General features: G+C 64.4%; 87 protein-coding genes, 1 tRNA gene and 1 pseudogene. 45 read left to right on the top strand and 44 right to left on the bottom strand.

The features are described 5' to 3' along the window. The 4 genes from SO139_RS16805 to SO139_RS16790 all read right to left on the bottom strand — a co-directional run. Positions 1-1,000, bottom strand: a 1,000-nt coding sequence (locus tag SO139_RS16805; protein WP_498540231.1) for a DEAD/DEAH box helicase family protein, incomplete at its 3' end; no start/stop codon positions are given. A gap of 87 nt (positions 1,001-1,087) precedes the next feature. Beyond that, entirely contained in the window at positions 1,088-1,318 is a 231-nt protein-coding gene (locus SO139_RS16800; protein ID WP_449377871.1) for a hypothetical protein, read from the bottom strand. A 46-nt stretch (positions 1,319-1,364) separates the two neighbouring features. Beyond that, positions 1,365-1,595 (bottom strand): hypothetical protein, encoded by a 231-nt coding sequence (locus SO139_RS16795; protein ID WP_449377872.1) that lies wholly within the window; start codon positions 1,593-1,595, stop codon positions 1,365-1,367. Between the two features lie 101 nt (positions 1,596-1,696). Further along, on the bottom strand, positions 1,697-2,611 hold the full coding sequence (locus SO139_RS16790; protein WP_449377873.1) for a LysR substrate-binding domain-containing protein: 915 nt from the start codon (positions 2,609-2,611) through the stop codon (positions 1,697-1,699). 180 nt (positions 2,612-2,791) lie between these two features. Here SO139_RS16790 and SO139_RS16785 point away from each other — a divergent pair, with 180 nt between their 5' ends. The 3 genes from SO139_RS16785 (at position 2,792) to SO139_RS16775 (ending at position 4,672) form a co-directional block, all read left to right on the top strand. Beyond that, a complete protein-coding gene (locus tag SO139_RS16785) occupies positions 2,792-3,571 on the top strand; it encodes a TSUP family transporter (RefSeq protein WP_449377874.1) in 780 nt (259 codons plus the stop codon). Beyond that, positions 3,568-3,798: a hypothetical protein gene (locus SO139_RS16780; RefSeq protein WP_449377875.1), complete on the top strand. Its 231-nt coding sequence runs from the start codon at positions 3,568-3,570 to the stop codon at positions 3,796-3,798. Before SO139_RS16785 ends, SO139_RS16780 begins: the two co-directional genes overlap by 4 nt. Before the next feature lie 178 nt (positions 3,799-3,976). Continuing rightward, positions 3,977-4,672, top strand: a complete 696-nt coding sequence (locus tag SO139_RS16775; protein WP_449377876.1) for a glutathione S-transferase family protein — start codon at positions 3,977-3,979, stop codon at positions 4,670-4,672. 15 nt (positions 4,673-4,687) lie between these two features. On the opposite strand, the gene SO139_RS16770 is transcribed toward SO139_RS16775, so the two are convergent. Beyond that, positions 4,688-4,918 carry a cysteine-rich CWC family protein gene (locus tag SO139_RS16770; protein WP_449377877.1) on the bottom strand — a complete coding sequence of 77 codons (231 nt, stop codon included), beginning with the start codon at positions 4,916-4,918 and terminating at the stop codon, positions 4,688-4,690. 101 nt (positions 4,919-5,019) lie between these two features. On the opposite strand from SO139_RS16770, the gene SO139_RS16765 reads away from it, so the two are divergent. The 3 genes from SO139_RS16765 to hmuQ all read left to right on the top strand — a co-directional run bounded on the left by SO139_RS16765 (position 5,020) and on the right by hmuQ (position 8,306). Continuing rightward, a complete protein-coding gene (locus tag SO139_RS16765; RefSeq protein ID WP_449377878.1) occupies positions 5,020-6,624 on the top strand; it encodes a DUF1800 domain-containing protein in 1,605 nt (534 codons plus the stop codon). Then, positions 6,621-7,841, top strand: coding sequence for a DUF1501 domain-containing protein (locus SO139_RS16760; protein WP_449377879.1), 1,221 nt, complete (start codon positions 6,621-6,623; stop codon positions 7,839-7,841). Before SO139_RS16765 ends, SO139_RS16760 begins: the two co-directional genes overlap by 4 nt. 141 nt (positions 7,842-7,982) lie before the next feature. Beyond that, entirely contained in the window at positions 7,983-8,306 is a 324-nt protein-coding gene (gene hmuQ, locus SO139_RS16755) for a heme-degrading protein HmuQ (RefSeq protein ID WP_449377880.1), read from the top strand. Between the two features lie 16 nt (positions 8,307-8,322). Here hmuQ and SO139_RS16750 read toward each other — a convergent pair whose 3' ends face one another. The 6 genes from SO139_RS16750 to SO139_RS16725 all read right to left on the bottom strand — a co-directional run bounded on the left by SO139_RS16750 (position 8,323) and on the right by SO139_RS16725 (position 12,317). Then, positions 8,323-9,264 carry an aldo/keto reductase gene (locus tag SO139_RS16750; RefSeq protein ID WP_474798344.1) on the bottom strand — a complete coding sequence of 314 codons (942 nt, stop codon included), beginning with the start codon at positions 9,262-9,264 and terminating at the stop codon, positions 8,323-8,325. A 254-nt stretch (positions 9,265-9,518) separates the two neighbouring features. Then, complete coding sequence (locus SO139_RS16745; protein ID WP_449377882.1) at positions 9,519-9,974, bottom strand: GNAT family N-acetyltransferase; 456 nt, start codon at positions 9,972-9,974, stop codon at positions 9,519-9,521. Positions 9,975-10,130: 156 nt separating this feature from the next. Further along, positions 10,131-10,943, bottom strand: a complete 813-nt coding sequence (locus SO139_RS16740) for a PAS-domain containing protein (RefSeq protein ID WP_449377883.1) — start codon at positions 10,941-10,943, stop codon at positions 10,131-10,133. A 178-nt stretch (positions 10,944-11,121) separates the two neighbouring features. After that, positions 11,122-11,268, bottom strand: a complete 147-nt coding sequence (locus tag SO139_RS16735; RefSeq protein WP_449377884.1) for a hypothetical protein — start codon at positions 11,266-11,268, stop codon at positions 11,122-11,124. Between the two features lie 76 nt (positions 11,269-11,344). After that, positions 11,345-11,521, bottom strand: a complete 177-nt coding sequence (locus SO139_RS16730; RefSeq protein ID WP_449377885.1) for a hypothetical protein — start codon at positions 11,519-11,521, stop codon at positions 11,345-11,347. 145 nt (positions 11,522-11,666) lie between these two features. Continuing rightward, on the bottom strand, positions 11,667-12,317 hold the full coding sequence (locus SO139_RS16725) for a glutathione S-transferase family protein (protein WP_449377886.1): 651 nt from the start codon (positions 12,315-12,317) through the stop codon (positions 11,667-11,669). Positions 12,318-12,835: 518 nt separating this feature from the next. Between SO139_RS16725 and SO139_RS16720 the strand changes: the two genes are divergently transcribed. The 7 genes from SO139_RS16720 to SO139_RS16690 all read left to right on the top strand — a co-directional run bounded on the left by SO139_RS16720 (position 12,836) and on the right by SO139_RS16690 (position 21,344). Continuing rightward, a complete protein-coding gene (locus SO139_RS16720) occupies positions 12,836-14,038 on the top strand; it encodes a pyridoxal phosphate-dependent aminotransferase (protein WP_449377887.1) in 1,203 nt (400 codons plus the stop codon). A 158-nt stretch (positions 14,039-14,196) separates the two neighbouring features. After that, on the top strand, positions 14,197-14,676 hold the full coding sequence (locus tag SO139_RS16715) for a DUF992 domain-containing protein (RefSeq protein ID WP_449377888.1): 480 nt from the start codon (positions 14,197-14,199) through the stop codon (positions 14,674-14,676). Positions 14,677-14,917: 241 nt separating this feature from the next. After that, entirely contained in the window at positions 14,918-16,966 is a 2,049-nt protein-coding gene (locus SO139_RS16710) for an elongation factor G (protein WP_449377889.1), read from the top strand. Positions 16,967-17,179: 213 nt separating this feature from the next. Beyond that, positions 17,180-18,013, top strand: a complete 834-nt coding sequence (locus SO139_RS16705) for a shikimate dehydrogenase (RefSeq protein ID WP_449377890.1) — start codon at positions 17,180-17,182, stop codon at positions 18,011-18,013. 56 nt (positions 18,014-18,069) lie between these two features. Beyond that, the gene (locus SO139_RS16700; protein ID WP_449377891.1) at positions 18,070-18,696 is read left to right on the top strand and encodes a hypothetical protein; all 627 of its coding nucleotides are present in this window, start codon (positions 18,070-18,072) and stop codon (positions 18,694-18,696) included. 119 nt (positions 18,697-18,815) lie between these two features. After that, entirely contained in the window at positions 18,816-19,475 is a 660-nt protein-coding gene (locus tag SO139_RS16695; RefSeq protein WP_474798350.1) for a single stranded DNA-binding domain-containing protein, read from the top strand. Positions 19,476-19,799: 324 nt separating this feature from the next. Then, positions 19,800-21,344 carry a L,D-transpeptidase gene (locus tag SO139_RS16690; protein WP_449377893.1) on the top strand — a complete coding sequence of 515 codons (1,545 nt, stop codon included), beginning with the start codon at positions 19,800-19,802 and terminating at the stop codon, positions 21,342-21,344. A gap of 167 nt (positions 21,345-21,511) precedes the next feature. On the opposite strand, the gene SO139_RS16685 is transcribed toward SO139_RS16690, so the two are convergent. Beyond that, positions 21,512-22,648, bottom strand: a complete 1,137-nt coding sequence (locus SO139_RS16685) for an alpha-hydroxy acid oxidase (protein ID WP_449377894.1) — start codon at positions 22,646-22,648, stop codon at positions 21,512-21,514. A gap of 90 nt (positions 22,649-22,738) precedes the next feature. Between SO139_RS16685 and SO139_RS16680 the strand changes: the two genes are divergently transcribed. The 11 genes from SO139_RS16680 to SO139_RS16630 all read left to right on the top strand — a co-directional run bounded on the left by SO139_RS16680 (position 22,739) and on the right by SO139_RS16630 (position 34,030). Then, positions 22,739-22,906 carry a hypothetical protein gene (locus SO139_RS16680; protein ID WP_449377895.1) on the top strand — a complete coding sequence of 56 codons (168 nt, stop codon included), beginning with the start codon at positions 22,739-22,741 and terminating at the stop codon, positions 22,904-22,906. Between the two features lie 225 nt (positions 22,907-23,131). Next, entirely contained in the window at positions 23,132-24,475 is a 1,344-nt protein-coding gene (glmM, locus tag SO139_RS16675) for a phosphoglucosamine mutase (RefSeq protein WP_449377896.1), read from the top strand. A 266-nt stretch (positions 24,476-24,741) separates the two neighbouring features. Beyond that, the gene (locus SO139_RS16670) at positions 24,742-25,995 is read left to right on the top strand and encodes an MFS transporter (RefSeq protein WP_449377897.1); all 1,254 of its coding nucleotides are present in this window, start codon (positions 24,742-24,744) and stop codon (positions 25,993-25,995) included. Positions 25,996-26,220: 225 nt separating this feature from the next. Continuing rightward, positions 26,221-27,048 (top strand): outer membrane protein, encoded by an 828-nt coding sequence (locus SO139_RS16665; RefSeq protein ID WP_449377898.1) that lies wholly within the window; start codon positions 26,221-26,223, stop codon positions 27,046-27,048. 166 nt (positions 27,049-27,214) lie between these two features. After that, a complete protein-coding gene (locus tag SO139_RS16660; protein ID WP_449377899.1) occupies positions 27,215-28,090 on the top strand; it encodes an outer membrane protein in 876 nt (291 codons plus the stop codon). A 72-nt stretch (positions 28,091-28,162) separates the two neighbouring features. Continuing rightward, complete coding sequence (locus SO139_RS16655; protein ID WP_449377900.1) at positions 28,163-28,753, top strand: glutathione S-transferase family protein; 591 nt, start codon at positions 28,163-28,165, stop codon at positions 28,751-28,753. A gap of 14 nt (positions 28,754-28,767) precedes the next feature. Then, complete coding sequence (locus SO139_RS16650; protein WP_449377901.1) at positions 28,768-29,235, top strand: GNAT family N-acetyltransferase; 468 nt, start codon at positions 28,768-28,770, stop codon at positions 29,233-29,235. Positions 29,236-29,394: 159 nt separating this feature from the next. Beyond that, positions 29,395-29,592 carry a hypothetical protein gene (locus SO139_RS16645; RefSeq protein ID WP_449377902.1) on the top strand — a complete coding sequence of 66 codons (198 nt, stop codon included), beginning with the start codon at positions 29,395-29,397 and terminating at the stop codon, positions 29,590-29,592. A gap of 79 nt (positions 29,593-29,671) precedes the next feature. Continuing rightward, entirely contained in the window at positions 29,672-30,844 is a 1,173-nt protein-coding gene (locus tag SO139_RS16640; protein ID WP_449377903.1) for a phosphoserine transaminase, read from the top strand. Between the two features lie 126 nt (positions 30,845-30,970). Further along, positions 30,971-32,560 carry a phosphoglycerate dehydrogenase gene (gene serA, locus SO139_RS16635; protein ID WP_449377904.1) on the top strand — a complete coding sequence of 530 codons (1,590 nt, stop codon included), beginning with the start codon at positions 30,971-30,973 and terminating at the stop codon, positions 32,558-32,560. A 300-nt stretch (positions 32,561-32,860) separates the two neighbouring features. Beyond that, positions 32,861-34,030, top strand: coding sequence for a thiolase family protein (locus SO139_RS16630; protein ID WP_449377905.1), 1,170 nt, complete (start codon positions 32,861-32,863; stop codon positions 34,028-34,030). Here SO139_RS16630 and SO139_RS16625 read toward each other — a convergent pair whose 3' ends face one another. Further along, on the bottom strand, positions 34,031-35,098 hold the full coding sequence (locus tag SO139_RS16625) for an AraC family transcriptional regulator (RefSeq protein ID WP_449377906.1): 1,068 nt from the start codon (positions 35,096-35,098) through the stop codon (positions 34,031-34,033). A 203-nt stretch (positions 35,099-35,301) separates the two neighbouring features. Here SO139_RS16625 and SO139_RS16620 point away from each other — a divergent pair, with 203 nt between their 5' ends. After that, the gene (locus SO139_RS16620) at positions 35,302-35,910 is read left to right on the top strand and encodes a response regulator transcription factor (protein WP_449377907.1); all 609 of its coding nucleotides are present in this window, start codon (positions 35,302-35,304) and stop codon (positions 35,908-35,910) included. A gap of 202 nt (positions 35,911-36,112) precedes the next feature. Then, positions 36,113-37,792, top strand: a complete 1,680-nt coding sequence (locus tag SO139_RS16615; protein ID WP_449377908.1) for a mucoidy inhibitor MuiA family protein — start codon at positions 36,113-36,115, stop codon at positions 37,790-37,792. A gap of 161 nt (positions 37,793-37,953) precedes the next feature. On the opposite strand, the gene SO139_RS16610 is transcribed toward SO139_RS16615, so the two are convergent. The 5 genes from SO139_RS16610 to SO139_RS16590 all read right to left on the bottom strand — a co-directional run bounded on the left by SO139_RS16610 (position 37,954) and on the right by SO139_RS16590 (position 43,860). Beyond that, a complete protein-coding gene (locus tag SO139_RS16610) occupies positions 37,954-39,309 on the bottom strand; it encodes an esterase-like activity of phytase family protein (RefSeq protein ID WP_449377909.1) in 1,356 nt (451 codons plus the stop codon). A gap of 85 nt (positions 39,310-39,394) precedes the next feature. Then, complete coding sequence (locus SO139_RS16605; protein WP_449377910.1) at positions 39,395-40,291, bottom strand: carbohydrate ABC transporter permease; 897 nt, start codon at positions 40,289-40,291, stop codon at positions 39,395-39,397. Then, on the bottom strand, positions 40,284-41,240 hold the full coding sequence (locus SO139_RS16600) for a carbohydrate ABC transporter permease (RefSeq protein WP_449377911.1): 957 nt from the start codon (positions 41,238-41,240) through the stop codon (positions 40,284-40,286). The genes SO139_RS16605 and SO139_RS16600 overlap by 8 nt, the downstream gene beginning before the upstream one ends. A 126-nt stretch (positions 41,241-41,366) precedes the next feature. Further along, positions 41,367-42,704: an ABC transporter substrate-binding protein gene (locus SO139_RS16595; protein WP_449377912.1), complete on the bottom strand. Its 1,338-nt coding sequence runs from the start codon at positions 42,702-42,704 to the stop codon at positions 41,367-41,369. A gap of 112 nt (positions 42,705-42,816) precedes the next feature. Further along, positions 42,817-43,860, bottom strand: coding sequence for a C-terminal binding protein (locus SO139_RS16590; protein ID WP_449377913.1), 1,044 nt, complete (start codon positions 43,858-43,860; stop codon positions 42,817-42,819). A 261-nt stretch (positions 43,861-44,121) separates the two neighbouring features. Between SO139_RS16590 and SO139_RS16585 the strand changes: the two genes are divergently transcribed. Further along, complete coding sequence (locus SO139_RS16585) at positions 44,122-45,807, top strand: methyl-accepting chemotaxis protein (protein ID WP_449377914.1); 1,686 nt, start codon at positions 44,122-44,124, stop codon at positions 45,805-45,807. Between the two features lie 305 nt (positions 45,808-46,112). Here the strand turns inward: SO139_RS16585 and SO139_RS16580 are convergent, their stop codons facing one another. The 3 genes from SO139_RS16580 to mgtA all read right to left on the bottom strand — a co-directional run bounded on the left by SO139_RS16580 (position 46,113) and on the right by mgtA (position 50,833). Continuing rightward, complete coding sequence (locus SO139_RS16580) at positions 46,113-47,048, bottom strand: DMT family transporter (RefSeq protein WP_474798365.1); 936 nt, start codon at positions 47,046-47,048, stop codon at positions 46,113-46,115. A 191-nt stretch (positions 47,049-47,239) separates the two neighbouring features. Further along, entirely contained in the window at positions 47,240-48,172 is a 933-nt protein-coding gene (locus tag SO139_RS16575; protein WP_498540230.1) for a DMT family transporter, read from the bottom strand. Positions 48,173-48,334: 162 nt separating this feature from the next. After that, positions 48,335-50,833 (bottom strand): magnesium-translocating P-type ATPase, encoded by a 2,499-nt coding sequence (gene mgtA, locus SO139_RS16570; protein ID WP_449377917.1) that lies wholly within the window; start codon positions 50,831-50,833, stop codon positions 48,335-48,337. 369 nt (positions 50,834-51,202) lie between these two features. Here mgtA and SO139_RS16565 point away from each other — a divergent pair, with 369 nt between their 5' ends. Both SO139_RS16565 and SO139_RS16560 read left to right on the top strand, forming a co-directional pair. Beyond that, positions 51,203-52,495, top strand: coding sequence for an adenylosuccinate synthase (locus tag SO139_RS16565; protein WP_449377918.1), 1,293 nt, complete (start codon positions 51,203-51,205; stop codon positions 52,493-52,495). A 37-nt stretch (positions 52,496-52,532) separates the two neighbouring features. Further along, positions 52,533-54,164, top strand: a complete 1,632-nt coding sequence (locus SO139_RS16560) for a hypothetical protein (RefSeq protein ID WP_449377919.1) — start codon at positions 52,533-52,535, stop codon at positions 54,162-54,164. A 132-nt stretch (positions 54,165-54,296) separates the two neighbouring features. Here SO139_RS16560 and SO139_RS16555 read toward each other — a convergent pair whose 3' ends face one another. The 4 genes from SO139_RS16555 to SO139_RS16540 form a co-directional block, all read right to left on the bottom strand. Continuing rightward, positions 54,297-55,601: a Vgb family protein gene (locus tag SO139_RS16555; RefSeq protein ID WP_449377920.1), complete on the bottom strand. Its 1,305-nt coding sequence runs from the start codon at positions 55,599-55,601 to the stop codon at positions 54,297-54,299. A gap of 86 nt (positions 55,602-55,687) precedes the next feature. Beyond that, positions 55,688-55,960: a hypothetical protein gene (locus SO139_RS16550; RefSeq protein WP_449377921.1), complete on the bottom strand. Its 273-nt coding sequence runs from the start codon at positions 55,958-55,960 to the stop codon at positions 55,688-55,690. A gap of 254 nt (positions 55,961-56,214) precedes the next feature. Next, complete coding sequence (locus SO139_RS16545; RefSeq protein ID WP_449377922.1) at positions 56,215-56,421, bottom strand: hypothetical protein; 207 nt, start codon at positions 56,419-56,421, stop codon at positions 56,215-56,217. A gap of 156 nt (positions 56,422-56,577) precedes the next feature. Beyond that, positions 56,578-56,820 carry a hypothetical protein gene (locus SO139_RS16540; RefSeq protein WP_449377923.1) on the bottom strand — a complete coding sequence of 81 codons (243 nt, stop codon included), beginning with the start codon at positions 56,818-56,820 and terminating at the stop codon, positions 56,578-56,580. A 146-nt stretch (positions 56,821-56,966) separates the two neighbouring features. Here SO139_RS16540 and SO139_RS16535 point away from each other — a divergent pair, with 146 nt between their 5' ends. Together SO139_RS16535 and SO139_RS16530 are read left to right on the top strand one after the other, a co-directional pair. Continuing rightward, complete coding sequence (locus SO139_RS16535; protein ID WP_449377924.1) at positions 56,967-57,392, top strand: DUF5413 family protein; 426 nt, start codon at positions 56,967-56,969, stop codon at positions 57,390-57,392. 79 nt (positions 57,393-57,471) lie between these two features. Then, positions 57,472-58,011 carry a DUF4112 domain-containing protein gene (locus SO139_RS16530; protein ID WP_474798372.1) on the top strand — a complete coding sequence of 180 codons (540 nt, stop codon included), beginning with the start codon at positions 57,472-57,474 and terminating at the stop codon, positions 58,009-58,011. Positions 58,012-58,074: 63 nt separating this feature from the next. Here SO139_RS16530 and SO139_RS16525 read toward each other — a convergent pair whose 3' ends face one another. The 4 genes from SO139_RS16525 to msrA all read right to left on the bottom strand — a co-directional run bounded on the left by SO139_RS16525 (position 58,075) and on the right by msrA (position 59,993). Further along, entirely contained in the window at positions 58,075-58,362 is a 288-nt protein-coding gene (locus SO139_RS16525) for a hypothetical protein (RefSeq protein ID WP_449377926.1), read from the bottom strand. A 200-nt stretch (positions 58,363-58,562) separates the two neighbouring features. Beyond that, a complete protein-coding gene (locus tag SO139_RS16520) occupies positions 58,563-58,727 on the bottom strand; it encodes a DUF3309 family protein (RefSeq protein ID WP_080586674.1) in 165 nt (54 codons plus the stop codon). Between the two features lie 105 nt (positions 58,728-58,832). Continuing rightward, entirely contained in the window at positions 58,833-59,252 is a 420-nt protein-coding gene (gene msrB / locus SO139_RS16515) for a peptide-methionine (R)-S-oxide reductase MsrB (protein ID WP_449377927.1), read from the bottom strand. A 30-nt stretch (positions 59,253-59,282) separates the two neighbouring features. Continuing rightward, positions 59,283-59,993, bottom strand: coding sequence for a peptide-methionine (S)-S-oxide reductase MsrA (gene msrA / locus SO139_RS16510; RefSeq protein WP_449377928.1), 711 nt, complete (start codon positions 59,991-59,993; stop codon positions 59,283-59,285). A gap of 244 nt (positions 59,994-60,237) precedes the next feature. Here msrA and SO139_RS16505 point away from each other — a divergent pair, with 244 nt between their 5' ends. Continuing rightward, positions 60,238-61,923 carry a caspase family protein gene (locus SO139_RS16505; protein ID WP_474798375.1) on the top strand — a complete coding sequence of 562 codons (1,686 nt, stop codon included), beginning with the start codon at positions 60,238-60,240 and terminating at the stop codon, positions 61,921-61,923. Positions 61,924-62,030: 107 nt separating this feature from the next. Here the strand turns inward: SO139_RS16505 and SO139_RS16500 are convergent, their stop codons facing one another. The 6 genes from SO139_RS16500 to napE all read right to left on the bottom strand — a co-directional run bounded on the left by SO139_RS16500 (position 62,031) and on the right by napE (position 67,530). Beyond that, complete coding sequence (locus tag SO139_RS16500; RefSeq protein ID WP_449377930.1) at positions 62,031-63,146, bottom strand: ATP-dependent DNA helicase; 1,116 nt, start codon at positions 63,144-63,146, stop codon at positions 62,031-62,033. 191 nt (positions 63,147-63,337) lie between these two features. Continuing rightward, complete coding sequence (locus SO139_RS16495) at positions 63,338-64,003, bottom strand: NapC/NirT family cytochrome c (protein ID WP_474798378.1); 666 nt, start codon at positions 64,001-64,003, stop codon at positions 63,338-63,340. Beyond that, positions 64,000-64,470, bottom strand: coding sequence for a nitrate reductase cytochrome c-type subunit (locus SO139_RS16490; protein ID WP_449377932.1), 471 nt, complete (start codon positions 64,468-64,470; stop codon positions 64,000-64,002). Before SO139_RS16490 ends, SO139_RS16495 begins: the two co-directional genes overlap by 4 nt. Before the next feature lie 2 nt (positions 64,471-64,472). After that, positions 64,473-66,977, bottom strand: coding sequence for a nitrate reductase catalytic subunit NapA (napA, locus tag SO139_RS16485; RefSeq protein WP_474798380.1), 2,505 nt, complete (start codon positions 66,975-66,977; stop codon positions 64,473-64,475). A gap of 30 nt (positions 66,978-67,007) precedes the next feature. Next, positions 67,008-67,322 (bottom strand): chaperone NapD, encoded by a 315-nt coding sequence (locus tag SO139_RS16480; protein ID WP_474798382.1) that lies wholly within the window; start codon positions 67,320-67,322, stop codon positions 67,008-67,010. 25 nt (positions 67,323-67,347) lie between these two features. Next, positions 67,348-67,530, bottom strand: a complete 183-nt coding sequence (napE, locus tag SO139_RS16475; RefSeq protein WP_027523184.1) for a periplasmic nitrate reductase, NapE protein — start codon at positions 67,528-67,530, stop codon at positions 67,348-67,350. A gap of 272 nt (positions 67,531-67,802) precedes the next feature. Here napE and SO139_RS16470 point away from each other — a divergent pair. The 9 genes and pseudogenes from SO139_RS16470 to SO139_RS16430 all read left to right on the top strand — a co-directional run bounded on the left by SO139_RS16470 (position 67,803) and on the right by SO139_RS16430 (position 76,112). Beyond that, a pseudogene (locus SO139_RS16470) lies at positions 67,803-68,886 on the top strand (LLM class flavin-dependent oxidoreductase). A gap of 235 nt (positions 68,887-69,121) precedes the next feature. Further along, a complete protein-coding gene (locus SO139_RS16465) occupies positions 69,122-70,288 on the top strand; it encodes a cytochrome P450 (RefSeq protein ID WP_449377936.1) in 1,167 nt (388 codons plus the stop codon). Positions 70,289-70,503: 215 nt separating this feature from the next. Continuing rightward, positions 70,504-71,454, top strand: a complete 951-nt coding sequence (locus tag SO139_RS16460; protein ID WP_449377937.1) for a sulfonate ABC transporter substrate-binding protein — start codon at positions 70,504-70,506, stop codon at positions 71,452-71,454. Between the two features lie 37 nt (positions 71,455-71,491). Then, on the top strand, positions 71,492-72,445 hold the full coding sequence (locus SO139_RS16455; protein WP_449377938.1) for a sulfonate ABC transporter substrate-binding protein: 954 nt from the start codon (positions 71,492-71,494) through the stop codon (positions 72,443-72,445). Further along, a complete protein-coding gene (gene ssuD, locus SO139_RS16450) occupies positions 72,442-73,620 on the top strand; it encodes an FMNH2-dependent alkanesulfonate monooxygenase (protein WP_474798388.1) in 1,179 nt (392 codons plus the stop codon). The genes SO139_RS16455 and ssuD overlap by 4 nt, the downstream gene beginning before the upstream one ends. Continuing rightward, a complete protein-coding gene (locus SO139_RS16445; RefSeq protein WP_449377940.1) occupies positions 73,617-74,423 on the top strand; it encodes an ABC transporter permease subunit in 807 nt (268 codons plus the stop codon). Before ssuD ends, SO139_RS16445 begins: the two co-directional genes overlap by 4 nt. Before the next feature lie 7 nt (positions 74,424-74,430). After that, the gene (locus SO139_RS16440; protein WP_449377941.1) at positions 74,431-75,255 is read left to right on the top strand and encodes an ATP-binding cassette domain-containing protein; all 825 of its coding nucleotides are present in this window, start codon (positions 74,431-74,433) and stop codon (positions 75,253-75,255) included. Positions 75,256-75,286: 31 nt separating this feature from the next. Beyond that, complete coding sequence (locus tag SO139_RS16435; protein ID WP_474798390.1) at positions 75,287-75,868, top strand: flavin reductase family protein; 582 nt, start codon at positions 75,287-75,289, stop codon at positions 75,866-75,868. 88 nt (positions 75,869-75,956) lie between these two features. Further along, complete coding sequence (locus tag SO139_RS16430; protein WP_027523194.1) at positions 75,957-76,112, top strand: hypothetical protein; 156 nt, start codon at positions 75,957-75,959, stop codon at positions 76,110-76,112. A 166-nt stretch (positions 76,113-76,278) separates the two neighbouring features. Here SO139_RS16430 and SO139_RS16425 read toward each other — a convergent pair whose 3' ends face one another. The 9 genes from SO139_RS16425 to SO139_RS16385 all read right to left on the bottom strand — a co-directional run bounded on the left by SO139_RS16425 (position 76,279) and on the right by SO139_RS16385 (position 85,917). Next, complete coding sequence (locus tag SO139_RS16425) at positions 76,279-77,427, bottom strand: M20 family metallopeptidase (RefSeq protein WP_449377943.1); 1,149 nt, start codon at positions 77,425-77,427, stop codon at positions 76,279-76,281. A gap of 334 nt (positions 77,428-77,761) precedes the next feature. Then, positions 77,762-79,147, bottom strand: a complete 1,386-nt coding sequence (gene flbD / locus SO139_RS16420; protein WP_449377944.1) for a sigma-54-dependent transcriptional regulator FlbD — start codon at positions 79,145-79,147, stop codon at positions 77,762-77,764. A 47-nt stretch (positions 79,148-79,194) separates the two neighbouring features. Beyond that, the gene (gene fliN / locus SO139_RS16415) at positions 79,195-79,545 is read right to left on the bottom strand and encodes a flagellar motor switch protein FliN (protein ID WP_449377945.1); all 351 of its coding nucleotides are present in this window, start codon (positions 79,543-79,545) and stop codon (positions 79,195-79,197) included. Between the two features lie 3 nt (positions 79,546-79,548). Beyond that, entirely contained in the window at positions 79,549-80,169 is a 621-nt protein-coding gene (locus SO139_RS16410) for a FliH/SctL family protein (RefSeq protein WP_449377946.1), read from the bottom strand. Then, positions 80,169-81,263, bottom strand: coding sequence for a flagellar motor switch protein FliG (gene fliG / locus SO139_RS16405; protein ID WP_449377947.1), 1,095 nt, complete (start codon positions 81,261-81,263; stop codon positions 80,169-80,171). Before fliG ends, SO139_RS16410 begins: the two co-directional genes overlap by 1 nt. Positions 81,264-81,281: 18 nt before the next feature. After that, positions 81,282-82,904: a flagellar basal-body MS-ring/collar protein FliF gene (gene fliF, locus SO139_RS16400; protein WP_449377948.1), complete on the bottom strand. Its 1,623-nt coding sequence runs from the start codon at positions 82,902-82,904 to the stop codon at positions 81,282-81,284. A gap of 179 nt (positions 82,905-83,083) precedes the next feature. Beyond that, positions 83,084-83,359 carry a CtrA inhibitor SciP gene (gene sciP, locus SO139_RS16395; RefSeq protein ID WP_002714638.1) on the bottom strand — a complete coding sequence of 92 codons (276 nt, stop codon included), beginning with the start codon at positions 83,357-83,359 and terminating at the stop codon, positions 83,084-83,086. 230 nt (positions 83,360-83,589) lie between these two features. Beyond that, positions 83,590-84,309, bottom strand: a complete 720-nt coding sequence (locus tag SO139_RS16390; protein WP_449377949.1) for a flagellar hook assembly protein FlgD — start codon at positions 84,307-84,309, stop codon at positions 83,590-83,592. A gap of 12 nt (positions 84,310-84,321) precedes the next feature. Further along, positions 84,322-85,917 carry a flagellar hook-length control protein FliK gene (locus tag SO139_RS16385; protein WP_498540229.1) on the bottom strand — a complete coding sequence of 532 codons (1,596 nt, stop codon included), beginning with the start codon at positions 85,915-85,917 and terminating at the stop codon, positions 84,322-84,324. A gap of 364 nt (positions 85,918-86,281) precedes the next feature. On the opposite strand from SO139_RS16385, the gene mnmA reads away from it, so the two are divergent. From mnmA to SO139_RS16365, 4 genes are all read left to right on the top strand, one after another. Beyond that, a complete protein-coding gene (gene mnmA / locus SO139_RS16380; protein WP_449377951.1) occupies positions 86,282-87,463 on the top strand; it encodes a tRNA 2-thiouridine(34) synthase MnmA in 1,182 nt (393 codons plus the stop codon). A 21-nt stretch (positions 87,464-87,484) separates the two neighbouring features. After that, the gene (locus SO139_RS16375; RefSeq protein WP_449377952.1) at positions 87,485-88,123 is read left to right on the top strand and encodes a class I SAM-dependent methyltransferase; all 639 of its coding nucleotides are present in this window, start codon (positions 87,485-87,487) and stop codon (positions 88,121-88,123) included. Between the two features lie 46 nt (positions 88,124-88,169). After that, positions 88,170-88,535, top strand: coding sequence for a hypothetical protein (locus tag SO139_RS16370; RefSeq protein ID WP_449377953.1), 366 nt, complete (start codon positions 88,170-88,172; stop codon positions 88,533-88,535). A 197-nt stretch (positions 88,536-88,732) separates the two neighbouring features. Beyond that, positions 88,733-88,809, top strand: a tRNA-Met gene (locus SO139_RS16365). Positions 88,810-88,970 lie beyond the last annotated feature (161 nt).

Below are 88,970 nucleotides of genomic sequence, written 5' to 3'. Positions count from 1 at the left end.
CGATGATGACGTCGTCGCGTTCGAGCAGCGCGCGCGTCGCCGAATGGCGCATGCGGTCGATCTGCTCGTTGATGGACGAATCCTTCTCGATATAGGTGTCGGTGCGCGGGACGTAGGCTTCGGGTTGGTAATAGTCGTAATACGAGACGAAGTATTCGACCGCGTTGTCCGGGAAGAAATTCTTGAACTCACCGTAGAGCTGGGCGGCGAGCGTCTTGTTCGGCGCGAGGATCAGGGCAGGGCGCTGCGTCGCCTCGATCACCTTTGCCATGGTGTAGGTCTTGCCCGAGCCGGTGACGCCGAGCAGAACCTGCGAACGCTCGTTGCGCTCGACGCCTTCGACGAGCTCGGCAATCGCCGTCGGCTGGTCGCCCTTTGGCTGGTATTCCGACTTGATCTCGAAGCGCACGCCGCCTTCGGACTTTTCCGGGCGCGGGGGCCGGTGCGGCGTCCACACCCGCATCGAGCCGTCGTCCTTGCGGAACTCCGGTCGTCCCTCGCGGATCAGCGTCTCCAGCGCGTCCGCGGTGGCCTTGACGCCCAGCGCCTCCATCTTGCTGCGCGGTGGCCGTGCCAGAGCCTCGGCATCGTCTTCCTCGGTGGGCAGCCCGAGTTGACGCGCCAGTTCCGGATCGAGGAACGGTACGGTCGCGGCAGTGCCGTAATTGGCCTGCGGCGCTTCCTCGAACGCACCAGCCTCTCCGCTCCCTCCCCCCTTGGTCGGGGAGGGGGGTGAGCCACGAGTCGAATCCTGCGGAAAATCCTTCGGAGTCGAGGCGCGCGCGCGATGCGCTGCGGCCTCGCCGCCGGCGCGACGGTCGCGCGAATTGTCCGGCGGCGGCTGGAGCCCCGTGGACGAGCCGATGCCGCTCTCGCCGCGATTGATCGCGGGATTGAGCAGCTCGGCCAGCGCCGGCCCGATTGGCTGCACGTCGGGTCGATGTGCTTTGGATTTCGGGGCTTTACCGGATTTTTCGGGGGGAGCAGGTTTCTTCGCCATGCCCCGAATATGGGACGAGTCCGCCGCTCAGGAAAGGGCGAATGCCCCTGCACGGGTCAGCCTGCTGACAGCAGGTTGGCAGCAGACTCACGCCGCCGGCAGCGAGCCGTCGTCTCCGACGGCCGCTTGCGGCTCGACAATGTCGAGATGGATCCCGCCGCAGTGCGTGCAGCGCATGGTCCAGTACTCGCAGCCAGCCCGGCCGCCGATCACGCGGAGCACGGTGAGCTCTCCGTTGCATTCCGGGCAGCTCGACAGCACGGAGCGTTCACAGGATTGGGCCAGCGGTTGCGTTTCTTCGAACTCGATCTGCGACATGACTTCAGTCCTCGTTCTGCCGCCGTGCTGTGTCAAAAGTCCCCGGTCAAAGGTCCTCTTCGTCCAGCTCCGTCCGCCGTCGGAAACGGTCGATATGGTGCTTGGCATCGGCAATCGCGGCTTCCGGATCGGGCCAGGCGAAGCCGACCTCCATCGCCGGAAACAGCACGCCGTCGATGGCGAGCAGGCTCAAGTCCGCGCGCCGGATACGGGCATGCCACAGGCCCTTGCCAGCCTCGAACGATTCAATGTCAAAGCCGTCGTAAAGTGTCGTCATAGTGGTAGTCCCCAATTTCTCGTTGGAGGGTTAGGAGACCACGTCCGCGCAAAGGCGCGTGTGAAGCCGTTCACACGAGGGCGGCTTTTTCGTTTTTCGTTTCAGGCGCGCGCGGCGAGGCGCCCACCCCTGCGCTTGCGCGCCGCGGGTTCCGCAGCGGTGCGCATGATCCAGCGGCGGAACGCGGCAAAGTCGCGCTGCTCGGTCTGGAAGCTGCGATACACCAGATACCAGCGCATGCCCTTGGGCACCGAGAGGTCGAACGGCGCCACCAGCCGGCCGGCGGCGAGATCGTCGTCGATATAGGGGCGGATGCCCATGGCGATGCCGAGCCCGTCGACCGCGGCCTGGAGCGCCTGCCCGTAGAACTGGAACTCGGGCCCGCGCGCGGTGATGCGGCTGACATTTGCCGCCTTCAGCCAGAGCGGCCAATCCTCCGGCGAATGCGCGACGCGGATCAGGCTTGGGCCCTTGAGGTCGGCCGGCCGCTTCAGGGATGTGGCGAGGCGAGGTACGCAGACCGGCGTGAGATCGCCGGCAAACAGCGGCTCGGCGACCAGCCCCGGCCAGTCGCCGGTGCCGAGCTTGATGCCGCAGCTCCAGTCCTCGCCGAACGGGACCGCGGCGCCGCCGGTGGTGAAGCGCACCTCGATATCCGGCTCCTCGCTGCGGAATTCGGAGAGACGCGGGATCAGCCAGCGCATCGCAAAGGTGTGGCCGACGCCGATGGTCAGCACGCGCACGCTGGAGGGCGCCGTCACCTGCGCGGTGAGGCTCGCCAGCGCGTCGAAGATCGGTGTCAACCCGCTCTGATAGGCGCGGCCGGCTTGCGTGAGCACGAGCTTGTTGGCCTTGCGCTCGAACAGCGCGACGCCAAGCCGCTCTTCGAGCAGGTGCACCATGCGGCTGACCGCGGCGGCCGAGACGCTCAACTCGATGCCTGCGGCGGCAAAGCTGCCGGTCCGCGCCGCCGCCTCGAATGCCTTGATGCCGTTGAGAAAGAGCAGCCGCCGCAAAAACATACCCTCAGGAAAGCTGATGCCAGGCCAAGATAACTCAGTTTGCGAGAGTTCCACAAGCGAGTCACAAGAATGAGTGCAATTCCAAGCTGATCTTGAGGTGCCTGCGCCTTCCCGCAAGGGCGGCGCGAGAGGCAGCTTGCGTCCCAGACTTGAGCCACCACAGGAGATCCCGTCGTGACGCCCATCATGATCGCTGCCCTTGGATTGCTGATGGTCGCCACCGCGTTTCTGTCGGGGCTGTTCGGCATGGCGGGCGGACTGATCCTGATCGGCGTGCTGCTGGCGCTGATGCCGCTGCCATCCGCGATGGTGCTGCACGCGATCACGCAGATCGCCTCGAATGGCTGGCGCGCGCTGCTCTGGCGCGCGCATATCCGCTGGCGGCCGGTCGGGGTCTATTTGATCGGCTGCGCCGTTGCGCTCGCGGCATGGTCGATCTCCCGCTACGTGCCGGACAAGCCGACCGCGCTGCTCCTGCTCGGCGTCACCCCGTTCATGGCGCGGCTGCTGCCGTCGAGCGTCAAGCCCGACCCGGACAGTGTCTGGCAGGGCACCGTCTACGGCACGATCTGCATGGGATTGATGCTGATGACCGGCGTCTCGGGGCCGCTGCTCGACACGTTCTTTCTGGGCGGTGAATTCGGCCGGCGCGAGAAGGTGGCTACCAAGGCGGTGTGCCAGGTGGTGAGCCATTTCACCAAGCTGATCTATTTCGGCGGCGTGATCGACCAGGCGGCTTCGCTCGATCCCGTTCTGGCCGGCGTCGCGATCGTGGCCTCGATGCTCGGAACCACGCTGGCGCGGCGTATCCTGGAGGCGATGAGCGATCAGCAATTCATCGCCTGGTCGATGCGGCTGATCACCACAATCGCATGCTACTATATCGCCTATGGAAGCTGGCTCCTGGTTCGCACGCCCGTGATGGCGGCCTTTGACAACGGAGGTGTGCAATGACTGACAGCGCAGACCCGCTGGTTCTGGATTTCGTCGAATGGATCGCGCGCGAGCCCCGCGTCTATGCCGAGGTGATTTCGACCTGGAAGACGTCGTGCCCACGCCTGACCATCTGGGAAGACGCCGCCGACCGCGGCTATGTCGCACGCGAGACGCTGCCCGGCATGGGCCTGATCATCGCGGTGACGGAAGACGGCGAGAGGTTCTTGCGCGTCAACGGAAGGTGAGGCCTCTCCACATCGTCATTGCGAGCGTCAGCGAAGCAATCCAGAATGGGAGACCCTCACCCTGAGGAGCGCGCATCTTGCGCGCGTCTCGAAGGGCGAGGTCGATAATCGGGCCTTCATCCTTCGAGACGCGCGTTCCGCGCTCCTCAGGAAGAAGGTCTGGCTGGGAAGACCGCTCATGTCACTCAAACTCTTCGAACTCGTCGGCACCGACGCAGCGCGGCCCTTCAGCCCATATTGCTGGCGTACGCGCATGGCGCTTGCGCATAAGGGCCTCGCCGCGGACACCCTGCCCTGGCGCTTCACCGAGAAAGCCGCGATTGCGCCACACGGCTCGCAAAAGGTGCCCGTGCTGCTGCACGACGACAGGCCGGTCGTCGATTCCTGGACCATCGCCAACTATCTCGAAGACACCTTTCCAGATCGCCCGTCGCTGTTCGGCGGGGAGGGTGGCCGCGCGATGGCGCGGATGCTGAACGGGTGGGGCGATATCGCGATCGTCGGTGGCATCTTTCCGCTGATCATCGCCGACATTCCGCAGAATTTGGCGCAGGTCGATGCGGATTATTTTCGCCGGACGCGAGAGGCGCGTTTCGGCAAGTCGCTGGAGGAGATCATGGCGAGCCGCGACACCGCCGTCGTCGCCTTTCGCAAATCGCTCGACATCATGCGTCTCACTCTGAAAACGCAAGCCTTCCTCGGCGGCAACGCGCCGAACTACGCCGACTACATCGTGTTCGGTGGCTTCCAATGGGCGCGCGTGGTGAGCCCGTTCAAGCTGCTGGAGGCGGACGACCCCGTCTACGCATGGCGTGAAAAGCTGCTCGACGCGTTCGGCGGCATGGCGCGGAAGTCACCGGGGCACCAGGTGTAGGTTTCGTAGCCCGGATTACGCTTGCGCTCCATCCGGGCTACGTGCCGCCGCATCCGCGGCCGCCTTGCGCAGGCAATCGCGGCACAGGCAGTCCTCGCCCTCGACCGGCATCGGCAGCCGCGCAGGCTCCTCGGCGCACCAACAGGCACCGGACAATCCGCATGAAAACGCCGTGCCGCAGCGGGAACAGGCGATTTGACGCAAAGGTGCGGCGGGTGCGGTGAGGATTTCTTTCCGATTTGTCATCATTCGCGCCGAAGCTTCGCCGACATTTTCATGCCGGGTTCATCATTGACGGCGGTATAATAATCGCCGCGCATGCCGCTAGGAAGTGCAAGGACAGAACAATGGCCCGCGATCCGCAAGCCGCGCTCGTTGCCCTCAACCGGTTCGGCTTTGGCGCGCGCGGCGGCGCATCCGGCGACTTCGTCAATGCCGCGTCCGACCCGCGCGGCTTCGTGAAGGCGGAGCTCGGCCGGCCGAACGGCGTGCTGCTGGAGGCGCCGGGCCTGCAATCGACGCCGCAGCTCGGCCAGGCCGTGTTCGAATATCAGGCACAGGTGAAAGCGGCGCGCGAGGCTGCCGCCAAGGCCGGCACGCCAGATGAATCGAAATCAGGTGAAGCGAAACCAGGCGAAGCCCAGCAGCCGCCAGCGCAGCCCGCACCAGCCGATCAGAAGCCCGCAGCGCGCCGGAATTTGTCGCTCAATGCCGTCGCGATGGACATCGCCGGCCAGTCGCCGGAGATGAAGGCGTCCGACGCCGCAGCAAAACCTGCTGAGGGCATGCAGCCCAATGCGCCGCCCCCGGCCACCGCGAAGCCTGCGCCGCAACCGCTCAATGTGATCCAGAAGACGTTTCGTGCCGAGGCTTTGGCGCGGCTGCAACGCGCCACGCTCGCCGATTGCGGCTTCACCGAGCGCCTCGTCGCGTTCTGGTCCAACCATTTCTGCATCTCGGCAGCCAAGGGCGAGCTGGCGCGGATCTGGGCCGGCGCATTCGAGCGCGAGGCGATCCGCCCCCATGTGCTCGGCCGCTTCGCCGACATGCTCAAGGCTGTCGAGCAGCATCCGGCGATGCTGTTCTTTCTCGACAACCAGCAATCGCTGGGTCCGGATTCGCGCGCGGGCCAGAACCGCAAGCGCGGGCTCAACGAAAATCTCGCGCGCGAGATCATGGAGTTGCATACGCTCGGCGTGAATGGCGGTTACACGCAGGAGGACGTCACCTCGCTTGCGCGCATCATCACGGGATGGACCTTCGCCGGCCGGCAGGGCCGGTTGGGCGAGCCCGGCAATTTCGTCTTCAACGCCAATGCCCACCAGCCCGGGCCGCAGGTGCTGCTCGGCAAAACCTATGACGCGGCGGGGCTGGCGCAGGGCGAAGCGGCGCTCGCCGACATCGCGCGCCATCCCTCGACCGCGACCTTCATCGCCACGAAGTTCGCTCGTCACTTCGTCGCGGATGATCCGCCGCCCGCGCTCGTTGCGCGCCTGCGCGATGTATTCACGAAGACCGACGGCGACCTCAAGGCGCTTGCGACAGCCCTCGTCGATTCCAACGAGGCCTGGACCGCGCCTCTGACCAAGATGCGTTCGCCTTACGAATTCCTGGTCGCGAGCGGCAGGCTGCTCGCGCGCGTGCCTGAAGATCCCGGACAGTACCTGGGCAGCCTCAATCTGCTCGGTCAGCCGCTGTGGTCGCCGGCCGGGCCGAACGGTTTTCCCGACACCAACGCCGCCTGGACCGCGCCCGAGGGCATGAAGCTCAGGCTCGACATCGCGGTCCAGATCGGCTCGCGGCTCGGCAACAATATCGATCCGCTTGACCTGCTGGAATTCGCCGCGGCAGATGCGGCCTCGACCGAGACGCGGCGGACCATCGAGCGTGCGGAATCGCGCCAGCAGGCACTGGCGCTGCTCCTGATGTCGCCTGAATTCCAGAGGAGATGACGATGGATTGCGCCGAGAATCGGCTCCTCACTTCGCGACGTGCGCTGCTGCTTGGTGGCGTCTCCTTCGCCGCCTGGGCGTATTTGCCGAAATTCGCGCGCGCGGCCGACGGCCGCGATCCGCGCCTGATCATGGTGATTCTGCGCGGCGCGCTCGACGGCCTTGCGACCGTCGCGCCGCTTGGTGATCCCGATTATGCCGGCCTGCACGGCTCGATCGCGTTGAGACGCGATGGTGAGCATCCTGCGCTCATGCTGGACTCGTTCTTCGCGCTGCATCCCTCGATGCCGGAATTCGCGCGCATGTATCGCGACAAGCATGCCGCGGTGATCCATGCGGTGTCGACGCCCTACCGCGACCGCTCGCATTTCGACGGCCAGGACGTGCTCGAAAGCGGCTATGCGGGCCCCGGCCGCGTGCAATCCGGCTGGCTCAACCGTGCGCTGGAAGCGCTGCCGCGCGGCGAGCGCGTCTCCAGCGGGCTTGCGGTCGGTCCCACCACGCCCTTGGTGCTGCGCGGCGCCGCGCCGACCGTCGGCTGGGCGCCGGTCGCGCTGCCGCAGGCCGATGACGACACCGCGATGCGGCTCGTCGATCTCTATCGTCACCGCGACCCCGCGCTTGCCTCTGCATTGTCGCAAGGCTTGCAGTTCGAGAAGGCGGCAAGCGGCGACGACATGAAGCCGAAGGGAGGCAACGCGGTCGCGCAGATGCGCCTGGTCGCGAAGGGTGCCGCAAAACTGATGGCGGCCGACGACGGCCCGCGCATCGCCGCGCTCGCTTTCGACGGTTGGGATACGCATGCCAATGAGGGCGGTCCGGTCGGGCGGCTCGCATTCCTGCTCGGCGGCCTCGACGGCGCGCTCGCCGAGTTCGAAAGCGGTTTGGGAGATCGCTGGCGCGACACCGTCGTCGTCGTTGCAACCGAATTCGGCCGCACTGCACGCATCAACGGCACCGATGGTACCGACCACGGCACCGGCACCATCGCGCTGCTCGCCGGGGGCGCCGTGAAAGGCGGCCGTGTGATCTCCGACTGGCCGGGATTGAAGCTCGCAAATCTCTACGAAGGCCGCGACCTCAAGCCGACGACCGACCTGCGCGCAGTCATCAAAGGTGTGCTGCAAGACCAGTTCGGCCTTGGTGATCGCGTGCTGGCGGAGACGGTGTTCCCCGACAGCGCCAGCGCAAGACCGATGAGAGGGCTGGTCGCATAACCAAGCACAGTCGTCATTCCGGGGCGCGCTTCAGCGCGAGCCCGGAATCCATCGCTCCGCGGAAAAATGGAATCCGGTCTGCGCCTTGCGGCGAATCCGGGAATGACGAGATAATCTGCGGAGCATCAGGAGACCAACTTCATGTACATCGCCATGAATCGCTTTCGCGTCGCCAAGGGGTCGGAAAAAGCCTTCGAGCAGGTGTGGCTGTCGCGCGACACGCATCTGGACAGGGTGCCGGGCTTCATCGAGTTTCATCTGCTGAGAGGGCCGGAAGCCGAGGACCACACGCTCTATGCCTCGCATACCGTGTGGGCCAACTATGCGGCATTCGAGGCCTGGACCAAGTCGGAGGCGTTTCGCGCCGCGCATCACAAAGCCGGCGACAACAAGCCGCTTTATCTCGGCCATCCTCAGTTCGAAGGCTTTGAGGTGATGCAGACCGTGGGGCGCGGCGGGAAGTAGCGCCGCGCTGCGAGCGTCAGCTCTTGGTGATCCCGTCGATCTCCGCGAGTTCGTCCGCGCCGAGCTTCCAGGCGATTGCCTTGACGTTCTCCTCGACTTGTTCGACGCGGGTGGCGCCTGCGATCACGCTCGCCACCTGCGGACGCGCGGCGAGCCAGGAGAAGGCGAGCTCGACCATGGTGTGGCCACGCGCCTTGGCGAAGGCCTGGAGTTTCTCGACGATATCCTCGTTACGCGGCGTGAGATAGCGCTCGCGCAGCGCCGGCGCCTTGGCAAAGCGCGTGTCGGCGGGAGCGGCCGCACCGCGCTGGTATTTTCCGGTCAGAAGACCGCTCGCCAGCGGGAAGAACGGCAATAGCCCGAGCTTGTACTCCTGCGCGGCGGGCAACAGGTCGTTCTCGATGTCGCGGACCACGAGGCTGTATTCGTCCTGGCAGGAGATGAAGCGGCTGACGTTCATCGCCCGCGCGGTGAATTCGGCTTCGGCGATGCGCCAGGCGGGGAAGTTCGAATTGCCGATGTAGCGCACCTTGCCTTGGCGCACGAGATCGTCGAGCGCGCGCAGCGTCTCCTCCAGCGGCGTCAGCGGATCGTAATCGTGCTGCTGATAGAGGTCGATGTAATCGGTCTTCAGCCGCTTCAGGCTCGCCTCGACCGCGCGCATGATGTAGCGGCGCGAGGCACCCTGCTTGGTGCCGTCGCTTGCCATCGGCTTGGAGAATTTGGTCGCGAGCACGATGTCCTTGCGGCGGTCGCCGAGCACGGTGCCCAAGACGGTCTCCGAACCGCCCATGCCGGCGTAGATGTCGGCGGTGTCGAACAGCGTGATGCCGAGATCGAGCGCGCGGTGGATCACCTTGCGCGAGGTCTCCAGATCAGTGCGCTGGCCGAAATTATTGCAGCCGATGCCGACGGCGGAGACGCGCAGGCCGGAGGCGCCGAGATTACGGATTTCCATGGGAGGAGGTCCTGTCAGAGGAGCGTGCGGGCAAGGGGCCATTCTGACGACCACGCGCTCGGCCAGCAAGGCGACGGCCGCGGTGCTGCCATGCGCACAAAAAAATGCGGCCCCGGTCAGACGCGGCGACTGACGGGGACCGCTTGGGCGCTTGATCGGTGACGGGGGGCCTGATCAGGCGCAAGCGGAAGCCTAGCCCTGCAATGTTACGTGCAGGTGACAGCCGCGCTTATCCACAGGTTGCAGGCCGCGGCTCAGAAGATCCTGCGGTAGACGATGAAGCCGGAGCGCTCCGCGACCTTATCATACAGGCGCTGCGCGGTGAGGTTGGTCTCGTGCGTCTGCCAGTAGACGCGGGGCGAGCCCGCGGCCTTCGCCCGCTCATACACCGCGTAGATCAGCGCCGAGGCGACGCCCTGGCCGCGCGCGGCCTCCGCCGCGAACAGGTCCTGCAGATAGCAGGACGGCTCGACCGCAGTCGTCGAGCGGTGAAACAGATAGTGCGTCAGGCCGAGCAGTTGGCCGTCTTTGTCGGCGACTAGCGCATGCACCGGCTCATATGCATCGAAGAAGCGCTGCCACGTCATGCGCGTGATCTCGGCCGCGAGCGCGGTCGCACCAGAGCGGCCGTAGAACGCGTTGTAACCGTCCCACAGCGGCAGCCATTGATCGTAGTCCTGCCGGGTGACGGCGCGAATGGTGAGCGACATGGCGAAATTCCACGATCAAGGGGGGAGCAAGGCGCTAGCCAATCGATCCGTCGTTCTAACGGGATGATCGCCGCGCCGATCAATAACGCTTTAGGTTGTTTGGAGCATGATCTCTTCGGAAAACCGCTTCACACTTTTCCGGATCATGCTCTTGCGCTATTCGGCGACGCGCAAATAGCGGATCAGGTTGCGGCCGGTGGGATCGCGCAGCGAGCGATAGTAATCGGCGCGCGAGGGCGCATCGCCGTGGCGGACGAGGTCGGTCACCGGCGTGTAGCTCAGCATGCGTCCGCCGTCGGGCAGCGCGGCGCAGACGAAGCGCAGCACCTCGCCATTGCTGAGCTTGATGTTGATCGGCGTGGCGTCGCCCATCCTGACCATCTCCATCCGCACGGCGATGAAGGCGCTCAACTCATCCTCGGGCAGCTCGAAGGCGCCAGTGTCGCGGCCGTGATACATCAGCGCGATGAAAGGCGGCCGGCTCTCTGCCTTTTCGTCGGGCAGCGAGAAGTAGTCGCGGAAGGCGCGGTTGATGAACTCGGCGCGGGTTTCTGCATCGAGCAAAACAATGCCGATGTCGACCTGATCGAGCGCCGCCGACAGGCGCTCTGCCGTGGCGTAATGCCGGCGCTCCAGCGCAAAGGCGTCGAGCAGGCGCTCGCGCATCAGCCCGGTAATCCCTGCGGTGGCGGCCGCTGTGATCGCCAGCAGGCCGAGCCGGACGAGGTCGGTCGCGGCGTAGCCGGGAACGGTCTTGTTGTAGAGGAAGAACAGCGCCGTGCCGATCACCGCGACGGCTGCACTGGCCATTGCGGAGGCGAAGCCGGACAGCGAGCCGGCAAAGGCGACGATGCAGACGAACAGCGGTGCGGGTGAGGGGATGGGAAGATAGCGATCGAGCAGCAACGCCAGCAGCGTGGTCGCTGCCGTCAGCGTCGGACCGGATATCGCACGCCATCCGAGGCCCATGGCCCTATCTTGCTCCCTGACGAGCTAACGCGCGGAGAGTGGCCGATCGTTGCGCCGTCGCGGTGCGGTTTCGCGTGAGATGCTTAAGGCGTGACTGCGCCGGCGCGCAGAGCTTTCCGCAGATTTTAAGCCAAGTCGCCGTGCGTTCGAGCGAATGCTCAACATCAGCGTGTGTCCCTTACGCCGTCACATGGCTGTGCACGGCCGGGAGGTTCAGCGTCGATGTGCCCGTGCTCTTGCGCGTGCCGGCGAAAATCAACAGCGATGCCGCGACCAGGATGGCCGCGGTGAGGGTCGCTGCAACGATGATCACCGGTGACTTCATCGATGGCCTGCTGCGATGCCGGTGAGGGCGCGTTCGCGATGACGGCGCCCCGTGGTAGTCGAGGATGAGCCGCGGGTCAGCCGGCAAGCCCCATCGCCATGGTCGCCCGGGTCGTCAGTACCGTCAGGGCGACGATCAGGCACAGCGACAGCGCCGCGATCGCGAGCGAAGCCGCGACGGCACCTGTCAGCCGGGAAGAGACGACGGGGGCAGGTCGGCCCTGAAAGCCCACCACGCCGGACGTCCGAGTCATGGTCTAAATCCTTCAGCGTGCGAGCGAATCACTCGCGACGCAAACCAATGTCACAATTTCAACAGGCAATATTGGGGCGGCGGTCGCGCCGAACATGGCGAAATCGCGGCAAAGGTTAACGTTGTGCCCGGTATCCTGGACCCGCTCAGGCGCTTGCGGCGATGCTCGCTGGATCGTCGATATCGGCCGGCCGCCAGTCCATCGACACGAAGCCGGGCGCCTGCTCGACCCGCTTCAGCCAAGCCCGGACCGCCGGGAAGGTCGAGAGGTCGAAGTCGCAGCGGTCGGCAAGATGGGTGTAGCCGTAGAGTGCGATGTCGGCGACGGTGAGCTGGCGCGCGGCAAAATACTCGGCGGTCTTGAGGTGGTTTTCCATCACCTGGAGCGCGCCATAGCCACGCTCCATCCAGTCCTCCAGCGCGTGGGTCTGGAGATCGCGGCCGCCCTTGACCAGAGATAACCAGAAATAGGCGGCACCGATATTGGGCTCGAGCGCGTGCTGCTCGAAGAACATCCATTGCAATGCCTCGGCGCGGTCGATGCGTTGCTCGGGCGCGAGCGGCGTGCCGCCGGCCACGTACCAGAGGATGGCATTGGACTCAGCGAGGTAGCGGTCGTCGCCGACCTCGAGCAACGGCACTTGTCCGGAAGGATTCTTCGCAAGAAAATCCGGCGTGCGGCTCTCGCCGCGCAGAATGTCGATCTCGATTGCCTGGTAGGGTACGTTCAACAGCGCCAGCGCAAGGCGGACCTTGTAGCTGTTGCCGGAGCGTTGCATCGAATAGAGCTTGTACATTCGAGAGGTTCTGATCCGGTGACGGGAAGGCGCCGCTTGTTGCCCTGCAACGCGGCTAAACAATGATGCCGTTGCGAATCCGCCGCAAGGGCCGCGCGCTAGAAAAACTTGAAATCGCTACTGCACTGCAACGCTGCAAAAAATCATTTCAACACGACAGAACAATTCGCATCACGCTTGCGTCAGGTTGTGCTCATCTCGCGCCTGGAATGGTTGCGGTATCATCCGCGCGATCAGTTTGCATCGTTAGGTTGCATGCCCGCGTCAGAAATGGCGGCTCGCAGCTTCGATAAGGAACGAAATTGCTCGGAGGACAATGCTTGCCGGATATGAGCCATTTCGGCGGCAAAGTTTAGGAATATTGCGCAAATCCGGGCCTCGTTGGTGCCGATCCGTAAACTTTTGCCCTGACCGGGCCGAAGTTTCTTGCGGTGCAGCGGCACCCGTCCTAGGGTGCATCATTCCCACAATCAGAGTCGTGACACCCAAGGGCTCACGACGCTTGCCAGGAGATGATGATGTCCTTCCTTGCCGCTGCGCTCGACCGTGTGAAGCCGTCCGCGACCATCGCGGTCACGGATAAAGCACGCGCGCTGAAAGCGGCGGGCCGCAACGTCATCGGCCTCGGCGCGGGCGAGCCCGACTTCGACACGCCCGCCAACATCAAGTTGGCCGCGATCCGTGCCATCGAAGCCGGCAAGACCAAGTACACCGCGGTCGACGGCATCCCCGAGCTGAAGGAAGCGATCATCGCAAAGTTTCAGCGCGAGAACGGCCTCAGCTACAAGCCGAACCAGGTGATCGTCGGCACTGGTGGCAAGCAGGTGCTCTACAACGCGCTGATGGCGACCATCAATCCGGGTGACGAGGTGATCATCCCGGCGCCCTATTGGGTCAGCTATCCTGAGATGGTCGCGCTCGCTGGCGGCGAGCCCGTGCCGGTGGTCTGCACCGCCGCGACCGGCTTCAAGCTCCATGCCGAAGCGCTCGAGCGCGCGATCACGCCGAAGACCAAATGGGTCATCCTCTGCTCGCCGTCGAACCCGACCGGCGCGGCCTACACCAAGGCCGAGCTGAAGGCGCTCACCGAAGTGCTGGTCAGGCATCCCCATGTCTGGGTGATGACCGACGACATGTACGAGCACCTCGTCTATGACGACTTCCAGTTCACCACCGTCGCGCAGGTCGAGCCGAGCCTCTACGACCGCACGCTCACCGTGAACGGCGTGTCCAAGGCCTATTGCATGACCGGCTGGCGCATCGGCTATGCCGGGGGTCCGGCGCAGCTCATCAAGGCGATGTCGACCATCCAGTCGCAATCGACCTCGAATCCCTGCTCGATCGCGCAGTGGGCCTCGGTGGAAGCGTTGAACGGTCCGCAGGATTTCATCCCCGCGAACAACAAGGTGTTCAAGGAGCGCCGCGATCTCGTCGTCTCCATGCTCAACCAGGCGAACGGCATCGAGTGCCCGCGCCCCGAGGGTGCGTTCTACGTCTATCCGTCCTGCGCGGGCACGATCGGCAAGACCGCGCCGTCGGGCAAGGTGATCGGAAACGACGAGGTGTTCGTCACTGAGCTCCTCGAGAGCGAAGGCGTCGCGGTCGTGCAGGGCTCGGCCTTCGGCCTCGGTCCGGCCTTCCGCATCTCATACGCGACCAAGACCTCCGATCTCGAAGACGCCTGCAAACGCATCCAGCGCTTCTGCGGCAACCTGCGTTGAGCCGCCGAATGAATGAAACAAAAGGCCCGCTTTCAGGCGGGCCTTTTTTTTGAACCGCAGGCGATCTGGAACCACCAAGATTATTGTGGCATAGAGCATCGCGCGCCGCGTGTGCGGCGCACTCTCTGCTCGCATCACATCACAGCCGGAGACTTTCCATGCGCCGTTCACTCCTCCTCGCCGGGCTTGCCGCGTCTGGCCTCGTTGCGTCCGTCGCGGGTGCGAGCGCGCAGCAGCGGATGGTGCAGGTCGGCGTGCTCGAATGCCGCGGCGGCGCCAGCATCGGCTTCGTGGTTGGATCAGTGACCAACCTTGGCTGCGTGCTGCGGGCCGAGGGCTTGCCGGAGGATCGCTACGTCGCGACCATTCGCAAAGTCGGTCTCGATCTCGGCATCACCCAGGAGACGGCGCTGGCGTGGGGCGTGTTCGCGCCCGTCGACCGTCTCGGGCCTGGCGACCTCTCGGGCAACTATGCCGGCGCGCAAGGCAGTGCGTCGGTCGGCGTCGGCTTAGGGGGCAACGTGCTGGTCGGCGGCTCCAATAATTCGATCGCGCTCCAGCCGCTCAGCGTGCAGGGCCAGGTCGGACTCAACGTCGCCGCGGGCCTCGAAAGCCTGGAACTCCGCCCGGGTCGCTAACTCGCGGTCAATTGTAGTTGAGTCCACGCCAGCCGAGGAGCTCCGTACACCTCTCCCTGCTTGGGAGAGGTGCGACGTTCCGAGGCGCCGTGCCGGACCTGATCTCATCAATCGCTGAGACTTGATCTAACGGACGACGCACCGCAGCGACGTTTCGCGCTTGCCAAAATGGAGGGACCGGCAGAGCATTGACCTTTGCCGACCCAATCACGGGCCGAGCTCCACATGAAGGAGGCGGCGAATGGGACAAGACGTCAGAAGTCCCCGAGGTCCACGGTGCATTGCACTGGTGGGCCCTTTCCAAAGCGGTAAAACCACTCTTCTCGAAGCGATTTTGGCACGAACGGGCGCAATCCCGCGTGCCGGTAGCGTCGATGCCGGTACTTCGGTGGGCGACGCCACGGCAGAGGCCCGCCATCACAAGATGACCGTGGGCCTGACGGCTGCCACCACGAGTTTCATGGGCGACAGCTACACCTTCCTCGATTGTCCGGGTTCCGTTGAGTTCGCTCACGACATGCGCGCGGCGCTGCCCGCGGTCGACGCAGCGGTCGTTGTGTGCGAGGCGGACGAGAAGAAGCTGCCGCAGCTTCAGATCATCCTGCGCGAGCTGGAGGAGATGAAGATCCCGCGCTTTTTGTTCCTCAACAAGATCGATCGCGCCAATAAGCGCATTCGCGAGACGCTCGAGACGTTGCAACCGGCCTCCCGCGTGCCGCTGGTGCTGCGCCAGATTCCGATCTGGAGTGGCGAGCTGATCGAGGGCTTCGTCGATCTCGCGCTCGAGCGCGCCTTCGTCTATCGCGAGCACAAGGCCTCCGAGGTCATCGCGCTCGAAGGCGGCAATCTCGACCGCGAGAAGGAAGCCCGCTTCTCGATGCTGGAGAAGCTCGCTGATCACGACGATGCACTGATGGAGCAACTGCTCGAAGACATCCAGCCGCCGCGTGATGCCGTGTTCGACGATCTCTCGCGCGAACTCCGCGAAGGCCTGATCTGTCCGGTGCTGCTGGGCGCGGCGGCGCGCGAGAACGGCGTGCTGCGCCTGATGAAGGCGCTGCGCCATGAGGCGCCCGGCATTGCCGAGACCGCCAAGCGGCTTGGCGCGCCCGATACCAAGGATGCGCTCGGCTATGTCTTCAAGACACTGCATTCGCAGCATGGCGGAAAGCTGTCGCTGACGCGGTTGCTTGCCGGCCATCTCGACGACGGCGCCACGCTGCAATCCGCCTCGGGTGGCGCGGGACGCATCTCCGGCATTCTCGCCGTCAACGGCGCCTATGATACCAAGCGCCCGTCGGCGGAGGTCGGCGACACGATCGCTCTTGGCAAGCTTGATGCGATCAAGACCGGCGACACGGTCTCGACCGGCAAGACCCAACCGTCTCAGCTGATCGCGGTCGAGCCGACGCCGCCTGTGCTTGCGATCTCGGTCGCGGCTACCGACCGCAAGGATGACGTCAAGCTTGGCCAGGCGCTTGCGCGGCTGCACGAGGAAGATCCCTCGCTGATGGTCGTGCAGAACGCCCAAACCCATGACACCGTGCTGTGGGGGCAGGGCGAGATGCACTTGCGCGTCGCCAGCGAGCGGCTGCGTGACCGTTTCGGCGTCAACGTCAAGTCTCATCCGCCGGCGATCGGGTACCAGGAGACAATCCGCAAGCCGATCGTCCAGCGCGGCCGGCACAAGAAGCAGTCCGGTGGCCACGGCCAGTTCGGCGACGTCGTGCTCGACATCAAGCCGCTCGCGCGTGGAGAAGGGTTCAAGTTCGCCGAGAAGGTGGTCGGCGGTGCGGTGCCTCGCAACTACATCCCGGCGGTGGAGGAAGGCGTCGTCGACGGCTTGACGCGCGGCCCGCTCGGCTTCCCCGTCACCGACGTCGCGGTGACGCTGACCGATGGCTCCTTTCACAGCGTCGACTCCTCCGATCTCGCGTTTCGCACGGCGGCGCGGGTCGGGCTCAACGAAGGCCTGCCGCAATGCCAGCCGGTGCTCCTGGAGCCGATCCATGTCGTCGAGATCGTCTGTCCGACGGATGCCACCGCCAAGATCAACGCGATCCTGTCGGCGCGCCGCGGCCAGATCCTCGGCTTCGACACCCGCGACGGCTGGAGCGGCTGGGACTGCGTGCGTGCCATGATGCCGGAGGCCGAGATCGGCGAGCTGATCGTCGAGTTGCGTTCGGCGACCGCCGGCTCCGGCAGCTTCACCCGCCAGTTCGATCACATGGCCGAGGTGACGGGGCGCGCCGCCGATCAGATCATCGCCGCGCATCGCGACGCGGCGTGACGGTGGCATTGCGTTTGACGGCCGGCCCCCGGGCCGGCCGTCAGCGTTCCTCTTTGTAAATTATTGGAGTTAGTGACCCTTGCTGGGCGCAGGTTTGCCGCTGGCCGCCCGCGGGCGACGCTCGCGTGCTTGACAGCGCGGGCCGGACGCGAAATGGATCGCCGAGAAATTCCCGGGAGGGATCGTTGCGAACCTGCGCCATCGAGGAAAACCGTGTCTAAGACGCCCGTAGCCTGTCTGATCGGATGGCCGGCGGCGCATTCGCGCTCACCGCTGATCCACCGCTACTGGCTGCGTACGCTCGGCATCGAGGGCGGCTATGTGATCGAGGCGGTGCCGCCGGACGACTTGCGCGACTTCGTGCTCCGGCTGTCGTTGCACGGTTTCGTCGGTGCCAACGTTACGATCCCGCACAAGGAAGACGTGCTCGCGCTCTCGATACCGGATGCGCGCGCCAAGGCGGTCGGTGCTGCCAACACGCTGTGGCTCGCGGGAAGCGAGCTGCATTCGACCAACACGGACGTCGAAGGCTTCATCAACAATCTCGACGCCAGCGCACCGGGTTGGGATGCGGCCGAGGAGGCGCTGGTGCTGGGTGCCGGCGGCTCATCGCGCGCGGTCGTGTTCGGCCTGCTCGAACGTGGCGTCAGCCGCGTCCATCTGGCCAACCGCACCATTGCGCGGGCCGAGGCGCTTGCGACGGCGTTCGGTTCGCGCGTGCAGCCCCTGGCCTGGGACGCGATCGGTGACGTGCTGCCGCGGGCAAGGCTGCTCGTCAACACGACCTCCCTCGGCATGCGCGGCCAGCCGGCGCTCGAACTCGAGATCGCGCGCCTGCCGCAACAGGCGGTCGTTGCCGACCTCGTTTATGTTCCGCTGATCACGCCACTGCTTGCAACCGCGCAGGCGCGCGGGCTGAAGACCGCCGACGGGCTCGGCATGCTCTTGCACCAGGCGGTGCGCGGCTTCGAGCTGTGGTTCGGCAAGCGGCCGCAGGTGACGGCGGAGCTGCGCGCGCTGGTCGAAGCCGATCTCACAAAATCTTGAGAGAATAGGACGCGGCCGCCGGGGTCCTGTCCTAGTGGGACAATCGGAGACTTTTCATGCCTGTTCAACGTGCAACTTTCACACGTCCGCTCGTCGCTGTCGCGATGGTGGGCCTGTCCACGCTCTATGCCGTCGCGCAGCAGGCGCCGGTGCCGACGCGGGTGCGTGGAACGATCGAAAAAGTCGACGGCGACGTGCTTGCCGTCAAGTCGCGCAGCGGCGAGGACGTCAAGCTTCGTGTCGCATCCGACCTGCGGGTCGCGGGGATCACCAGGATCGCCCTTTCCGATATCAAGGTCGGCTCCTTCATCGGAGCGACCACGGTGCCGGGACAGGATGGTGGCCAGAACGCCGTCGAGGTCCATGTCTTTCCGGAAAGCATGCGCGGCACCGGCGAGGGCTCGCGCCCCTGGGACCTGAAGCCGAACTCCAGCATGACCAATGCGACGGTGGCCGAAAGCGTGGTCGGCAATGACGGCCACACACTGCTGGTCAAGTACAAGGACGGCGAGAAGAAGGTGTTCGTCTCCGCCGATACGCCTGTGGTCACCTACGTGCCCGGCGAGAAATCGGACCTCAAGGCTGGCGCCAAGATCATCGCCTTCGTCAAGCAGCTGCCGGACGGATCGTTCGAGGCCAGCCGGGTCAGCGTCGGCCGCGACGGCCTGACGCCGCCGATGTGAGGCGCTCCCCGTGCGCGGGTCGGTTTTTGTGATCGGAACAAAGCGCAGGAAAGCGGAATAGGCATCCAGGTCCGGGGTTGCGATGATTGACCGGCGCAACCGCCCTGGAGAGACAGGCCATGCAGGAACTGATCACCCGGAGGCCATGCAGGCGCGTGGCCTCGCTCGCTACCATTGCCATTCTGTCTTCTACCATTCTGTCGTCTGCCATTCTGACTTCGATCGCATCGGCGCAGCAGGCGCCGACGGTGCGTATCCGCGGGACCATCGAGGCCGTCGATGGCAACATGCTCGGCATCAAGACCCGCGAAGGCAGTGACGTGAAGGTGCGCATGACCGACAACGTCGCCGTGTTCGCGGTCGTGAAGACCGCGCTGTCGGAGATCAAGGAGGGCTCTTATATCGGCGTCACCGGCATGCCCGAGCCCGACGGGTCGCAGCGGGCGATTGCCGTGCACATCTTCCCGGAGAACCAGCGCGGCGCGGCCGAAGGTTTTAGACCGTGGGATGCACGCGCCAACTCGACCATGACGAATGCGACCGTGGCCGAGACGGTCAAGGGCACCGACGGCCAGAATATCCTGCTCAAATACAAGGACGGCGAGAAGAAGATCGTGGTGCCGCCGGACACGCCGATCGTCACCTTCGTCGCCAGCGACAAGTCCGAGGTGAAGCCGGGCGCCAAGCTCATCATCTTCGGCGCGGCCAAGAAGGAGGACGGCTCGCTCGAAGCCAATCGCGTCAATGTCGGCCGCGACGGAGTGACGCCCCCGATGTGACGGCCGGCGTCACTTCCGGGGCGACACGGCTCGTCGTCCGGACCTGGGTTTCAGGGAGCCATCAAAGCGTTAGACCGATCCGAGCCCGGTCGACCGGTCGACCCCAGCAGGCTGCGGGTGCGCCGGTAGCCTGTTGAGCCCGGTCCATTTTGGTCGAAAGCCACCCTTCCTCCCGCGCGGGCCGTCGTATATCAGAGATTTGCCATCGAACCTGCCGATAATCCTCGGGAGCCAATTGCGATGGCGATGGTTATTTAATCCAAAGATCGCAATCTGACCTTAAGTCGATGCTGAGCGCATGCGACTATTCAACCGGGGTACGGCATGGCAAATCGATTGACGACGGCGCAATCCACTCGGGCGATGCGGCGTTGGCGGCCTGCCGGCCTTGTGACGATCGCGGCGATGGCCGTGCTGACGGCGCTGGCCACCGACGCCGCAGCGGCGAAGCAGGCGCGCCCCGCAGCCGAAGCGGTTGCGCCGCGCGCGGCGGGCGAGCCGATCATGGCGATCGTGTCGATCAAGAGCCAGCAAGTCACCTTCTACGACGCCGACGGCTGGATCCTGCGCGCACCGGTGTCGACCGGCACCACGGGACGCGAGACGCCGGCGGGTGTCTTCGCCGTCATCGAGAAGGACAAGGATCACCACTCGACCATGTATGACGATGCCTGGATGCCGAACATGCAGCGCATCACCTGGAACGGCATCGCGCTGCATGGCGGGCCGCTGCCCGGCTATGCGGCCTCACACGGCTGCGTGCGGATGCCCTATGGCTTTGCGGAGAATCTGTTCGACAAGACGAACATCGGGATGCGGGTGATCATCTCGCCGAACGACGCCGCACCAGTCGATTTCTCTCATCCGACGCTGTTCGTGCCTAAGAAGGAGGCCATTGCCGCGGCCCCGGCGCGGGCTGATACGCTTTCCCGCGAGGCGGAGGAGGCCACCGGGGCCGCCGACGAGACGAAGAAAGTCGCCACGACGACGGCACGCGAGGCCGCATCGCTCCCGGCATTGCTGCGCAATCTGGAACGGCTCAAGAAGAGCGCTGATGCCGAGCTCGCATACGCCGACAAGGTCCTCGCCGCCGCAAAGACCGATCAGGCGAGGGCCCGGGCCGAGGAGCTGAAGCAAAAAGCTGCCACCAAGGCTGCCGACGCGGCGACGCAGCTCGACAGCGCCAAAGCGAACGCGCAGCCGAAGCGCGACGCCGCCGCTGCCGCCAAAGACGCCGCCAAGGCGGCGGCGACCAGGAAGGCCGACGCCGTCAAGGCGGCGACCGAGGCGAAACTCGCGCTCGAACCGGTCTCGGTCTACATCAGCCGATCGACGCAGAAGCTCTACGTGCGGCGCAATACGCATAAGCCGGCGCCGGACGGCGGCGGCGAGGTCTTTGATACGAGCATCGAGGTTCCCGTTGCGATCCGCAATCCCGACAGGCCGCTCGGCACTCACATTTTCACGGCGATGGCGAAGAGCGATTCGGGCCTGCGCTGGAGTGTGGTCACGATCGACAGCGGCGACGACGCCAAGGACGCGCTCGACCGCATCACCATTCCGCAGGATGTGCTTGACCGTATCGCGCCGACCGCTGTGCCGCGGTCCTCGATCATCATCTCTGACGAGCCTCTGAGCAGCGAGACCAACTATCGCACCGAGTTCGTCGCGGTGCTGAACAACCAGCCCCAGGGCGGGTTTATTACGCGCAAGCCGACGGCCCCCATGGCCGTTGCGAGCGACGACGGTTGGGACAACAACGGCGGCTTCGGTTTCTTCTTCCAGCCGCGTGACCCGAACCTGCAACCCGTCAATCCGCGCCGGCGCGGCGGCGGCCAATACTGGCAGCCGCAACAGGGCTGGTGGTAAGACGCGCGCTACGTCGCGCGCGGGTCGTCCTTCGCAAGACCCTCATGGTGAGGAGCGCGGAGCGCGTCTCGAACCATGAAGGCCGAGATCTTACCCGCGGCCATCCTTCGAGACGCGCGTTCCGCGCTCCTCAGGATGAGGAAAAGAGTGCTTGTGACGCAGTAGGACTAGACCGCGATGATGTGGTCGTCGATCTCGTCCACCCTGTTGACGCCGCACAGGCCCATGGTCGTCAGCAGCTCCTTCTGAATGATGTCGATCGCCTTGGCGACGCCGGCCTGGCCGCCGGCGCCCAGCCCATACGCATAAGCGCGACCGATCATGCAGGATTTTGCACCGAGCGCGAGCGCGCGCATGACGTCCTGGCCGGAGCGGATGCCGCCGTCGAACATGATCTCCATCTTGTCGCCGACCGCATCCGCGATCTCAGGCAGCACCTCGATCGACGACGGCGCGCCGTCGAGCTGCCGGCCGCCATGGTTGGAGACGACCAGGGCTTGCGCGCCGGTCTTTGCGGCCTCCTCGGCATCCTCGACGTCGAGGATGCCTTTGATGATGAGCTTGCCCGGCCAGATGCTGCGGACCCACTCGACGTCCTTCCAGCTCAGCGATGTGTCGAACTGCGAGGCGGTCCATTCTGCGAGGCGATTGAGATCCTCGGTGTTCTTCACGTGGCCTGCGATGTTGCCGAAGGTGCGGCGCTTGCCGCGCAGCACGCCCGAGACCCAGGTCGGCTTGGTCGCGAAATCGACGAGTTTCGACAGCGACCACTCCGGCGGCACCGTCATGCCGTTCTTGATGTCGGCATGGCGCTGCCCGATCACCTGGAGATCGACGGTAAGCACCAGCGCGCTGCACTTGGCGGCAATCGCGCGCTGGATCAGGTCCTTGATGAAGCCGCGATCCTTCATCACGTAGAGCTGGAACCAGAACGGCTTCTCGACATTGGCGGCGATGTCCTCGATCGAGCAGATCGACATCGTCGACTGCGTGAACGGAATGCCCGCGGCTTGCGCTGCGCGGCAGGCGTGGATCTCGCCGTCGCCGTGCTGCATGCCGAGCAGCCCGACCGGCGCGAGAACGAGCGGCATCGTCGAGGGCTCGCCGAGGATCATGGTCGAGGTGTCGCGCTTGGAGACGTCGACCAGGATGCGCTGGCGAAACTTGATCTGCTGGAGATCGTCGCGATTGGCGCGCAGCGTTTCCTCGGCATAGGAGCCGCGGTCGCAATAGTCGAAGAACGCTTTCGGCACGCGCCGCTTGTGCAGCGCACGTAGGTCTTCAATGCAGGTGATATGCTTCATGACGTTCCCCGGCCCGTCCTTGCGTCGACGGATTTAGGGGTCATCTAGCATGGATGGGTGCTCAGCCAAATTGTTTGCGAAGAGGCCGCCATGACCAGACCGCGATCCGCGCCGAAATCCAGCGAGGCCGATGAGAAGCATCGCCTCGACGAGGCCCTCGAGGAAGGATTGGAGGAGACTTTTCCTGCCTCCGACCCCGTCAACGTCACTCAGCCCCCTCCGACCCGCGGCGACCAGCACGTAAAGCGTTCCGTTTAGGCACGGGTTCCAGCCTCGCAAGGCCTCTTGGGCAAGAGTTTCAGCGTTAACAACAGGTTATTGGGCCGGCGGCGGGCCGGGTTCCGTAACGATTCATTATATTTCTTGAAGCCAATTTAGCTGTGATGGCATTATAAGAACGCCAGCGAAATCAGGAATGGCGGAGCCGTGCATGGCATCCGCTAGTTGCATTGGGGATTCCTGGTTGCCGCGTGGGGGACTCATATGAGCCGCAAATATTTCGGGACCGACGGGATTCGAGGTCGCGCCAACGGACTGATCACACCGGAGCTCGCGCTCAAGGTCGGCCAGGCCGCCGGCCTTGCATTTCAGCGTGGTGACCATCGCCATCGGGTCGTGATCGGCAAGGACACGCGCCTGTCCGGCTACATGATCGAATATGCGATGGTCGCGGGCTTCACTTCCGTCGGCATGGACGTGCTGCTGGTCGGCCCGATGCCGACGCCGGCGGTCGCGATGCTGACCAAGTCGATGCGCGCTGATCTCGGCGTCATGATCTCGGCCTCGCACAATCTGTTCGAGGACAACGGCATCAAGCTGTTCGGTCCGCAGGGCTTCAAGCTGTCCGACGACGTCGAGAGGCAGATCGAGCAGTTGCTCGACGAATCCCTCGACAAGAAGCTTGCACAAAGTGCGAGCTTGGGCCGAGCCCGCCGCATCGACGGCGTCCATGACCGCTACATCGAATTCGCCAAGCGCACGCTGCCGCGCGATCTGTCGCTCGACGGGCTGCGCGTCGTCGTCGATTGCGCCAATGGCGCTGCCTACAGGGTGGTGCCGGAAGCGCTGTGGGAGTTGGGCGCCGACGTCGTGCCGATCGGCGTCGAGCCCGACGGCTTCAACATCAACAAGGAATGCGGCTCGACCTCGCCGGAAGCGCTGTCGAGGAAGGTGCGCGAGATGCGCGCCGACATCGGCATCGCGCTCGATGGTGACGCCGATCGCGTCATCCTGGTTGATGAGCGCGGCCACATCGTCGATGGCGACCAACTGCTCGCGGTGATCGCCCAGAGCTGGAAGGAAGACGGGAGGCTGTCGCGGCCCGGCATCGTCGCGACCGTGATGTCCAATCTCGGGCTCGAACGTTTCCTGAAAGGGCAGGGGCTTGATCTCGTGCGCACGCCGGTCGGCGACCGCTACGTGCTCGAGCAAATGCTGAGCGGCGGCTACAATCTTGGCGGCGAGCAATCCGGCCACATCATCCTGTCCGACTACGCCACCACCGGCGACGGCTTCGTTGCCGCCTTGCAGGTGCTGGCGGTGGTGCAGAAACTGCGGCGTCCGGTCTCCGAGGTCTGCCATCGCTTCGATCCGCTGCCGCAGATACTGAAGAACGTCCGCTACAAGAGCGGCAAGCCGCTCGACGACAGCGACGTCAAGTCGGCGATCTCCGACGGCGAGAAGCGGCTCAACGGCCACGGCCGGCTGCTGATCCGCTCCTCGGGCACCGAGCCCGTGATCCGCGTGATGGGCGAGGGCGAGGACCGCATCCTGGTCGAGGAAGTCGTCGACACGATCGTCTCCGCGCTCGGACAGGCTGCGGCTTAGGCGCAGCTCCCTTCCTCCTCCCCTTGTAGGAGAAGGTGGCGCGTAAGTATCGTAGGGTGGGCAAAGCGAAGCGTGCCCACCGCTTCATTTCATTCGAGGATAGATGGTGGGCACGGCGCAAGTGCGCCCTTGCCCACCCTACGATTCCGGACTCGCGGACAGAGTCAAACCCACGCATCCCAGCCATGGGCGATTGGCGGTGGTTCGGCCGCCGTCAGCATCGTACCTGTGAGATCGCGGCAATCTGCCGCGCAGGGGTTGCTGTATTGAACAAGCCTGTCGTCGTCTCTGATAAAACGTTGACCGAGCCGGTCGTCGTGACCGATGTCGCGCCCGTCGCGAAGATCACGAGCGCAGGGCCGGCCTATGTCGTGCTCGCCGGCATCAGCTTCTCGCATTTTCTCAACGACACCATGCAGTCGTTGATCGCGTCGGTGTATCCGATCCTGAAGGACACCTACGCACTCGACTTCGCGCAGATCGGCATGATCACGCTGGCCTTTCAGTTCACGGCCTCGCTGCTCCAGCCGGTAGTCGGGCATTACACCGACAAGAAGGCGCAGCCTTACTCGCTCTCGATCGGCATGGCCTCGACCTTCTTCGGCCTGTTGCTGCTCAGCGCCGCGCATCAGTATCTCATCATCCTGGTTGCGGCCGCGATGGTTGGCCTCGGCTCGGCGGTGTTTCACCCGGAGTCGGCGCGCATCGCGCGGCTTGCCTCCGGCGGCCGCTACGGCTTTGCGCAGTCGGTGTTTCAACTCGGCGGCAGTTTCGGCACGTCGATGGGCCCGGTGCTGGCGGCGCTGATCGTGGTGCCGTTCGGGCAGGGCAGCATCGCCTGGTTCTCCTCGATCGCGTTTCTCGCGATTCTCATCCTCTGGCGCATCGGCCGCTGGTACGCGCCGCAGATCACGACGAAGAAGGAGAAGCCGATCCATGCGCATCCGGACGCGCCGAGCTCGCGGCGCGTCGCGGTCGCGCTTCTGGTGCTGGTGGCGCTCCTGTTCTCCAAGCAGCTCTACGTCTCGAGCCTGTCGAGCTACTACATCTTCTACCTGATCGACCGCTTCGGCGTGTCGACGCAGGCAGCGCAGATGTACCTCTTCATCTTCCTGGCAGCGAACGCGGTCGGCGCGTTCCTCGGCGGTCCGCTCGGGGATCGCTTCGGCCGCAAGATCGTGATCTGGATCTCGATCGTCGGCGCGCTGCCGTTCACGCTGGCGCTGCCCTATGCCGGGCTCTCCGCGAGCGCCGTGCTCACAGTGTTCATCGGGCTGATTATCTCCTCGACGACGTCCTCGATCATCGTGTTCGCGCAGGAGCTGGTGCCGCACCGCTTCGGGATGATCTCGGGCGTGTTCTTCGGCGTGGCCTTCGGAATCGGTGGCCTTGGCGCGGCCGTGCTCGGCAAGCTCGCCGACCACACCTCGATCGAGTTCGTCTATCAGATCTGCGCCTACCTGCCGGCGATCGGCCTGCTGGCTGTGTTCCTGCCAAAACTGCCGCAGCACGCGCGTTAATTCGACGTCTCGCAGGCCGCGGCACCTTCATACATCGTTAGTAATTGCTGCGCGCAGGCGCCGCAGTTTTGCAACGCTCTGGTCGCACGCGCGTGTGCGGTGAGAAAAAATCAACCTTAAAAATTAGGGTTAAGTGGCGCTTAAGCATTTAGTGCCATCGTCCGCCCGTGAGTTTCAGAAAGTGAGGCGTCCTTGTTTGCCTCACCGGCCAAAAGGACGAAGCCAATGCGTAGCGTTAAGTCTCTCCTTGCCGCGGGTGCGGCAACCTTGATCTCGTCGGTGGCGTTCGCCGCCGATATGCCGATTGCCGCGCCGCCCATGTACGCGCCGGCTCCGCCCGCAGACTTCGGCGGCTGGTATCTGCGCGGCGATATCGGCTTCAGCAACCAGCGCGTTGACCGGTTGAACAATGTGCTCGATGCCACCACGACTTCGTCGGTGCAGAACCTCAGCTTCAACAACGCAGGAATCTTCGGGCTAGGCGCCGGCTACCGGTTCAACAACTGGTTCCGTGCCGACGTGACCGGTGAATATCGGGGCAATTCGCAGTTCTTCGGCACCGACCGCATCACTTATCCCGGCGGCGTCGGCACCGACACCTATCACGCGACGAAGAACGAATGGGTGGTTATGGCCAACGCCTATGTCGATCTCGGTACCTGGTGGTGCATCACGCCGTTCGTCGGTGCCGGCATCGGCACGGCGCGGGTTGCGATCAACGGCTTTACCGATCAGAGCATCGCAAACAACGGCGCCGGTGCGGTGCCCGGTCTCGCATTTGGTGATAACGTTGCGAAGTGGAACTTTGCCTGGGCGGCGCATGCCGGTCTCGCCTACAAGGTTTCTCCGGCCTTCACGGTTGAGCTTGCCTATCGCTACCTCGACATGGGCGATGGTCTGACCGGCGACCTCAAGACATTCGACGGCACCAACAACGTCTTCAATCCGACGACGTTCAAGCACCTCACGTCGCACGACCTGAAACTCGGCGTGCGCTGGAATCTCGACAGCCCGCCGGTCTACGCGCCGCCACCGCTGGTCACCAAGGGCTGATCGGCCACCCGATCGCTTAAGACTTCTTAACGGCGCGGGAGGATCCCGCGCCGTTTTGCTTTGCGTAAAATTCATGGCCTGATCGTGTCGAAATCGCGCAACGCAACCATTGGTTAAGGTTAACGGGCCATGATCATCCGCAACAAGAGTTCGATGGAGCGTTGCGATGCGTGGGCTTTGGTTTGTGGCGGCGATATTGGGGTCGGTCTCTGCCGCACACGCGGCCGACATGCCGGATCTCCCTGTCCTGCGCGGCACGCTCACCGATGGCTTGAGCAGGACGACGCACACCTGGGACGGTTGGTACGCCGGCGGCCAGTTCGGCTTTGCCATCTCCGAAATGGACTTCAGCCACGCCCCGAAATCAATGACGGACTTCATGCTGCGCAACAGCGTGCTGCAGGATTCTGTCGGGGGATGGTCGCTGTTGCCCAAGAACCATGTTCAGTCGACGGGCTTCGGCGCCTTTGTCGGCCGGGACTGGCAGTTTTACGACGCAGTATTGGGTCTAGAGGCCAACTATAGCTACATGAACAACATGGCCTCGACGGCAAGCGATTCGATGGAGCGGTTGATCGTCAATCCCGACGGCGAAAGCCCGCCCACGGGCCATACGCATTCCTACGACACGTTGCTCGCAGGCGGCGCAAGTTTGCAGCTTAAGGATTACGTGACTCTGCGCGGCCGCGTCGGATGGGCAGGCGGAGACTTCATGCCTTATGCATTCGGCGGCCTCGCGATCGGACGGGCCGAAGTCTCGCGATTTGCGACTGTCTCCTACGTCCTATGGGACGACTATGACGTGACGGCGGGCGGTGTCACGACACACTACCACCAGCAGATCGGTACGGGCTCGATGACCCAAACCGAGCAGCGCACAAACTCCTTCATCTACGGTTGGACCGCTGGTCTGGGACTAGAGTATATGCTCTGGGATTGCGTGTTCCTGCGCGGCGAATGGGAGCATGTCGGGTTCTCGCCGGCCAAGAACATCTCCGTCAACCTGAACAATTTCCGTCTCGGCGCCGGCTACAAGTTCTGAGCGCAGCGCATAGCACCGGTTGACAGGACCGCTCTGCCCTGATGCTTTGTCGCTGCAATTGGAGCAGCGGCGATGAAGATCTACGGCGACACGAACTCCGGCAATTGCCTGAAGGTGAAGTGGGTCTGCGACAGGCTCAAGCTGCCGTATCAGTGGGTCGAGATCGACACGCGCAAGGGCGAAACGCGCACGCCGCAATTCCTGGAGATGAACGGTGCCGGCCAGGTGCCGACCGTCGCGTTCGACGACGGCCGCACGCTGGCGCAGTCCAATGCCATCATCCGCTATCTTGCCCGCGAAAGCGATCTCATTCCGCGCGATGCCTTTGCCGCAGCCAAGATGGACGAATGGCTGTTCTGGGAGCAGTACAGCCACGAGCCCTATGTCGCGGTGTGCCGTTTCCAGATGGTCTATCTCGGCAAGGACGTCTCCGAGCTCGACCCGGAGAAGATCAAGCGCGGCTATGCGGCGCTTGACCGCATGGAGCAGCATCTCGTCACCAGCCGCTGTTTCGTCGGCGAGTCGACCTCGCTCGCCGACATATCGCTGCTGGCCTATACCCGTCTCGCCCATGAAGGCGGTTTTGATCTCGGCCGCCATGTTGCGATCCGGCGGTGGATTGCGGAGACCGAGAGCTGTCTTGGTCTTCCGCCGGCACGCTGAGCTCGGAGCCCGTCATGACCGCCGATATCATCTCGATCCGCCGCGCTCGCCGCGAAGACGTTGCCGCTGTTGTCGCGATGCTCGCCGACGATCATCTCGGCCGCGCACGCGAGCGCCTGGAGGAGCCGCTGCCCGAGTCCTATTTCAGGGCGTTCGATGCGGTCGACAAAAATCCCGGTCTGAGGCTCGTGGTCGCGGTGGACGGCACGGGCAGGGTGGTCGGCTGCCTGCAGCTCGCCATCCTGCCGGGCCTGAGCTCGCAAGGCGGTTCGCGTGGCCTCCTGGAAGACGTGCGCGTCGCCTCGGACTGCCGCAGCCGCGGCATCGGCGAGCAGCTCGTGCAATGGGCGGTGGCGGAGGCGCGCGCGAAGGGATGTAACCTGGTCGAGCTGTTGACGCATCAGAGCCGCGCCGATGCGCAACGCTTCTATAAGCGGCTCGGATTCACCGCGAGCCACGTCGGCATGACTGTCCGTTTTTGACGCACCTTCCGCGCGGCCGTTGCATCGTCTGCAAAATCTGCCTGCACATCCGTTTCGGTTAAGGGCTGATAAACTACCGGGCGTTCGTTCATGTTCGTCGGGGAACGATCGGTGCTAGGTTGCGTCTTGACACCGGGCTCGGTCGGTTCGGGGATTTCAATGACAAGCTATTCATTGATCAAGGTCGGCAACGACTACGTTGTGCAGGCCGACGACAAATGCATTTTAAAAGTCGCCAGCCGGCGCCGAGCGGCGCAGCTGATCAGCGAGGCGACGGGCTTGCTGAATGCCGTGGAAGCTCCTGAGAAGACGACGGAAACGGCATCACTCCACCGTGAGACGCCTAAACTTCCTTGACGATTCTGTCTGTTTCCCGTATTAGCCGCGGCGGGACACCTCCCCCCAACGGGAGGCTTACTATCTGGAAGGGTAGATCATGACTGCAGCGAAGCCCGCTTCGCGGCCCCTCGTGCCGCATTTCTCCTCCGGCCCCTGTGCCAAGCGCCCCGGCTGGACCGCCCAAAATCTCAAAGACGCAGCTCTCGGCCGTTCGCATCGTGCGAAGATCGGCAAGACCAAGCTCAAGCTCGCGATCGATCTGACGCGCGAAGTGCTCGAAGTGCCGGCCGATTATCGCATCGGCATCGTTCCGGCCTCCGATACTGGCGCGGTCGAGATGGCGCTGTGGTCGCTGCTCGGCGCACGCCCCGTCACCACGCTCGCGTGGGAATCGTTCGGCGAAGGCTGGGTCAGCGACATCGTCAAGGAATTGAAGCTCAAGGACGTCACCAAGCTCAATGCGGCTTATGGTGAGATCCCGGATCTTTCCAAGGTCGATCCGAACAGCGACGTCGTCTTCACCTGGAACGGTACCACCTCTGGAGTGCGCGTGCCGAACGCCGACTGGATCAGCGCGACTCGCGAAGGCCTGACCATCTGCGACGCCACCTCGGCCGCGTTCGCGCAGCCGCTCGATTGGTCCAAGCTCGACGTCGTCACCTTCTCCTGGCAGAAGGCGCTCGGCGGCGAGGCGGCGCATGGCATGCTGATCCTCTCGCCCCGCGCGGTGGAACGTCTCGAGACCTACAAGCCGGCTTGGCCGTTGCCGAAGATTTTCCGCATGACGAAGGGCGGCAAGATCAATGAAGGCATTTTCGTCGGCGAGACCATCAACACGCCGTCGATGCTCTGCGTCGAGGACTATCTTGACGCGTTGAACTGGGCCAAGTCGATCGGCGGCCTGAAGCCGCTGATCGCGCGTGCCGACGCCAACACCAAGGTGCTCGCCGACTGGAAGGCGAGGACGCCCTGGATCGACTTCCTGGCGAAAGACGCTTCGATCCGCTCCAACACCTCGGTGTGCCTGAAGTTCACCGATCCCGCGATCACCTCGCTCTCGTCCGACGCGCAGGCCGAGTTCTGCAAGAAGCTCGTCGCACTGGTCGAGAAGGAAAATGCGGGCTTCGACTTCGCGTATTATCGCGACGCGCCCGTGGGTCTGCGCATCTGGTGTGGCGCCACGGTGGAAGCGAAGGACGTCGAGCTCCTGACCCAGTGGATCGACTGGGCCTTTGCCGAGACCAAGGCCGCGCTGCCCAAGGCAGCGTAAACGCCTCGGCCCAATCATTGTCATGGCCGGATTTGATCCGGCCATCCATCGATCAAGAGAGATGGACCCGCGGGTAAGCCTGCGGGCGACACTCCGTAAATGCAGCTCGCACCACGGAACATTCCCATGACCAAACCGAAAGTTCTCATTTCCGACGCGCTCTCGCCCGCCGCCGTGCAGATCTTCAAGGATCGCGGCGTCGAGGTCGACTTCCAGCCCAACCTCGGCAAGGACAAGGACAAGCTGGCCGAGATCATCGGCAATTATGACGGCCTTGCGATCCGTTCGGCGACGAAAGCGACCGCCAAGATCATCGAGAAGGCGACCAACCTGAAGGTGATCGGCCGCGCCGGCATCGGCGTCGACAACGTCGAGATCCCGGCGGCCACCGCCAAGGGCATCATCGTGATGAACACGCCGTTCGGCAATTCCATCACGACCGCCGAACACGCCATCACCCTGATGCTGGCGCTGGCGCGCGAAATTCCGCAGGCTGACGCCTCCACCCAGTCCGGCAAGTGGGAGAAGAATCGCTTCATGGGCGTCGAGATCACCGGCAAGGTGTTAGGGGTGGTCGGCTGCGGCAATATCGGCTCGATCGTCTGCGACCGCGCGCTCGGCCTGCGCATGAAGGTCGTGGCCTTCGATCCCTTCCTGTCGCCGGAGCGCGCCAAGGACATCGGTGTCGAGAAGGTCGATCTCGATGACCTGCTCAAGCGCGCCGACTTCATCACCCTGCATACCCCGCTCACCGAGAAGACCAAGAACATCATCGACGCGGCCGCGATCGCCAAGATGAAGAAGGGCGTACGCCTGATCAACTGCGCCCGCGGCGGTCTGGTCGACGAGCAGGCGGTGGTGGATGCGCTGAATGCCAAGCACATTGCCGGCGCTGCCTTCGACGTCTTCATCGAGGAGCCCGCGACCTCGAACGTGCTGTTCGGGCATCCCAACGTGATCTGCACGCCGCATCTTGGTGCCTCCACGACCGAGGCGCAGGAGAACGTGGCGCTTCAGGTCGCTGAGCAGATGTCGGACTATCTGTTGTCAGGCGCGATCTCCAACGCCATCAACTTCCCCTCGATCACCGCCGAAGAAGCGCCGAAGCTGAAGCCCTTCATCGCGCTTGCCGAGAAGCTCGGTTCCTTCGCCGGCCAGCTCACCGAGACCGGCATCTCGAAGGTCACGATCACCTATGAGGGCCATGTTGCCGAGATGAAGATCAAGGCTCTGACCTCCGCCGTGCTGTCCGGCCTGCTGCGGCCGATGCTGGGCGAGGTCAATGTGGTGTCCGCTCCTGTCGTCGCCAAGGAGCGCGGCATGGTGGTGGATGAAGTGACCCGCGCCGCGCAGAGTGACTATGAAAGCCTGATCAGCGTGACGGTCGCGACGGAGCGCCAGGAGCGCTCGGTCTCCGGCACCGTCTATCACGACGGCAAGCCGCGGCTGGTCGACATCAAGGGCATCCGCGTCGATGCCGAGTTCGGTAAGTCGATGATCTACGTCACCAACGAGGACAAGCCGGGATTCATCGGCAAGTTCGCAAGCCTTTTGGGCGATGCCAAGATCAACATCGCCACCTTCCATCTCGGCCGTGTCGAGCAGGGTGGCGATGCCATCGCGCTCGTCGAGGTCGACGGTGCGGTGCCGGCGGAGCTGCTCGCCAAGGTGCAGGCGCTCCCGCAGGTCAAGCAGGCGAAGGCGCTGACGTTCTGACGATCACACCGGCGTCATGGCCGGGCATAGCCGTCCGAAGGACGGCGTGGCTTGCGCTCGCCTATGCCTGGCCATCCACGCGCCTCCATGCGTGCGGAAGGACGTGGGTGCCCGGGACAAGCCCGGGCATGACGAGTGTGGAGACAGTTCAGGCACGAAGATATTCCGATCTACGGAACAGACGCCGCCTCGCTTGCGAGTGCGGCGTTTTTCTTGGCACGCGCTGCCCTTTATTTCCCCGCGACCTTCGAAGTTTGTGTACCAATTGACCAACCAAGTCGTCCGACCAGGGAGAAAACAATGCGTGAAGCCGTCATCGTTTCCTATGCGCGCACGGGGCTGGCGAAGTCCGCTCGCGGCGGGTTCAACATCACTCCGCCGATGTCTCTCGCGGCCCACGCCATCCATCATGCGGTCGATCGTGCCGGCGTGGAGAAGGACTATGTCGAGGATTGCTATCTCGGCAATTGCGCCCACGGCGCTCCGAACATCGGCCGTCAGTCCGCGCTTCTCGCCGGTCTGCCGAAGACGACCGCCGGCGTCTCGGTGAACCGATTCTGCTCGTCGGGACTGCAGACCATCGCAATGGCCGCCAACTCGATCCGCTCCGATGGCGCCGACTGCATTGTCGCCGGCGGTGTCGAGAGCATCTCGATTCCTGGCGGCGGCTCGCCAAAGGAATCGATCGATCCGGAACTCTTGAAGGTTGCGCCCGACATCTTCATGGCGATGATCGACACTGCCGATATCGTCGCCGAGCGCTACAAGCTCAGCCGCGAATATCAGGACGAGTTCTCGCTGGAATCGCAGCGCCGCATGGCGGCCGCCCAGCAGGCGAACAAGTTCAAGGACGAGATCGTTCCGATGAAGACCAGGATGAAGGTGGTCGACAAGCAGACCAAGGCCGAGTCGATCGTCGATTACGTCGTCGATCGCGACGAGTGCAACCGGCCGGAGACCACGATGGAAGGTCTCGCCAAGCTCGAGCCGGTCAAGGGCCCCGGCAAGTTCGTGACCGCCGGCAACGCCAGCCAGCTCTCCGACGGAGCTGCGGCCGTGGTGCTGATGGAAGCCAAGGACGCGGAGAAGCGTGGGCTTCAGCCGCTGGGCCGCTTCGTTGCCTGGGCGACCGCCGGCTGCGAGCCGGACGAGATGGGCATTGGCCCGGTCTTCGCGATCCCGAAGCTGTTGAAGCGCACCGGCCTGAAGATCGACGACATCGATCTCTGGGAGCTCAACGAAGCCTTCGCCAGCCAGTGCCTGTATTGCCGCGACAAGCTCGGCATCGATCCCGCCAAGTACAACGTCAACGGCGGCTCGATCGCGATCGGTCATCCCTTTGGCATGACCGGCGCGCGTCTCACTGGTCACCTCTTGCAGGAAGGTCACCGCCGCAAGGCGAAGTGGGGCGTGGTGACCATGTGCATCGGCGGTGGCCAGGGCGGCGCCGGCCTGTTCGAGATCTATTAGCTAAGCAGACACCGCGGCACGCGACGACGAAGGCATGACGCTCCCGGGCGCCGTGCCTTTTTCATGCATCGCTGGCCGCACGCCCTTGCGCCAGTCGGTGATGGAGCAGCCGAAGCGGTGGCGGAACCAGCGCGCCATGGCGCTCTGCGCGGAAAAGCCGAGCTGCTCGGCGATCGCAGAGAGCGGCCGGCCGGGTTCTTCGATCAGCTGGGTGACGAGTTCGGCGCGCTGCGTGTCGAGGATCTCGGAAAAAGTGGTGCCGCATTCGGCAAGATGCCGATGGATGGTGCGGCGGGTGCAGGCCAGATGCTCGGCCACGCGCTCGACCGTGCATTCGCCACTCGAGAGCAGCGAGCGCACGACTTCGTCGACCTTCTCGTCCCAGCTCGCAGGCCGCGCATCGAGAGCCTCGATACGCTTGCGCAGATAGCTCGCGACCAGGGGATGCGCGCTGGGGATTCGGCGCTCCATGTCGTGGGCCGATAGCAGCAGCGCGTTGGCTGCGGCATTGAAGGTCACCGGGCAGCCGAAGAATTCGCGATAGCGCTTGCGGTCGCGGGGCGGCGGATAGTGGAGGTGAACCTCCAGCGGCCGCCAGTCGCTGCCGAACAGCGACTGGATGATGCGGTGGACGCTGCCGAGCGCCATGTCGATGGACTGGCGCGGCGCACGCGGACGCCGTCCGCGCAAATGCATCGTGATGGTCACGATCTTCTTGTCGCGCGTGACGTCGAGCCGCATGCCATCGTGGTGGATATGGATGAAACGCGACAGCGCCTGGATTGCATCACCAATGGTGGCCTGCTCGCGAACGATGAGCCCGACCGGCCCGAGATTGGTCAGGCCGCCGAGCTCGGCGAGGCGCAAGCCGAAATCTTCGGCACCGGAGGCTTCCGCCGATGTTTCAAGCAGGCGGCGAAGACCCGCGACGGCGATGCGAACGTCGGGCTTTTCAAGGCAGGCCAGCGGAAGCCTGACCTTGCGCATCATCTGCTTAGGATCGAGGCCCAACGACCGGGCGACCTCGGGATAGTAGGTAAGGCCTGCGCTGCGAATGAGATCGGTCATGCGAACCGCTCCTGCCAGCCATTCCCGCAGTTGTCCCGAAATGTAAAATTTCTGTCCCAATCAGTCAAATCCCGGAACCAGGCTGAACATACATATCGAAAACCGAAGCACCGGCGTGGATGCCGGTTCATGACGGCGCGGCAAGGCGATGCAGCCTCGACGCCGTCTCGGCCCTTTTGACCAAGACATTGCTGAGCAGGATGATGCCGGGAAACACGCTTTCCAAGGGTGAGGTATTCGTCATCGATACTGACGCGTCCTTCCGCGAACAACTTTCTATGGCGCTCGAGCAGCAGGCCTATGAGGTCATCTGCTTTGCCGATGGTGCGTCTCTCTTGTTGGAGGCGAAGGTGCGCATGCCGGCCTGTGTTCTGCTTGAGATGCAGGCGCCGGATCAATCCGGCCTCGACGTCCTGAAGCGACTGCGCGCGGAAAATTGCATGGCGCCGGTCCTGGTGACGTCTGCCAATGGCAGCATCGCCATGGCGGTCGATGCCATCAAGAGCGGTGCGTTCGATTTCATCGAGAAGCCGTTCGAGAGTCATGAGATTGTCGGCCGGATCGATGCCGCCATCGATGAATTCGCCCAGCCGGATGCGAACCGGCAGCGCTGGCTTGCCGGTTGCGAGCCACTCACGGGGCGCGAAAGCGAGGTGCTGCAGCACCTTGCGGCCGGTTACACCAACAAAGAGATCGCTCGGGCGATGCGCCTGAGCGCGCGGACGGTTGAGGGCTACCGCGCCAGCATTCTGAGAAAGGCCGGCGCGAAGAACGTCACGGATATGCTCCGCCGGATCTACGGCCAAGGGTGAATCAAGCGTGAACCAAGGCTGAACCGGAGCTGTGCGCTGACGCGGCCAGATGACGCGTTCCGCGGCCATGGGGCGGCCGCGGTGCCGCCGCACGGAAACCCCAATCGAACCGGTTCCTTACCTGCTGCGTCTCACCACGATGGCGAGGCGTTTTTCGCCGCATCCGGCTGGCGATGTGGCGACATTGGCAGGAGGGAAATTCATGCGAACGATCGCGAAGAGTCTGGCGACGACGAGCCTGGTCCTGGTCACGTCGGCGATTGCGCTGCCGTCATGGGCGGCCGATCTGGATGCGACGTCGGCCATCGATGCCGTCACGGTCTACCCGGACGGCGCGAGCGTCACCCGCGTCGTCACGCTGGACCTGCCGTCGGGTGACTCGACGCTGGTCGCAAAGGATTTCCCGCTCGGCCTCGACACGTCCTCCTTGCGGGTTGAGGGCGAGGCGGGTGCAAAGCTCACCATCGGCACGATCGACGCGCGGCCGCCACGCCTAGCACCTCCGGTCAATCTGCCGGAACTCGACAAGCGCATCGAGACCTTGAAGGACGAGCGCGCGGATTTGCAGGGCGCGATCGATGCCGCCAATGCCCGACGCAAGTTTGCCGAACGCTTTGCCGAGGCCTCTCCCGCCGGCATCGGCGAGAAGGGCGAGGCCCGGCCGATGACCGAGTGGCGCGCGGCCTTCTCCGCGGTTGCCGAGGAAATCGCCACTGCCGATACCGCGATCCGCGATGCCATGCGAAAGCAGCGTGAGATCGATCGCCAGATCGCCCAGCTCGAAGCCGATCGCGCGGCCAAGCCGCCGAGCAAGCTGGAGGTGCGGGCCGAAATCGCCTCCGCAGCCGCGACGAAGGCGACGCTGCGGGTGACCTACAACGTGCGCAATGCGCGCTGGGCGCCGCTCTACGACGCCCGCCTCGACACTGGCGCCAGGGACCACAAGCCGCAACTCGAACTGGTACGCCGCGCGGAAATTACCCAGTCGACCGGCGAGGACTGGTCGAATGTCAGCCTCGGAGTCTCCACCGTTCGAGTCAGCCGCGGCGGCAGCGCGCCGGAGCTGAATTCGCTGGTCGTCCGCTATCCGCAGCTTCCGAAGCCGCTGGCCTTGGGAGGGCGGTCCGACGTGGCGATGCCTGCGCCGGACATGACGCGGCAGGCGCAGTCGCCGGCAATGGCCAAGGCCATAGAGGCCCCGGAGCCCCGCGAGCGTGCGGATGAGCAGCAGGCCAATGCCGAGATCGGCGATTTCCAGGCCGTCTACCAGATCGCGGGCCGCGTCAGCCTTGGGGCCAACGAAGGCGCCAAGAGCCTGCTCATCTCCACCATGACGGTCACGCCGGACCTCGCCATCCGCGCCGCGCCGGTGGTGGATCCGACCGCCTATCTCGAGGCCTCGTTCAAGCTCTCCGACGACACCAATCTTTTGCCCGGCAAGGTCGCGATCTTCCGCGACGGCGTGTTCGTCGGCCGCAGCAAGTTCTCCACCGCCGCGCGGACGGAGGCGATCCGCCTCGGCTTCGGCGCCGACGACAAGATCAAGATCGAGCGCGCGGTGATTCGGCAGAACGAGGGCACGGCGGGCGTGATCTCTTCGTCAAAGACCGACGCGCGCTCGTTCCGGACCGTCGTGCGCAACGGTCACGATTTCCCAATCCGCATCGCGATCGAGGATCAGCTCCCGGTCAGCGAGAACGAGGACATCGCGGTCGAGATGCTGTCCGCGACCACGCCGCCCACGTCGACCAATCTGCGCGACAAGCGCGGTGTGCTGGAATGGGCGTTCGACGCCAAGCCCGGCGAGGTGAAGGAGATCAAGTTCGGCTGGCGCGTGCGCTGGCCCAAGGACAAGGGCATCGTCATGGTGCCGGCGGGCTGAGGCGTTCTTAACCTCGCCCCGCACTCTCTGTTTGTCATGCCCTGGCTTGACACGGGCATCCAGTACGCCGCGGCTTCTCGATTCAAGCTCAGGCGTCTCTGGAATACTGGATCGCCCGGTCAAGCCGGGCGATGACAGCTTGGGTGTGGAGATGGCAAACCTCACTTCGCCTTCAGGAACTCGCCGACCTCGAGCAGCACGAACTCGTCGTCATCGGCCTTGTTCGGCTCGCGGCTGGAGGAGAACGGCAAATTGTTGTCGTTGCCGACGATGATATGCGTCTCGTCCACGCGATCGACATTCTCGATGGTGAAGAACGGGAAGGTGAGGACGCCGTCATTGAGCGGCTTCCGCGCCTTCTTTTCGGGATCCTTGATCTTCATCAGGTCGATATAGCCGATCTTGCGCACGGGCTTGCCGACATTGGCATCCGAGAGCTCGATCTTGTAGACGCGCTTGAACTTCGCGACGTCGGGGAAGCAGTTCTCGCCGCGCACGCCTTGCGGGCAGGCCTTGTCGGCGGTGCCTTCGCCATTGTCGCGTTCGATGACGAGACCGCTGGCCGGGTCGATCATGTTGAAGTCGCCGATGGCGTTGCCGTTCTGCTCGAATACATATTGCCAGTAGCGGCCGGTGAACTTCTCCGCGCCGACGTCGAATTCGAGGATGCGCGAGGCTTCCTTGCCGTCGACCTTCTCCCAATCCTTCTTCTCGGCGTCCCACAGCGGGCCTTCCAGCAGGCCGTAGAGGAACTTGCCGTCCTTCGACGACGCAAAGCCCTCGAAGCCCTTGGAGCGGCGCAGATTGACGTTGGTGTAGCTCGCGCCCGGCGCACCAGGGGATTGCACCGCCCAGTGGTCCGGCGAGCGCACCGGCTTGCCGTCAGCGATCGTCTCGAACACGCCAAGGATCTTGCCGGTCTTGTCGGCCTTCAGGATGTAGGGGCCGAACTCGTCACCGATCCAGAAGGTGTCGCCAATGATCTGGAAGCCTTCGGTGTCGAAGTCGGAGCCGGTGAGATAGCGCTTCTCGGTGTCCTCATGCACGATGCGGAAGGGCACCTTTTTGTCGGGATCGTGCAAAAACACCGTTTCCTGCCGCTCGATCTTGCCGCTGGTCCAGTCGATCTTGTAGTGGTTCAGGTACAGCATCGAGTCCGTCGAGTTGTAGCGCGAGCCCATGCCATTGTCGGTGATGACCCAGAAGGTGCCGTCGCCCATCGACTTGATGCCGGAATGGCCCTGGAGCGGCTGGCCTTTGAACGGCAGCGACACGCCGGTCGAACGCTCGGCGGACTTGCCCATGACGGTACCGAGCGCGTCGACGCGCTTGCCGGTGGTGTATTTGCCTGACGTTTTGAGGTCGGCGGGCGCGTCAGTCGGCGCATCGATGAAGGACTCGGCCGGCATCACTGCGTGGGCAGTCAGCGTCGCCGGGAATTCGCCCTCGTTTTGGGCAAGCGCGGCACCCGCGGTGAAAATGATCGTTGCGACGGAGGCAAGAAAGGTCGCGCGCATATGCGTCTCCTGTTAACGGACGCACGCCTTATGCGGACCACATATTGCAGTTTTGTGAAGCCGGGCAAAACCCCGCAGGCGCGGTTTACTCTTTTACCGCGCCGGTGAGCGAGGATACGTAGTAATCCACAAACAGTGAATAGAAGATCGCAACCGGCAGCGAGCCGAGCAGCGATCCCGCCATCAGCGCTCCCCATTGATAGACGTCGCCGGTGACGAGCTCGGTCAGGATCGCAACCGGCACCGTCTTGTTGGCGCCGCTCTGGATGAAGGCGAGCGCATAGATGAACTCGTTCCAGGACAGGGTGAAGGAGAAGATGCCGGCCGAGATCAGGCCGGGCACCGCTAGCGGCAGCGTGATCCGTCGCAGGATCTGCAGTCGCGTCGCGCCGTCGACCAGGGCGCATTCCTCGAGCTCGTAGGGGATCGACTTGAAATAGCCGATCAGGAGCCAGGTGCAGAACGGCACCAGGAAAGTCGGATAGACCAGGATCAGGGCAAGGGGGCTGTCGAACAGGCCGAACTGCACCACGACGGTTGCGAGCGGAATGAACAGGATCGACGGCGGCACCAGATAGGCGAGGTAGATGCCGAGGCCGACATAGGGGCTGCCGCGAAAGCGCAGGCGCTCGATCGCATAGGCCGCCAGCGTGCTCGCGAATAGCGACAGCGTGGTCGCGCCGATCGCGACGAACATCGTCGTCTTCAGCCAGCGCGGATAGGCCGTGTCGAACAGGAGGTGCTTGATGTGGGCCAGCGTCGGCGAGGTGATCCAGAACGGATTGTGCGCCTTGTAGTTCATCAGCTCGGCGTTCGGCTTGAACGCGGTGATGGCCATCCAGTAGAACGGAAACAGCAGGATCAGCACGAAGCAGCCGAGCGGCAGATAGATCATCATCACCCGCCGCGCGCGGGAATCCCAGGCCATCGTATCGGGCGTTGCGTTGGCAATGGCGGACGGGTGGGCGACAGCGTCAGTCATTGGCCTCTCCCTGCTGCCATTTGCGCCGCGCCAGGCCAAAATAGGAAAACAGCGTCGCGAACACCAGGAACGGGATCATCGAGACCGCGATTGCCGCGCCTTCGCCGAGCTCGCCGCCGGCGATGCCGCGCTGGAAGGCCAGCGTCGCCAGCAAATGCGTCGAGTTCACGGGGCCACCGCGTGTGATGGCGTAGACGAGCTGGAAGTCGGTGAAAGTGAAGATGATCGAGAAGGTCATGACGATGGCGAGGATCGGCATCATCATCGGGAAGGTGATGTAGCGGAAGCGCTGCCAGGCGCTGGCGCCATCGAGCATCGCGGCCTCATAGAGCGCGGGCGAGATGGTCTGCAAGCCCGCAAGCAGCGAAATCGCGACGAAGGGAATGCCGCGCCAGATGTTGGCTGCGATCAGCGAGAAGCGCGCCGGCCAGGGCGTGCCGAGGAAGTCGATGTTGGTGGTGCGCCAATGCAGCACGTCGACCAGCAGATACGAGATGATCGAAAATTGCGGATCGTAGATCCACCAGAAGGCGAGTGCGGAGAGCACCGTCGGCACGATCCAGGGCAGCAGCACGATTGCGCGTAGCACGCTCTTGAACGGGAAGTGATTGTTGAGCAGCAGCGCCAGCCAGAAGCCAAGCGCGAATTTCCCGAACGTCGCGACGGCCGTGTAGAAGATACTGTAGAACACGGCGCCCCACCACAGGGGATCGGTGAGCAGATACTGGAAATTCTCAAGACCGACGAAGACGCCGCGCCGGCCGATCGTGGTGTCGGTGAAGGCGAGCCAGATGCCCAGACCCAGCGGATAGGTGAGGAAGACCGCAAGCAGCCCGATCGCCGGTGCGAGACACATCACGATCAGGAACGGTTTGTAGTCGAACAGGCGCACGAGCCGTGATTGCTGCCGGTGGGCAAGCGCGGCGGAGGGCAGTGTGGTCACGGACATTGGCTGACTGTCCTCTCTCGAACTGTCACCACACCGTCATTGCGAGCGAAGCGAAGCAATCCAGTCTGGCTCCCCGGATGCAGTCTGGATTGCTTCGTCGCTTCGCTCCTCGCAATGACGGTCTTGCTACCTGCGGAAATACCGCTTCGCCCGGCGCTCGGCTTCCGCAGCAGCTTGCTCCGGTGTCGCGGCATCGGTTGCGACCGAGGCGAACATCTGCACCAGCACGTAATCGGCACGGATTGCGCCGGTCGCGGTCGAGATCGGGCCCTCGTAACCGTCCCAGTACCGGTTCGACATCGTGTCCTTGAAGATCTTCAGCTTCGGATCGCCGGACCACACCGCGGACTCCGCGTAATTGGCGAGCGGCTGCGCCCAGTAGCCGCTGTTGGCGATCAGCCAGGGGTCGTACTGCTCCTTCTCCATCATGAATTGCAGGAACGCCTTCGCCGCGTTCGGATACGGGCTGTGCTTGAACACCATCGCGTTCAGCGTCAGGCCGCCCATGGGCGATGACTTGGCGACCCCCTTCGGCAGGAACTGATGTTCCGTGTCCTCGGCGATCTTCGCGGTCGCCGTGTCGTTCTTCAGCGAGAAGTACAGTGAAATGCCGTTCGCCGTCAGCGAGATTTCCTCGGACGAATAGGCACGGTTGTTGCTGACGTCGTTCCAGGACGCCGTGCCTGCGATGAACGTCGGAAAGAGCTGCTTCACATATTTCAACGCTTCCACGGTCGCCTTGCTGTTGATCGTGAGATTGCCGTCGGCGTCGAGCAGTGATCCGCCGAACGACCACAGCATCCAGCTTGCGAAACCGTTGCCGTCGCCGACGGCATTGCCGAGCGCGAACCCGGCCGGCTTGCCCGCCTTGTGGAGCTTTTGGCAAAGATCGAGGAAGCCGGCGTGATCGTCCGGCACCTTGTCGAAGCCGGCGGCCTGGATGATCGACTTGCGATAGACCAAGGGGCCGCCAGTCGCGCCGAACGGCAGGCCGATCCAGTTGTTGCTCTTGGCTCGCTTGCCGTACTTCTCCGCCAGGAACAGCCAGCCACCGTAGCGCTTGCCGAGATATTCGGCGACGTCGGACAACTCGATCAGCTTGTCGACATAGATGTGCGGGGCGTCGGAAAAGCCGATGATGATGTCGGGGCCGGCGCCGGAGTTGGCGGTGACCGCGGTCTGCTGGTTGATGTCCTCCCAGCCGACAAAATCGACCTTGACTTCGACGCCGGTCGCCTCGGTGAAACGTCTTGCGTTGGCACGGAACACGTCCTCATCCGGCTGCACGAAGCGCACCGGCCGCAGCATGCGCAAGCTTGCGCCCTTCTCGATCGGCAGCGACGGCGCTGCGACGTCGGCAGCCTTGATGCTGGATGGCGTTTGCGCTGCAGCGCCGGCGGCTGCAAACGCCGCAACGGACAGCCCAAGCCCGAGGGCATCACGACGGGTGATGTCATTCCTCATCAGTTCCTCCCTTTTTGTCCCTTCCCGGCGTTGATCGCCGGTGAAGGGTCTTCCATGTGGCTTATTCTTTCACGCGAACCGGTCTCCATTCATCCGAAGGTGCATCGCAGGCTTAGCTGTTCGGACCGCGATCCATGCTGAAGGGTTGCCAGCGTCGCAGCGCCGTGTTCTGCAGCACCGACGGATTGACGCAGCTTACCGGCCACATCCCCTGAAGCACCAGTGACAATTCGTAGCCCACGCGCCGCTTGCGCGCTTCGTCAAACCGTGCCGAAGCCGATGCAACGTGCGCGGTCAGGGTCACGTTCTCCATGCCGAGCAGTGGGTTGTTGTGCGACGGCGGTTCCTTCTCCAGCACGTCGAGCGCGGCATGCGCGATCCAGCCTTCCTGCAGGGCCTTGATCAGGCTCTGCTCGTCCACGGTGGCGCCGCGCCCGGTGTTGATGAAGATCGAGCCCTTCTTCATTTGCCGGAAATGCTTCTCGGTCAGCATGTGGTGGACCTCCGGCCGGGCCGGCGCGTGCATCGAGACGAAGTCCGATTGCGCCAGCACCTCGTTCAGCGTCGCCGGCATCACGCCGTGATCGTACATCAGCGTTTCCTGGATGAAGGGATCAAAGGCCATCATCCGCAGGCCGAAGGGTGCGGCGCGCTTGGCAACCGCGCGTGCGACGCGGCCGAAGGAGATGAAGCCGAGCGTCTGGCCCATCAGCCGCGGAATTTTCAACAGCGCCGGCCGGCCTTCGGCCCAACGCCCCTCGCGCACCATCCGGTCCTGCTCGACCAGGCGGCGGAAGCCCGCAAGCAGCAGCATCATGGCGTGGTCGGCGACCTCCTCGATGAAGGTATCGGGGATGTTGGTCACGGGAATGCCGCGGGCAGTTGCTGCCTTTACGTCGACGCTGTCGACGCCGACGGAGCCGAGCGTGATCGCCTTGCAGTTTTCCAGCGCGTCGATGATGGCTTTGGTGATCGGGATGCCCTTGGCGTAGATCGCATCGGCGTTGCGGGCTGCGGCGATGAACTCGGCCTCGTTGGCCGGCGCCTCGACGATCTCCGCATCGATCGGATCGAGCGCCTCCCGCTCGAGGGAATAGTCGCTTCCCGCCACCGTGAAGCTCGCGCCCTTCGGCGTCACCACCCTGAATTTCGGCATTTCCTGCTCCGATTTGGTTTGTCGGTTCTTGTTGTCTGATCCGGCCTTGGCGCCGGGTCCTTGCGTCTTTTACGCGAAATCGAGCTTGGCGCGTACAATCGTCGGTTGTCGAAAGCTGCGGCGTTTGCGGGTTTTTGGCCTCCTCTGCGGACTTCTACGGAGGCATCGTAACAAGTTGCTAATGGGTCCCACACTAAAAGTTGATTCAAATTCGATCGATCCACCCGCGTGCCGTTTCCTCTTGTCCGCCGGAGCCGCCTCGTGAAGTTGAGCAATCTGAAGATCGCCCCCAAGCTCGGCATTGTTGTCGGCGTCACCCTGTTGGGGCTCTGCATCTCCGGGGTTCTGGCCGGATATCTGATGAAGCGCGATATGGTGAGCGCGCGCATCGACCAGACCAAGGCGATCGTCGACATGGCCCGGAACTATGCTGCCGCGTTGATGAAGCGAGTGAATGCCGGAGAGATGACCAGGGATGCCGCATTGGCGGAACTCCGCCGTTACGGCAATGCGATGACCTACGACAAGGGCTCTGGCTACCTGTTTGGCACGACCTCTGACGGCATCACGCAGCTTGCGCCTGATCCCAAGCAGGTCGGCACCAATCGCATGGAGGTCGAGACCAACGGCCGCAAGCTGTCGAAAGAGTTGATGGACGGCGTCAAGGCCAATGGCGAGATCCTGCTCTTCTACGAATACGTGAAGCCTGGCCAGGAGAAACCGATCCGCAAGCTCGGCTATGCCGTCGCCGTTCCCGGCTTCGACATGTATCTCGGGACCGGCGCCTACCTCGACGACATCGATGAGAAGATGGGCCCGGTCTACTGGTTGCTCGGGCTCTCTATGCTCGGCATCGTCATTGTCGCCGGCAGCGTTGCCTGGCTGCTCGGCCGTAGCATCAGCCTGCCGCTGAACAGGCTCGGTACGCGCATGAGCGAACTCGCGGACGGCAAGCTCGAGGGCGATATCCCCGGCGTCGGTCGTGGCGACGAGGTCGGTGCGATGGCCTCGACCGTTCAGATATTCAAGGACAATGCGATCCGCATCCGCGATCTCGAGAAGACCGAGGCGCTTGCAAAGGAAAGCGCCGCTACAGAACGTCGCAGCGCGATGGAAGGCATCGCCAGCGATTTCGAGCGCAGCGTGAACGGTATCGTGCGTTCGGTTTCTTCGGCTGCTGCCGGCATGCAGACCACGGCGCGGTCGATGACCGCGACCGCGAGCGATGCCAGCGCGCGCGCGGCCACCGTCGGCGCCGCCTCGCAAAGGGCATCCGGCAATGTCGGCACGGTTGCGGCCGCCGCCGAAGAGCTGTCGAGCTCGGTCACCGAGATCTCGCGTCAGGTGACGCGCTCCACCGAGGTCGCGAGCAGGGCGGTCAGCGATGCCGAGCGTACCAACACCACCGTGCAGGTGCTGTCCTCCGGTGCCGAGAAGATCGGCGAGGTCGTCAAGCTCATCCACTCGATCGCGGCGCAGACCAATCTGCTCGCGCTCAACGCGACCATCGAGGCGGCGCGCGCCGGCGAATCCGGTCGCGGCTTCGCGGTCGTCGCCTCCGAGGTCAAGGCGCTCGCCAACCAGACCGCGAAGGCGACCGAGGAAATCTCCGCCCAGGTCGCGGCGATGCAGACCTCGACCAGCGACGCGGTCGCCGCGATCGCCGGCATCACCCAGACGATCGCCGAGATGAGCGAGATCACCGCAGGAATTTCCGCGTCGATCGAGCAGCAGGGCGAGGCGACGCGCGAGATCGCCCGCAACATCCAGTCGGTCGCAGCCGGCTCCAGCGAAATCAACGCCCATATCGGCAGCGTGACCTCGGCGGCCGAGGCGACGGGTACCGCAGCCTCCGACGTGCTGTCGAACGCACGCGAGCTCGACAACCAGTCCGGCGCACTGCGAAGCGCCGTCGATGGCTTCCTCGCCAAGGTGCGGGCGGCGTAACATCCGCGATGAATTCGTAGGGTGGGCAAAGGCGCGTGAGCGCCGTGCCCACCTTTTCTTTTGAAGTCGTGGTGACTCTGCGGTGGGCACGCTTCGCTTTGCCCACCCTACGGCGCCGCCACGCGTGGCAGCTCTAGCACTGCTGTCATGCCCTCGCGAAGGCGGGGCATCCAGTACGCCGCGGCTTCTCGGTTCAAGCTGCGCTGCCTCTGGAATACTGGATCGCCCGCTTTCGCTTTCGCGGGCGATGACAGCCTCCTAGGTGGCCCCTTACTGCTTGGCGCGCTCGCGCCAGCAGCGCAGAATCATTGCGACGCCGAGCCCTGCCGCGATGCGATCACGACGCCGGCGAGCACCAGCGCGTAGCCGACGAGATGGAAAAGTTGCAGCCGCTCGCCGAGCAGGAGGATCGCCATCGCCGAGCCGAACACCGGCACCAGATGAAAGAACGGTGCGGCCCGGTTCGGTCCGATCAGCGCCACGCCGCGGTTGAAGAAGAGATAGGCAAGGGTCGAGGGGAAAATCAGGATGTAGGCCAATGTCGCTAGCGTCGTTGCGTCGGGCTTCAAGACGTTGCCCGCGGAAAATTCCCACACCGCGGCCGGCAGCAGCATCATCGCCCCGCAGCAGGTGGTGAAGGAGAGGAAGGAGAGTTGATGGATTTTTGGCCGGCGCGGGATGAAGGCGGAATAGAGCCCGAACGCCACCAGCGAGGAGGCGAACATGATGTCGCCCCGGTTGAAGCTGATGCCGGCAAGCGCTGCGAGATCGCCACGCAGGATGATGATGAGGACGCCGAGCAGCGAGATCGCGATGCCGGCGAATTGCGCAGCCGTCAGGCGGACGCCGAACAGCACCAGCGACCATAGTGCCACGAACAAAGGTCCGGCCGACTGGATCAGCAGCGCGTTCAGCGCCTCGGTATATTGCAGGGCCCAGAACGAGATCGCGTTGTTGAAGGCGAAGCCGACCAGCGACAGGAACAGCATCAGCGGCAGATGCGCGCGCAATGCCTTCCAGTCGCACCTCAGATACGGCCACGAAAACGGCAACAGGATGAGGAAGACCCCGAACCAGCGGATCGTGGTCAGCGTGAGCGGCGGCACATGCGCGCCGACATGGCGTGCGAGCACGATGTTGCCGGCCCAGAACAGCGAGCTCAGGCTCAGGAGCAGATAGGGTTGGTTGTTGAGCCAGCCGGCCGGATTCGAGGCCGGTGGCGCGGGCGAAGCGATCGTCATTGGTTTTCGTGAGGAAGCTTGCGCCGGATCGCGGCTGCGCCACAAGTCCCACCGCCGCAATGCTACAATGCAACGGAGATCAGGCAGGCTGCTTTGACGGTCAATATGTTGAACATCGGCGCGCGATCTCATCGTTTCCGCTTACAAGGGGGAGAACGGATGGGTGCGGCGCGCTCGGATGAATGCGCCGTTCAGGTCGCCTGCTTGCGCGAGGCGACGAACACGCCCGACAGTACCAGCGCAAAGCCGACGAAATGGAAGGCCTGCGGCAACTCACCGAGAAAGATCATCGCCATGATCGAGCCGAACACCGGCACAACATGGAAGAACGGTGCGGCGCGGTTGGCGCCAATCAGCGCGACACCGCGGTTGAAGCAGAGATAGGCAAGCGTCGAGGGAAACACCGCAACATAGACCAGCGTCAGAACGTTCGGCAGATCGAGCTTCATCACCGGGCGGGCCGATAACTCCCAGATCTCCAGCGGAACGAGGCACGCCGCGCCGCAGCCGAAGGTGAAGGCGAGGAACGACAGGCCGTGGATCGCTGGCCGCTTCAGGGTCAGCACCGAGTAGAGCGCGAAGATCACCAGCGCGACCATGAAGATCAAATCGCCCTTGTTGAACTCGATGTTGGAGAGCGTGGTGAAATCGCCGTGCAAGAGGATGGTCAGCACACCGCAAAGCGAGAGCAGCACGCCGAACGCCTGCGCCGCGGTCAGCCGGACGCCCAGGATGATCAGCGACCACAGCGCGACGATCAGCGGCGCGGCCGATTGCAGGAGCAGCGTGTTCAGCGCCTGGGTATGTTCGAGCGCCCAATATTGCAGCGTGTTGAAGGCGCCGATGCCGGTGATCGACAGCACGATCATCAGGTAGAGCTTGCTGCGGATTGCCGGCCAGTCCTTGATCAGATGCTTCCAGGCGAATGGCAGCACCAGCAGGAACGCGAAGGACCAGCGCAGGAAGGACAGTGTCACCGGCGGGATGTGGCCAGCGGCGAGCCGCCCGACGACGGCATTGCCGGCCCAGCACAGCGCGGTGATGCTGAGCAGGAGATAAGGCTGGTTGGCGATCCAGTGCTGCCCCGGTGCGGCAAGGCGCGTGGTCTGGTCGGCGGCGGACATCGTGATTGTTATGGCCCCGGTTCATGCACCGAGCCGCCCAGCCCGGCGGCGGCCGGGCCGGCTCAAACCCGGCGTGTCCACAGACACGGAAATCGGCCTGATATCAATGGCGCGCGACGCATCGCGTCCATGCGCCCGTCCAATGCGACGGGAACCCTGTCTTCAAGTCTTCTGCTTGGTGCGGATCGCAAGCGGCTTCAACAACTCGGCACAGCCGAGATAGACGACGACCAGGGCCGCGATGCCGGCCAGCATCAGCGGCGGCGGAGCGACGAAGCCGAACCAGGCGCCGACCGGCGTAAGCGGCACGATCATCGCGACCATGAGGGCGATCAACGAGGAGACCGACAGCACGGGATCGGGCCAGTTATGCCAGGGACGTCCATTGGTGCGGATGATGAAGATCACGAGAATCTGCGTCGCCATGGATTCGACGAACCAGGCGGTGCGGAATTCGTCCGGCGTGGCGTTGAACAGGAACAGCAGGGCGCCAAAGGTCAGGAAATCGAACACCGACGACAGCGGTCCCATGATCGCGGCGAAGCGCACGAGGCGCGACATGCTCCATACCTGCGGCTGGGCGGTTGCCTGCGCCGAGACGCGGTCGAAGGGGATGCCGAGCTCGGAGAGATCGTAGAGCAGGTTGTTGAGCAGGATCTGCGTCGGCAGCATCGGCAGGAATGGCAGCGCGATGGAGGCGATCGCCATCGACAGCATGTTGCCGAAATTCGAGCTCGCGCCCATGCGGACATATTTGAGAATGTTTGCGAAGGTGCGCCGGCCCTCCTCGACGCCATCGGCGACGACTTCGAGATCCGAGGCAAGGAGGATCATGTCGGCTGCGGCCTGCGCCACGCCGGTGGCGCCTTCGACCGAGAGTCCTATATCGGCGACCTTCAGCGCCGGTGCGTCGTTGATGCCGTCGCCGAGGAAGCCGACGACTTCGCCGCCTGTTTGCAGCGCCTTCACGATGCGCGACTTCTGGTCCGGCGCGAGCCGCCCGAAGGCGTCGGCGGATTGCACCCGAACCGCCAGCGCCTCGTCGCCGAGTTCGGCGATATCAGGCCCTGAGAGCACGCGCTCGGCGTTCAGCCCGACGAGGCCCGCGAGCCGCTTCACCACCACGGGATCATCGCCCGAGAGGATCTTGAGCTTGATGCCTCCGGCGGCGAGCCGGGCGATCGCGGCCGCAGCGGTCGGCTTTGGCGGGTCGGCGAAGGCGCAAAAGCCTTCGAAGGTGAGATCGATCTCATCATCGGTCTCGACCTCGCGCATCGCGCCTGTCCACCGGCGCGAGGCAATGGCGACGGTGCGCAGGCCCTCGGTCGCGAGCTGACGCACGCGCGCCATTGCCGCCGCACGTGTGTCGTCGTCGGTCGTGCAGAGTTCGAGCACGGCCTCCGGCGCGCCCTTGACGATCAGCATGGCGCCTTCGGGGCCGTTCGCCAGCACCGATCCCAACCGCCGCGAGAAATCGAACGCCTGGCGGCCCGCGAGTGTCCAGCCCTGCGTGGCGCCGGCGCAGCCTGCGACCAGCGCCGCATCGAGCGAGCCGCGGTCGCCGCCGAGCGCGGCCGCGATGGCGCCGAGCCTTGCAGCGCGCGCATCTTCCTTGCCGCTGGCGTCGAGACTCTGCGCAAGCGTGATCTCGGCCGAAGTCAGCGTGCCTGTCTTGTCGGTGCACAGGACCGTCATGGCGCCGAGATCGTGGATCGCCGCGAGGCGTTTGACGATCACCTTGCGGCGGGCCATGCGTAGCGCACCGCGCGACAGAGTCACCGTGGTGATCATCGGCAGCAGCTCCGGCGTCAGCCCGACCGCGAGCGCCACCGCAAACAGCAGCGAGTCCAGCACCGGGCGGCCGAACACCACGCGGATGGTCAGCACGACCAGCACCAGCGCCAGCGTCGCGCGCGCGATGACGAGGCCGAATTCGCGCAAGTCGCGCTCGAACGGCGAGGGCGCCCGCGCTTCCGCAAGTGCGGAGGCCGCAGCGCCGAACACCGTGTCGCGGCCGGTGCGCACCGCGAGTGCGATCGCCTCGCCGGTCTGCGCCACCGCGCCGCGGAACAGCGCATTGGACGTGTCGTCCGGGACATCGGCGGCGCCGGCGCGCTTCTGCACGGGGTAGGGCTCGCCGGTGAGCGCCGCTTCGCCGGCGGTGAACGCCGTGCTCTCGAGGATCAGCGCGTCCGCCGGAATGATGTCGCCGGCGCGGATGCGCAGGATGTCGCCGGGCACCACCTGTTCGACGTCGATCTGGCAGAACGTGCCATCGCGCTTGACCTCGGCCTTCAGCGCCACCGAACGGCGCAGGATTTCGGCGGCCCGGACCGCATGTCCTTCCTGGACGGTGTCGAGCCCGATCGACAGCGTCAGGATCAGGACGATGATGAGTCCGCCGATGTCGTCCCCCGTCAGCATCGAGATGATGCCGGCGACCAGCAGGATCAGCGACAAGGGCTCGAAGAGCCGCCGCAGGATCGCGCGCAACGCGCCCTCGATCCGCGGCGGCGCGTCGCTGTTCCGGCCGAAGCGGCTGAGCCGCTCGGTGGCATCACGCGTGGTCAGTCCCTGCAAGCCGCATCCGAGCTGCCCGGCGAGCGCGTCGGCTGAAAGGCACCAGAACTGGCTGGCCTGGTTTCCCGAGGGTTCGGTCACGGCATGTCCGAAAAGGGTCTTGCGGCCCGCAGAAGGTAAAGGGTGGAGGTGACAGCCATCCCTTAGGCAACCCGGCGAACGAGGTGGTTGATGCGTATCAAATCCACGGTTCCAAAGGTTGCCTGCGCGGTCCCGAACCTTTCCGGATTTTAAGGGTATATCAAAGGCTTGGATCGCGCGTTAGGCCTCGAAAAGGCCCCGTTCTTGCTTGCCTAGAGAGGCCGCTTCCGTTATCCGGTTGGCTGCCTCGCATGCGAGCGGCCCCGGCCGTGGATTGGGCTGGGCGCCGGCATGATCCCGGAAAAGTGGGTACCGGTTTTCCGCTAGGATCATGCCACTTAAAGACATCTGCATAGGGAATACCCGCGAATGGCCAATGTTGTCGTCGTCGGCGCCCAGTGGGGCGACGAGGGAAAGGGCAAGATCGTCGACTGGTTGTCGGAGCAGGCCGACATCGTCGTCCGTTTCCAGGGCGGCCATAACGCCGGCCATACGCTGGTCATCAATGGCGAGACCTACAAGCTCGCGCTGTTGCCCTCCGGCGTGCTGCGCGACCAGAAGCTGTCGGTGATCGGCAATGGCGTGGTGTTCGACCCGCAGGCCTTCCTCGACGAGGTCACCAAGCTCAGGTCGCAGGGCGTCGCAGTCAGTCCGGACAATCTGCGCGTCGCCGAGAACGTCACCCTGATCCTGCCGCTGCATCGTGAGCTCGATGCGCTTCGCGAATCCTCCAATGCAGCGACCGCGATCGGCACCACTCGCCGCGGCATCGGCCCCGCCTATGAGGACAAGGTCGGCCGCCGTGCCATCCGCCTCATGGACCTCGCCGATCTCGACACGCTGCCGCACAAGATCGATCGACTCCTTGCTCACCACAATGCATTGCGCCGCGGTCTCAATCTGCCGGAGTTCGACGGCAAGGTTATCCTTGCCGAGCTCAGCGCGCTGGCGCCGCAGTTATTGCCCTATGCCGAGACGGTGTGGCGGCTGCTCGACATCAAGCGGCGCGAGGGCAAGCGCATGCTGTTCGAGGGTGCGCAGGGCGCGCTGCTCGACGTCGACCATGGCACCTATCCGTACGTCACCTCGTCCAACACCGTGGCGGCGCAGGCCGCGACCGGCGCTGGCCTCGGGCCCGGCGCGGTCGGCTATGTGCTGGGTCTGTGCAAGGCCTACACGACCCGCGTCGGCCAGGGGCCGTTCCCGACCGAGCAGGACAACGAGATTGGCCGCAAGATCGGCGAGCGTGGCCGCGAGTTCGGCACCAACACCGGCCGTCCGCGCCGCTGCGGCTGGTTCGACGCCGTGCTGGTCCGCCAGGCGGTCAGGACCTGCGGCATCAACGGGCTGGCGCTGACCAAGCTCGACATCCTCGACGGTTTCGATTCGATCGAGGTCTGCACCGGCTATCGGCTGGATGGCAAGGAGATCGACCATTTCCCGGCCGGCGAGGGCGCGCAGGCCCGGGTCGAGCCGATCTACGAGACCATCGAAGGCTGGAAGGAGCCGACCGCGAACGCCCGCTCCTGGGCGGATTTGCCGGCTCAGGCCATCAAATATGTGCGCCGGATCGAGGAACTGGTGGGCTGTCCGGTCGCGCTTCTTTCCACGAGCCCCGAACGTGAAGATACTATTCTGGTACAAAACCCGTTTGAGGCTTAACGATATCTTACCGGGACAGGCGCATAGTTGAGTTGAAATGGCTGATTACTATCCGCTGATCGCCCGCGCTATTGCCGCCCTGGATCCTAACGCTCCCGGCGAAAGCCGCCGCGCGCTCTATGAACGGGCGCGCACGGCGCTGATCGCGCAGCTCCGCAGCGTGCAGCCGCCGCTCTCCGAATCCGAGATCACCCGCGAACGGTTGTCGCTCGAAGAGGCCGTCCGCAAGGTCGAATCGGAAGCCGCCCAGCGCGCCCGCGAGGCCGCGCGTCCCGGCGGAGGCTCCCGCACCGGCAGCGGCAGTGGCAGTGGCGATGCCTTCCGCCGGGCCAGCGCCCGCGCCACCGAAGGCACTCCACCGGCCGCGCCGCCTTCGGCCTCGTCGCCGGCCCCGCGCGCCGCGCGTCCCCCCGCGCCGCCGCCGTCGCGCAACGACCGACCTCCGCTTGTTGGGGACGAGCTCGGGGACCGCGACGCCCAGCGTCAGGCCCGTCCTTCTCGTCCGCAGGCACCGCCTCCGCCGCCAATGCCGGAGCCGCCGGCAGCGCGCGATCGTTCCGCCTCGCGCCGTCCGCCTGAAGGCGCCCCACCGCCACCGTCACTGCCGCCGCAGGCGCCGGGCGTCCGCGGCTTTCGCGACATCACCGCGGATGCCGACGACCTTGGCCGTGCCGCGGCGCAGGCCAACCGCGCGGCGCGCCGGACCTACGCCAACGTGCCGTCGCCCTCGCCTGAGTTCGACCGGCTCGAGCCGAATCTGGAGAACCGCGGCGGCGAGCCGCCGGACGCCCCGTATTCCTATGACGAGTCGATCGAGGAGGCTGAGCGCTATGCGCCCCGGCCGGCGGCACCGCGCCCGCACATCCCCGTCCTCGACCGCGACACCAAGAAGCGCCGCTCCGGCTCCGCCTTCCCGTTCAAGAGCGCGATCGCCGTCGGCATCGTGCTGATCCTGGTCGGCGCCGGCATCCTCTGGGGCAAGCAGGCGTTGCAGACCGTGAGCGGTCTGTTCAAGCCGTCCCAGACGCAGGTCGTGGAGGCGCCGAAGGATGCGTCGCAGCCGGCGCCAAAGCCGAAGATTCCGGATCGCGTCGGCCAGCCCTCGTCGACCGAGCAGCCGGCCGCGCCAGTGGCGCAGAAGGTCGTGCTCTATGACGAGGATCCGTCCGATCCCAAGGGCAAGCAATATGTCGGCTCCGTGGTCTGGCGGACCGAGCCGATCAAGGCCTCGGGCAACCAGAAGGCTGACGTCGCCGTGCGCGCCGACATCGAAATCCCCGACCGCAAGTTCAAGATGACGATGTCGTTCCGCAGGAACACCGATTCATCGCTGCCGGCGAGCCACACCGCGGAACTGACCTTCATCCTGCCGCCGGACTTCCCCGGTGGAGGTGTCGCCAACGTGCCTGGCATCCTGATGAAATCGAACGAGCAGGCACGCGGCACGCCGCTCGCGGGCCTCGCCGTCAAGGTCACCGACGGCTTCTTCCTGGTCGGGCTTTCCAACGTCGATGCCGACCGCGCGCGCAACGTCCAGCTCCTGAAGGAGCGCTCCTGGTTCGACGTGCCGTTGGTCTACACCAACCAGCGCCGCGCCATCATCGCCATCGAGAAGGGCGCTCCCGGTGAGCGCGCCTTCAACGACGCGTTCGCGGCGTGGGGAGAGTAGGTCTTCGATCCCTGCCGCCGTCATTCCGGGATGCGCGCGAAGCGCGCAGGTCCTGAAATCCATTTGGCAGCGCGTTGAATGGTGAGATGGATTCCGGGTTCGCGACTTTCGTCGCGCCTGTGAATGACGACATCAGTGTGTGGTTCCACCCACCTCGATCACGCCGACCTTGTTGACGAGACTGTTGGCCATCACCGGGTTGCCGTTGCGGTCGATGTCCATGTTGCGGACGATGTCGCCGCCGCCGGGGATCGCCCAGCTCTGGAATTTTTCGCTTTGGGGATCGAAGCGGACGATGGTGTTGGGTTTGGCAGCAGACTCGCTGTACCAGATCGCGCCCTTGGTGAAGACGATGCCGTAGGGCTGTGACTTTGGCCCGCTCGGTGAAGCCCATTCCTTCACCGAGCCCGTCGCCGGATCGAGCCGGCCGAGAAAGCCGCGAGCGAAATCGACATACCAGATCGCATCGTCGGAACCGACAGCGAGGCGGCGCGGCCGGGCGGCTGCATCCGGCAGCAGGTACTCGCGGATCTCCATGGTCTTCGAATCGATGGTCGCGATCTTCGGCGCGCCGAACTCGACGAACCAGACGGTGTTCTTCGCATTCACCACGATGCCGTAGGGCCGCGCATTTGCCGTCGGCGGCGTGACGAGTTTGATCTCGCCGCTTGCGGGATCGAGGCGGCCGACCTTGTTGCCGGCCTGCACGGTGAACCAGATGATGCCGTCATGGTCGAAGACGAGCGTGTGCGGATCCCTGGCCGATGCATCCGGCAGCCGATACTCCTTCACGTCGCCGGTCCTTGGATCGAGCCTGCCGATCAACCCGGCGAAATTGCCGGTGAACCAGATGTTGCCGTCCTTGTCTTCCTTCAGCCCGTGCGGGCCGGTCTGCGGATTGAGCTTGTATTCGCGGATCGCGCCGGTGGCGGGATCGAGGCGGCCGAGCACGTTGGCCAGTTGGCCCGAGTACCACACCGATCCGTCGTGGGCGGCGAGGGGATCGTGCGGCCGCGAGCCTTCGGTTGCGACCGGCCACTCCTTGATATCGATCTGCGTGTCGCCGGCGATCAGCACTGCTGCGGGACGCGGCCGTTCGGGAAAGCTCTTGATGAGATAGTCAGTGATCCCGGCGACTTCCTCGGGCGGGATCGGCGCGCCAAAATTCTGCATCATGCGGATCACAGTGTGCCAGCCGTCGGGCGTGTAGCCCGCCGTGAGCCGGCTGATGTCATGGCAGGAGCCGCAGATGCCGACGACGGTGCTCTTACCGGGGCCATCCGGAAGGTTGATGCCGACCTGCTGGGCGGGCGCCGCGCAAGGCGCCAGTGCCAGCAGGGCGGCTGTGCTCGCGGGGATAAGGGGTTGCCGCCAGCCACCCGCGATCAGGATCCTCGCCGAAATCCTCGCCAAAAACCTCGCCAAAATCCTCGCCATGTCTGTTGCTCCAGCTCTCTTGGCCGGGCCGCAGCATAGCGTCGATCACGGCAGGACGCCGCTCAACTTGCAGTGCGCGCGATGGATCAGTTCGCGGCAGCTTCCCGCTTGCGCGCGGCAGCGGCCTCGCGGTCCATCACGGCGCGGCAGCCCGGGCTGACATGGTGCTTGTTGCGGACCATGCAGGCAGTGACCCGCGAGATGTCGGGGATTTCGTTGGCGCACAATCGCATGGCGTCGCCGGTGCACATCTGTTGCGCCTCGGAGGAGAAGGCGAAGCAGGGTGTGACGTGAAGCACGGTGACAGTTGCGGCAATGGCGGCAAGAGTGGCGATCTTCCCGATCCGGTAACTAAACATGTGAGATGCATCCCCAAGGTTTTGGCGGTGTCGGCCGCTTGTGTATTGGAGGCGCCGCACGCGGCTTGCGCTGCCGCACGTCAGATCCAGCACGCGGGGAGATGCCCCCGGTGTGGTTGCTCGATTACGCTTGAGATTTCGAATCGAAAGTGCTGCGCCGCCCCGATTCGGATTATGCGCGAATGTCGCGAAGCTTCAATGGTTCGCGTGAACGATTTCACGATTGTTGCGCGTTCGTCACGGCAACAGTCGCCTCACGCGTTAGTCGAGGGCGCATCGGCGAGAGCGGCAGCACGCTCCTCGATCGCCGTGACACCTTTGGGCGTCAGCTCGAACAGGTCTCCGTCCTTCATGACGTAGCCTTCGATGATGAGTTCCTCGATCTCGCCATGGCGGTCGTCCGCGAACGCGATGGACTGGCTGATGTCCTTGAGGATCGCGAGTTGTTCATCGCGCAGCATGGTGGCATCTCCGTCTCAAAGCGCGATGAGGTCCGGATGAATGGTCGTCGCGCTTTAGGTTATTGTTTGCGCATGATCTTTCCGGAAAGCCGCTTCACACTTTGCGCTAACGCGGCCCTTCGGGTCCGGATCATGCTCGAGGGCGCCGCAAGCGCCTCACATGCCGTGGCTCTCGAACACCTTGCGGCAGGAACGCGACAGCCTGGCGCGGTTGGCCTGGAGGCAGGACTGGACCGCGCCGTCATTGCCGAGATCCTTGCGGCACAGGCGTTCGGCGTCGCGCGAGCAGGCCTGCTGCTCCCCCGGGGTTCCGGCATGGCCTTGTGCGAGCGCGGGCAGGCTTGCGAGACCGAATGCGGTGAGCGTGATCGTCGCCAGGAAAAGGGTCATCCAACGCATGGCCAAATCCAATCTCGTGAAAGGGCACACATGATCCGTTCACAGAACCCGGCTGGCTGCCACTTGTTCCCCGGCCGTCCCATCCGGCTATCCAAGCTTCTCGAGGCGCTGCTATAACGGGCGGGACTTAAGGTGAGGGGTGCTTGATGAAACGCTATCTGGTTTTTGCGCTGGTGGGTCCGTTTGTCGGTGGATTCCTGCTGCTGCTGACGACGACCTACCAGTCCGGCTATTGGACCCAGACCAACTGGGGCGAGGTCGGCAAGCTGTTCGTGGTGTTCTTCAAGACCCTGCAATACAGCTATCTGTTCGGCTTCCTGCCGTCGTTGATGATCGGTGCGGTCGACGACATCCTGTTTCACGTCAAGCGGATCGGGCCCGTGCTGCGCATGCTGCTGGTCGGCCTGTTCGCGTTCATCCTCGCCGCCATCACCTATGGCTCGCGCGGGGCTGACACCGGCGCGGTGCAATGGGTTCTCTACGGCCTCGTCGGTTTCGTGCCGAGCGTGATTTCGTCCTGGCTCGTGCATAAGTATGTCGAAGAGCCGCAACCGGCTCCGGCGCCGACCTGAAAGCAGGGGCGGCGTTTGGGCGCGGTGCAGCAACCGAAGCGAGCCATGCGCGTTTGCCTCAAGCGATGACGCTCAACCAATGACGATGTCTGACGACGATATTCTTGCAACGCGCCGTCCCCGTTCGGGGAGGACCTCGCGCGCGGCCTTCTCGGGTGATGAGGCGCGTGGGCCGATCATCGATCAGGACGGCCGCGAGATCCGCCCCGAGACGCTTGGAGAGGGTTTTCGCGAATTCGGTTTCGAGTTCGGTAGCGCCAATCCCTTCGGCAAGCTGACGCGCGAGCAGCGGCTGGCGCGGTTCGAGGCGATCGCAAAGCTGCTTGATGTCGCCTTCATCATGCCCGGCACCAATATCCGCTACGGCATCGACGGTCTGATCGGCCTGATTCCCGTCATCGGCGACATCATCACCACGGCGATCTCGCTGTGGCTGGTGCGAGAGGCCCGCGCGCTGGGCGCGCCCTGGTACATTACGGCGCGGATGCTCGGCAATGTCGCGGTCGACGGCGTGGTCGGCATGGTGCCATTCGCGGGCGATGCGTTCGACGTCATGTTCCGCGCCAACATGCGTAACGTCCGCCTGTTGCGCCGCTGGCTGGACAAGCAGCCGCGTTAAACGCGAAAAGCGCGGTAACCTTTCGGCTACCGCGCTCATTGCGCATCGGAGGATGAAAAAAGCTTACGCCGCGTCGGCGTCGGTGTTCGCGGCCGGCTTGCGGCGGCGCGGCAGCGGGAACGACTCGCTCTCATAGAGAGAGCGGATGCCGTTCTGGTCGAAGCGAGCTTCCTCGACCTGCAGGTAGGCGCCGTTCAGCGAGTCCGTCGGCAATTCCTCGATCGCGAAGCGCACGGCTTCAGCCGCGGTGCCAAACCGCCGATAGGTGAAGCCCGCACGCTTCTTCTTGCGGATCGCGGCGGGGAAAAGCTCGGCGGAGGTGTTGAAGTTGAACGGACGCAGTGGACGCATGGTCAAAGACCTCGTGATCTTCTTCGGTTTCGGCGTGTGGGGTTTGTGAGCGAGGGCCGCAACCAGGCGGCCATGTCCTTTTCGCCCTCTAATATAAGCCGATTTGACGGAAATGCGACCCCTGCGAACGGAGATCGTGAATCCGCGCATGGCAGCCCCGCGAAGGAAATAAGTCTATTTAATTCAATACCTTATGTGGTTTACAGCTTGCCAAGAAGCAGCAGCACGATCAGCACCACCAGAACCACGCCGCCAATCCCCATGCCGGAATGGCCCATGCCATAGCCATAGCCACCAAACCGGCCGGACATGCCGCCCAGCAGGTAAATGATCACGAGAATGATCAGAATGGTTCCGAGGGTCATGGCGTCCTCCCTGGCGGTCCTCCGGAATGCATCCTCCGGCCGCACCGTCAGAAGAGAAAAGCACAGCCGGCCGCCGGGTTCCACGCTGGAACCCGGCTCTTGCCATTATCTGGGCTTGAGCTTCAGCGCCGCCGAGTTGATGCAGTAGCGCAGGCCCGTCGGCGCCGGGCCGTCGGGGAAGACATGGCCGAGATGGCCGCTGCATTTGGAGCACAGCACCTCGGTGCGGATCATGCCGTGGCTTTGGTCCGTCTCCTCGTCGATATGGCTCTCGGCCGCGGCTTGCGTGAAGCTTGGCCAGCCGCAGCCGGAATCGAACTTGGCATCGGACTCAAACAACACGTTGCCGCAGCCGGCGCAGACGTAAGTGCCAGCGCGGTGGTCGTGCTCGTATTCGCCCGAGAAGGGACGCTCGGTCGCTTTTTCGCGGAGTACCGCATACTGCATCGGCGTGAGCTCGCGCCGCCACTGCTCCTCGCTCTTGATGACCTTGGTTTCGTTCGTGGGTGTCTTGGTGTCGGGCATGGATCTCCCGTTTAGCTGGTGATTTTGCAATCAGTTGGTGACCTTGCTGGCGCTGACCAGCGTCGGCTTCTCGATATAGTTATCCCCGAACAGCTTTTTCAGGTTTTCGACCTTCGGGATGTCGTTGTAGGCGATGTAGGGCTGGTTTGGGTGCAGCGTCAGATAGTCCTGGTGATAGCCCTCCGCCGGGTAGAATGCTTCCAGCGCGCCGATCTTGGTCACGATCGGCTTGCCGAAGACCTTGGCCGCATTGAGCTGCGCGACATAGGCGTCCGCGATCTTCTTCTGCTCGTCGGAGGTGGTGAAGATCGCCGAGCGATATTGCGTGCCGGTGTCGGGACCCTGGCGATTGAGCTGGGTCGGATCGTGCACGACCGAGAAGAAGATCTGGAGGATCTTGCCGTAGGAGATCTTCTTCGGATCGTATTTGATCTCGACCGACTCCGCGTGCCCCGTCGTGCCCGACGAGACGGTGTGATAGTCGGCCGTCGCCTTGGTGCCGCCGGCATAGCCGGAGACCGCGTTGACGACGCCGGCAGTGTGCTGGAACACGCCCTGCACGCCCCAGAAGCATCCGCCGGCAACAACCGCGGTCTGGATACCGCTTGCGGCCGCAGCGTCAACAGTGGGGGCGGGGATCACCACGGCATCTTCCGCAGCCCGTGAGGGCGCGGCGAAGGCCAGCGTCAGCGCGGCGGTGACGGCGAGGACGGGAAGAGAGTGGAAGGTGGGGCGGCTCATGGCGGATCCTCGTTCGGTCGGTGCGACAGTCTAGGGTGGTTGGGGCCGGGCGAACAGCCCGCCAGGTCCCGCATCCGGGCCTTCCCAAAATACGGGCGGACGGGCCGGATGTTACGCTCTGCCTGACACGAGCCCGTGAAGAAGGCATGCTAGCGTCGCCGGAACGGGGAAAATCCGGCCGCCATGAACCCCTCCCTTGAAGTACCGACATAGAATCAGTGGCGCTGGAGCTTGTTCGACGAAAATGCTGCGCTTTGTTTCCCTAATCCTTCTCGTCCTGCTGTCATCTGCTCCAGCCGTTCTGGCCGACCCCCAGCTTGGCGATGATCTCGAGACTTGCCGCGAGCGCAAGCTCGACTTGCAGGCGCGGTTCGCGGCCTGCGAAAACCTGCTCAGCTCGGATCGCGTGGCTGGGAAGGACAAGTCAGTTGCGCTGACCGTGCGGGGCTTCTCACTGCTGAACAAGCGCGACTTCGACCATGCCCTCGAAGCGTTCGCCGCGGCGCGCGAGGCCGATCCCGACAACATGGTCGCGCTCGACGGCCAGGCCCAGGCCCACCAGCGCAAGGGCCAGGACGACCTGGCGATGGCCGACTACAATCTCGCCCTCCAGAAGCGCCCCAACTACGGCGGCGCCTATAATGACCGCGGCACGCTGTACTTGCGCAAGGGCGCGCTCCAGAGCGCGCTCGACGATTTCAACCTCGCGATCAAATACACGCCCAGTCTGCTGGTCGGTCACACCAACCGCGCGCGGACGCGGACCTTCTTGAAGAATTATGACGGCGCGCTCGCCGACTTTGCCGATGCGCAGAAGATCGATCCGAATGCGCTGCAGATTCCCAACCATCGCTGCGTGACCTTTGCCGCGATGCGGCGCTTTGACGAGGCGCTCGCCGATTGCAACAGCATTTTGGAGAAGCAGCCGAAGAGCCAGTATGCGCTCGCCAATCGCGCCGATGCCTACGTCGCCAAGGGCGACCTCGACTCCGCGCTGAAGGATTACAACGCCATCCTCGAGATGAATCCGAACAACGTCCGCGCCCATGCCGGCCGCGGCCAGGTGTTCGAGCGCAAGCAGGATCTCGCGCAGGCGCGCGCCGACTACCGCGCTGCCGCCTTCGCGCTCACCCCGTTCGACGAGATCGACGTCGCGCTGGCGCGCACCGGCGCGCGGAGCCGCCTGGCCGTGCTCGAACCCAGGACGCCTTCGACGCGCTCGACGCTGCGCCGGGTGGCGCTGGTGATCGGCAACGGCGCCTACCGCAACGTTCATGCGCTCTCCAATCCGCCGCGCGACGCCAAGCTGATCGCCAGCGCGCTACGCGACGTCGGCTTCCAGACCGTCACGATTTCGACTGATCTTTCCCGGGACCAGTTCTTCGAGACGCTGCGCAGCTTCGCGGCGGATGCGGAGAAGGCGGATTGGGCCGTGGTCTACTATGCCGGCCATGGCTTCGAGATCGGCGGCGTCAACTATCTCGTGCCGGTCGATGCAAGACTCGCGGTCGACAAGGACGCGGAGACGGAAGCCGTGGCGCTGGAGCAGGTGATCGCGGCAGTCGGTGGCGCGCACAAGCTGCGGCTCGTGATCCTTGACGCCTGTCGCGACAATCCCTTCGCGCCGACCATGCAGCACACGCTGGCGCTCAAGTTGGTCGACAAGGGATTTTCCAACATCGAGCCTTCCCTTGGCTTCATGGTGGTCTACGCCGCCAAGCATGGCGAGACCGCGATGGACGGCGATGGCAATGACAGCCCGTTCGCGCTCGCGCTCGCCCGCGACGTGCGGCAGCCGAATGTCGAGGTCCGCAAGCTGTTCGACATCGTCCGCGACGACGTCTGGCTCCAGACCAAGCACGTGCAGCAACCCTTCACCTATGGCTCCCCGCCGGGCAGCGAGGATTTTTACTTCGTGGCGGGGAAGTGATGGGAGCGCAGATTTCGTAGGGTGGGCAAAGCGAAGCGTGCCCACCATCTCTCCGCGAAATTGGATAGATGGTGGGCACGGCGCTTCGCCCTTTGCCCACCCTTGGATCACACCACCACGCTCAGTCTCTTCGCCGCCCTGGTGATCCCCGTGTACAGCCACCTCGCGCGGCTGTCCTGGAACGCGAAGCTCTCGTCGAACAGCACGACGTCGTCCCATTGCGAGCCCTGCGACTTGTGCACGGTCAGCACGTAGCCGTAGTCGAACTCGTCATAGGGCTTGCGCTGCTCCCAGGCGATCTGCTCGACCCCGCCCTCGAAGCAGTCGGCGCGAACCGAGACCTTCGTCACCTTGTGACCGAAGTCCTCGTCTGGCGACAGCCGCATGCTGAGGATGCGCGACTTCGAGCGCGAGGTGTTGCGCGATTTCACACGCCACAGGCCGCCGTTGAACAGGCCCTTCTTGCGGTTGTTGCGCAGGCACACAAGCTTGTCGCCCGCGACCGGAAACTGGTCCTCGATATTCTGGCGCTGGCGCACGCGCATGTTGTAGGCGCGGCGGGTGTTGTTGCGGCCGACCAGGACCTGGTCGGCGCTCATGACGCGGTCAGGATCGAGCTCCTTGCGCGAGACGACCTCGCTCTCGCCATAGCGGCCGATTTCGAGCTCGCGGCCCTCGCGGATGTCCATCGACATCCGCACGATCGGATCGTCCTGCGCCTGGCGATGTACCTCGGTCAGCATCGCGTCGGGCTCGGTATTGGTGAAGAAGCCGCCGCCCTGGATCGGCGGCAACTGTGCGGGATCCCCGAGCACCAGCAAGGGACAATCGAACGACATCAGGTCGCGGCCCAATTCGGCATCGACCATCGAGCATTCGTCGATCACGATCAGCTTCGCCTTCGAGGCCGGCGCATCGTCCCACAGCTCGAAGCTCGGCTGCTCCTCGCCGGATTCTCGGGCGCGGTAGATCAGCGAGTGGATGGTGGAGGCGTTGTCGCAACCCTTGTTGCGCATGACGAGCGCCGCCTTGCCGGTGAAGGCGGCAAACTTGACCTCGCCGTCGACACCGTCCGCGATGTGCCGCGCCAGCGTGGTCTTGCCGGTTCCGGCAAAGCCGAACAGGCGGAAGATCGGCGGCGTGCCGTTGCGGCCGGGCTTTGCCTTGAGCCAGTCGGCAACGGCGTTGAGGGCGGCGTCCTGATGCGGGGTAAATGTCGGCATTTTCGTATTGAGTGAGGGCGAAAATGATCGATTCGCCGTCCCCAAAACTAACCATTCCCCCCGCCGGTTCAAGCGGCAGCGCATGATCCGGAAAAGTGCGCAGCGGTTTTCCCTCGCGACAAACGCGGAACGCGTTTGCGCGGAGATCATGCTCAAACAACAACTAAAGCGCGATGACATCGCGCTTTGCCCTATTGCCAGCCGGGAACGCCGCGCATGTCGGGCAGGTGGTGGGCGATGCCCTTGTGGCAGTCGATGCAGGTCTTCTCGCCCGTGAACAGGAAGCGCTGATGCGCGACGGAAGCCCGCGGCGACTGCTTGGTGATGTCCATGGAATCGGCGCTGTGGCAGTTGCGGCATTCCAGGGAGTCATTGGCCTTGAAGCGCGCCCATTCATGCGCCGCGAGCTCGAGCCGGTGGTCGAGGAATTTCTCGCGGGTGTCGATCGTGCCGAAAATCTTGCCCCAGACTTCCTTGGAGGCCTGCATCTTGCGCGCGATCTTGTCGGTCCAGTTGTGCGGGACGTGGCAGTCCGGGCAGGTGGCGCGCACGCCGGAGCGGTTGCTGAAGTGAATGGTCGATTTCAGCTCGGCGTAGACGTTGTCCTTCATCTCGTGGCAGCCCGTGCAGAATTTTTCGGTGTTGGTCAGCTCCAGCGCGGTGTTGAAGCCGCCCCAGAAGATGACGCCGGCCACGAAGCCCGCGAGCACCAGCGTTCCCAACGCGAACACCGTGCTCGGCCGCGTCAGCGTGCCCCACAGCTCGAGCGCGAAATCCCAGCTTCGGGCGAGAAAGCCGCGTTTGGCCTTCGGATCTGTATTGGGGTCTACATTGGGGTCGTCGGTGGTCGTCGTCATCTGCGGCCACCCGGGCTTGAACGCGAGAGCAGCGTGTCGATGTCAGTGAAGTCGTTGCTTACAGGCGGCGTGGCGCTGTTCTGTGGAACGTGGCATTCCGTGCAGAAGAAGCGCCGAGGCGAGATCGAGGCCAGGAACTGACCGTCACGGTCCATGAAGTGCGTGATCGAGACCATCGGTGCCTGTGATTCCGCCGTGCGCGAGCGCGCATGGCAGGACAGGCACTTGTTGCTGTTGAGGTCGATCTGGTAGCCGTCGATCGAATGCGGGATCACCGGCGGCTGCTCCGGATAGTTGCGTGCCTCCCTCTCGGAGGTGTTGCGGTTCGGCAGCATCGGCGGCGCCGGCCCTTCGTCGTTGAGCGGGGTCGGCCCGCGCAGGCCCGAGGTCACCGTCTGCGCGGTCAGCGAGCTCGCGCCCGCGGCAATGGCGAGCGCCAGAAGGACGATACCGGATCGTTTCATCATGGTCACACCCGCTCGATGCGCACGGCGCATTTCTTGAAGTCGGTTTGCAGCGAGATCGGGTCGGTGGCGTCCAGCGTCACCTTGTTGATCAGCTTGGACTCGTCGAACCAGGGTACGAACACCAGCCCGCGCGGCGGCCGGTCGCGGCCACGCGTCTCGACGCGGGCGCGGATGTAACCGCGGCGGGACACGACCTTCACTTCGTCGCCGCGGCGCAGCTTTGCGTCCTGCGCGTCGTCGGGATGCATGAAGCAGACAGCCTCCGGGAAGGCCTTGTAGAGCTCGGGCACGCGGCGCGTCATGGTGCCGGAATGCCAGTGCTCCAATACGCGGCCGGTCGAGAGCCAGTACGGATAGTCATTGTCCGGCGACTCCGCCGCCGGCTCGAAAGGCAGCGCGAAGATGCGCGCCTTGCCGTCGGGGTAGCCGTAGAACTGCACGTCCGTGCCCTGCTTCACATAGGGATCGCTGCCCTCGCGGAAACGCCATTTGGTCTCCTGGCCGTTGACGACGGGCCAGCGCAGGCCGCGCTCGCGGTGATAGCTTTCGAACGGCGCAAGGTCGTGACCATGGCCGCGGCCGAAGGCGGCATACTCCTCGAACAACCCCTTCTGCACGTAGAAGCCGAACGCCTTGGACTCGTCGTTGGCGTAGCCCTCCTCGATCTCCGAGGTCGGGAATTTGTCGACTTGCCCGTTCTTGTACAGCACGTCGAACAGCGTCTTGCCGCGATATTCCTGCTTCTTGGCGATCAGCTCCTCGGGCCAGACCTCCTCGATCTTGAAGCGTTTGGAGAATTCCATGAGCTGCCAGAGATCGGATTTGGATTCGCCGGGAGCCGAGACGAGCTGGTGCCAGAACTGCGTGCGCCGCTCGGCGTTGCCGTAGGCGCCTTCCTTCTCAACCCACATCGCCGTCGGCAGGATGAGGTCGGCCGCGAGCGCCGTCACGGTCGGGTAGGCATCCGAGACCACGATGAAATTGTCGGGGTTGCGGAAGCCCGGATAGGTTTCCTCATTGATGTTGGGTCCCGCTTGCAGGTTGTTGTTGACCTGCACCCAGTAGGCGTTGAGCAGGCCGTCTTTCAGCATCCGGCTCTGCAGCACGGCGTGATAGCCGGGCTTGTCGGGGATGGTACCCTCGGGCAGGAGCCAGATGTGCTCTGTCTTGTCGCGATGCTCCTTGTTGGTCACGACCATGTCGGCCGGCAGGCGATGCGAGAAGGTGCCGACCTCGCGTGCGGTGCCGCAGGCTGATGGCTGGCCAGTCAGCGAGAACGGGCTGTTGCCGGGCGAGGCGATCTTTCCGGTCAAGAGGTGAATGTTGTAGACGAGATTGTTGGCCCAGACGCCGCGGGTGTGCTGGTTGAAGCCCATGGTCCAGAACGAGACCACTTTGGTCTTGGGATCGGCGTAGAGCTCGGCGAGCGCCTCGAGCCGATTGAGTGGCACGCCGGACATCTTTGCGGCTTTCTCCAGCGTGTAGTCCGACACGAATTTTGCGAACTCCTCGTAGCTCATGTCGGTGGAGTCGTTGGCCTTCGCCGCGCCGGTGGCCTTCTTCTGAAGGGGATGATCGGGCCGCAGGCCATAGCCAATGTCGGTCTGCCCGCGCCTGAAGATGGTATGCGCAGTGACGAAATCCTTGTTGACGCGACCGGTCTTGATGATGTGGTTGGCGATCGCGTTGAGGATGTAGAGATCGGTCTGCGGCACGAACACCATGCCGATATCGGCAAGGTCGAACGAGCGGTGCTCGAAGGTCGAGAGCACGGCGACGCGGACATGTGGTGCGGAGAGGCGGCGGTCGGTCAGCCGCGTCCACAGGATCGGGTGCATTTCCGCCATGTTGGAGCCCCACAGCACGAAGGCGTCGGTGGCCTCGATGTCGTCATAGCAACCGGCCGGCTCGTCGATGCCGAAGGTGCGCATCATGCCGGCAACCGCCGAAGCCATGCAGTGGCGCGCATTGGGATCGATGTTGTTGCTTCGGAAGCCGGCCTTGTAGAGTTTCGAGGCCGCGTAGCCTTCCCAGATCGTCCACTGCCCGGAGCCGAACATGCCGACGCCGCTGGGCCCGCGCTTCTTCAGCGCGTCCTTCCACTTCTCGGCCATGATGTCGAAGGCTTCGTCCCACGACACGGGCGTGAACTCGCCGTCCTTGTCGTATTTGCCGTTCGTCTTGCGCAGCATCGGCTGCGTCAGGCGATCATGGCCGTACATGATCTTGGAGAGGAAGTAGCCCTTGACGCAGTTGAGGCCGCGATTGACCTCGGCCTTGATGTCGCCGTGGGTGGCGACCACGCGGTTGTCCTTGGTCGCGACCATGACGGAGCAGCCGGTGCCGCAGAAGCGGCAGGCGGCCTTGTCCCATTTCAATTCGCTGCCGTCACGCTCGGTGACGAGGTTTGCGGCGAGCGCCGGCGCCGGCATGCCCGCGGCGGCCGCTGCGATCGCGGCGGCCTCCAGCTTCAGCATCTGGCGGCGGTCGATCTTCGGTGAGGTCATAACGGTTCTCCCGGCGTCAAGGACGCGGTCTCAGGCAGTTTCGATGGCGTGAAAGACGAGCGCCGCCGAATAGACGTGCGGCATGGACTGGATGTCGTTGAGCATGGCGCCGAGCCTGCCGGCATCCGGGGCTTCGACAACGACGACGAGCTTGCCGCGCGTATCGCGGCCATGGATTTCGCAACCGGGCAACGCGGCGATCGCAGCCTCGACGTCGGCGAGACGCTCCGGCCGCGCCTGCACCAGAATGCTTGCGATCTCGCCTCCAGGCGGCGGGATGATGCGTTCGGCGCTGAGCACCCTGCCGGTGATCAATGCGCGGCGATTGAGTGTGGCTTGGGCCATGATCTCGGTCTTTCGCTGCGGGGGTTCAATGTGGGGGAGGCGGGCCGGGAGGGCCTGCGAACATCTGGTAGATCCACACGGCGAGCCCGTAGCTGCCGACCGTTCCGACCGCGAGGGCGGGCATCACAACCGCGGTCAGGAACAGGAACGCAAAGATCTCCATGCGCTTGCGGCGCACGCGCCCAGTCGTGTCGTCAGGGGCCGACATATTCGGTCTCTCTGAAATTTAGGAATTGGACGGCTTCCGGGCCGTTACCTCGACGAACCATAGGTATCGGGCGGCAGATCACCTTGATCTGAATCAACGGTTCGCGTCTGCGGGCACTTGGCCGCACGGCCGCGACGGGAAGCTATCGGCTACTTTGCATGGGGTTGTTTTCGATATTTTTGTCCTCCCGTCCGGCGGAATTGGGCCGCCATGGACAGTCCGGTCCCGCTCAATAAAATGCTCGCAATAAAAACAATCTCGGGAGAGGCGTCATGAAGTTCGGCATCTTCTATGAGCTGCAATTGCCGCGTCCGTGGGTGGCGGGCGACGAGCTCCGGCTCTACCAGAATGCCCTGACGCAGATGGAACTCGCCGATCGCCTCGGCTACGACCACGCCTGGGTGGTCGAGCATCACTTCCTCGAAGAATACTCCCACTCGCCGTCGCCGGAATCCTTCCTCGCCGCCGCGAGCCAGCGCACCCAGAATATCCGGCTCGGCCACGGCATCCTCCAGCTCACCACCAACCATCCCGCGCGCGTCGCCGAGCGCGTCGCGGTGCTTGATCCCGATGTTCAAGGATGGTGGCTGCGAGCATCACGGCAAGTATTTCGACATGCCCCTGCGCAACGTCGTGCCGAAGCCGGTGCAGAAACCGCACCCGCCGCTGTGGATGGCCTGCTCGCAGCTTCCGACCATCGAGCGCGCCGGCCGTCACGGCTTTGGCGCGCTCGGCTTCCAGTTCGTCAGCGCGGATGCCGCGCACGCCTGGGTGCATGCCTATTACAACGCGATGACCAAGCGGCTGCACAAATTGGCAGACTACGAGATCAACCCGAACATGGCGCTGGTGTCGTTCTTCATGTGCGCGAAGACCGACGAAGAGGCGCGTGCGCGGGCCGATGGCGCCACCTTCTTCCAGTTCGCGCTGCGCTTCTACGGCGCCTCGCAAAACCGCCAGCGGCCGGCGCCCGGCACGGTCGACATGTGGGACGAGTACAACAGATGGAAGCGCGATAATCCGGAAGCGCAGGAGGCCGCGCTGCGCGGCGGCCTGATCGGCTCGCCCGAAACGATCCGGAAAAAGCTGCGGCGCTTCCGCACCTCCCGTATCGACCAGGTGATCCTGCTCAATCAGGCTGGCAAGAACAGCCATGAGCACATCTGCGAATCGCTGGACCTCTTCGCGCGTGAGGTGATGCCGGAGTTCCAGAATGATCCGGAGCAGGAGGCCTGGAAGAAGGGCGTAATGAGCGGCGAGATCGAGCTCGAGGAGATCGACACGCAGGCCTTCACTGACCGCTACGGCAAGCTCGCGATCAACGTCGCGCCGGCGACGGCGGTGGCGGCGGGGTAGGGTGCTCAACGTTTTGTGGCCTAGGCTCCGGCTCAGCAGCGCACCGTTTTACGCTGCGCTGCGTCCGGGGCACGAGACTGTCCAACAACACGCTTCCTCTCTTGTCCCGGACGCGCTGCAGCGTGCAACGCTGCTGCGCAGAGCCGGGACCCATGTGGCATTGGAACGGCTGGCTTCCGGTACGGAGCCCTTATATCCTCCGAGAGAGGCAAACAAGAATCCCGAGGAAACAAGCTTGAGCACCGCGCCGCGCATCGACATCGACCCTGCCTCGTTCTGGCAGGATCCCTATCCGATGCTTGCGAAAATGCGCAAGGAGGCGCCGATCGCCTTCGTGCCGCAGCTCGGCTCGACGCTGCTCGTGAGTCGCGACGACATCTCGATCTCCGAGAAGCAGATCGACGTGTTCTCCTCGCACCAGCCCGAGGGGCTCATGAACAGGCTGATGGGCCACAACATGATGCGCAAGGACGGCGAGGCGCACCAGGTCGAGCGCCGCGCGCTGTTTCCGGCGGTCTCGCCGAAAACGGTGAAGGCGCACTGGACCGCGCAGTTCCAGGCTCACGCCGATCGCATCGTCGGTGGCCTCGAGCCGGGCACGCGGATCGATTTCATGCGTGAGTTCGCGCTGCCGTTCTCCGGCGAATGCCTGAAATCGATCACCGGCCTCACCAATATCGACTTTGTCGAGATGGACGCCTGGTCGCAGGCGATGATCGATGGCATTGCAAATTATGCCGGCGATCCCGCCGTGGAAGCACGCTGCCATGCGGCGACCGCCGGCATCGACGCGGCGATCGACGACATGCTGCCGGTCATGCAGAAAAATCCGGACCAGAGCTTGTTGGGCGTGATGGTCGCGTCCGGCATGCCGATGCAGAGCGTGCGCGCCAACGTCAAGCTGGCGATCTCCGGTGGCCAGAACGAGCCGCGCAAGGCCATCGCCGGCACCGTCTGGGCGCTTCTCACCCATCGCGACCAGTTCGACCTCGTCCGGCGCGGCGAAGTGTCCTGGCTCCAGGCCTTTGAGGAATATGCCCGCTGGATTTCGCCGATCGGCATGTCGCCGCGCCGAATTGCAAAGCCGTGGACCATCCGCGACGTCTCGTTCGAGGCCAATGAGCGCGTGTTCCTGATGTTCGGCTCGGCCAACCGCGACGAGAAGCATTTTGAGCACGCCGATCAGTTCGACGTGCGGCGCGACACATCGAAGAGCGTCGCCTTCGGCGCCGGCCCGCATTTCTGCGCCGGCGCCTGGGCTTCGCGCGCCATGATTGCGGATGTCGCACTGCCGACGGTGTTTGCGCGTGTCAGGCGACTCGAGATCGCCGATGACGAGCCGGTTCGGATCGGCGGCTGGGCGTTCCGCGGTCTTCTGAATCTGCCGGTGCGCTGGAACTAGCGCGTGAGACTGCCTCAGGAAGCGGCAGCCTCACATTCGCGTGCAGAAAAATTCCATCCTCATTCGCTTCGCCGTTTGAAAGATTAATCATGCGCATTGCCAAGGCAGCAGTGCGCGCATCGCTATTTTCTCGGCCTTCTCGACAGCTTTCGCGGCCCGCACCATCATTCTCCAAACATGGATGAATGACGGCCGCAGGCGGCCGGGAGCTTGGTATGCAGCGTCGGGACTTTCTCAAATTATCGGTTGGAACGGTGGCCGCCGCTGCGTTCGCCTCACGCGCCAGCGCGCAAGGCGCGGTGAAGGAAATTCGTATCGGCTACCAGAAGACCGGCGTGCTGGTTATCACGCGCCAGCGGGCGACCTTGGAAAAACATTTCGCTCCGCAAGGCATCGACGTGAAATGGGTGGAATTCTCCTCGGGGCCGCCGATGATGGAGGCGATGAATGTCGGCAGCGTCGATTACGGCGCCGTCGGCGATTCCCCGCCGGTGTTCGCGCAGGCGGCCGGAGCGGCAATCGTCTATGCCGCCGGCCAGCCCATCACCAACGGCCAGGGCATTCTGGTGCCGAAGGATTCGTCGATCCGCTCCATCGCTGACTTGAAGGGGAAGCGCGTTGGCTTCACCAAGGGCTCCAGCGCCCACAACGTCGTTGTGCAGACGCTGGAGAAGGCCGGCCTGACCTACGCCGACATCACACCGGTTTATCTGACGCCGCCGGATGCCGGTCCCGCCTTTGCCAATGGCAGCATCGAGGCCTGGGCAATCTGGGATCCTTATTTTGCGATCGGCGAGACCAAGCAGAACGGCCGCATCCTGATCAATGCGCGCGAGGTCACTAAGACCAACTCGTTCTACATCGCCAACCGCGAGTTCGCGAAGAACCACGGTCCGATCCTGCAACAGATCGTCGACGTGACGACCGCCACCGGTCAATGGGCCGAACAGCACCGCGACGAGGTCGCTAGGTCGCTGGCCGCGATCACCGGCGTCCCGCTGGACATCCAGGCCGTCGCGGCCGACCGCGCGAATTTCGTGATCGGCCCCGTCACCGACGATATCGTCGCGACCCAGCAGGGTGTCGCCGATCGCTTCTACAAGCTCGGCCTGATCCCGAAGCCCATCGTGATCAGGGACATCGTCTGGCGCAACACGGCAGCCTGACGTGCCGACCAGCCTTCCCATTTCTAAAGGTTCGAACATGAGGCGTATCGTTCAACGTGTGATCGCGGCCATCGTCCTGTCGCTCGGCATCGTGGCGGCTGCTGTCGGGACATCCTACGGCCAGGACAAGGTCGTTCGCATCGGCTACCAGAAATACGGCAAGCTGGTGCTCCTGAAGAGCAAAGGCACGCTGGAGCCGAAGCTCGCGGCGGAAGGCTACAAAGTGGTGTGGACGGAATTCCCGTCCGGCCCGCCGCTGCTCGAAGCGCTCAATGTCGGCGCGATCGATTTCGGCAACACCGGCGAAGCCCCGCCGATCTTCGCGCAGGCCGCCGGTGCGCCGATCCAGTATGTCGCCTATGAGCCGCCGGCGCCCAAAGGCGAGGCGATCCTGGTGCCGAAGGATAGTCCGCTGAAATCGGTCGCCGATCTCAAGGGCAAGAAGGTCGCGCTCAACAAGGGCTCCAACGTCCACTATCTCCTGGTCAAGGCGCTGGAGAAGGCCGGTGTCAAATATTCCGAGATCGAGCCGGTGTTCCTGGCACCCGCTGATGCCCGCGCCGCCTTCGAGCGCGGTTCGGTCGATGCCTGGGTGATCTGGGATCCGTTCCAGTCGGCCGCCGAAGCCGCGACCGGTGCGCGGACGCTCGCCGACGGCACCAACATCGTGGCGAACTATCAGTTCTATTTCTCCTCGAAGAAGTTCATCGAGGCCAATCCAAAGATCGTCGACGCCGTGCTCGATGAGCTGCGCGCGGTCGATGACTGGGCCAAGGGCGACATTCACGCGGTCGCCGAGCAATTGGCGCCGTCGATTGGATTGTCGGTGCCGGTGGTCGAGGTCGCGCTCAAGCGCCAGTCCTACGGCATCAAGCCGATCACCGACTCTGTGATCGCCGATCAGCAGCAGGTTGCGGACGCGTTTTTCGCGCTCAACCTGATCCCCAAAGCAATCAAGATTTCCGACGTGGCGCGGAGGCCAGGAACGTGAGCAAGGTCAAGAGCAAGCAAGGTAACGCCAACATACTCTGGTTCCTGCCGACCCACGGTGACGGCCGCTATCTCGGCACCGGCATCGGCGGCCGCGAGGTGAATTTCAACTACCTGCGCCAGATCGCACAGGCGGCTGACCAGCTCGGCTACTACGGCGTGCTGCTGCCGACGGGACGATCTTGCGAGGATTCCTGGATTGTGGCCTCGGCGGTTGCCCCGTTCACCGAGCGGCTGCGCTATCTCGTGGCTGTCAGGCCGGGTCTGCAATCGCCGAGCGTTGCCGCGCGCATGACCGCGACGCTCGACCGCGTCACCAACGGCCGGCTCCTGGTCAACGTCGTCACCGGCGGCGATCCCGTCGAGAACAAGGGCGATGGCATCTTTCTCGCCCATGACGAGCGCTATGAGGTCACCCGCGAGTTCCTCAACGTCTATAGTGACCTGCTTGCCGGCAAGACCGTAAATGTCGAGGGCAAGCACATCCACATCGAGGATGGCAAGCTGCTGTTCCACCCGGTTCAGTCGCCCCATCCGCCGCTTTATTTCGGCGGCTCGTCGGATGCCGGCATCGATGTCGCCGTCGACGCCGTCGACAAATACCTCACCTGGGGCGAGCCGCCGGCGCAGGTCGCAGAGAAGATCGCCAAGGTGAGGGAGGTTGCGGCGCTACGCGGGCGAAAACTTTCCTTCGGCATCCGTTTGCATGTCATCGTCCGCGAGACCAATGAAGAGGCCTGGCAGGCTGCCAACGAGCTGATCAAGCATGTCAGCGACGAGACCATTGCGCTGGCGCAGAAGAACTTTGCGCGCATGGATTCGGTCGGCCAGCAGCGCATGGCGCAGCTGCATGGCGGCAGGCGCGACAAGCTCGAGATCAGCCCGAACCTCTGGGCCGGTGTAGGTCTCGTGCGCGGCGGCGCTGGAACGGCTCTGGTCGGTGACGCCCAGACCGTGGCGGCCCGCATCAAGGAATACCAGGATCTCGGCATCGATACCTTCATCCTGTCGGGTTATCCGCATCTGGAGGAAGCCTATCGCTTCGCCGAGCTGGTGTTCCCGCTGCTCTCGCTCGAGCTGCCGAGCAACGTGACGAAGCTTCACTTCAATGGCGGTCCGTTCGGCGAGACCGTCGGCAGCGATTTCCGCCCGCAGAAGCAGGTGTCGCAGTCATGAGCCTTATCGACAGTATTTCCCTTCCGCGCAGCGTCCGCCTGCCGCGCGCCGACGGCCTGATCCAGTGGATCGTGCCGCTCGCCATCATCGTCGTCTGGCAGATCGCCTGCGTTGCCGGTCTCGTGCCGACACGGGTGCTGCCGGCACCGAGCGATGTTGCGCTCGCGGGCTGGAAGCTGCTGCTCTCCGGCGAGCTCGTGCGCAACATCTGGGTCAGCTTCTGGCGGGCCTCGATCGGCTTTCTGATCGGTGGCAGCATCGGCTTTGCCTTTGGTTTGGCCAACGGTCTTTCGCAGCTTTCGGCAAAGCTGACCGACACGACGCTTCAGATGGTACGCAACGTGCCACATCTGGCGCTGATCCCGCTCGTCATCCTGTGGTTCGGCATCGACGAGAGCGCAAAGCTGTTCCTGGTGGCGCTCGGCGTGTTCTTCCCGATTTACCTCAACACGCTGCATGGCATTCGCACCGTCGATCCGCAGCTCATCGAAATGGGCCGTATCTACGGCATGAGCGACGGCGAGCTGTTCCGCCGCGTGATCTTTCCGGGCGCTCTGCCCTCGATCTTCGTCGGCATCCGCTTCGCGCTCGGCATCATGTGGCTGACGCTGATCGTCGCCGAGACCATCGCGGCGTCCTCCGGCCTCGGCTACATGGCGATGCAGGCGCGCGAGTTCATGCTGATCGACGTCGTCGTGCTGTCGATCCTGATCTACGCGTTGCTCGGCAAGCTCGCCGACAGCGCCTCGCGCGTTCTCGAGCGCCTGACGCTCGCCTGGCACCCCGCCTTCCAGAAACATTGAGACCGACATGCAGACAGCCCTTCTTCTTCCCGAGGCCGAACGTGCCGAGCGCGCCAGCTTCGCCCCGCAGGCACGCGTCGCGCGCCAGGACCAGCCGACACCCGGCCTGTCGCTCACCATCCGCGGCTTGCGCAAATCGTTTGGCGACAACGAGGTGCTGCGCGGCATCGATCTGCACATTCCCGCCGGCCAGTTCGTTGCAATCGTCGGCAAGAGCGGTTGCGGCAAGAGCACGCTGCTGCGGCTGATCGCCGGTCTCGACAAGATCGATGCCGGAGCCATCAGCTTCGGCGAGGCAGCGCGGCCCGAGGATATCAGGGTGATGTTCCAGGAGCCGCGGCTGTTGCCCTGGGCGCGCGTGTTGTCGAATGTCGAGGTTGGCCTCGGGCGCGATCGCGCCTCGTCGGATGCGCATCCGCGCGCCGAGCGCGCGTTGAGCGAGGTTGGGCTCGCCGACAAGCGCGACCAGTGGCCTTCGGTGTTGTCGGGCGGCCAGAAGCAGCGCGTGGCGCTGGCGCGCGCGCTCGTTAGCCAGCCCCGCGTGCTCGCCTTCGACGAGCCGCTCGGCGCGCTGGACGCCCTGACCCGCATCTCGATGCAGCGACTCCTGGAGCGAGTCTGGCGCGACCAGGGTTTTACGGCGATCCTGGTGACGCATGACGTCGCGGAAGCCGTTGCGCTGGCCGATCGCGTGCTCGTGATTGAGGAAGGTCGCATCGCGCATGATGTCACGGTCAATGCGCCGCGGCCGCGCGAGCGCGGCTCGGTGGAGCTCGCGGGCCTCGAAGGCTCGATCCTGCGCCATCTTCTCTCGGCGGACGATCGTACCTAGATAACAGGAGCCCTGATTCAGGGAGCATGCCATGAACGTGATTGCCCGCCATATCATGACCGACACCAATATCTCCTCCGCCGATTTCCGCGGCGCCATGCGTCACCTCACTGGTGGCGTCAGCGTCATCACGGCCGGCCGCGGCAGGGACATCACCGGCATGACGGTGACTTCGGTGACGTCGCTGTCGGTCGATCCGCCGACGCTGCTGGTCAGCATCAACCGCGACGCCTCCTCGTTCCCGCTGATCAGGCGTCACGGCGCTTTCGGCGTGAACATCCTTAACGCCGACCAGCTCGACATTGCCGAGCGCTTTGCCGGCAAGGGCGGGCTGAAGGGCGCCGACCGCTTCGCCGGCAGCGACTGGGTGACGGCCGTCTCCGGCGTCCCGCTGCTCGCCGGCGCGCTGAGCGCCCTTGATTGCGAGGTCGAGGAGATCGTCGAGCGCCACTCGCATGGCATCGTCATCGGCCGCGTGCGCGATATCAGGAGCTCGAGCCGCAGCGCGGCGCTCGCCTATTGGCACGGACAGTACGTCGCGGTCGACCAGGATGAGGACGCGGCGAGGCTCGCCGAGGTCAGTGTTCCCACGCGGGGCCGGGGCGTCATCTGACCGCCCGGCGGCCTTCCGGGCTGGCCTTTTCGTTTCTCTCGATCTAGAAGCCCTGCCAGAGCCTCCCGTAGGAGGCGATGGAGCCGGCATGAAACGCGTTGCGACCTGGGCCTTCTATGCCGTCGGCGCGCTCGCGATCGCGTATCTCGCGCTCTACGCCTATGCGATGTTCACCGGACGGCACATCGTGCCCGGCGACCCCATCCACATCTTCCGCAATCCCGACGCGCCGAGCTATTCGTGAGGAGGATCTCGTGGGCAAAGCCACCGGGTCGCGCGAATGCGCGCCCGATGACAGGCTCCGCGTGCCCACCTCTTCTTTCGCAAATCATGGAGAGATGGTGGGCACGGCGCAAGCGCGCCTTTGCCCACCCTACGAGAGCTAACCCGCCTTACGAACTGCGCAACCATCAACTCCGCAAGATCGCCAGCGCCAGCGCCTGCGCGCGCGGCACGATGCTGTCGAGCTCGAGATATTCCTCCGGCGTGTGCGCAAGTCCGCCGACCGGGCCAAGGCCGCAGATCGTCGGCGTGCCCACGGCGGCGGTGAAGCCTGAATCGGCGCAGCCGCCGGAGAACTCGCCGGTGAGCGTGGTCAGCCCGACGTCACGTGCGGCACCCTGGTAACCGTCGAACAGCGTCTTCGACGCCTCGCTCTGAACCGCCGGCACGAACTCGCCCTTGATCGTCAGGGTGGCGCTCGTGCCAGGCACGTAAGAGGTGGCGACGATCTTCTCGATCGCGGCCATCACCGCGTCGCGATCTCTCGGCTCGACATAGCGCAGATCGATCTGGCCCTCGGCATAAGGCGCCGTCGTATTCACGGACTGTCCGCCAGAGATCAGCCCGACGTTGAGGGTGATTCCCTTGGTCAGATCGGTCAGCGCGTGGATATGAACGATCTTGTGCGCGAGCTCGCCGATCGCGCTGACGCCGGCCGCAAAATTCGCTCCGGAATGCGCGGCCTTGCCGGTGACCGCAAGGTGCATGAAGATGCCGCCCTTGCGGCTGGTCACGATGTTGCCGGTCGGTCGTCCCGGCTCGGAATTGTAGACGGCGCGCGCGGACCGTCCCTCGCGCTCGATCACTGGCCGCGACGAGGGCGATGCGATCTCCTCGTCCGAGGTGATCAGGACCTTGATCGGGTGCGGGCTGCCGCCGAATTTCTGGAAGGCTGCGGCCACGAACACGTTCATGACGAGACCTGCCTTCATGTCGGCGACCCCCGGGCCATAGGCGCGGCCGTCCTTGATGGTGAAGGCGCGTCGTTCGGCTTCGCCCTTGCCGAACACCGTGTCGCGATGCCCCATCAGCAGGATCGGCTTTTCGTTGCTGCCGGGCTTGGCCACGATCGCATGAAGCGCGTCGCCATAGGTGTCGTTCGGCTCGCGCCAGCTCGAAATGCCGTGCTCGGCAAAATGCCGCTCGAAGCGCGCGCCGACCGCGTCCACGCCGGCCTTGTCGTAGGATCCGGAATCGATGTTCACGACCTCGCGCAACAGGTCGATCATCGCCTGCTTCTGCGATGCCAGCCAATCCGTGATTTGACCCTCAGACATTGTCACCTCGCGTGGTTCTCGTGCGCGGTTATAGGGCCTGTCGCACCGATGACCTAGTCGGAGAACGCGGCCCCGCCATGATGGCGGTGATTGAAGCGCGGTCTCCCCCGACGTCGTCCTGGCGAAGGCCAGGACCCATACCGCGGAATCTATCGATTGTGCGGGGTGGGCGTACCGAACGACGAGTCTTCGCCAAACTCCTCCCTGGGATATAATGGGTCCTGGCTTTCGCCAGGACGACACCGTGAGCGTGGCGCGCGGGTTGCCTTACACCCAAGAAGAAATGCCCGGGACTTGGCCCGGGCATCTACGTCGTCAGCAATTGAAAGCTCTCTCACACCCCCATTGCCGGCATCCGTGGGTATTCGCCCGGTGTGCCGGCGGGCGGGATCGGGATGCCGCCGTCGGCATATTCGTTGAGCTTGTTGCGCAGCGTGCGGATCGAGATGCCGAGGATGTTGGCGGCATGGGTCCGGTTGCCCAGGCAATGCTTCAGCGTCTCCAGGATCAAATCGCGCTCGACGTCGGCGACGGTGCGTCCGACCAGCGACCGCGTCACCTGTTCGGCGGCCATCGTGGCGTGTGCCACCGCTGGCGCGGTGCGCGCGACGTCGAGGCGGTCGCCGTCCGGCGTGATGATGGCGTCAGCGCCGATTTCGTCGCCCTGCGCCATCAGCACCGCCCGGTGCATGGTGTTCTCGAGCTCGCGGACGTTGCCCTGCCAGCGGTTGGTCGAGAGCACGCGGCGCGCTTCCGCCGAAATGGGGCGCAGCGGCACGCCGTTGGCCTCGGCATATTTCTTCACGAAGTGCTGGGCGAGCTCCAGGATGTCGGCGGGGCGCTCGCGCAGCGGTGGGATCTTCAGGTTCACGACGTTGAGGCGGAACAGCAGATCCTCACGGAAGGTGCCTTCACGCACCGCTTCCGCAAGGTTGCGGTTCGAGGTCGCGATGATGCGGATGTCGACGGGGACAGGCTTGGTGCCGCCGACGCGGTCGATCACGCGCTCCTGGATCGCGCGGAGTAGTTTTGATTGCAGGCGGACATCCATCTCGGAGATTTCGTCGAGCAGCAGCGTGCCGCCGGTCGCCTCCTCGAACTTGCCGATGCGGCGGGCGACCGCGCCGGTGAAGGCGCCCTTCTCGTGACCGAACAGCTCGGATTCCAGGAGATGCTCGGGAATCGCGGCACAGTTGATGGAGATGAAGGGGCGTTTGGCGCGGGCCGAGCGTGTATGGACGTAGCGCGCCAGCACTTCCTTGCCGGTGCCGGATTCGCCGGTGATCATCACCGAGGCGTCCGAGCCCGCGATCTGCTGGGCGAGCTTGACCACGCGCGCCATGGCGTCGTCGCGATAGATCAGGTCACGGGAATCGTTGGCGACCGCGGCGAGCACGGCGGCGATCAGCTCCGGCTCCGGTGGCAGCGGGATGTATTCCTTGGCGCCGGCGTGGATCGCGGCGACCGCGGCGCGAGCGTCGTTGGTGATGCCACAGGCGACGATGGGAGCGTGGATGTGCTCGGCTTCCAGCCGCATCACGAGATCGCGGATGTCGAGGGCGACGTCGACCAGCAGCAGGTCGGCGCCTTTGCCGCCGCGCAGCACGCGCATCGCCTGCTCGTGGTCCTCGGCGTGGGTCACGGTGGCGCCGTTCTCCATCGCGATCTTGGTGGCGGTGGTGAGCTGGCCCTTCAGTGTGCCAACGATGAGAAGCCGCATGTCAGTCTCCTGTCCGTCTGTTCGCGCTGCCGCGCGTCATTCCCCGATTAGCTGCGTTCGGTCCTGATGATCTCGGTCATGGTCACGCCGAGCTTGTCCTCGACCAGCACCACCTCGCCGCGGGCGACGAGGCGGTTGTTGACGTAGATGTCGATGGCCTCGCCGACGCGCCGGTCGAGCTCGAGCACGGTGCCGGGACCGAGCTTCAACAGCTCGCCGACGTCCATCTTGGAGCGGCCGAGCACGGCGGAGACCTGCACCGGCACGTCGAACACGGCCTCGAGGTCGGCGGCGACGCGGGCTGCGTATTCGTCCTCGTTGTAGCCGACATCGGTGCCGGTCGGCGGCATCGGGCCGTTGAGATCGGGAAGCGGGACCTGCCCGTCGGTGTCACTCATGGCTTAGTTCCCCTTGCGGGACGCGATATAGCGTCCGACGAGTTCGTCGATCTTGCCGAGAATGGCGCCGCGCTCGAGCACGACGCCGCCATCGGCCCATTCGATCCGGCAGTCGCCGGTCGCAATCTCCGGCTCGGCCAGGATCACCAGCCGGCCCTCGAAGCCGCTCTGCTTGGCGAGCCGTTCGATCCGATCGCGTGCACTCTCGTAGAGCGCGTCGTTGATGCGGACGACCAGGTGCGGCGTCGCGACGAGGTGCGAGAAGCAGTCCTTGACCAGCGCGACGATCTCGCCGAGCGGCTCGGCGGCGATCAGGTCAGCGCACAGCTTGCGCGCCACCGCGACCGCGACGTCGACCGCCTCGGTCTCCATCCTGGCCTCGATATTGCCGATGCCCGAGGCGATGCCCCTGACCGAGATGTTGATCTCCTCCATGGCAAGCGCGACGCGGCGGTCGCTCTCGGCCTTGGCCTCGCGCTGTCCGGCGTCGAAGCCGGCCTGGTAGGCGCGCGCCTCGGCGGCCGCGATCTTCTGCGCGACCTCGGCTGCGCTCGCGGCCTTCTCGCGCGTCCGGTCGGGCGCGGAGAAGTCGTTGTCGAACAGGAATTTCGCAGGCGCCGCCATCAGTACACCAATTCGTCGTCAGCGCGGTTCTTGGTCAGCATGATCTCGCCCTTGGCAGCGAGATCCTTGGCGAGATTGACCAGCAGCGCCTGCGCCTCGTCGACGTCGCGCAGGCGGACCGGTCCCATCGCCGCCATGTCGTCCTGGAGCATCTTGGCGGCGCGGGAGGACATGTTGCCGAAGAAGAAGTTGCGGACGTCCTCGTTGGCGCTCTTCAGCGCGACGGCGAGCTTGTCCTTGTCGACGTTACGCATCAATGTCTGGGCGGAGCCGGAGTCCAGCTTGACGAGGTCGTCGAAGGTAAACATCAGGGCCTTGATGCGCTCGGCCGATTCCCGGTTCTCCTCTTCCAGCGAGGTGATGAAGCGGGTTTCGGTCTGGCGGTCGAAATTGTTGAAGATTTCCGCCATCACCTCGTGGGCGTCGCGGCGGCGGGTCTGCGACAGGTTTGACATGAATTCGACGCGAAGCGTCTTCTCCACGCTCTCGATGACCTCCTTCTGTACCGCCTCCATCTTCAGCATGCGGTTGACGACATCGAGCGCCAGCTCCTCGGGCAGGATTCCGAGGACGCGCGCGGCATGCTCGGGCTTGAGCTTGGACAGCACCACCGCGATGGTCTGCGGGTATTCGTTCTTGAGGTAGTTGGCGAGCACCTCTTCCTGCACGTTGGAGAGCTTCTCCCACATGTTGCGCCCGGCAGGGCCGCGGATCTCGTCCATGATGCCGTTGACACGCTCCGGCGCCAGGTATTGCTGCAACAGTCGCTCGGTGGCGTCGAAATTGCCCATCAGCGCGCCGGAAGCCGACATGCGCGAGACGAATTCGAGCAGCATGTCCTCGACCGTGTCGACCTCGACCGTGCCGAGGGTGGACATCTCCAGCGAAAGCTGGCGCACCTCCTCGTCGTCGAGCAGCGACCAGATCTTGCCGCCATATTGCTCGCCGAGCGCCAGCATCAGGATTGCGGCGCGCTTCGGTCCCGCTAGCGGCTCGGACCTGCCGTCCTTGGCTCGGTTGCCGGCGCGCTGTGCGAGCGTCGAGATCACGCTGGTGATGTCGTTCGAGTTGGCGTTTTGCAAGGAGGCGGCCATGTCAGTTCACTTCTCGAATCATTTCGCGGGTTCGCTCAGCCATTGGCGGATGATGGCGACGGTTTCGTTGGGGTTGCGCTCGGCGAGCTCGCCGACGCGATGAACGGACTGGGCGTGGACCTGGCCCTGGATGGTGGCGACGTCGATCGCGCTCGCCGTGGCGTTGCCGCTCGGGACCAGCGCGTGGCCGCCGCCCGAGGCGGAAGCGGATTCGTTGGTCAGCGCAGGGGCGCTCAGCGCGCTGGTCAGGGCTGCGACCTCGTCCGAGGCAAGGATCCGCTTCACCAGCGGCCGGATCACCATGAACATCACGACGAGGCCGAGCAGCATCATCACGCCGAGCTCGACGAAGTACATCACGTCGTCCTTGGTGAACTGGAGCGTGCCAAGGAAGCCCGATGGTTCGGCGATCGGGGCAGTCGAGGGCGCGTCGGCAAAGCGCAGGTTGACGACCTCGACCTGGTCGCCGCGCTTCTGGTCGAAGCCGATCGCCGAGCGCACCAGCGTGGCGATACGGTCGAGCTGCTCCTTGGTGCGGTCGGTGTAGGCGAGCTCGCCCTTGTCGTTCTTGGTGTAGATGCCGTCGACCAGCACCGCGACCGAGATGCGGTTGACCCGGCCGGCCTCGGTCACCTCGGTCTTGGTGGTGCGAGAGATCTCGTAATTGTTGGTCTCTTCGGTCTTCTTGCTCTGGTCCTTCGCCGCGACGCCGCTGTTCTGCTGGTTGCCGGGGAGCTCGTTATTGACAGTGACTTGGCCGTTGTTGTCGGCGGTCATGCTCTGCTCTTCGCGGGTCTGGCTCGAGCGCAGCACGCGGCCTTCAGGATCGAACTTGTCGGAGGTCTGGGTGATCTTGTTGAAGTCGAAATCGGCGGAGAGCTGCACCCGGGCGCGGCCCGAGCCGACCACCGAGGAGACGATGTCCTCGACCTGTTTGCGCATCCGCTTCTCGAACGCGGTGCGGCGCTCGTCGCCGAGCGCCTGGTCGGGATCGGTCGCCGCGCCATCGGCGAGCAACTGACCGGACTCGTCGACGATCGAGACGCGCTGCGGCTTCAATCCGTTGACGGCGGAGGCGACGAGATGGCGGATGGCTCGGATCTGCTGCGCTTCCAGCGAGCCGCGGACCCGCACCACGATCGAGGCCGACGGCTCCGGCGCCTCGCGCGAGAACAACGGACGCTCCGGCAGGACGAGGTGGACGCGGGCGGCCTGGATCCGGTCGATGGCGCGGATGGTGCGGGCGAGTTCACCCTCCAGCGCGCGCAGATGATTGATGTTCTGGACGAAGCTGGTGGTGCCGAGCGCGTCCGACTTGTCGAACACCTCGTAGCCGACGCCGCCGCCCTTGGGCAGGCCGCCCTCGGCGAGCTTCATGCGCAGCCGCGTGACCTTGTCCTTGGGCACCATGATGATGGTGCCTTCATTGCGCAGCTCGAACTGGATGCCCTGGCGTTCCAGATCCTTGATAATGCTTGAGGAATCTTCAACGCTGAGGTCGGTGAACAGCGTCGTCATCTGCGGCGTGGTCACGCGCATGATGACGAAGGCAAAGAAGCCGATGAGCGCGGCGGTGACCGCGATCATGGCCCCGAACCGGGCGGCGCCGATACCTTTCAGGAAGTCCAACAGACCTTGCAAGCAATCGCCCCGCCAGATTCGGCCTGCAACCGGCAAGCCGACTGGGCAATTATTGCCTAGGTGATGGTTTCGATATGGTTAACGAAGATTAAGAGGTGGGACAAAAGTGGTGACATGAAAAAAATCGGCCTCGCAGAGCGAGGCCGATTTGCGTCAAACTTGGCGAATTTCCAGATCGCCTACTGGCGATACTGCTGGATGCGCGTGGTGCGCAGTCCGGCAAGACCATGCTGGTCAATGGAAAACTGCCAGGAGAGGAATTCGTCGACTGTCAGGGTGTAACGGCTGCAGGCTTCCTCGAGGGAAAGGAGGCCTCCGCGGACCGCGGCAACAACTTCGGCCTTGCGTCGGATGACCCAGCGTTTGGTCCCCGGTGCAGGCAGGTCCGCGATCGTCAAAGGGCTGCCGTCCGGCCCGATGACGTATTTCACCCTCGGGCGATGGGGTTCTGTCATGGCGTACTCACAAACTCTCAACCACTGAACTCACGCCGAAACCCTACGCCGGTCGGCTTAAAAATTGGCTAAGCCTAAGGCTTCAATACAATTCTCGTTGAAAATGGCTGGAACACGATCGGCCCGGCGGGCTGAAAACACGTTTTCAGACGGCCGGGCGGGGGTCTTCGTAAATACTTTACTAACGAACGAGGCGCGCAACCACGACGCGTCAGGCGAAGCGCGCCGCCTTAGTTGCTCGTGCTGCTGGTCGCGACGATGCTCTTCACCTGGCTCAGCGTGTAGCTGTTGCCGTCGATCGAGAGCAGCGGCGGCGACTGGGTCAGGTCGACGGAATTCACCGTGCCCTGCACCTGCGCGGCGACGCCGACATTGTTGCCCGAAGCGTCCTGGCCGGTCGCCGAGATCGTGTACTTGCCGTCCGGCCACTGCGTGCCGTCATTGCCTTGACCGTTCCAGGTAAAGGGAATGTCGGCGCCGGCGCCGGCCGTATATTTGCCGGTGAACACGGTTTGGCCGCTGGAGTTGGCGATCGAAATATCGACCGTGGCGCTGGAGGGCACGTTGAGGTGCCAGGTCGCCGACGAGTTCGTCATGGTCGCGGTGGTGCCATCGACCACGGCGGTCTTGCCGACGAAGCCCAGCGCCTGCGTTGCCTGCGTGGTCTGTTGCAGGGTGACGAGCTGGGACAGCGAATCGTTGGTCTTGAGCTGCTGTTCGACGCCGGCGAACTGCACCAGCTGCTGGGTGAACTGGTTGGTGTCGAGCGGATCAAGCGGATTCTGGTTCTGAAGCTGCGTGGTGAGCAGCGTCAGGAAGGTCTGGAAATTGCCCGCCAGCGTCGATCCCGTGGTCGAGCTCAGGCTGGAGCTCGACGAGGATGACGAGGATGACGTCTGGGTCGTGCCTGAAACCACTGACGGGGCGGTGGCGGCATTCGTTGTGGTCATGTCGAATACTCCTCACACTCTGATATCGACGCCGCTGCTCGATCCGTGCATGCGGCCGTAGCCGCGTCCCACGGGTGCGGCCTGCACTGCGTCCTCGTCGCTGATGATCAGCCGGCGGGCATTACTGCCATTGTCGTTGTTGTTGCTCGAGTTCTGCCCGGACGAGTTCTGGTCGCGCAGGCTGAATGACAGGCCGTTGCTGCCGGTCTTCAGGCCGGCATCGTCGAGCGCGCGCTGCAATTGCGGCGCATCCTGCCGCAGCATCGAGAGCGTCTCCGGCTTCTCGACGGTGAGATGCGAGGTAACCTGTCCGTTGCGGTCGACGTTGATGCGCACGTCGATGCGGCCGAGCTCGGCCGGATCGAGACTGATGTCGAACCTGGTCTTGCCGGCGCGCGCGGCCGCGGCGATCTCGACCGGCACCCCGCTGATCGGCACGGCTGTGGAAGTGGCGGCGGTCGCGGTCAGCGTCGCCGTCGATGCGCCTGCGACCGAGGTCGTCGTGGTCTGCGGCGCCTGCACGGCGGCAGCGGCCTGGGCGCCGGTGTCCGTCGTGCTGGTCAGCGCCTGAGTGCTGGCCGCGTGGTCGTGCGTCGGTGCCGTGCCTGGTGCAGCCGAAGCGGTCTTGTCCGATACGTCGGCCTTGGCCTCGGTCGTGTTGCCCTCGACCTGCGGCTTGGCGGCTTGAGGATGCGCGGCCGTGGTTGCAGTTGCCGGCGCCTGGTTGGACGCCGTGCCGGTCGTGCTCGTCTTGCTCGTATCCTGCCCGAGATTGGAAACGTCGGTGTTCTGCTGCGTCGTGGCGGCGGCCTTGAATGACGTCTTGGGCGTCGCCTGTGCGACAGTGGCGGTCAGCGCACCCTGGGTTTGCGGATCGGTCGGCGAAGCACCGGCCGTCTCGCTGGCGGCCGCATCCGTCAGCGCCGCTTTCGCTGCGGTGCCGGCATCGGCGGTCTTGTTGCCGGTTGCGTCGGTCTGGACGGCCGGCGCAGTGATCTGCGCCGCGGTCGAGGCGCTCGCGGCGATCCCAGCGGCGGCGATCGTCAGCGGAGAGTTTGAATTGCTGGCCGCCTGGCTGGCGGCCGCGTTCGGATCGACCGGCACGACCGGGGCCGCGACGATGACGGCGTTCGGATCAGGCGTAGTGGACGCCACGGCTGCCTGCGTGGGATCGGCCTGAATGGCGGCGGCGACACCGTCGGTGTCCTCGGTCTTGTCGCCCTTGCTGTCATTGGATTTTTCGGTCGATTTCGTGCCGGAGGCGTCCGACCTGCCTTTGGTCTTGTCGGGCGCCTTGGCGGGATCGGCGGGCGTGTCGGTGGCGGCAGACGTCGAACTGTCGGTCGCGTCAGTCGATCTGCTCTGCGACGACGGATCGCTCGAGGAAGTGTCGTGCGTGCTCTTGTCGGAGGAGGACGACGAGGAGCTGTCGGTGCGGCGCGGCGCCGGGTCGGAGGTCGTACTCGGCGTGCTGCCGGCAGCCGTCGTGTTACTGTCGACGAGCGCACCGAACTGGTCGTTCGTCGCAGCCCCCTGCGAGCGGGCAGGTTTTGGCGGTGTGGTCTGGACCGACACGCTTGCGGCTACATCTGACGTCACGCTGACCACGGACACGCCCCTTGAAATGAAACTCAGGACAAGGGGTTAGCAAGGAGCGGGCCAGCCAGGCTAAGTATTGCTTTATACAACAAGATCAAATACTTAATACATGGGGCGGGACGCCAGGAAGGCCTCCGAAGCCCAGCCCATTTCTGCCTCCCGGCAAGAATTGCCCTAAGCGCCCGGCGAAAGCCTCCCCTGCGATTGCTTCAGGGGAATACGGCCTATATTAAAGGGTAGCTCTCAGCCGCTTTCGACCGGGCAAGCCGACTCGTGGAACTATTCCCGTTCCCTGAGACCGTCCCTTTCCCGACCGATCAACGCGGGATCAGCGGAACACTTCCGCCGCAAGTCGCCTTCAACAGCCGGAACCATGCGCAACAGTCTGGATCTCAAAGGCCGTCCGCAGGACACCAGGGTCGTCGTCGCCATGTCGGGCGGCGTGGACTCCTCGACGACGGCTGCGCTGCTGAAGGCCGAGGGCTATGACGTTGTCGGCATTACACTCCAGCTCTACGATCATGGCGCGGCGACCCATCGCAAGGGCGCTTGCTGCGCCGGCCAGGACATTCACGACGCGCGCGATGTCGCCGCCAAGCTCGGCATTCCCCATTACGTGCTCGACTATGAGGACCGCTTTCGCGAATCCGTCATCGACAATTTTGCCGACAGCTATGCGCTCGGCGAGACGCCGGTGCCGTGCATCGAGTGCAACCGCTCCGTCAAATTCCGCGATCTCCTGAAGACCGCGCGCGAACTCGGCGCGGTCGCGCTTGCCACCGGTCACTATGTCGCCTCGCGCGGCCTTGCCGACGGCTCCCGCGCGCTGGTGTGCGCTGCAGATAGCGAGCGCGACCAGAGCTATTTCCTGTTCGCGACCACGCGCGAGCAGCTCGATTATCTACGCTTCCCGCTCGGCGACATGACCAAGACCGAGACGCGCGAGCTCGCCCGCCGCTTTGGCCTCAGCGTGGCCGACAAGCATGACAGCCAGGACATCTGCTTCGTGCCGACCGGGCGCTACACCGACATCATCACGCGGCTGCGCCCCAATGCGATGGAGCCCGGCGACATCGTCGATCTCGATGGTCGCGTCATCGGCCAGCATCACGGCATCGCCAATTTCACCGTCGGCCAGCGCCGGGGCTTAGGCATCGCCTCCGGCTCGCCGCTCTACGTGGTGCGGCTCGAGGCCGCGACCCGCCGCGTCGTGGTCGGCCCGCGCGATGCGCTGAAGATGCACCGTATCGTGCTGCGCGACGTCAACTGGATCGGCGACGGCGATATCGATCGGGCCATCGGCGGCGGCCTCGAAATGTTCGTGCGCGTGCGCTCGACCCGCGCGCCGCAGCCAGCGTGGCTGCGCGGCGGCAACGGCCATTACGAGGTCGAGCTGGTTGCGGGCGAAGAGGGCGTCTCGCCGGGACAAGCCTGCGTATTCTACGACGCGCCATCGGGGCAGGCGCGCGTGCTCGGCGGCGGCTTTATCCAGAGCGCGGCCGCGAAGATCGCAAGCGATGCGGCGCGGCCGCTCGCGGAAGCGGTGCGCGGTTAAAATCTTTATAGGGCAGGGGGCATGGCAGCAGATATCTCGCGCGCCGGGGTCGAGAAGGCCTATGGCCGCTGGGCGCCGGTCTACGATCTCGTCTTCGGCAAGGTGTTCGACGCGGGACGCCAGTCGACCATTGCGGAGGCCGACAAGATCGGTGGCCGCATCCTCGACGTCGGCGTTGGTACCGGCCTGTCGCTGTCGGATTATTCGCGCTCGACGAAAATTTGTGGCGTCGACATTTCCGAGCCGATGCTGCGCAAGGCGCAGGCGCGTGTGCGCGCGGAAAAGCTCGGCAATGTCGAGGTGCTCAGCGTGATGGATGCAAAGAACCTCGCATTCCCCAATTCCTTCTTCGACGCGGTGGTTGCGCAATACGTCATCACCGCGGTGCCCGATCCCGAAGGTACGCTCGACGAATTCGTGCGTGTGTTGAAACCCGGCGGCGAATTGATCCTCGTCAATCACATCGGCGCCGAGAGCGGACCGCGAAAAATCTTCGAACTCGCCTTTGCACCGCTCGCGCGCCGGCTCGGCTGGCGCCCCGAGTTTCCCTGGGACCGCCTCGTCGACTGGCAGAAGCGCCACGGCGGCATCACGCTCGCCGAACGGCGCCCAATGCCGCCGATGGGCCACTTTTCGCTGATCCGCTACCGCAAATCGTGAACGTAGCTGGCTGGAACATGCGCATATCCCCGCGCGTTTCCGTCTCATGCGCACGACATCAAAGCTCATCCTTGCAAGCCTCCTGATAGCGGCCTCAGGCACCGCGATGGCTCAGGCTCCGCCCAGCCCGGCGACGCCGCCACAGGCGACCGCGCCGCCGCCCCCGCAACGCGCCAGCGACTGCACGCCGACCCAGAGCGATCAGCCCCGCGGCACGGTGAGGCCCGACGGCCAGACCACCGGCCAGGCTCGGGAACCGCTCGGTGACAAACTGGCCAAATCCGACGGCGTGCTGTGCCCGCCCTCCGGCGTCGATCCCGAAATGCGCGCCCCCGCGCCCGAGGTCGGCAAAACCCCGATCATCCCGCCCCCCGGCAGCCCTGGCGGCGACCCCAATGTGAGGCCGAAGTAGGCCTATTTCTTCACCTCTCCCCACATCCGGGGGGAGAGGCCGAACTCCACGGAGCGCGAATTTCGGGTGAGGGAGCTTCTACGAGTCTGGTGCCGAAAAGGGCGCGCTGGGCGGCCACCTTGCTTGACAGCCCGCTGCCCCCTTCCTTATATGCCGCGCGTTCGCGAGATCGGCCGTTTCGGCCCCGCGAGCCCTGTGGCGGGGTAGCTCAGCTGGTTAGAGCACGGGAATCATAATCCTGGGGTCGGGGGTTCGAGTCCCTCCCCCGCTACCAAATCCGGCGTGTCCGGCCCGAAGACATGGGTAACGGACCGTACCTAAGACATGGGTGACAGCCTCGTGCCGAACGGGTTGTCGAGGGGTTGCAAGGTTCTCTGCTCCAGGTCGAAATATCCGAGATCATAGTGCATGAAGCTGACGAGCCAAATGCCCTCG

Source organism: Bradyrhizobium sp. UFLA05-89 (genome assembly GCF_059803475.1).
This window is presented reverse-complemented; position numbering and strand designations above follow the sequence as displayed.

Excerpts from the sequence above, each read along its gene's own strand:
- SO139_RS16430 (WP_027523194.1), top strand. The coding sequence starts at position 75,957 with ATGAAACGCGTTGCGACCTGGGCCTTCTATGCCGTCGGCGCGCTCGCG.
- SO139_RS16545 (WP_449377922.1), bottom strand. The coding sequence starts at position 56,421 with ATGCTGCGCGATGAACAACTCGCGATCCTCAAGGACATCAGCCAGTCC.
- SO139_RS16520 (WP_080586674.1), bottom strand. The coding sequence starts at position 58,727 with ATGACCCTCGGAACCATTCTGATCATTCTCGTGATCATTTACCTGCTG.
- serA (WP_449377904.1), top strand. The coding sequence starts at position 30,971 with ATGACCAAACCGAAAGTTCTCATTTCCGACGCGCTCTCGCCCGCCGCC.
- SO139_RS16445 (WP_449377940.1), top strand. The coding sequence starts at position 73,617 with ATGAGCCTTATCGACAGTATTTCCCTTCCGCGCAGCGTCCGCCTGCCG.
- SO139_RS16595 (WP_449377912.1), bottom strand. The coding sequence starts at position 42,704 with ATGAGGAATGACATCACCCGTCGTGATGCCCTCGGGCTTGGGCTGTCC.
- SO139_RS16660 (WP_449377899.1), top strand. The coding sequence starts at position 27,215 with ATGCGTGGGCTTTGGTTTGTGGCGGCGATATTGGGGTCGGTCTCTGCC.
- hmuQ (WP_449377880.1), top strand. The coding sequence starts at position 7,983 with ATGTACATCGCCATGAATCGCTTTCGCGTCGCCAAGGGGTCGGAAAAA.
- fliN (WP_449377945.1), bottom strand. The coding sequence starts at position 79,545 with ATGAGTGACACCGACGGGCAGGTCCCGCTTCCCGATCTCAACGGCCCG.
- msrB (WP_449377927.1), bottom strand. The coding sequence starts at position 59,252 with ATGCCCGACACCAAGACACCCACGAACGAAACCAAGGTCATCAAGAGC.
- flbD (WP_449377944.1), bottom strand. The coding sequence starts at position 79,147 with ATGCGGCTTCTCATCGTTGGCACACTGAAGGGCCAGCTCACCACCGCC.
- SO139_RS16730 (WP_449377885.1), bottom strand. The coding sequence starts at position 11,521 with ATGACTCGGACGTCCGGCGTGGTGGGCTTTCAGGGCCGACCTGCCCCC.
- SO139_RS16620 (WP_449377907.1), top strand. The coding sequence starts at position 35,302 with ATGCCGGGAAACACGCTTTCCAAGGGTGAGGTATTCGTCATCGATACT.
- SO139_RS16615 (WP_449377908.1), top strand. The coding sequence starts at position 36,113 with ATGCGAACGATCGCGAAGAGTCTGGCGACGACGAGCCTGGTCCTGGTC.
- SO139_RS16665 (WP_449377898.1), top strand. The coding sequence starts at position 26,221 with ATGCGTAGCGTTAAGTCTCTCCTTGCCGCGGGTGCGGCAACCTTGATC.
- SO139_RS16480 (WP_474798382.1), bottom strand. The coding sequence starts at position 67,322 with ATGGCCCAAGCCACACTCAATCGCCGCGCATTGATCACCGGCAGGGTG.
- SO139_RS16560 (WP_449377919.1), top strand. The coding sequence starts at position 52,533 with ATGGCTGATTACTATCCGCTGATCGCCCGCGCTATTGCCGCCCTGGAT.
- SO139_RS16455 (WP_449377938.1), top strand. The coding sequence starts at position 71,492 with ATGAGGCGTATCGTTCAACGTGTGATCGCGGCCATCGTCCTGTCGCTC.
- SO139_RS16775 (WP_449377876.1), top strand. The coding sequence starts at position 3,977 with ATGTCACTCAAACTCTTCGAACTCGTCGGCACCGACGCAGCGCGGCCC.
- SO139_RS16630 (WP_449377905.1), top strand. The coding sequence starts at position 32,861 with ATGCGTGAAGCCGTCATCGTTTCCTATGCGCGCACGGGGCTGGCGAAG.
- SO139_RS16525 (WP_449377926.1), bottom strand. The coding sequence starts at position 58,362 with ATGCGTCCACTGCGTCCGTTCAACTTCAACACCTCCGCCGAGCTTTTC.
- SO139_RS16500 (WP_449377930.1), bottom strand. The coding sequence starts at position 63,146 with ATGCCGACATTTACCCCGCATCAGGACGCCGCCCTCAACGCCGTTGCC.
- msrA (WP_449377928.1), bottom strand. The coding sequence starts at position 59,993 with ATGAGCCGCCCCACCTTCCACTCTCTTCCCGTCCTCGCCGTCACCGCC.
- SO139_RS16735 (WP_449377884.1), bottom strand. The coding sequence starts at position 11,268 with ATGAAGTCACCGGTGATCATCGTTGCAGCGACCCTCACCGCGGCCATC.
- SO139_RS16555 (WP_449377920.1), bottom strand. The coding sequence starts at position 55,601 with ATGGCGAGGATTTTGGCGAGGTTTTTGGCGAGGATTTCGGCGAGGATC.
- SO139_RS16460 (WP_449377937.1), top strand. The coding sequence starts at position 70,504 with ATGCAGCGTCGGGACTTTCTCAAATTATCGGTTGGAACGGTGGCCGCC.
- SO139_RS16535 (WP_449377924.1), top strand. The coding sequence starts at position 56,967 with ATGAAACGCTATCTGGTTTTTGCGCTGGTGGGTCCGTTTGTCGGTGGA.
- SO139_RS16440 (WP_449377941.1), top strand. The coding sequence starts at position 74,431 with ATGCAGACAGCCCTTCTTCTTCCCGAGGCCGAACGTGCCGAGCGCGCC.
- napE (WP_027523184.1), bottom strand. The coding sequence starts at position 67,530 with ATGTCGGCCCCTGACGACACGACTGGGCGCGTGCGCCGCAAGCGCATG.
- SO139_RS16580 (WP_474798365.1), bottom strand. The coding sequence starts at position 47,048 with ATGACGATCGCTTCGCCCGCGCCACCGGCCTCGAATCCGGCCGGCTGG.
- SO139_RS16725 (WP_449377886.1), bottom strand. The coding sequence starts at position 12,317 with ATGTACAAGCTCTATTCGATGCAACGCTCCGGCAACAGCTACAAGGTC.
- SO139_RS16765 (WP_449377878.1), top strand. The coding sequence starts at position 5,020 with ATGGCCCGCGATCCGCAAGCCGCGCTCGTTGCCCTCAACCGGTTCGGC.
- sciP (WP_002714638.1), bottom strand. The coding sequence starts at position 83,359 with ATGACAGAACCCCATCGCCCGAGGGTGAAATACGTCATCGGGCCGGAC.
- SO139_RS16750 (WP_474798344.1), bottom strand. The coding sequence starts at position 9,264 with ATGGAAATCCGTAATCTCGGCGCCTCCGGCCTGCGCGTCTCCGCCGTC.
- SO139_RS16795 (WP_449377872.1), bottom strand. The coding sequence starts at position 1,595 with ATGACGACACTTTACGACGGCTTTGACATTGAATCGTTCGAGGCTGGC.
- SO139_RS16550 (WP_449377921.1), bottom strand. The coding sequence starts at position 55,960 with ATGTTTAGTTACCGGATCGGGAAGATCGCCACTCTTGCCGCCATTGCC.
- SO139_RS16370 (WP_449377953.1), top strand. The coding sequence starts at position 88,170 with ATGCGCACGACATCAAAGCTCATCCTTGCAAGCCTCCTGATAGCGGCC.
- SO139_RS16625 (WP_449377906.1), bottom strand. The coding sequence starts at position 35,098 with ATGACCGATCTCATTCGCAGCGCAGGCCTTACCTACTATCCCGAGGTC.
- SO139_RS16760 (WP_449377879.1), top strand. The coding sequence starts at position 6,621 with ATGACGATGGATTGCGCCGAGAATCGGCTCCTCACTTCGCGACGTGCG.
- SO139_RS16745 (WP_449377882.1), bottom strand. The coding sequence starts at position 9,974 with ATGTCGCTCACCATTCGCGCCGTCACCCGGCAGGACTACGATCAATGG.
- SO139_RS16690 (WP_449377893.1), top strand. The coding sequence starts at position 19,800 with ATGGCAAATCGATTGACGACGGCGCAATCCACTCGGGCGATGCGGCGT.
- SO139_RS16710 (WP_449377889.1), top strand. The coding sequence starts at position 14,918 with ATGGGACAAGACGTCAGAAGTCCCCGAGGTCCACGGTGCATTGCACTG.
- SO139_RS16700 (WP_449377891.1), top strand. The coding sequence starts at position 18,070 with ATGCCTGTTCAACGTGCAACTTTCACACGTCCGCTCGTCGCTGTCGCG.
- SO139_RS16650 (WP_449377901.1), top strand. The coding sequence starts at position 28,768 with ATGACCGCCGATATCATCTCGATCCGCCGCGCTCGCCGCGAAGACGTT.
- SO139_RS16770 (WP_449377877.1), bottom strand. The coding sequence starts at position 4,918 with ATGACAAATCGGAAAGAAATCCTCACCGCACCCGCCGCACCTTTGCGT.
- SO139_RS16645 (WP_449377902.1), top strand. The coding sequence starts at position 29,395 with ATGACAAGCTATTCATTGATCAAGGTCGGCAACGACTACGTTGTGCAG.
- SO139_RS16680 (WP_449377895.1), top strand. The coding sequence starts at position 22,739 with ATGACCAGACCGCGATCCGCGCCGAAATCCAGCGAGGCCGATGAGAAG.
- napA (WP_474798380.1), bottom strand. The coding sequence starts at position 66,977 with ATGACCTCACCGAAGATCGACCGCCGCCAGATGCTGAAGCTGGAGGCC.
- SO139_RS16540 (WP_449377923.1), bottom strand. The coding sequence starts at position 56,820 with ATGCGTTGGATGACCCTTTTCCTGGCGACGATCACGCTCACCGCATTC.
- SO139_RS16495 (WP_474798378.1), bottom strand. The coding sequence starts at position 64,003 with ATGACGACGACCACCGACGACCCCAATGTAGACCCCAATACAGATCCG.
- SO139_RS16600 (WP_449377911.1), bottom strand. The coding sequence starts at position 41,240 with ATGTCCGTGACCACACTGCCCTCCGCCGCGCTTGCCCACCGGCAGCAA.
- SO139_RS16565 (WP_449377918.1), top strand. The coding sequence starts at position 51,203 with ATGGCCAATGTTGTCGTCGTCGGCGCCCAGTGGGGCGACGAGGGAAAG.
- SO139_RS16435 (WP_474798390.1), top strand. The coding sequence starts at position 75,287 with ATGAACGTGATTGCCCGCCATATCATGACCGACACCAATATCTCCTCC.
- SO139_RS16410 (WP_449377946.1), bottom strand. The coding sequence starts at position 80,169 with ATGGCGGCGCCTGCGAAATTCCTGTTCGACAACGACTTCTCCGCGCCC.
- SO139_RS16505 (WP_474798375.1), top strand. The coding sequence starts at position 60,238 with ATGCTGCGCTTTGTTTCCCTAATCCTTCTCGTCCTGCTGTCATCTGCT.
- glmM (WP_449377896.1), top strand. The coding sequence starts at position 23,132 with ATGAGCCGCAAATATTTCGGGACCGACGGGATTCGAGGTCGCGCCAAC.
- SO139_RS16590 (WP_449377913.1), bottom strand. The coding sequence starts at position 43,860 with ATGCCGAAATTCAGGGTGGTGACGCCGAAGGGCGCGAGCTTCACGGTG.
- SO139_RS16695 (WP_474798350.1), top strand. The coding sequence starts at position 18,816 with ATGCAGGAACTGATCACCCGGAGGCCATGCAGGCGCGTGGCCTCGCTC.
- SO139_RS16490 (WP_449377932.1), bottom strand. The coding sequence starts at position 64,470 with ATGATGAAACGATCCGGTATCGTCCTTCTGGCGCTCGCCATTGCCGCG.
- SO139_RS16605 (WP_449377910.1), bottom strand. The coding sequence starts at position 40,291 with ATGACTGACGCTGTCGCCCACCCGTCCGCCATTGCCAACGCAACGCCC.
- mnmA (WP_449377951.1), top strand. The coding sequence starts at position 86,282 with ATGCGCAACAGTCTGGATCTCAAAGGCCGTCCGCAGGACACCAGGGTC.
- SO139_RS16640 (WP_449377903.1), top strand. The coding sequence starts at position 29,672 with ATGACTGCAGCGAAGCCCGCTTCGCGGCCCCTCGTGCCGCATTTCTCC.
- SO139_RS16780 (WP_449377875.1), top strand. The coding sequence starts at position 3,568 with ATGACTGACAGCGCAGACCCGCTGGTTCTGGATTTCGTCGAATGGATC.
- SO139_RS16800 (WP_449377871.1), bottom strand. The coding sequence starts at position 1,318 with ATGTCGCAGATCGAGTTCGAAGAAACGCAACCGCTGGCCCAATCCTGT.
- SO139_RS16740 (WP_449377883.1), bottom strand. The coding sequence starts at position 10,943 with ATGGGCCTCGGATGGCGTGCGATATCCGGTCCGACGCTGACGGCAGCG.
- SO139_RS16655 (WP_449377900.1), top strand. The coding sequence starts at position 28,163 with ATGAAGATCTACGGCGACACGAACTCCGGCAATTGCCTGAAGGTGAAG.
- SO139_RS16390 (WP_449377949.1), bottom strand. The coding sequence starts at position 84,309 with ATGACCACAACGAATGCCGCCACCGCCCCGTCAGTGGTTTCAGGCACG.
- SO139_RS16685 (WP_449377894.1), bottom strand. The coding sequence starts at position 22,648 with ATGAAGCATATCACCTGCATTGAAGACCTACGTGCGCTGCACAAGCGG.
- SO139_RS16375 (WP_449377952.1), top strand. The coding sequence starts at position 87,485 with ATGGCAGCAGATATCTCGCGCGCCGGGGTCGAGAAGGCCTATGGCCGC.
- SO139_RS16530 (WP_474798372.1), top strand. The coding sequence starts at position 57,472 with ATGACGATGTCTGACGACGATATTCTTGCAACGCGCCGTCCCCGTTCG.
- SO139_RS16575 (WP_498540230.1), bottom strand. The coding sequence starts at position 48,172 with ATGTCCGCCGCCGACCAGACCACGCGCCTTGCCGCACCGGGGCAGCAC.
- SO139_RS16610 (WP_449377909.1), bottom strand. The coding sequence starts at position 39,309 with ATGCGCGCGACCTTTCTTGCCTCCGTCGCAACGATCATTTTCACCGCG.
- SO139_RS16715 (WP_449377888.1), top strand. The coding sequence starts at position 14,197 with ATGCGCCGTTCACTCCTCCTCGCCGGGCTTGCCGCGTCTGGCCTCGTT.
- fliG (WP_449377947.1), bottom strand. The coding sequence starts at position 81,263 with ATGGCCGCCTCCTTGCAAAACGCCAACTCGAACGACATCACCAGCGTG.
- SO139_RS16720 (WP_449377887.1), top strand. The coding sequence starts at position 12,836 with ATGTCCTTCCTTGCCGCTGCGCTCGACCGTGTGAAGCCGTCCGCGACC.
- SO139_RS16425 (WP_449377943.1), bottom strand. The coding sequence starts at position 77,427 with ATGTCTGAGGGTCAAATCACGGATTGGCTGGCATCGCAGAAGCAGGCG.